95 protein-coding genes, 4 pseudogenes and 1 riboswitch (1 of these 100 running past the window's edge) are annotated in these 115,343 nt (G+C 43.8%); of the genes and pseudogenes, 45 read left to right on the top strand and 54 right to left on the bottom strand.

Going from position 1 to position 115,343, the window contains the following annotated elements:
- Positions 1-59: the end of a hypothetical protein gene (locus AND4_RS03275; protein WP_009841479.1), read on the top strand. 1,468 nt of this gene lie to the left of the window's left edge; the window shows 59 of its 1,527 coding nt (coding positions 1,469-1,527); its start codon lies beyond the left edge, outside the window; its stop codon occupies positions 57-59.
- A gap of 292 nt (positions 60-351) precedes the next feature.
- On the opposite strand, the gene AND4_RS03270 is transcribed toward AND4_RS03275, so the two are convergent.
- The 3 genes from AND4_RS03270 to AND4_RS03260 form a co-directional block, all read right to left on the bottom strand.
- Complete coding sequence (locus AND4_RS03270; RefSeq protein WP_009841478.1) at positions 352-696, bottom strand: hypothetical protein; 345 nt, start codon at positions 694-696, stop codon at positions 352-354.
- A gap of 652 nt (positions 697-1,348) precedes the next feature.
- Positions 1,349-2,806, bottom strand: coding sequence for a serine protease (locus tag AND4_RS03265; RefSeq protein WP_009841477.1), 1,458 nt, complete (start codon positions 2,804-2,806; stop codon positions 1,349-1,351).
- Positions 2,807-2,978: 172 nt separating this feature from the next.
- Complete coding sequence (locus AND4_RS03260) at positions 2,979-4,571, bottom strand: S8 family peptidase (RefSeq protein WP_009841476.1); 1,593 nt, start codon at positions 4,569-4,571, stop codon at positions 2,979-2,981.
- A gap of 752 nt (positions 4,572-5,323) precedes the next feature.
- Between AND4_RS03260 and AND4_RS03255 the strand changes: the two genes are divergently transcribed.
- Positions 5,324-7,261: an LTA synthase family protein gene (locus AND4_RS03255; protein WP_009841475.1), complete on the top strand. Its 1,938-nt coding sequence runs from the start codon at positions 5,324-5,326 to the stop codon at positions 7,259-7,261.
- A gap of 156 nt (positions 7,262-7,417) precedes the next feature.
- Positions 7,418-7,801, top strand: coding sequence for a hypothetical protein (locus tag AND4_RS03250; RefSeq protein WP_009841474.1), 384 nt, complete (start codon positions 7,418-7,420; stop codon positions 7,799-7,801).
- A gap of 105 nt (positions 7,802-7,906) precedes the next feature.
- On the opposite strand, the gene AND4_RS03245 is transcribed toward AND4_RS03250, so the two are convergent.
- On the bottom strand, positions 7,907-8,641 hold the full coding sequence (locus tag AND4_RS03245; protein WP_009841473.1) for a hypothetical protein: 735 nt from the start codon (positions 8,639-8,641) through the stop codon (positions 7,907-7,909).
- A 31-nt stretch (positions 8,642-8,672) separates the two neighbouring features.
- Entirely contained in the window at positions 8,673-8,831 is a 159-nt protein-coding gene (locus AND4_RS19855; protein ID WP_009841472.1) for a hypothetical protein, read from the bottom strand.
- A 439-nt stretch (positions 8,832-9,270) separates the two neighbouring features.
- A riboswitch (glycine riboswitch) is annotated at positions 9,271-9,372 on the top strand.
- Between the two features lie 115 nt (positions 9,373-9,487).
- On the opposite strand from AND4_RS19855, the gene AND4_RS03235 reads away from it, so the two are divergent.
- The 5 genes from AND4_RS03235 to AND4_RS03215 all read left to right on the top strand — a co-directional run bounded on the left by AND4_RS03235 (position 9,488) and on the right by AND4_RS03215 (position 16,379).
- Complete coding sequence (locus AND4_RS03235) at positions 9,488-10,876, top strand: sodium:alanine symporter family protein (RefSeq protein ID WP_009841471.1); 1,389 nt, start codon at positions 9,488-9,490, stop codon at positions 10,874-10,876.
- 473 nt (positions 10,877-11,349) lie between these two features.
- Positions 11,350-12,099, top strand: coding sequence for a winged helix-turn-helix domain-containing protein (locus tag AND4_RS03230; protein ID WP_009841470.1), 750 nt, complete (start codon positions 11,350-11,352; stop codon positions 12,097-12,099).
- Complete coding sequence (locus AND4_RS03225; protein WP_009841469.1) at positions 12,096-12,557, top strand: hypothetical protein; 462 nt, start codon at positions 12,096-12,098, stop codon at positions 12,555-12,557. Before AND4_RS03230 ends, AND4_RS03225 begins: the two co-directional genes overlap by 4 nt.
- Before the next feature lie 450 nt (positions 12,558-13,007).
- On the top strand, positions 13,008-14,489 hold the full coding sequence (locus tag AND4_RS03220; RefSeq protein WP_009841468.1) for an aerolysin family beta-barrel pore-forming toxin: 1,482 nt from the start codon (positions 13,008-13,010) through the stop codon (positions 14,487-14,489).
- A 420-nt stretch (positions 14,490-14,909) separates the two neighbouring features.
- A complete protein-coding gene (locus AND4_RS03215) occupies positions 14,910-16,379 on the top strand; it encodes an aerolysin family beta-barrel pore-forming toxin (protein ID WP_009841467.1) in 1,470 nt (489 codons plus the stop codon).
- 81 nt (positions 16,380-16,460) lie between these two features.
- Here the strand turns inward: AND4_RS03215 and AND4_RS03210 are convergent, their stop codons facing one another.
- Together AND4_RS03210 and AND4_RS03205 are read right to left on the bottom strand one after the other, a co-directional pair.
- Positions 16,461-17,027, bottom strand: a complete 567-nt coding sequence (locus AND4_RS03210; RefSeq protein WP_009841466.1) for a hypothetical protein — start codon at positions 17,025-17,027, stop codon at positions 16,461-16,463.
- Complete coding sequence (locus AND4_RS03205; protein WP_043991471.1) at positions 17,027-17,662, bottom strand: LysE family translocator; 636 nt, start codon at positions 17,660-17,662, stop codon at positions 17,027-17,029. The genes AND4_RS03210 and AND4_RS03205 overlap by 1 nt, the downstream gene beginning before the upstream one ends.
- 350 nt (positions 17,663-18,012) lie before the next feature.
- On the opposite strand from AND4_RS03205, the gene AND4_RS03200 reads away from it, so the two are divergent.
- The gene (locus AND4_RS03200; RefSeq protein ID WP_009841464.1) at positions 18,013-19,491 is read left to right on the top strand and encodes a carboxypeptidase M32; all 1,479 of its coding nucleotides are present in this window, start codon (positions 18,013-18,015) and stop codon (positions 19,489-19,491) included.
- 97 nt (positions 19,492-19,588) lie between these two features.
- Here the strand turns inward: AND4_RS03200 and AND4_RS03195 are convergent, their stop codons facing one another.
- Entirely contained in the window at positions 19,589-19,888 is a 300-nt protein-coding gene (locus tag AND4_RS03195; RefSeq protein ID WP_009841463.1) for a DUF3861 domain-containing protein, read from the bottom strand.
- A gap of 171 nt (positions 19,889-20,059) precedes the next feature.
- Between AND4_RS03195 and AND4_RS03190 the strand changes: the two genes are divergently transcribed.
- Complete coding sequence (locus tag AND4_RS03190; RefSeq protein WP_043991470.1) at positions 20,060-20,488, top strand: MarR family transcriptional regulator; 429 nt, start codon at positions 20,060-20,062, stop codon at positions 20,486-20,488.
- 176 nt (positions 20,489-20,664) lie between these two features.
- Here the strand turns inward: AND4_RS03190 and AND4_RS03185 are convergent, their stop codons facing one another.
- Complete coding sequence (locus AND4_RS03185) at positions 20,665-21,612, bottom strand: LpxL/LpxP family Kdo(2)-lipid IV(A) lauroyl/palmitoleoyl acyltransferase (protein ID WP_009841461.1); 948 nt, start codon at positions 21,610-21,612, stop codon at positions 20,665-20,667.
- Between the two features lie 408 nt (positions 21,613-22,020).
- On the opposite strand from AND4_RS03185, the gene AND4_RS03180 reads away from it, so the two are divergent.
- Complete coding sequence (locus tag AND4_RS03180; RefSeq protein WP_009841460.1) at positions 22,021-22,650, top strand: LysE family translocator; 630 nt, start codon at positions 22,021-22,023, stop codon at positions 22,648-22,650.
- A gap of 140 nt (positions 22,651-22,790) precedes the next feature.
- Here the strand turns inward: AND4_RS03180 and AND4_RS03175 are convergent, their stop codons facing one another.
- Positions 22,791-23,144: a multidrug efflux SMR transporter gene (locus tag AND4_RS03175; protein ID WP_043991435.1), complete on the bottom strand. Its 354-nt coding sequence runs from the start codon at positions 23,142-23,144 to the stop codon at positions 22,791-22,793.
- Positions 23,145-24,250: 1,106 nt separating this feature from the next.
- On the opposite strand from AND4_RS03175, the gene metA reads away from it, so the two are divergent.
- From metA to AND4_RS03160, 3 genes are all read left to right on the top strand, one after another.
- Positions 24,251-25,192 carry a homoserine O-succinyltransferase gene (gene metA, locus AND4_RS03170; protein ID WP_009841458.1) on the top strand — a complete coding sequence of 314 codons (942 nt, stop codon included), beginning with the start codon at positions 24,251-24,253 and terminating at the stop codon, positions 25,190-25,192.
- 147 nt (positions 25,193-25,339) lie between these two features.
- The gene (pilW, locus tag AND4_RS03165) at positions 25,340-26,068 is read left to right on the top strand and encodes a type IV pilus biogenesis/stability protein PilW (RefSeq protein ID WP_043991469.1); all 729 of its coding nucleotides are present in this window, start codon (positions 25,340-25,342) and stop codon (positions 26,066-26,068) included.
- A gap of 331 nt (positions 26,069-26,399) precedes the next feature.
- Entirely contained in the window at positions 26,400-26,804 is a 405-nt protein-coding gene (locus AND4_RS03160) for a hypothetical protein (protein ID WP_009841456.1), read from the top strand.
- Between the two features lie 94 nt (positions 26,805-26,898).
- Here AND4_RS03160 and AND4_RS03155 read toward each other — a convergent pair whose 3' ends face one another.
- Positions 26,899-27,378: a porin family protein gene (locus tag AND4_RS03155; protein ID WP_043991468.1), complete on the bottom strand. Its 480-nt coding sequence runs from the start codon at positions 27,376-27,378 to the stop codon at positions 26,899-26,901.
- Between the two features lie 212 nt (positions 27,379-27,590).
- On the bottom strand, positions 27,591-31,622 hold the full coding sequence (gene hrpA, locus AND4_RS03150; RefSeq protein WP_186004042.1) for an ATP-dependent RNA helicase HrpA: 4,032 nt from the start codon (positions 31,620-31,622) through the stop codon (positions 27,591-27,593).
- A 399-nt stretch (positions 31,623-32,021) separates the two neighbouring features.
- Between hrpA and AND4_RS03145 the strand changes: the two genes are divergently transcribed.
- Positions 32,022-34,037, top strand: a complete 2,016-nt coding sequence (locus AND4_RS03145; RefSeq protein WP_009841453.1) for a M4 family metallopeptidase — start codon at positions 32,022-32,024, stop codon at positions 34,035-34,037.
- A 50-nt stretch (positions 34,038-34,087) separates the two neighbouring features.
- Here AND4_RS03145 and AND4_RS03140 read toward each other — a convergent pair whose 3' ends face one another.
- Positions 34,088-35,911: a ricin-type beta-trefoil lectin domain protein gene (locus AND4_RS03140; protein ID WP_009841452.1), complete on the bottom strand. Its 1,824-nt coding sequence runs from the start codon at positions 35,909-35,911 to the stop codon at positions 34,088-34,090.
- Positions 35,912-36,242: 331 nt separating this feature from the next.
- On the opposite strand from AND4_RS03140, the gene AND4_RS03135 reads away from it, so the two are divergent.
- The 3 genes from AND4_RS03135 to AND4_RS03125 all read left to right on the top strand — a co-directional run bounded on the left by AND4_RS03135 (position 36,243) and on the right by AND4_RS03125 (position 39,172).
- On the top strand, positions 36,243-36,593 hold the full coding sequence (locus AND4_RS03135) for a hypothetical protein (protein ID WP_009841451.1): 351 nt from the start codon (positions 36,243-36,245) through the stop codon (positions 36,591-36,593).
- 23 nt (positions 36,594-36,616) lie between these two features.
- Positions 36,617-38,557, top strand: a complete 1,941-nt coding sequence (locus AND4_RS03130) for an alkaline phosphatase D family protein (RefSeq protein WP_009841450.1) — start codon at positions 36,617-36,619, stop codon at positions 38,555-38,557.
- A 174-nt stretch (positions 38,558-38,731) separates the two neighbouring features.
- Positions 38,732-39,172 carry a TerB family tellurite resistance protein gene (locus AND4_RS03125; RefSeq protein WP_009841449.1) on the top strand — a complete coding sequence of 147 codons (441 nt, stop codon included), beginning with the start codon at positions 38,732-38,734 and terminating at the stop codon, positions 39,170-39,172.
- 82 nt (positions 39,173-39,254) lie between these two features.
- Here the strand turns inward: AND4_RS03125 and AND4_RS03120 are convergent, their stop codons facing one another.
- Positions 39,255-39,785, bottom strand: a complete 531-nt coding sequence (locus AND4_RS03120) for a 3'-5' exonuclease (RefSeq protein ID WP_009841448.1) — start codon at positions 39,783-39,785, stop codon at positions 39,255-39,257.
- A gap of 534 nt (positions 39,786-40,319) precedes the next feature.
- Between AND4_RS03120 and AND4_RS03115 the strand changes: the two genes are divergently transcribed.
- From AND4_RS03115 to AND4_RS03080, 8 genes are all read left to right on the top strand, one after another.
- Positions 40,320-40,952, top strand: coding sequence for a DUF2760 domain-containing protein (locus AND4_RS03115; protein ID WP_009841447.1), 633 nt, complete (start codon positions 40,320-40,322; stop codon positions 40,950-40,952).
- Positions 40,952-42,916: an Hsp70 family protein gene (locus AND4_RS03110; RefSeq protein WP_009841446.1), complete on the top strand. Its 1,965-nt coding sequence runs from the start codon at positions 40,952-40,954 to the stop codon at positions 42,914-42,916. The genes AND4_RS03115 and AND4_RS03110 overlap by 1 nt, the downstream gene beginning before the upstream one ends.
- A gap of 55 nt (positions 42,917-42,971) precedes the next feature.
- Entirely contained in the window at positions 42,972-45,797 is a 2,826-nt protein-coding gene (locus AND4_RS03105; protein WP_009841445.1) for an Hsp70 family protein, read from the top strand.
- A 174-nt stretch (positions 45,798-45,971) separates the two neighbouring features.
- Entirely contained in the window at positions 45,972-46,658 is a 687-nt protein-coding gene (locus tag AND4_RS03100; protein WP_009841444.1) for a DNA-3-methyladenine glycosylase I, read from the top strand.
- A 304-nt stretch (positions 46,659-46,962) separates the two neighbouring features.
- Complete coding sequence (locus tag AND4_RS03095; RefSeq protein WP_009841443.1) at positions 46,963-47,454, top strand: type II secretion system protein; 492 nt, start codon at positions 46,963-46,965, stop codon at positions 47,452-47,454.
- Between the two features lie 267 nt (positions 47,455-47,721).
- The gene (locus AND4_RS03090; RefSeq protein ID WP_009841442.1) at positions 47,722-49,461 is read left to right on the top strand and encodes an ABC transporter transmembrane domain-containing protein; all 1,740 of its coding nucleotides are present in this window, start codon (positions 47,722-47,724) and stop codon (positions 49,459-49,461) included.
- Positions 49,462-49,463: 2 nt separating this feature from the next.
- Complete coding sequence (locus tag AND4_RS03085) at positions 49,464-51,242, top strand: ABC transporter transmembrane domain-containing protein (RefSeq protein WP_009841441.1); 1,779 nt, start codon at positions 49,464-49,466, stop codon at positions 51,240-51,242.
- Positions 51,243-51,504: 262 nt separating this feature from the next.
- Entirely contained in the window at positions 51,505-52,053 is a 549-nt protein-coding gene (locus tag AND4_RS03080; protein WP_009841440.1) for a hypothetical protein, read from the top strand.
- 210 nt (positions 52,054-52,263) lie between these two features.
- Here the strand turns inward: AND4_RS03080 and AND4_RS03075 are convergent, their stop codons facing one another.
- The 5 genes and pseudogenes from AND4_RS03075 to AND4_RS19390 form a co-directional block, all read right to left on the bottom strand.
- A complete protein-coding gene (locus AND4_RS03075; protein ID WP_009841439.1) occupies positions 52,264-52,479 on the bottom strand; it encodes a hypothetical protein in 216 nt (71 codons plus the stop codon).
- 375 nt (positions 52,480-52,854) lie between these two features.
- Positions 52,855-54,060, bottom strand: a complete 1,206-nt coding sequence (locus AND4_RS03070) for an aromatic amino acid transport family protein (protein WP_009841438.1) — start codon at positions 54,058-54,060, stop codon at positions 52,855-52,857.
- A gap of 152 nt (positions 54,061-54,212) precedes the next feature.
- Entirely contained in the window at positions 54,213-55,424 is a 1,212-nt protein-coding gene (locus AND4_RS03065; protein ID WP_009841437.1) for an iron-containing alcohol dehydrogenase, read from the bottom strand.
- Between the two features lie 73 nt (positions 55,425-55,497).
- Positions 55,498-56,130 (bottom strand): SDR family NAD(P)-dependent oxidoreductase, encoded by a 633-nt coding sequence (locus AND4_RS03060; protein ID WP_009841436.1) that lies wholly within the window; start codon positions 56,128-56,130, stop codon positions 55,498-55,500.
- A gap of 162 nt (positions 56,131-56,292) precedes the next feature.
- A pseudogene (locus AND4_RS19390) lies at positions 56,293-56,424 on the bottom strand (SM-20 protein); the annotation flags it as partial.
- Positions 56,425-56,504: 80 nt separating this feature from the next.
- On the opposite strand from AND4_RS19390, the gene AND4_RS03055 reads away from it, so the two are divergent.
- Complete coding sequence (locus AND4_RS03055; protein WP_043991434.1) at positions 56,505-57,461, top strand: LysR family transcriptional regulator; 957 nt, start codon at positions 56,505-56,507, stop codon at positions 57,459-57,461.
- Between the two features lie 16 nt (positions 57,462-57,477).
- Here the strand turns inward: AND4_RS03055 and AND4_RS03050 are convergent, their stop codons facing one another.
- From AND4_RS03050 to AND4_RS03040, 3 genes are all read right to left on the bottom strand, one after another.
- Positions 57,478-58,359 carry a YjjW family glycine radical enzyme activase gene (locus AND4_RS03050; RefSeq protein WP_043991433.1) on the bottom strand — a complete coding sequence of 294 codons (882 nt, stop codon included), beginning with the start codon at positions 58,357-58,359 and terminating at the stop codon, positions 57,478-57,480.
- Positions 58,360-58,378: 19 nt separating this feature from the next.
- Positions 58,379-59,923: a YjjI family glycine radical enzyme gene (locus tag AND4_RS03045; protein ID WP_009841433.1), complete on the bottom strand. Its 1,545-nt coding sequence runs from the start codon at positions 59,921-59,923 to the stop codon at positions 58,379-58,381.
- 285 nt (positions 59,924-60,208) lie between these two features.
- Positions 60,209-61,420: an HD-GYP domain-containing protein gene (locus AND4_RS03040; RefSeq protein ID WP_009841432.1), complete on the bottom strand. Its 1,212-nt coding sequence runs from the start codon at positions 61,418-61,420 to the stop codon at positions 60,209-60,211.
- A gap of 446 nt (positions 61,421-61,866) precedes the next feature.
- Between AND4_RS03040 and AND4_RS03035 the strand changes: the two genes are divergently transcribed.
- Positions 61,867-63,615: an EAL domain-containing protein gene (locus AND4_RS03035; protein ID WP_009841431.1), complete on the top strand. Its 1,749-nt coding sequence runs from the start codon at positions 61,867-61,869 to the stop codon at positions 63,613-63,615.
- Here the strand turns inward: AND4_RS03035 and AND4_RS03030 are convergent.
- Both AND4_RS03030 and AND4_RS03025 read right to left on the bottom strand, forming a co-directional pair.
- On the bottom strand, positions 63,592-64,119 hold the full coding sequence (locus AND4_RS03030) for a GNAT family N-acetyltransferase (RefSeq protein ID WP_009841430.1): 528 nt from the start codon (positions 64,117-64,119) through the stop codon (positions 63,592-63,594). The genes AND4_RS03035 and AND4_RS03030 overlap by 24 nt on opposite strands.
- Entirely contained in the window at positions 64,116-64,592 is a 477-nt protein-coding gene (locus AND4_RS03025) for a GNAT family N-acetyltransferase (RefSeq protein WP_009841429.1), read from the bottom strand. The genes AND4_RS03030 and AND4_RS03025 overlap by 4 nt, the downstream gene beginning before the upstream one ends.
- 457 nt (positions 64,593-65,049) lie before the next feature.
- On the opposite strand from AND4_RS03025, the gene AND4_RS03020 reads away from it, so the two are divergent.
- Positions 65,050-65,280, top strand: a complete 231-nt coding sequence (locus tag AND4_RS03020) for a PAS factor family protein (RefSeq protein ID WP_009841428.1) — start codon at positions 65,050-65,052, stop codon at positions 65,278-65,280.
- A 171-nt stretch (positions 65,281-65,451) separates the two neighbouring features.
- On the opposite strand, the gene AND4_RS03015 is transcribed toward AND4_RS03020, so the two are convergent.
- Together AND4_RS03015 and AND4_RS03010 are read right to left on the bottom strand one after the other, a co-directional pair.
- Entirely contained in the window at positions 65,452-65,907 is a 456-nt protein-coding gene (locus AND4_RS03015; protein WP_009841427.1) for a GNAT family N-acetyltransferase, read from the bottom strand.
- Positions 65,908-66,021: 114 nt separating this feature from the next.
- Positions 66,022-66,540: a GNAT family N-acetyltransferase gene (locus tag AND4_RS03010; protein WP_009841426.1), complete on the bottom strand. Its 519-nt coding sequence runs from the start codon at positions 66,538-66,540 to the stop codon at positions 66,022-66,024.
- Positions 66,541-66,807: 267 nt separating this feature from the next.
- Here AND4_RS03010 and AND4_RS03005 point away from each other — a divergent pair, with 267 nt between their 5' ends.
- Complete coding sequence (locus AND4_RS03005; protein WP_241210237.1) at positions 66,808-67,071, top strand: hypothetical protein; 264 nt, start codon at positions 66,808-66,810, stop codon at positions 67,069-67,071.
- Positions 67,072-67,200: 129 nt separating this feature from the next.
- On the opposite strand, the gene AND4_RS03000 is transcribed toward AND4_RS03005, so the two are convergent.
- The 10 genes and pseudogenes from AND4_RS03000 to dcuC form a co-directional block, all read right to left on the bottom strand.
- A complete protein-coding gene (locus AND4_RS03000; protein ID WP_009841424.1) occupies positions 67,201-67,680 on the bottom strand; it encodes a GNAT family N-acetyltransferase in 480 nt (159 codons plus the stop codon).
- 126 nt (positions 67,681-67,806) lie between these two features.
- Positions 67,807-68,562 carry a ribonuclease H family protein gene (locus tag AND4_RS02995; protein ID WP_009841423.1) on the bottom strand — a complete coding sequence of 252 codons (756 nt, stop codon included), beginning with the start codon at positions 68,560-68,562 and terminating at the stop codon, positions 67,807-67,809.
- A gap of 193 nt (positions 68,563-68,755) precedes the next feature.
- A complete protein-coding gene (locus AND4_RS02990; protein ID WP_009841422.1) occupies positions 68,756-68,965 on the bottom strand; it encodes a DUF3955 domain-containing protein in 210 nt (69 codons plus the stop codon).
- 30 nt (positions 68,966-68,995) lie between these two features.
- Positions 68,996-69,328: a YnfA family protein gene (locus AND4_RS02985; RefSeq protein WP_009841421.1), complete on the bottom strand. Its 333-nt coding sequence runs from the start codon at positions 69,326-69,328 to the stop codon at positions 68,996-68,998.
- Positions 69,329-69,572: 244 nt separating this feature from the next.
- Positions 69,573-70,103: a MepB family protein gene (locus AND4_RS02980; protein WP_052297987.1), complete on the bottom strand. Its 531-nt coding sequence runs from the start codon at positions 70,101-70,103 to the stop codon at positions 69,573-69,575.
- 471 nt (positions 70,104-70,574) lie between these two features.
- Positions 70,575-72,134 (bottom strand): M85 family metallopeptidase, encoded by a 1,560-nt coding sequence (locus tag AND4_RS02975; protein WP_241210236.1) that lies wholly within the window; start codon positions 72,132-72,134, stop codon positions 70,575-70,577.
- A gap of 176 nt (positions 72,135-72,310) precedes the next feature.
- Positions 72,311-72,523, bottom strand: a pseudogene (locus AND4_RS20420) (hypothetical protein); the annotation flags it as partial.
- Between the two features lie 20 nt (positions 72,524-72,543).
- Positions 72,544-74,223 (bottom strand): NAD-dependent malic enzyme, encoded by a 1,680-nt coding sequence (locus AND4_RS02965; RefSeq protein ID WP_009841417.1) that lies wholly within the window; start codon positions 74,221-74,223, stop codon positions 72,544-72,546.
- Positions 74,217-75,581 (bottom strand): adenylosuccinate lyase family protein, encoded by a 1,365-nt coding sequence (locus AND4_RS02960; protein WP_009841416.1) that lies wholly within the window; start codon positions 75,579-75,581, stop codon positions 74,217-74,219. Before AND4_RS02960 ends, AND4_RS02965 begins: the two co-directional genes overlap by 7 nt.
- Positions 75,582-75,591: 10 nt before the next feature.
- Complete coding sequence (dcuC, locus tag AND4_RS02955; RefSeq protein ID WP_009841415.1) at positions 75,592-76,953, bottom strand: C4-dicarboxylate transporter DcuC; 1,362 nt, start codon at positions 76,951-76,953, stop codon at positions 75,592-75,594.
- Positions 76,954-77,596: 643 nt separating this feature from the next.
- On the opposite strand from dcuC, the gene AND4_RS02950 reads away from it, so the two are divergent.
- The 4 genes and pseudogenes from AND4_RS02950 to AND4_RS19385 form a co-directional block, all read left to right on the top strand.
- Complete coding sequence (locus tag AND4_RS02950; protein WP_009841414.1) at positions 77,597-78,640, top strand: porin; 1,044 nt, start codon at positions 77,597-77,599, stop codon at positions 78,638-78,640.
- 9 nt (positions 78,641-78,649) lie between these two features.
- Positions 78,650-79,429: a DUF4886 domain-containing protein gene (locus tag AND4_RS02945; RefSeq protein ID WP_009841413.1), complete on the top strand. Its 780-nt coding sequence runs from the start codon at positions 78,650-78,652 to the stop codon at positions 79,427-79,429.
- 157 nt (positions 79,430-79,586) lie between these two features.
- Positions 79,587-80,468 (top strand): MurR/RpiR family transcriptional regulator, encoded by an 882-nt coding sequence (locus tag AND4_RS02940; RefSeq protein ID WP_009841412.1) that lies wholly within the window; start codon positions 79,587-79,589, stop codon positions 80,466-80,468.
- A gap of 1,469 nt (positions 80,469-81,937) precedes the next feature.
- A pseudogene (locus AND4_RS19385) lies at positions 81,938-82,164 on the top strand (transposase); the annotation flags it as partial.
- 9 nt (positions 82,165-82,173) lie between these two features.
- Here the strand turns inward: AND4_RS19385 and AND4_RS02925 are convergent.
- From AND4_RS02925 to AND4_RS02890, 8 genes are all read right to left on the bottom strand, one after another.
- Positions 82,174-83,367, bottom strand: a complete 1,194-nt coding sequence (locus AND4_RS02925) for an AAA family ATPase (protein ID WP_009841408.1) — start codon at positions 83,365-83,367, stop codon at positions 82,174-82,176.
- 471 nt (positions 83,368-83,838) lie between these two features.
- Entirely contained in the window at positions 83,839-84,312 is a 474-nt protein-coding gene (locus AND4_RS02920) for a DUF2947 domain-containing protein (protein WP_009841407.1), read from the bottom strand.
- Positions 84,313-84,680: 368 nt separating this feature from the next.
- Positions 84,681-85,265 (bottom strand): ribosomal protein S5-alanine N-acetyltransferase, encoded by a 585-nt coding sequence (gene rimJ, locus AND4_RS02915; protein ID WP_009841406.1) that lies wholly within the window; start codon positions 85,263-85,265, stop codon positions 84,681-84,683.
- Positions 85,266-85,330: 65 nt separating this feature from the next.
- Positions 85,331-86,875: a transcriptional regulator TyrR gene (gene tyrR, locus AND4_RS02910; RefSeq protein WP_009841405.1), complete on the bottom strand. Its 1,545-nt coding sequence runs from the start codon at positions 86,873-86,875 to the stop codon at positions 85,331-85,333.
- A gap of 100 nt (positions 86,876-86,975) precedes the next feature.
- Positions 86,976-88,016 (bottom strand): TIGR01620 family protein, encoded by a 1,041-nt coding sequence (locus tag AND4_RS02905; RefSeq protein ID WP_009841404.1) that lies wholly within the window; start codon positions 88,014-88,016, stop codon positions 86,976-86,978.
- The gene (locus tag AND4_RS02900; protein ID WP_009841403.1) at positions 88,013-89,389 is read right to left on the bottom strand and encodes a YcjX family protein; all 1,377 of its coding nucleotides are present in this window, start codon (positions 89,387-89,389) and stop codon (positions 88,013-88,015) included. The genes AND4_RS02905 and AND4_RS02900 overlap by 4 nt, the downstream gene beginning before the upstream one ends.
- A gap of 155 nt (positions 89,390-89,544) precedes the next feature.
- Positions 89,545-89,730 carry a hypothetical protein gene (locus AND4_RS02895; RefSeq protein WP_009841402.1) on the bottom strand — a complete coding sequence of 62 codons (186 nt, stop codon included), beginning with the start codon at positions 89,728-89,730 and terminating at the stop codon, positions 89,545-89,547.
- A gap of 239 nt (positions 89,731-89,969) precedes the next feature.
- Entirely contained in the window at positions 89,970-91,487 is a 1,518-nt protein-coding gene (locus AND4_RS02890; RefSeq protein WP_009841401.1) for a fumarate hydratase, read from the bottom strand.
- A 388-nt stretch (positions 91,488-91,875) separates the two neighbouring features.
- On the opposite strand from AND4_RS02890, the gene pabB reads away from it, so the two are divergent.
- Complete coding sequence (gene pabB / locus AND4_RS02880) at positions 91,876-93,237, top strand: aminodeoxychorismate synthase component I (protein WP_086026776.1); 1,362 nt, start codon at positions 91,876-91,878, stop codon at positions 93,235-93,237.
- A 120-nt stretch (positions 93,238-93,357) separates the two neighbouring features.
- On the opposite strand, the gene AND4_RS02875 is transcribed toward pabB, so the two are convergent.
- A complete protein-coding gene (locus AND4_RS02875; protein ID WP_009841398.1) occupies positions 93,358-95,061 on the bottom strand; it encodes an ATP-binding protein in 1,704 nt (567 codons plus the stop codon).
- Positions 95,062-95,067: 6 nt separating this feature from the next.
- Entirely contained in the window at positions 95,068-95,607 is a 540-nt protein-coding gene (locus AND4_RS02870; RefSeq protein WP_009841397.1) for a heme NO-binding domain-containing protein, read from the bottom strand.
- A gap of 117 nt (positions 95,608-95,724) precedes the next feature.
- On the opposite strand from AND4_RS02870, the gene AND4_RS02865 reads away from it, so the two are divergent.
- The 3 genes from AND4_RS02865 to AND4_RS02855 all read left to right on the top strand — a co-directional run bounded on the left by AND4_RS02865 (position 95,725) and on the right by AND4_RS02855 (position 99,379).
- Positions 95,725-96,324 (top strand): CoA pyrophosphatase, encoded by a 600-nt coding sequence (locus AND4_RS02865; RefSeq protein WP_009841396.1) that lies wholly within the window; start codon positions 95,725-95,727, stop codon positions 96,322-96,324.
- Between the two features lie 342 nt (positions 96,325-96,666).
- A complete protein-coding gene (locus AND4_RS02860; protein ID WP_009841395.1) occupies positions 96,667-97,920 on the top strand; it encodes an aromatic amino acid transport family protein in 1,254 nt (417 codons plus the stop codon).
- Positions 97,921-98,017: 97 nt separating this feature from the next.
- Complete coding sequence (locus AND4_RS02855) at positions 98,018-99,379, top strand: L-serine ammonia-lyase (protein WP_009841394.1); 1,362 nt, start codon at positions 98,018-98,020, stop codon at positions 99,377-99,379.
- 195 nt (positions 99,380-99,574) lie between these two features.
- Here AND4_RS02855 and AND4_RS20215 read toward each other — a convergent pair whose 3' ends face one another.
- Complete coding sequence (locus AND4_RS20215; protein WP_009841393.1) at positions 99,575-99,712, bottom strand: hypothetical protein; 138 nt, start codon at positions 99,710-99,712, stop codon at positions 99,575-99,577.
- A gap of 252 nt (positions 99,713-99,964) precedes the next feature.
- On the opposite strand from AND4_RS20215, the gene AND4_RS02850 reads away from it, so the two are divergent.
- Entirely contained in the window at positions 99,965-100,750 is a 786-nt protein-coding gene (locus AND4_RS02850; protein WP_009841392.1) for a LuxR C-terminal-related transcriptional regulator, read from the top strand.
- 91 nt (positions 100,751-100,841) lie between these two features.
- On the opposite strand, the gene queD is transcribed toward AND4_RS02850, so the two are convergent.
- Positions 100,842-101,204, bottom strand: coding sequence for a 6-carboxytetrahydropterin synthase QueD (queD, locus tag AND4_RS02845; protein WP_009841391.1), 363 nt, complete (start codon positions 101,202-101,204; stop codon positions 100,842-100,844).
- Positions 101,205-101,623: 419 nt separating this feature from the next.
- Between queD and asnS the strand changes: the two genes are divergently transcribed.
- The gene (asnS, locus tag AND4_RS02840) at positions 101,624-103,024 is read left to right on the top strand and encodes an asparagine--tRNA ligase (protein ID WP_009841390.1); all 1,401 of its coding nucleotides are present in this window, start codon (positions 101,624-101,626) and stop codon (positions 103,022-103,024) included.
- Between the two features lie 267 nt (positions 103,025-103,291).
- On the opposite strand, the gene AND4_RS02835 is transcribed toward asnS, so the two are convergent.
- The 3 genes from AND4_RS02835 to AND4_RS02825 form a co-directional block, all read right to left on the bottom strand.
- On the bottom strand, positions 103,292-103,705 hold the full coding sequence (locus AND4_RS02835) for a hypothetical protein (protein WP_009841389.1): 414 nt from the start codon (positions 103,703-103,705) through the stop codon (positions 103,292-103,294).
- Positions 103,706-103,734: 29 nt separating this feature from the next.
- Positions 103,735-103,956 (bottom strand): hypothetical protein, encoded by a 222-nt coding sequence (locus AND4_RS02830; RefSeq protein ID WP_009841388.1) that lies wholly within the window; start codon positions 103,954-103,956, stop codon positions 103,735-103,737.
- Between the two features lie 95 nt (positions 103,957-104,051).
- On the bottom strand, positions 104,052-105,443 hold the full coding sequence (locus tag AND4_RS02825) for a PLP-dependent aminotransferase family protein (protein WP_009841387.1): 1,392 nt from the start codon (positions 105,441-105,443) through the stop codon (positions 104,052-104,054).
- 178 nt (positions 105,444-105,621) lie between these two features.
- Here AND4_RS02825 and AND4_RS02820 point away from each other — a divergent pair, with 178 nt between their 5' ends.
- The 3 genes and pseudogenes from AND4_RS02820 (at position 105,622) to AND4_RS02810 (ending at position 108,104) form a co-directional block, all read left to right on the top strand.
- Positions 105,622-105,852 carry a hypothetical protein gene (locus AND4_RS02820; RefSeq protein WP_043991466.1) on the top strand — a complete coding sequence of 77 codons (231 nt, stop codon included), beginning with the start codon at positions 105,622-105,624 and terminating at the stop codon, positions 105,850-105,852.
- Between the two features lie 200 nt (positions 105,853-106,052).
- Positions 106,053-106,352: a hypothetical protein gene (locus AND4_RS02815; protein ID WP_009841385.1), complete on the top strand. Its 300-nt coding sequence runs from the start codon at positions 106,053-106,055 to the stop codon at positions 106,350-106,352.
- Positions 106,353-106,915: 563 nt separating this feature from the next.
- Positions 106,916-108,104, top strand: a pseudogene (locus tag AND4_RS02810) (amino acid aminotransferase).
- 113 nt (positions 108,105-108,217) lie between these two features.
- On the opposite strand, the gene AND4_RS02805 reads toward AND4_RS02810, so the two are convergent.
- On the bottom strand, positions 108,218-108,859 hold the full coding sequence (locus AND4_RS02805; RefSeq protein WP_009841382.1) for a porin family protein: 642 nt from the start codon (positions 108,857-108,859) through the stop codon (positions 108,218-108,220).
- Positions 108,860-109,078: 219 nt separating this feature from the next.
- On the opposite strand from AND4_RS02805, the gene AND4_RS02800 reads away from it, so the two are divergent.
- Positions 109,079-110,968 (top strand): DUF294 nucleotidyltransferase-like domain-containing protein, encoded by a 1,890-nt coding sequence (locus AND4_RS02800; protein WP_009841381.1) that lies wholly within the window; start codon positions 109,079-109,081, stop codon positions 110,966-110,968.
- An 8-nt stretch (positions 110,969-110,976) separates the two neighbouring features.
- On the top strand, positions 110,977-111,696 hold the full coding sequence (locus tag AND4_RS02795) for a 3'-5' exonuclease (protein ID WP_009841380.1): 720 nt from the start codon (positions 110,977-110,979) through the stop codon (positions 111,694-111,696).
- Positions 111,697-111,785: 89 nt separating this feature from the next.
- On the opposite strand, the gene AND4_RS02790 is transcribed toward AND4_RS02795, so the two are convergent.
- Both AND4_RS02790 and AND4_RS02785 read right to left on the bottom strand, forming a co-directional pair.
- Positions 111,786-113,669, bottom strand: a complete 1,884-nt coding sequence (locus tag AND4_RS02790) for a methyl-accepting chemotaxis protein (RefSeq protein ID WP_009841379.1) — start codon at positions 113,667-113,669, stop codon at positions 111,786-111,788.
- Between the two features lie 225 nt (positions 113,670-113,894).
- The coding region (locus AND4_RS02785; protein WP_009841378.1) for a BCCT family transporter at positions 113,895-115,343 on the bottom strand (1,449 nt) is incomplete at its 5' end.

The following is a 115,343-nucleotide window of genomic DNA, read 5'->3' as shown; positions in this document are numbered from 1 at the left end:
ACAACAAACGCCATCATTACTTTCTCAAGCCGAGCTACGAGCTCGAAGAAGATTCTTAATCGTCTGAAACGAGCAAAGCCCACTTCGAAGTGGGCTTTCACCTCCGTTATTTGTCAGGCGACAATGGCACATCCTAGGCACAGGACGCTTTTCACTAAATCACCACTCTTCCATAAAGCTATCCCTTGATTTTACACACCTCATGGGAAGGTATCTCTTTGCACTTGCTGATTAAGTAACCTATTGATGAACCGCTTTGTGAGCCAGCGTAAGAAATACAGGTGGCGCACAGCGATAAAAATAAAATTGTTTTCATTGTTTCTCCTAGCACGTAATTTAATTGGCAAGAAATTAGTTGGCAACGCGCGTCACCTCGTAGTTTCCGTCACGGTAGATAACAGCAAAATGACTGAACGTTGTACCAGTGGAGATGTAAGGTTTGGCGTTAATGTTTCCGTCAGCGGTAGCGACCGTTGCGGTGACCTTAGTCACCAAACACAGACCTCTTTCATCATCTGTCCACTTCTGCCAACTGTTTGCGACATACGTACTTTGTAAACAAACAGCAAAGTCAACTCTTCCCGACACGTGAAATGGCGTGGAATTAGCGACCGTTACAAATGGGTAGCCCCAGCTATCCGTATTATCGTCATAGGATAGATTACCCTCTTCAGCAGAGATCACACTCGCAGACATAAGTAATGAAAATATCGTAAATATTGAAAATCCTTTAATATTCATAATAAAATTATACTCAAAAATAAATTAACAACTCCGTTAATAAGAAAAGTTAACGATACCTTCAGATTTTCATTAATTTTCATCTAATGCTTTTCTTAATTCTGTTATCTATATACCTAATATATTAATGACTTAAGGCCATGCCATAGTCCATTAATGATAGCCTTGATATTTATATGCCATTTTTCAGTCGTTTAGCCATAATAATTATCAATAAGCTTTTAACACGAGCATAACAAATGACCTAATAATCACCAGTTAATTAGAGTGATTTAAAAAGTAAATATAATAAACATCATGCTTTACCATATTTTTAATGACAGATGTAACTTGATAAATCATCTGAGAAGAAAATTCACACAGTTATATTAATAGATTACTTGCATTAATCGCATGCTAGAGTGATTGGCCTAAAATATGTACTACGGTATTTTTGTTCGTCACTAAATTTAACACCAGATTATGGTGAGTGATTCACTTTAGATAAATTAAGGTGGGGGAAAATATCAAGGGACTCTGTTAGTCCCTTGATGGATTAATCATCTAAAACATCAATAAAAACTGATATGGTCAGGGTTTGGATTAAGTTTTATCTGCCTAGCCTTTATTACTTTGCATTCACGCGCAGTTTAACACCAGAAAATGCCGAATAAGCACTGATCAAAATGTAAAGATCTTGCGACTCCATTCTTGCTTCACAGTTCTCGTTACTATCAGAACGGTATGGACGACAATCGTACCTTGATTTATCCGGTCGACCTCCGGAAAGTGTGTACAAATCCGCATCCCCTGTCCCGCCAGACATCGACACCACAACTTCTTGTGTTCTCTCTGAGGCTGGCAAAACAAAAACCAGTTGGCCATTTTTATTCTGCTGTAAATCAATTAACTCATCGCCAATGGATACCGTTGGATATTCTGACGTGGGGGGCTGCTTGCCCATTTTGCCCTGTGGCAGCTGACCTCCAAAAACAGGGGCAATTTGTGGCCAAATTCGCTCCATCTTCACCCCCTGGTTTTCACAACCACCGTAATGATGCAGTGCGACAACCTGATGGCTGTCCGACAAAAGAACGGGTGAGCCGGAGGATCCGCCAATTGTGTCACAGAAGTACCCGGTGTCGGTTCCAGCACTTCGACCGTTTGCGCTCGCGATGTCAATCTGGCACAAGCCTGAGCCATTTTTGTCGCTTTCTACTGCTATTTCTTTTGGATTCCCTGCGCCGTGCTGAGGAATGTAAATGCCTGAGCCGTAAATTGGTAGAGCATCCGTCAACCCTAAATAACCAAATTGAACAATGGCCTCGAAGTTAGCCACGCTAAACAGCGAGTAATCAAGCGTGTAGTCGGTCTTAATGAGCTCATTCCCCATGACTTTTACCACATCATCTAAGCTGCCATTGCAAGTCATGCGCTGGTAGTTGAACCACACTTCAGTATTGCGTAGTTCCCCCGCGGTCGAAACGCAGTGGTTATTGGTCATCAAATGATTGTCTGGCCCAACTCGCCAAGCAGTACAAAGGCTGCGACCATCAATGAGCAATCGTGCGACCGCATGGCTCCAGCCAAATTCTGTCGGATGACTTTCTTCCCAACACGCAGCATCACGTCGCTCGTTTACACCACAAGTCGAATTCGTATCCACTTGCTGTAGTTCATCCTCGCTGTAACCCGCTGTGTAGTAATCAATCGCCAGACTGCCTTGTTGAGAAACACGATGCCACTCAACAGTGACAGCGTCACCAAAAATGGAGCGAGCGAAAACCGCATCATTGCCATTGTTATCACTCTCGCGGTAGGTCACCGTCTCTGCAGAGCTATCAGAACGCAATGTGACTGAATCACCAACACCGAGATGAAATTGTCCAAAGTGGACTTTTATGAAACTCGCTCCAGGATGATGGAGTCGATATTTGACCCGCTCTTGGTTCGTTTCCATGTGGGTAAATGCATAAACATGCTCAACTTTTTCCGCCACTTGAATTCGTTTTTCTTGCGAAGTGGCAAACGAAGAAAACAGCCACGTCACTAAGAGCAGCACGGCCTGCACTCTTGGTATATTCATGATAATTGTCTCTTTCAGAAGTGTGTATCTGAGCCGTCTTCATGGCTTCTTATCAAAGTTTTCACTCAATGACATGCATTCGCTTAAGGGAAACTAAATAAACTCGTAGGAAACCAGAAACTCAGAATTATTGAGGATTTAGCCCACCCGAAAGTGGGCTTGAAGATGAAAGTTAGTAATTCGCTTGAATTGACATGCCGCTATAGCTGGAGTACGCGTGAACCATGATGTGGTATCGGCCGCTTTGGGGAGCAGTTACAATACATGTTTCACTGTTCCCGTACTTATAAGGGCGACAATCCCAACTGTAGAGTGTTGGCTTCGCACCAAAGCGTACGTAAAGATCCGCATCGCCATTTCCGCCAATCGTCTGAACGGTTAGGCGTTGATCTTTTTCTAAGTCTACGTAGAAATAGGTCATCTCACCTTTTGACGCGGTCAAATCACTCACTGGCTTACCAGAAGTTAGTTTACCTTCGGGATCCGGCGTCGGATCTGTACCACCACAGTCTTGGCCACAATCTGAGTCCGTCAGGCTGTATAGCAATTTGTTGACACTTCCTCGTGTGTCGGTCACTTTTCCACTGGTCGCTCGTTCAGAAATCAATGCTCCTAACTGGCTTGGTGACAAGGCACTGTTTTCTTGAAGATACAGTGCTGCAACACCCGCCACATGTGGCGTTGCCATGGACGTGCCACTAATGGTTTTATAGCCGCCGTCATACCAAGCGGATTTGATTTCCGAACCCGGTGCAAATACGTCTACGCAACTCCCCCAGTTTGAGAAATTTGAACGGGAGTCTGAGCTTGTCGTCGAGCCAACCGTCACGCCAGAGGGCACGCGCGCTGGTGAATAATTACAAGCATCCGCATTGGAGTTTCCGGCTGCGAGCAGAAAGCTGACCCCTGATTGAATGGCACTTTGTACGGCTCGATCCAATGCCGCGGATTGTCCCCCTCCTAAGCTCATATTAGCAACAGATGGCCCAGAGGCATTGGCAGCCACCCAATCGACCCCAGCAATTACGCCGGATGTCGAGCCAGAGCCTGAGCAACTAAGCACTCTTACACCAACAATATTAACGTTCTTTGCCACGCCATACTGACTACCGCCAATGGTGCCTGCAACGTGCGTACCATGACCATTACAATCATTGGAATCTGAATCATTGTCGACAAAATCATAGCCAGAAACTGATCGTCCACCAAACTCGGCGTGCGCGTTATTCACGCCAGTATCGATGACGTAAGCCGTTACACCAGTTCCATCAAAATTGGCATTGTAATTTCGATCAAGTGGCAAACTGCGTTGATCTATGCGGTCAAGCCCCCATATCGCATTGCTTTGATTCGCTTCTATCGAGGTGATGGGGTCGAGCGTTAGCATTTTATCTTGTTCGATATAGTCCACTCTAGGGTCTGTGCGTAGTTGCTCCAGCTGGTTCGTATTTAATGTTGCAACAAAGCCGCTGATGGATTGATCAAACACGGTTTCAGCCTGTACCGAATACAAACTAGACATTGTTTCAACGGATTGCTGCGTGGACTGCTGAGAATCAGAAGAATCGCTCGGTAACATTTGTGGTTGTTTAAAGACCACAATATATCGGTCAGTAATGGCGACCTCATCTGGAGCAAGCATCAAGGTAGCTAGCGATTGTTGCGAATTAGTCTCACCCGGCAGTGTAATTGTTTGAGAGTAAATGGAAGCTGAATGAATACAGATTACCGAGGTCACACAACAAGTAATTAGATTCTTTAACATAAAATATCCCTTTAAATCATAATGTTGTAGGATTTTCCCTAATACCAAACTGTCAACACGAAAACATCGACAACCAGCGTAATACGCTCAATACGTGCTGCAGTGACGTTACATAATTCAACCTAGGCAATATGTGACCACATGCGTATTGATAATTATTCTTATAATGAAAAGCTCGAGTGATACCAAAGCTTTCTTGCAATTGAAATGTAAATTATCACCAAGGATTAGAGCAAAGTCCCTAAAATAAAATAATTCTAAACACCGGGCTTTTTGGGTGTTAGACATCGTCTCATTTTGATTTTTTTCTATGCTTTTTTCAGGCGATCAAATTTCTCTTACTGTTTTTTAAGACAGCAAAATGTATCTGCTCGCCAGTATTATTCTGATTTGAATAAAATTGAGGTATTGAGGTATTGAGGTATTGAGGTATTGAGGTATTGAGGTATTGAGGTATTTTGACGACTTCTATGTAGGGCGCAGGTAAAATCGGCAGCCTCTAAACTGGTCCGCTATTATCTAAACAGACCGGATTAAACAATCAACGGAATAACACGACAAAGTGAGAGCTCATAGCCATGGTTGCAAATGAGACTGCTATAAAAATGCCAAAATGCGACGCAACCATACATACTCATACCAAGCGTTACATTTAAACTAGGAAATACACCTTATATTTCACGTTTGCTTCACGCTTTCTTTGATAGAAACACCACGTAAGCTCCTACACATCAATACATTAGGAAATATTTATGAAGAAGCCCGCCTTTGGGCCTTTGCAGCCTATTGCTGTATTTGCGCTATTTTCGCTCGCTTTTCTCTCTGTCTCACGAATTTTACTGGCCGTTTGGCTCTCTGACCGGATCGAATCTTTTGACGACCTTATCTATATATTAGGCCAAGGTCTTCGCGTAGACTTCGCAACAATCTGTTGGTTATTCATCCTTCCAGGATTACTCTCCGCTCTATTGCCTGTGCAAGGCAAAATAGGAAGAGGCTGGAAATGGGTGCTACGCTGCTGGATGGTCGCTGGCCTGTGGATATTGGTCTACATGGAGCTGGCTACCGCTCCATTTATTCAAGAATATGATCTCCGTCCTAACCGCTTATTTGTCGAATACCTAATTTACCCAAAAGAAGTGTTCAGTATGCTTTGGACAGGTTACAAACTAGAGCTATTCATTGGCACTATGGGCACGGTTATTACACTTTTCTTTGGTTGGAAATGGAGTAAGAAACTGACGGATAATGCTCAACAAGTGAGCTGGAAATGGCGTCCATTAATTGCCGTATTAGTTGTATTGATCGGTGTGGGTGGCGCACGCTCTTCATTAGGTCACCGTCCACTTAACCCAGCAATGGTGGCATTTTGTAACGATCCTCTTCTCAATGACTTAGCACTCAATTCCTCTTATTCATTGCTGTTCGCTGTAAACAACATGAAATCTGAGAAAAATGCTGAGCAGTTCTATGGCAAAATGGACAATCAGAAGATGCTAGAACTTGTTCGTTCGTCTTCTACGAAGTCAGATTTTGATCCATCTATTCTGCCAACGATGAACACGAACAAAGCCACCTACCAGGGTAAGCCAAAGAACTTGGTTATCTTGCTACAAGAAAGCTTAGGGGCGCAGTTTGTTGGCTCAATGGGTGGCCTTCCTCTAACCCCGAACCTTGATAAGTTAATGGATGAGGGCTGGCAATTTACCCAAATGTACGCAACTGGTACACGCTCTGTTCGCGGTATCGAGGCGGTAACCACTGGCTTTCCACCATCGCCTTCTCGCGCCGTAGTGAAATTGAGTAAAAGCCAAACCAACTTCTTTACGATTGCAGAGCTTTTGAAAGCGAACAACTACCATACTGAATTCATTTATGGTGGCGAAGCCAATTTCGATAACATGAAGAGCTTCTTCTTTGGTAACGGCTTTGACCAAATTGTTGAAGAGAAAGACTACGATAAACCAGAATTTGTGGGCTCTTGGGGCGTCAGTGATGAAGATCTCTACACCAAAGCAGACCGAGAGTTCGAGCGTTTATCTAAAACAGATAAGCCATTCTTCAGTTTAGTGTTTACTTCAAGCAACCACAGCCCTTACGAATACCCAGAAGGCAAGATCGAACCATATGATTCTGAATTTATGACCCGTAATAACGCGGTTAAATATTCAGATTATGCGATTGGTACCTTCTTTGAAAAAGCAAAGGCGTCGTCTTACTGGGATGATACAATTTTCATCGTCATTGCAGACCACGATGCTCGCGTTTCTGGCGCAAACCTAGTGCCTGTAAAACACTTCCATATTCCGGCATTGATCATTGGCGACGGTGTTGAACCTCGTAAGGATGACCGTATTGCCAATAACTTAGACATGCCACCTACACTGCTGTCACTGATTGGTGTTGATGCGACATCACCTATGATTGGTCGCGACCTGACCAAACCTCTCGCGCGTGAAGATGAGCGGGCTATGATGCAATACGACAAAAACTTTGGTTACTTAACAAGAGATAACCTTGTTGTATTCTCTCCGGGTGAAAAGGTATCTACAATGCAATACGACTTTGATACACAAACCATGAAACCAATAGAAGTTGAGCAAACTGTGATTGAACGCGCAAAAGCGAACGCCCTATTTGGTTCCAAGGCTTATCAAAACAATTGGTATTCTTCCAAAGCGATAAAGTAAATAAAGTAGATAAACATGAGGAGCGCATAACGCGCTCCTTTTTTATCTCGAAGCTTGTTTAATTATGTAGCTTTTAAGCATTCCCATTCAGTCTGCAATAAATTAGACTCAAGCAGATGCCGAAGATGTTTAATTGTTGATAAAAAAGGAATGCCAATGAGCTCAAGTATGATCCTTAATGAATCGCTGATTGTAAGTGGCCGTGATATCCCACTAAAAGAATTGTTGTATGCGAAGCGTGTACTTGATAACTACATGGCTGTGGCAAAAGAAAGTAGCCCGTTAGAGCTGCTATCTGAAATGAAATCGGCAGCAAAGAAAGTGGAATACTTCACCACCAAGGGGAACTCTTGTGAAGCGCGCAACGTAATCAGTAACATGTTCGTTGAAATCGACGGCGCAGAGTCGTTTGAGACGTTTAAAGTACTAGCTGGTAAGCCCTCTCAAGCGTTAAACGAACTGATTGAAGACCGTGCTCAATTAATTAAACACGAGCGTGAACTACTCTTAGCTTCCGGTTACGATGCCTCACGTATCTGATTCTAGCCGTTAGACTGGACGAAAAATTGCCTATAAAAAAGGAGCTCATTAAGCTCCTTTGTTGTTTCTTCATCGCGAAAAACGGTGGTTGTCGCAGTCTTAGAGCTACAAGCCCATGTCTTCGGTAATGTCTTTGATCTGTTTCAAGTCCATTTTGTTGACTTCAATCAGTTGATCGATTTGGCTCAGGCGTGAATTCGCCTCATCGTGTTTATCGCACGCGTCCGACTTCACATCCCAAGATTTTCCTTCCAAGAAAACATCGCACTCTTTCTTGAGTTTCTCAATCTTCGGCAACAAAGATTGTCGTTCTTTCTCAAGTGACTCAAGATCTTGTGATATTTGTATCTCTTTACGAAACACCTCTCGCGAACGCTCAAACATAGTCGCTTGCATGCCTGCTTGACGGTTGAGTTTGTCGTTCTGATTCTTGGTTGTGTTTAACCTTGCTTTCTGCGTTTTTACTTCAGACTCAAGCGAAAGATTCACTTTTTCCACTTCTGTCAGTTGTTCTTGAAGCGCTTTTAACTGCTCTTTATGCGCATCTTCTTTCTCGGCCAACAAGGTGACAACCTTTGCGTCAATCTCTTTATCGATGGCAGCTTCGCGTGTTTTCACTTGGGAGATCAGATCGGTTTTATCTTGCGCGAGATCTTGATACTTTTCTTCAAGCACTTGGTAAGTGGACTCCCACTTACTTGCCGTGATCGCCGAACCTGCCAATCCACCAAATGCCACCCCTAACGCGGCCGCAATTGCTATGTAAATGTGGGTACGCTTATCGCGCTCCTCAATGACAACTACTTCGTCTTGGTCTTCAATATTATTTTGAGAAGTCACCGTATTTTACTCCAAGGACTCTACTGATTTACTAGCGAGTAAGTTCCGCAATCATGATTGACGCGGTGTAAATTAAGAATGCGCCAATTATAGTAATCACGGTCGCCTTCTGGATTTTTTCATTGGTACGATAGCGAAATAGCACAAACGCTATTCCAATCAATACCGCTATGGCTAATAACCTAGTCATACCGTCTCCTTGTCCAATGATAGAGCTAATTTGACTCCATAGACAGTTGTTTACGGAATCATTGTAACCTATTTCTACGTCGCTTTCGGTCAACTTAGCGCAGATTTTGTAGCGATTGCTCCCGTTTTAGTCAATGCTCTGCTCTGACGTGAATAAATTACCGCCAAAAATAAACATTTCATTAAAAACTCCGTAACTAGATCGTCACAACATACTGAAAATAAATCTTCATTTGGTGTTGAAATGGAAAAAAAACATGATAGAGTTCAATCGTTGATGGTGACCAGCATCATTAACTGACCTTTACTCAATAATCGAGTAAATGTTCCGATGAAGACTGCAGGAGAGTAGTTACTGACTAAATATTAACATTTGGTCGGAGTAACTCGCCGAAGAATTAACTATTTCAGGTGCTACCTTGGTAGCGAAGACTGTCGTTGGAGGAACCTCTGGAGAGAACCGTTAAATCGGTCGCCGAAGGAGCAAGGTCTGCACACATGTGCAGGCTGAAACTTTCAGGCAAAAGGACAGAGGAGTGGAAAGAAACTACCTAACTATTTTGGCGTACCCGCTTTTTTAAATAGCATGGCAAATAAGAGAACTTTATCTCATCCTTTCCCTCTTCTCCTTACTAATTGCTTTATTAAGGGGAAATAATGAACAACCTGCAATCTTTACTTCAAACCATTGATAACCTTGTGTGGGGGCCACCGCTGCTGATTTTACTTGTGGGCACTGGTGTTTACTTCACTTTTAGCTTGGGCTTAATTCAGTTTAAACATCTGCCAACTGCATTAATGATGGTTTTCAGTAAAGATAAGTCATCTGGTAAGCAAGGTGACGTATCTAGCTTTGCGGCGCTATGTACAGCGCTGTCTGCGACCATCGGTACGGGTAACATTGTTGGTGTTGCTACCGCAATCAAACTTGGCGGGCCTGGTGCCTTGTTCTGGATGTGGTTTGCCGCCCTATTTGGCATGGCAACCAAGTACGCTGAATGTCTTCTCGCAGTCAAATACCGCCGTGTCGACGACAAAGGCCAGATGATTGGCGGTCCTATGTATTACCTGCAATATGGCGTTGGTTCGAAAGCGCTAGCTATTATGTTTGCAGTATTTGCATTGGGCGTCGCCTGTTTTGGCATAGGTACCTTCCCCCAAGTGAACGCGATTCTTGATGCAAGTGAGATTTCTCTCGGTGTAAACCGTGAACTGTCGGCTTTTATCCTAACAATGTTAGTCGCATTCGTTACTTTGGGCGGGATAAAATCGATCGCAAGCGTGGCAGGTAAAGTGGTTCCAGTAATGGCGGTGGTTTATGTGCTCGCGTGTTTGAGTGTCATCGTCATGAACGCGGATCAATTACTTAACGCAGTCGAGTTGGTGTTGGTGTCTGCATTTACTTCAACCGCAGCAACTGGTGGTTTCTTAGGCGCAAGCATTATGCTCGCAATCCAATCTGGTATCGCCCGTGGTGTTTTCTCAAACGAATCCGGTTTGGGTAGTGCTCCGATGGCAGCAGCAGCAGCAAGAACAGATTCTTGTGTAAAACAAGGCCTGATTTCAATGACTGGCACCTTCTTTGATACCATCATCATTTGTACAATGACTGGCTTGGCCTTGATTCTTACCGGGGCATGGCAGACTGATTTTGCCGGCGCTGCGATGACTACACACGCGTTCGCGATTGGCCTGAACTCAGGGACACTCGGGCCTATGCTAGTATCTATTGGCCTTATGTTCTTCGCGTTTACCACTATTCTTGGTTGGAACTACTACGGTGAACGTTGCGTTGTATTCCTCTTCGGTATCAAAGCCGTACTTCCATACAAGCTGATCTTTGTTGGTTTAGTTGCATCCGGTGCTTTCCTTCACCTAGATATGATTTGGCTGCTTGCCGATATCGTAAACGGGCTAATGGCGCTCCCTAACCTGATCGGTTTGATTGCTCTGCGCAAAGTGGTTTTGGAAGAGACAAAACTATTTTTCACTCCCTGTTCTCAATCAGATGGTATTGCTGCAGTGAAAACCGAACTTAAAACCTAACCCAAATTGGAAACTCTGAGCCCGCAGAACTTTGCGGGCTTTTTTATTCTAGCAAAACCCATCACTTAGTTACTCCACTGCATTATCCCTCTCCCTTTTATTTTTCAGCTAAGCAACTGTTCATTCACTTAAAAGCCAAACCTTTTTACTAATAGCTAATTTAGATCACGTATGTAAAAACAAGACTACAAGACCTCATAGAACTCAGACCGGGACAATTTTATCTCTTATCAGTTCCTAAATACTTTTATTATTGTTCGATTGAGTTGGGATTTCTCTAAAACTCCTTTAACCCTTCAAACTTTAGTACTACATGAGATTGATGTTTAGTAGTTATTGTGTTTTATTTTGCAAGAATTAGAACTAACTATTAATCTACTTACATCCAAATGTGAACTTTGTGATACTTATGGACATAGAACCCGTGTAGTGTTCTTTTTCGTATTCTCTAACATATTATAAAAGACTGCCGCATGATCTTATACAGCCCTATAAAAAATACGCTTTCTAATAGCGACAAAACAATAAAGATTGGGTATCGAGAATCGAAGGTTCTTGCCCTCTTGCTAGAACGATCTCCAGAGGTTGTGAAGAAACAAGACATTATCCAATTTACTTGGGGGAATGAGTTCGTTGGTGAAACTTCACTAGCCAAAAGTATCAGTGTTCTCAGGCAGCATTTTGCCAAATTTGGTATCAAAGACTCTCCCATCGTAACAGTACCCAAAGTGGGGTATCGATTGATTGAGGGTGCCTTTATCAATGAGGATCTTGCCAAAACAGAGCCGCAATATGACAAAATAACAAAGGACACCCCCGAATCTTCCCTGCCATTTTATGCCGCGAAAAAAAAATCAGACTACAAAGCTCTAGCTTGCTATACCGTTGCATTAAGTCTCTTATTTTCAGGCGTTTTAATGATTGCGAGTAAGTATCACAGCCCTGAGAGTCATCCCAAGGACAGCAAGCCGCTTACTAAGCATACAGTGGGAACCCTCGAAGTCTTTACGGCTCAAAACACAGTATTGACAACTCGTGTCAAAGAATTACTCGCGCAGAATCAGTGCCAATGCGTCGTTTATATTGAAAAGAATGCAAAAATCTACGGGCTTTCATGGCTCAATAAACAAACAAGAAAATCACTCAATGTGTTTTACTCGCCAGACCAATTTGAACAAGCTTCAAGGAGTATTACTGAGTTCGTCGCAGAGGAAACACAATGAAACCCTACATCGCCGTCGTTCTATCTTGCCTATTCTTCATTGGGGCCTGGTATAAACCCTGTCACCATAATGCCGAGGACAACCGTTATCACCACAGCGTTATCGACATTCTTCATGACGATAACTTCCTGTATATTGAAGGGTTAACTAGGATAAACCATGGCACGATTACACATATCGCCTCACTGCAAGATGAATCCATGTCTAAACCCATCATTCTGAGCTTCAAAGGAATGTCTCGACCCTACTCTGACGTAAACCTAACCATATCGGGCACAATGAACTTATTATCAGTGCAGGAGATCGGTCCTGCCATAAACGATTCATTTCTGTCGCCTTATTTAGTGCTAAATGATGACCCTATCTACTTCAACTTTGAAATTATTATTGAAAATGAAGTTTTTTCACTCATTAAGGATAAACAAACAGGCCGTACAAAACTTCTTGCCAAAAGATAATTGCGATTGGAATTATATCTCATACGACCTCCTCAAGGCTAAGGCCCACCTGACTATTTTTCCATTTTAGGTTTTTATTTTTGGTTTGTCTCGGATAGCATTAGTAGCACCGTATTCATTTATTTAATTTTGCGTAAAAATCAGCAGCCCTGCTATTAACTTTTAGGCATGTTAACTAGAATTGTATAAATTACACCTTTAGTCACATTGGAATAATTAATCTTTTTCGCTTAAAACTAACTCTGCGAATCATATTCCTCATGAGTCTTCCCGCCTTCTATGCAACCTAAAAGCAGTGATACAAATAAAAATATAAGTAACTGATTATAGTCATAATAACATTTCAGTTAATTTCAATACTATTAATCCTATCAATATGAGAAAAGTATTTCTGCCCGCAAGACTGCGGTTTATTAAATGAAATAGAAATGCAACCATAAGGGAACATTCATGCGAAACAACATTAGCCTTTTGTCGACAGCAATTCTGTCAATATTCGCAACGAACGCTCATGCCAAAATTTACACCGACCAGATCGTTTTAGATAATCTCGGTGAAGATATCTGTCGCTCAGGCTACCGCCCACTTGAGAGACATGAGGCATTAGAACATAAAAATGCAATTATAGGCATAATGGGAAAATGGCAAATTACTGGCTTAAAAGACGACTGGGTCATTATGGGTCCAGGCTATGAAGGTGAAATCAAATCTCAAAAATCCGAACATACTTTTTGTCACCCGATAAAACAGCAATCAGAGATCCCAGATTACCCTACTATAGTCGTTTCCGAGGGTACCAATTCTGAGGGTGAGGAGGTTGCTGTTCAATACGAATTAGTTCACGACCGTCAAAATTTTGTTCGTCCATTGTCTTACCTTGCATACTACCTAGGCTATGCGTGGGTTGGTGGGGATAACGGCAAATACGTCGGTGAAGATATGGGAATCAAAAGTGTTGGTGATACCTGGGAGATTCAAGGTAACAGTACTGACTCTTGTAGTGGCTATCGTTGCGATGAAAAAACAAAAATCACGGTGAGCAACTTTGCTTATACCGTAAACGATAAGAAATTTTGGCATGGCGAAGTCAAAGAGTCAGAACGTGAACTCGTCGATACAGTTTATGCAACAGCTAGAAACAAAAGTGACAAACCACAACAAATAGTTGTCGATTTAGGGATAGTCGAATCAACAAACTGGTCAAAAACGGATAACTTTGGGTTCGCTCAACAAGTGAAAACCGAGAATGAATTTATTTGGCCTTTAGTCGGAAAAACAAAACTAAGCATCACCCTTGACGCTAATCAAAGTTTTTCTGACTCTCAAGGTGAAACCACCAGCAAAAATGTAACTTTGCAAGCTCGTCCTATGGTCCCTGCCGAATCTGAGATGCCCGTAAAGATCGAATTGTATCGTTCAAGCATTTCTTACCCTTACAAATTTGATGCCGATATTAGTTACGACGTAAACTTTAATGGCTTCTTAAGATGGTCAGGCAATGCTTGGTATGACCAACCAAAGGACCGACCATACAAAAGCCACACATTCACTTTTGGAAGAGGCAGTGAAGACAGTGCTGACATTCGTTACCAATGGAATCACCGCTATATTCCAGGCAAGGTTCAATGGTGGGATTGGAGTTGGGCAATCCGTGAAAATGGATTGGATAACATGCAAAATGCAGTAGGTGGCTCCTTACGCCCATTCAGCTCTTATGTATCTGGCCAATTCCACGCCGAGGCACAGTACGCAGGCACAATTGAGATTGGAGAGGCAGGCCCAATTGGTATTATTGATGATTTGCAACTTGAACCAAAAGATGTCACAACACACCGTGTCGGTGATATTGAAGTCACCACCAACTTCAATGCAGACAAATTAAGTGCTCTTGGTTTCAAAGACGCTAAAATGAACATTTACCTCGCCGACTAGTTGGCTAACCATAATTTGCTAGTTTATTGTTCACTTAGCGTTGTTTTGCTAGCATTACTTGCCCGTGATTGCACCATCACGGGCTTCGTACGATTAAGCGCATACAGGAATCAGTCACCACAAAAAATGTAGAGTGCGTCAAATTAAGTTTCTATTAATCCGTACTAGCATGCGCCATTCCTCTCTTAAATATCTGATACTCAGCTTTTGATTACTCTTCTTCCTTGTATCAAAAAGAAGTATCAATAACCACGAAAAGTAACACTCTCATCAACTCAAGCATATGATATAACGTGTGAATATTTTTCAATTTTTTTCAGTGTTTTTCTTCTTGTCTTATATGAAAGAGTACGTTCACTTTAGGCCACATACCCAAAAGTATTAACAATTTAATCATTCATTAAAATCAAGGATATTTTTATGCTTAACGTCAGTACGTTGCTCACTATGACGCTCGCACTCTCTTTGTTATCTACATTTGCTCACAGTAAAGTTTTTTCTGATCAACTTGTTATTGACGAGATGGAAAATCATCAATGTCGCTCAGGTTATCGTCAGCTAAATCATCAAGAAGCACTAGAACATAGAAATTCGCTCCTATCTCGGATGCAAACATGGGATATCGTCGGCCTAGAAAATGGCTGGGTAATAATGGGCACAGGTTATCATGGAAAGATAAAGCCGGAACAAGCGAGCGACAAAACATGGTGTTACCCTATTCACCCTAATGCCGAGCTTCCACGCTACCCTTCGTTGTTTATTCCTGGTGGAAATGTAACAGAGATTGAACAAAACCTCGTGACAAACGATCAAGACTTCATTCGCCCAATCAGTTATCTCGCTCACACCTTAGGCTATGCGTGGCTTGGTGGGAATGACGGGCAATTTGTGGGCGAAGACATGCTCGTTAGAAAGACAGACAGTCACTGGGAAATACAAGGGAATAACAGCGGTTCATGTACTGGTTACCGATGTAAACAAAAAACCAAAATTACGATTAAAGACTTCGCTTACCGCCTCAACCCAAAACATTTTTCATACGATGCCCCCTCTAAATCACCCAATGAGCTGATTAAGTCGATCACGGCCTATTTGATCAATGCCCAAAGTATGGCAAAACATATTAACGTTCAAGTTGACGTTGGCCAGTCTAAAAGTTGGTATAAAACTGATAATTCTACTTTCGCGCAGAGTGTTCACATCAACAATAGGTTTCAGTGGCCAAAGGTCGGGAGCATTAACTACAATGTTACGTTGGATGGAAATCAAACATTTTCAGAGTTCAATAAAGGTACGGATACCGATACAGCAACTCGAGAAGCTAATTTGACGGTTTCCCCTCACTCCATCCTACCAATTAAAATCGATCTATATCGCTCTCATATATCGTACCCGTTTCGTATACGAGCCGATATTAGTTACCGTGTGGATTTCGATGGTTTTTTACGTCACGATGGCAACGCTTGGTTCTCTCACCCAGACGATAGACCAACGACTCCTCATACATTCACTATGGGTCGTAGCAGTGAGGTTAGCGAAAATATTCGTTATCAATGGGACCACAGATACATTCCGGGAAAAACAAAATGGTGGGATTGGAGTTGGGCAATTCATAATCATGGTTTAGACATGATGCAATATGCCGCTGGAGCAAGTTTGCGTCCCTATTATTCCCACGTATCTGGAACTTTCGAGGTAGAGTCACAATATGCTGGGATGATAGATGTCGGCAAAGAGTTAACTGTCGACACCCCTCTACAATGGGCTAAAGATTCAAGCCCACTGCAGATTCAGGCGGGTGATGTCACAGTAAAAACAGACTTCGATGCTGGCGCTTTAGCCCAACTTGGTTTTCATTCAGCTCGCTTACTCGTACAACCAATAGACTAAATGACAGGAAATAAGAGATGGGCTGAGAGCTTGTCTCTTTTCATTGTTTTCACCCTCGAATACACGAATAGCATCAATACGTTAATCCCTTAGCCATTGGTGCTCATTATTCCCCGTTTGTTTGTTAAAAAAGGCCGAGTGTTGCTGCTTGAATTGGTCAGCTTTAATTTCCGAAACCGGCCATTGGCTGAAGTCCTCGCGAATAAAGTCATCTCCGATACGAAACTCAACACTGCTTAGCTTATTCGCTACAAATCGGTAAATGTAACTCTTGCCAGAAGCCTCACACACCATAGGAGCTTTAGAAAAAGGCAGGCTATTCACAGACACCGATATCCATTTACGGCTTTCAGGCACGCAGTTGCCTTGGTTAACCACATCGAACTCAAACTTATTGTCCAGCGTGGTGCCGAAAAACACAACCACCGACTCTTCCAGGTAAACACGACGCAGCAGTAATTGTCTTGTGTCTTGCGTACGCGTAACTTGAATACCGTTAGAAAATGGCTCAAAGTAAGACCAGTGCCATTCCCAACTCATCCCTCTCTCTGCAAAATTAAGCTGGGGCACCGTCTTCCAAGAGACAATTCCAAGAAAAAGTGCGATGAGGCTAAGCAAGGCAATAACAATTTGGATAAGAGTACGCATCAGGCAGGAGTTTCCACAAACAGTTTAATACCAAGCGCCACGAGCACAACACCTGTAACCCCTTCCATCCATTTCATGAAACTTGCGCTTTTCAGTAGTTGTTTTGCTGAGTTCAACGCACCAGCCAAGCCACATTGCCATACCATCGCAATGACAAAATGAATCGCCGCCATCAGCATGGATTGCAGTAATGGAGAACCTTCTGGGTTTACAAATTGAGGCAAGAATGCGAGATAGAATACCGCCGTTTTCGGATTCAACACGTTGGAAAGGAATCCCTCACGGAAGGCGCGTTTACCGCTGTATGCTTGATACGCTTCTTCAGGCAAAACAACACTTCCATTAGTCCTCATCAATGCACGTAAGCTACTCAAACCTAGCCAAATTAGGTAAGTCGCACCAATCATTTTAATCATCAGAAATAACTCAGAAGATTGAGTTAAGATGGCTGAAATTCCAATTGCAGAAAATAGTGCATGGACAAATAGGCCACAACATATTCCTAAGCTGGTTGTACAACCATCCTTAAGACCTGATCGGCTGGTGTTACGGATCACCAACGCCGTATCCAACCCCGGTGTTAACGTCAAAATAGTGATGGCAATCAGAAATGCCTCAAAGTTTAAAATTTCCATGTTCTTTTCATAGTTAGTTGTATCACTCATCAATACCTTCAAACCACTCAATGCGCAAGCAACTTTTATTGGATGCTATACCCACTGGACCTTTAAATCGACGCCACGTCTGCAAACCAAGTCATTCTCGCTGAACCAAGCATCTCGAAGTGACTTGGGTATATACAACTAACTGAATTTGTGAACAATAGACCTGCATTATTTGTTAATAAATAGTAAATTAGAAATACACCTACAGCGATATTGCCATGATGCTGCTTTTCCTTGCATCATTGTCGAGAGGTTCGAACGTCACGTTCAAGGGCCCCGCTCGGGGCGTTTCAGGAAAGAACATAACAAAGAGTAGTCACATGAGCGCATTTCAAAAACTCGTCGAACATTCAAAAAAAGTCTCCAATTTTGGTCATTTATCTGCAGTTGTAAGCTGGGATCAGGCATCTGTTATGCCTTCTGGCGGTGCGGAAGCACGTGCAAATGCCATGGCTGAACTCGAGGTTCATATCCACTCTCTTTTAACACAACCTCATCTTGGCGATTTGTTTGCTCAAGCAGAGGAACAGTCACTATCAATACAAGATCAAGCTGTGCTTCGTGAAATGAAGCGCGATTGGCAGCAAGCGAATCTGCTCCCTGAATCGTTAGTGCAAGCGCAATCACTGGCGGGTTCTAAATGTGAGCACGCATGGCGCACCCAACGCGGCGATGACGACTGGGCTGGCTTCGAAAAAAACTGGTCTGAGGTGGTAAAACTGTCTCAGGAAGAAGCACAAATTCGCTCGGAAGCCTCTGGCTCGTCGCCATATGATGCAATGCTTGACCTCTATGAGCCGGGCACAACATCAGCCTCTCTAGACACACTATTTTCAGACGTAAAAACGTGGCTTCCTTCCATGATTGATGATGCCATTGAAAAGCAAAAATCCAATAATATTCTGCTGCCAAACGGCCATTACCCATCTGAGCAACAAAAAGCGTTGGGGCTAGAAGTCATGAAGCTACTTCAATTCGACTTTGAACACGGTCGTCTTGATGAAAGTGTCCACCCGTTCTGTGGCGGTGTTCCAACAGATGTTCGAATCACCACTCGCTACGATGAAAAAGAATTCGTGCAATCTTTGATGGGTATAGTGCATGAAACAGGTCACGCTCGCTACGAGCAAGGTTTGCCGAAATCATTGGCTGGTCTGAAGGCAGGCCAAGCTCGTTCAATGGGTATCCATGAGTCTCAATCACTGTTCTTCGAGATGCAATTGGGCCGCAGCCAAGCGTTTGTAGAGCACTTAGCGCGCCTAGCGTCTAACCATTTTGAAGGCCCAGAGTTTGCACAAGATAATTTGTCGAAGATTTACACTCACGTAGAGAAAGGCTTCATTCGAGTTGATGCTGACGAACTGACCTACCCTGCTCACGTTATCCTACGCTACGAGATTGAGCGGGATCTCATGAATGGCGTGATCAAACATACTGATGTCCCAGAGCTGTGGAACGAAAAGATGAAGGCTTATCTGGGTCTTTCAACTGAAGGTAACTTCAAGAATGGCTGTATGCAGGACATCCATTGGACTGATGGCGCTTTCGGGTATTTCCCTTCATACACACTTGGTGCAATGTACGCAGCTCAGTTTATGGCAGCGATGAAGCAAACTGTTAACGTAGATAGTGCCGTTCAGTCTGGAAACCTATCACCTATCTTTGCTTGGCTATCTGACAACATTTGGAGCAAAGGTAGCTTATTGACGACAGATGAACTAGTGAGACAGGCGACAGGTGAAGTTCTAAATGCGAAACATTTCAAAATACACTTAGAGAATCGCTACTTAAGTAAATAGATTAGCTAAATAGAAAAGGCTGGTTTGATACCAGCTTTTCTAATTGTACTAATCTGAAAAAAGTTAAAGCACCTGAAAAGAACATAAGGATCCGCAATTAAACTTGGTTACGTTTCACAGTCATTTTCATGTTTTGCATGAAGTTTTTGAAGTGTGGCATAAAGTCTGCAAACAACGGATGCTTACGCTCTTTCATCATAACTGGGCCGAGCAAACGCAGTGCGACACCTACGCGAGTAGCTTCTGCTGGCTTTAAACCACTGCCCTGTTTAATGTTCTCGACGATGTCCAACATATCTTCACGATCTTGAACTTCAAAACTTAAGGTTCTTGTTGCAATGCCTTCTTCGACATTCACTTCTTCAATGGTAATGCGGTAACTGTTTTCGTCTCTCATCTCGTATATCCAAGCAATATTCATTCGCCTTCAGAAAGCACTTACTCTTTCGTGTAACTATCAAGATTTATATGATTAATTATTCAGCTTGCAGTCGCTTTCAATTAAGTTGATAATGTCAACTATATCTATTTGATTGACAAAGTCAACAACCTTGATTTGGAGTGTTACATTTTGAATCCAAAGTCGCTGGATAATCTGTTCCATCTCGTGCACGCTTTAAAGCGCCAACTGCACGAACAAGTTGAACAACTTGAGCTCCCTATTGCACCTATGCATGTGAGGGTTATAAAAATTATAAGTAAACAATCACCTTGCACAGCAATGGATGTGGTGAACTTCTTAAACAGAGATAAAGCGCAAGTAACGCGCTTGCTACAAACGCTGATAGCAGAAGGATTTATCGAGAAAAGACCAAACCCTGAAGATAAGCGCAGCCAATGCTTATTGACCACAGATAAAGGTAATAAAGTACTGGATAAGATCAAAGTAGTTGACGCTGAAATATTTCAAAAAATGACGTTAAACGTGTCGGACGATGAACTCGCCGCATTTCAAATCACGACTGGAAAGTTGGCTGAAAATTTGGTGAAAAAATAAAGTGAGTAATTTCATGCAACCTTTCGCCGCTGTTGATTTTGATTGTTTCCATTCTCTAGCTAACACGACCAATAGCATGGCTCATCCCAGATAAATCATCGTGATTTTGACAAACAACTATTTAGAATTGAATCAACAGACAAAATAAAGCCCAGAACAATGTCTGGGCTTGGTGTTTACATTGCCGGCTCAAGCCGCGGCTTGTACAAACAGCGTTCACCATCCGGTCGTGTTTTAAAACGGCGATGCAGCCACATGTACTGGCTCGGGCTGGCCATGATCGATTGCTCTACAATCTTGTTCACGAACAAGGCCGCTTTTTCAGGATCATTTTTCGGGAATCCCTCTACAGGAGCACTGATGGTTAAGGTGTATTGCCCATTGCTCCCACGAACCATGGTAAATGGCACAATCACACAGTCTGTCGCATCTACTAACAAACTTGTCCCTGTCGTTGTACAGGCACGCTTTACAGCAAACAGCGGCGCAAACGTGGAACGTCGTGTGCCATAATCATGATCTGGCGCATACCAAACTCTGTTCCCTGACTTGAGTGCTCGTAGCATACCCTTTACGTTCTTACGATCGATCAAAGTACGATTTGAACGAGAACGTCCTTTGTATTGAAAGTAATCAAAACATGGATTGCTGTTCGGCCGATAAACACCAGAACCCGACTTTTTGATGCCAAATGCACGAGCGCCCAGCTCCAAATTCATAGAATGGACCGCTAACATTAAAACGCCTTTACCTTGTTTTTCTAACGCTTCAATGTGCTCCATTCCTTCAATCTTCACGTGCTTGAGTACACGTCTGTCTGACCAAAACCAAGCCATAGCTGTCTCAAACAGAGCGATACCTACGTTATCAATATTATCTTTTAAAATCGCTTCGCGTTCGTGTTGGCTTAAGCCAGGAAAGCACAGCTCTAAATTGCGCTTGATCGTGACTTGTCGCTTTTTCATTAATCGCATCGCAATACGACCAATCCCGCTTCCTAGCGCAAGTTGAACACGAAATGGGAGAAGGCTAAGGAGGAACATAATGCTAATAATGCTCAATGTTGCCCAGTAACGAGGGGACAAAAATTCAACCTTGAATTTTAGTATAGTATTCTTATTCATCAATATATCATCAGACGAAATCGTCTTATTAATCCTTAAAAACAATAATAAGATACACATGGTAACTATCATTGACTGTGCTTATAAAACTATAAGGCGTATTGAGCTTATGCCCCTTTAATACGTTGCACAATAAGAACTTTCTGATATCGCTGCAAATATGACCAAGTTAAACAAAAAAGATGCGATCTTCGTAGAATTGAAACAAAATGCTAACCATTTTGTATAAAAAAAACAGAAAGGGTTGAGGTATTGAGGAACATGGCGATCGCATTTTCTATCAAAAACAAACATTAGCCCAATAGATTATTTGCCAAGCAATCCATTGAGCAAATGTTTGTTTTCCTTACCTCAAAAGTGTAAAGTCCTGCTCACTAATACCAATCTTTTGCCGTAATTGGATCCCCCATGAATCTCGACACCTTGCTGGCTTTCAGTGGAATCGTCTTCTTTTTAGCCATTATCCCTGGCCCCAATGCATTACTCATTTTGTTTACCGCACTCACGCAAAACCGCCGCTTTGCCATTGCGAATATTTTCGGTGTCGCGCTTGGTTTTTTAATCCACGCTTTTGTATCTGCAAAAGGATTAAGTTTGTTGCTTTCTCAATCAGCATTAGCGTTCAATGCACTCAAATGGGCAGGTGTTGGCTACTTGATTTGGCTGGGCATCAATAACCTCAAAAGTGGGTTTAAACTTGAAAATAAGAAGCTACAACTCAACCGTAAAATTGAGGTACAAACTCTCAAACAAGCCTTTGTAAGAGGATTATTAACCAACCTCCTTAACCCGAAAATCGTCTTGTTCTACTTATCCATTTTTCCTCAATTTGTGCAGCCAGAACACATTCTTGAGCAAAGCATGATGTTGGGTGCGCTTCAAGCGAGTATTGTCGCAATATGGTTTTTGTTTGTCATTTTCTTTGCCACTAAAGTAAAAACTTTACTGACTTCTTCGAAAACCAGTAAATGGTTAAATTACATCAGTGGCAGCTTGTTTATCTTCTTTGGCCTGGGGTTAGCCAACACCCACTTTTGAAATAAGCTTTACGATCATCGTAAATGATTTTCTATCTTTCTGATGAACGGAAACTGCGACGATGGCGAATGAACACGAACACTTTTTCGACAGTAAAAAGCCGCTAATCAATCGCGGCTTTATTATTTGCAGTATTTTGACTAGTGACCGATCGTCTTGGATAGCAAGTTCACAATCATAACACCAGTAAGGATGAAACCAATGCCAACCAGTGCAGCAAGGTCAAGCTTCTGCCCATATAGAAAGTAACCAACAGCAGCGACAAGCACAATTCCCGCACCGCTCCAAATTGCATACACAATACCAACTGGCATGCTTTTTACTGTTACAGACAGCAGGAAGAAAGCAATACCATACCCAACGATAACCACAGTACTTGGCATCATCCTGGTAAACTGTTCTGTCTTAGGGATAGAGGAAGTTGCAATCACCTCACAAACAATCGCAATAGACAATGCAACCAGTGGAGGCATAGAAACAAGCATTTTGAACATAAGGCAATCAACGCTCAGTTAACCTGAATTCGATGACATATCGAATTTCTGAATGCAGGATTATAATTAGAATCCACTAGCGTGCCATAAAAACTGACGCAAATCACATTTACACCATCGTAATAATCTTGCCCAGAAGTCAACCTATGCAAAATTCTCGACTCTGATTGACGTATCGATTGAAGCGCCCTGTTCAAGAGGATAAGCATCAAACCAGGACTTCGTAAGTTTAGATGAGGAAATTCGTTGAATATATATCAGTAAGGATTGCCTGACCTGAGAGCACTTAAAGAGTAATATAACTAGTGTGTGTTTAAATAAAAAAAGCCCAGCATTCTGCTGGGCTTTTTTAGGTCCACATTAACAAGATGATATTAACTGCATCAGCAAGGATTATTGGATATATTATTTTTTAATATCCTTGCTACCATCTTTAATAGACCTTACCACTAACGAACTGACGAGTTAATGAATGATGCATACGGCATTAATTATAAGTAAATTTAAACCAATATTAATTTATAATAGTTCATGGCTACTTTCATCAAATGAAGCTTTACTGAACCTGTTGAAATCTACTGCATATTAATCCAAAAGAAAAATATAATAGCGTAAGACACTGTAATGTTAGCATGACACCTCCATACATGGCGCTACACAGATAGAAAGAACGACGTTTTAACCACAAAAACAAAGACTCACTACCTGCAACCAATTTGTGACAAAACCAATACCGTTGCACAACATTTTAAATTCTAATTTATAATGCTTTTAACTTCAATAGAGTATCGTTATTTAATTTAATTAAATAACTTTCTTAAAATATATCACCAGATAAAACTAAAGAAAGTTTACAACATTATTTTACAATACCGCATGTTAAACAAACCACCTTTATATACTTAAATTATTTAAGGTTTTAAATACATTTATACCCACATAAAAAATGTATTATCCAATTCTATTGATCTTAAGAAACTAAAAAACCCTTCACCACCCAAAAAGAAATCCTGCCCCAAGCCACATTTCGTATCGACATCCATAAGCAATTACGTTAACTTTAGATGTATAGACGTCTAAAAAGCAAATTTCAGGGAGAGAAGGTCGTGCCAATTAGAATTCCAGATCAGTTACCTGCTAGCGATGTGTTAAGAGCAGAAAACATTTTTGTAATGAACGAGAGTCGAGCGGCAAGCCAGGAAATTCGTCCGTTACGAGTGCTGATTCTCAATTTAATGCCAAAGAAGATAGAGACAGAAACTCAGTTTCTTCGTCTACTTTCTAACAGTCCACTTCAAGTTGATGTGGAGCTGTTACGAATCGATAACCGCCCGAGTAAAAATACGCCAAAGGAACACCTAGATACGTTTTATCGTCAGTTTGAGGTTGTGAAAGGTAAAAACTTCGATGGTCTCATCATTACAGGTGCACCATTGGGCTTAGTTCAGTTTGAAGACGTGATTTATTGGGATCACTTGAAAACCATTATGGAATGGGCAAAGGAACACGTCACCTCAACACTCTACGTATGCTGGGCGGCGCAAGCGGGCTTAAAGTTGCTTTATAATTTGCCGAAGAAAACACGTAAAGAGAAGCTATCCGGGGTTTATCACCACAAAATACATCACCAATATCATCCCCTTTTACGTGGCTTCGATGATTCCTTTTTGGCTCCTCACTCGCGCTACGCCGACTTTTCGCCTGAATTTTTAGAACAGCACACTGACCTTGATATTCTTGCAACTTCAGACATCGCAGGGACTTATCTCGCCACAACCAAAGACAAACGAAATGTTTTCGTTACTGGTCACCCAGAATACGATTCACTCACATTGCACAATGAATATATTCGTGACTTGGGGGAAGGTATGGAACCTGCGATTCCAATTAACTACTACCCCAATAACAATGCAGATAACCCACCATGCGCAAGCTGGCGAAGCCATGGGCACCTATTGTTCTCTAACTGGCTAAACTATTGCGTTTATCAACAGACACCGTATGACTTGGATCACTTTAGTGAAGAAGCGTTTACAAAAGATGATTAACTCTCTGCTTTTGCTGTGTGAACTATGCCGTCAACTGGCGGCCTTTTATGTCAGTTTGCCAACCTGATCGCATCCCGTTTTATCCTCGTTAGTTTTTTTTTCCAAAATTTATATCATGTTTCGTGAGTCAGGGATTGGGGCATGAATATGACGTTCGGAAAACTCACTACATCCGTATTAGCGAGTCAGATAAGCATAATGGGATGCGTTACCGTTAGCGAAGAAAATAGTCGTCCTGTGGTCAAAACCGATCCTGTTACGATGGCAGAGTCAAGAATCGCTCTAGGTCTCGGTTACTTGGAAAACGATGACATGATACGAGCTCACGACAATCTGCAGCAAGCCCTCAACCACGCGCCAAATTTTTTCCAAGCTCAGCTCTCATTGGCCCACTACTACGAAACTGTCGGAGAAAAGTCAAAAGCAGAAGACATGTATAGGCGTTCTCTAAGGCAACATTCAAAAAACGGTAATGTACTCAACAATTATGGCGCCTTCCTCTGTAAACAGGGGGAATATAAGCGAGCAGACGAGATGTTTAATCAGGCAATTAATCAGACATACTACTATTTGATCTCTGCCAGTTACGAAAATGCTGGGTTCTGCGCTCTAAAATCAAACAATAAAGACAAAGCGATGTACTACTTCACTCGTGCTATAGAACATGATCCTCATCGGCCTAAGTCGCTCCTTCAACTCGCCAAGCTCGAAATCGACAGTGGTAACTACGCGGACGCACGTGTTCGATTGATACGCTTTAATCAAGTTTATGGCATAAAAAAAACATCTTTACGCCTCATGCTTGAGCTAGAACGTGCGGTTGGTAACAAAGCGCAAGAGGAAAAGTACCAATATCAACTCGACCAAATGTCTTGATGTCTTGGTGTACTGAGGGCATGAGAGTACTCATATACGTTTGCGTGTTCTCAGTAATGGACTAGTGTGAGGCATTTTAGACAATTAAGTCTTCCGGCGAAGGGCCTAGCGGTCTTTGACTGCGGATTTACACCTACAGCAAAAAGACTTATATCTTCTAATATTGGTATAGATTACAAAATGTTGAGCTGCTTGGTTCTGCTATACTTAACGGCATGGCGACAGGAGCTTGCCCTTCGGCTTCAGTTGCTGCGGAATCAACTGCTCTTCGCCAATACTAGATGTTACGCCACGAGTTCAAAACGGGGTCCACTGCGACAAGAGGGTATTCATGTCTAAATTATATAAAATAAGTGCATTATTTTCCGGAGCCGCTATCAGTATGCTGTTGATTGGGTGTGCGTCGTCAAAAAACAAGGATAATGTTAACGCGCTTAGCATCAAGACCTCCGGCGACACCGTGACAGAAATCCGACAAGCAATTAATACGATTCAAGGTTTCGAAGCAGCGCCAGAAATTGCCTCTAATACGTTTGAAATCAATTCTTATCTATTGATCGATTCTGGTCAATTAATGGAGGATTACGATAGGCCACTGGATGATGCAGAATCCAAGTTATTCGATCAATACACTCTGCAACTTAGGGGCGACGAGTGTGGGGTTTATTTCGCAAAAGACGACAAATTCATCCCTCTAACCAATATAAAATGTCGGCCGAATCCAATTCAGGATTGATGCAAAACGTGCCGTTCTCACAAATGGCTCCTAAAATAAAAAACACCGGCGCTATGCCGGTGTTTATTAAGTAAATCTTCGAAAAGCTCGATGATTATAGGAAGTTCAGAGACGCATTTAGAGAAAACGTACCAACGTCGTCCTTGTCCGTGTTGTAATTCATGTAGCTTGCACCAATAGACACAGGACCGAAAATAGCGTATTCAGCACCTACACCATACATAAGATCGAAATCATCGTCGTTTTTACCGCCAGATACTTTCTTATCCCACTGATGAAAACCACCTTTTGCGTATAGCTGCAAAGGGCCAAAATCGATACTAGGTTTCAGCGCTGCATAGTAAGAAGTCAACTTAGTTTCTTTACCTGCAACCTTAAATTTACCGTGCTGAGTCACGCCTGCCTCAACACCAAGAATTGGCAGGATACCTGTACCTACGTGTACAGAGTAAGACGTGTCTGTTTTACCTTTGTAGTCAGACTGACCAACAGAAGCGCCACCATAAATCCATGAATCTGCCATTGCAGCAGAAGAAGCACTTAAAAGTGCGACTACCAATAGGGTTTTCTTCATCATCAACCTTTACTCTTTTTTGATTACCCACATCTGCACCAAGCAGAGGTAAGTAGTGCTAATACGAAGGAGGCAAAATACTGCCTTATTCGTGACTAAAATTACTTGTGGGCGATAACTAGCAATTACGATACCAATCTAGCCTATCACTGGACAAACCATTGATAAGTCAATAAAGCCCACAAGAAAACTGCCGCTATTTTACTTAACAATTAGCAAGCATCAATCGCATTTTTGACACGTTTATCAGAAACTGGGTACGGGGTACCCAATTGTTGAGCAAAAAAGCTTACGCGAAGTTCTTCAAGCATCCAACGGATCGCTTTGACGTTCTCCGGAATCATCATGCCTTTTGGAATTTTGTTCAACAACTCTTTGTAATCACTCGTAACCGATTCTACTTTCAACATGTGCAAACGGTCTTTGTTTGGATCGATCGGCAACTTCTCCATACGACGCTCAATCGCGCGCATATAGCGTAGAATATCTGGTAGTCGTTTCCAACCACATTCTGTTGCAAAGCCTTTAAAGATCAACCCTTCAATTTGCGCTTTAATGTCCGACAGCGCGAACGCCATAGTGAAATCGATCTTTCCTTTTAACTTCTTATTAATATTGAAAGCCGTGGTAAGAATGGTTTCTACTTGCTGCGCAATTTCCACCACAGTATCGCCGAGCTCAGCACGAACGTGTTCTTTTAACGCATCAAACTTCTCTGGCTCCCAAACCAAACCGCCCTGCTCTTCAATAAGCTTGTCTACACCACATGCAATGCAGTCATCAATCAGATCCAGCACTTTGCCGTATGGGTTAAAATACAAACCTAGTTTCGACTTGTTCGGTAAATTAGAGTGCAGATATTTGATTGGCGACGGCACGTTCAACAAGATCAGACGGCGCTGACCCGCTTGCATTGCCGTGACCTGCTCGTATTCGGTCTCGTACAGTTTGATTTCAACACTGTCTTTAGAATCCACAATCGCTGGGTACGCTTTAACGTCGTAACCGCCGCGTTTTTGTTGATACACCTTTGGCAGGTCACCGAAGCTCCACGTATGCAGGCCTTGTTGCTCGATGTCGTCATCCGCGACTTTGGAAAGCGTCTCTTGGACTTTATCTTTCAAGCTTTCTTTCAATTCGTGAAGATCTTTATTTTCCTTCAACTTGCGATTTCGATGGTCAACCGCGCGGAAAGTCACCTTTAAGTGCTCCGGAATTTGATCCATATTCCAGTCCTCACGCAGAACCTCTACACCTGTCATGCGTCGAAGCTCTTTCTCTAATGAATCAAGCAATGGTGCTTCCATTGATGTTACACGGGCCAAAAACGCATCGGCGTAATTTGGCGCAGGAACGAAGTTCTTACGCACCGTCTTCGGCAGCGATTTAATCAAGCTCACAACAAGTTCATGACGTAAACCCGGGATCTGCCAATCAAACCCTGCTGGTTCAACTTGGTTCAAGATCGGTAGAGGCAAGTGAACAGTGACACCGTCACTATCATCACCCGGTTCAAACTGGTAGCTCAGTTTAAGTTTCAGGTTGCTTTGATACCAGAAATTAGGGTAATCCAAATCGGTCACATGGCTGGCATCGCCCTTGAACAGCATCTCTTTTTCAAAGTTCAACAGCTCATTGTTGTCTTTTGATGCTTTCTTCCACCACGTATCGAAGTGTTTGCCAGAAACAACCTCAGTACCAACACGTTGATCGTAAAAATCAAACAGCTCATCGTCATCCACCAAGATGTCACGACGACGGGATTTGTGTTCAAGTTCTTCCACCTCTTGAAGAAGCTTGCGGTTCTGCTTGAAGAACGCGTGTTTGGTTTCCCACTCACCTTCCACCAGCGCGCTACGAATGAATAATTCACGACTGACAGTAGGATCAATACTGCCGTAGTTCACCAAACGCTTAGGTACAATTGGTACGCCATAAAGCATCACTTTTTCGTGTGCCATGACTGCTGCGCGTTTCTTCGACCAATGAGGCTCACTATAGCTACGCTTAATCAGGTGCTTCGCTAAGGGTTCAATCCACTCTGGTTGAATTTTAGCAATGGTACGCCCCCAAAGTTTTGAGGTTTCCACCAACTCAGCAGACATAATCCACTTAGGTTGTTTCTTGAACAGACCCGATCCAGGAAAGATATGGAAACGAGCGTTACGCGCACCTTGGTATTCATTCTTTTCTTGGTCTTTCATACCGATGTGTGACAGCAAGCCAACAAGGATTGCACTGTGCACACCGTGATAAGACGCTGGCTCATCGTTAAGTTTGAACTCCATCTCCCGCATAGATTGGTGAATTTGGAAGTAAACATCTTGCCACTCACGTACACGCAGGTAGTTCAGGAAATCTTGTTTGCATTGCTTACGGAATTGATTACTCGTCAAGGATTTTTGCTGTTTCTGGATGTAATCCCACAAGTTCACAAACGTCAGGAAGTCGGACTCTTCATGGAAGAAACGTTTGTGCTTGTCATCTGATGATTGCTGCTTATCACTTGGACGCTCACGCGGGTCTTGAATCGATAATGCTGCTGCTATGACCATCACTTCTTTCAACGCACCTTGTTTAGGTGCTTCCAACACCATACGCGCTAAGCGTGGATCGATTGGCAAACGTGCAAGTTGACGGCCGACACTAGTTAAACGTTTCTTACTGTCTTGAGAGGCGGAGCCCTTAGTTTCTGCATTAATCGCACCAAGCTCTTCAAGCAAACGCACACCGTCTTGGATGTTACGCTTATCAGGCGCTTCCACAAATGGGAAAGCTTGAATATCGCCCAAGCCAAGAGCGGTCATCTGCAAGATAACCGATGCGAGGTTGGTACGAAGGATCTCAGGATCAGTAAATTCCGGACGTGACTCAAAGTCTTCCTCTGAGTAAAGACGGATACAGATACCCTCTTCCACACGACCACAACGACCTTTACGTTGATTCGCACTCGCCTGAGAAACAGGCTCAATTGGAAGACGCTGTACCTTAGTACGGTAACTGTATCGGCTAATACGCGCGGTACCTGGATCGATTACGTACTTGATACCAGGAACCGTCAGCGAGGTTTCTGCTACGTTAGTTGCCAGTACAATTCGACGCCCTGTATGAGCTTGGAAAATCTTGTTCTGTTCACCTGCGGACAAACGCGCGTAGAGCGGCACAATTTCAGTGCTCTTCAGGTTACGTTTAGACAGAGCATCGGCGGTATCACGAATCTCACGCTCACCGTTCATGAAGATCAAGATGTCACCTAAACCCTCATCGCACAGTTCATCAACCGCTTCAAAAATGCCTTCAAGTTGATCGCGATCGTTATCATCATCACCGCTGAGTGGGCGGTAACGTGTGTCCACAGGATAAGTTCGACCTGATACCTCAATAATGGGGGCATTGTTGAAGTGTTTTGAAAAACGTTCTGGGTCGATGGTGGCCGACGTGATGATCACTTTCAAATCAGGACGGCGTGGTAACAACTCTTTCAAATAGCCCAGAATAAAATCGATATTAAGACTGCGCTCGTGGGCCTCATCGATAATGATGGTGTCGTACTGATTCAAGAAACGGTCATGCTGAATTTCGGCCAGCAAGATACCGTCCGTCATCAATTTGATTTGGGTATTTTCAGAGATCTGATCGTTGAATCGAACCTTATAACCAACAAACTCGCCAAGCTTGGTTTCCATCTCTTCGGCAATACGGTTCGCAACCGACCGCGCCGCAAGGCGACGAGGCTGAGTATGACCAATCAGACCGAATTTACCGCGACCAAGCTCAGCACAGATTTTTGGTAGCTGAGTGGTTTTTCCTGAACCGGTTTCACCAGCAACGATCACCACTTGGTTTTCTTCGATCGCTTTCGCAATGTCGTCGCGTTTTTGGCTGACTGGCAGGATTTCAGGGTATTCAATCGTTGGTTTGTAGCTGCTGCGCTGCTCCACGACCATCATTGATTTGGCAATATCTAGTGCGATTTCATCAAACACAGCGTTACGTGCTTCGTCCTTTTTGATTTTACTCGCACCAGAGATTCGTTTACTCAAACGGAAGCGGTCACGCATCATGCACTGGTCAAGCGCTTTACGTAATGACGCCGCGTTATTCACTTGAGCTTGTGGTACTGTGTTCTTAGAAGTTGGTTTTTTAATTGCATTAGTCTGCTCCGCTTTGGCATTTTGCGCACCATTTGACGGTTTCACTTGCTCTTCGGCGGGATTCTTTTTTTGAGGCTGTGACGAGGTCAAAGCGTTTCCTATTCTTTTCATTACATAAAACTGCGCGGATTATAGCACATAAGGGCTTACTTCGACGCAGCAAATGTTGCTCTGCTCAACAATAATCCAGAGCTTGCTAACGTTATTCCTAGTAGGCCTTTTATAACTTCCCTATGTCACTGTAATTATTGGCAACTTTTGACTGTAAAGAGTATATCTAACTTTACTTTCTATCTGTTATTAATTCCTACAAAGCTGATTTTTCGAGCTTTAGTTGAATAAATTTTACACAGTTTATAAATTTAATTTGAACCAACCTCAAATATTCAATCCGTTGCGTTTCGCCATTTTTTGTTTTTGTCTTTACCTTGTGCACACATTCACATGGTGAATGTGAAACATAAATATAAAACTTTAAAAAGGTTAATTATGCGAAACGTCACTCTATTATCGCTTGTCCCCCTCGCCTTCGCTTCACAGGCGGCCCAAGTTTTGGAACACTCTCAGATCGATATATCAGAAGCACTCAATATTGCTGGTGAATCATCATACATTCCAGCGAATACCGCTCTCAGCTTCCGAAACATCAACCAAGTAGAAATTGGCAAACAAACATTGGTTCGTAAACAACAGTTGTATTTTGGAGTCCCACTTTACGGTCACTCTGTCGTAGCGAACCTCTCTGCGAAAGGCTTTGCGCAATCTATCGACGGCAATGTAGTGGTAGGGATAGATGACGACTTGGACTCGACACTTCCCATGATCAGCGCCAACCAAGCGATTGAGATTGCTAATAGCAGGCAACATGGTTTTGCGTCTAACAGATCTCCAAAAAATGATGCTAGTGCGGAGCTAATGGTTTGGCTTGACGAACAAAATACCGCTCACCTTATCTACAAAGTAGACGCGTTAAAAACGATCAATCTACACCCTTCTCGTCCTATAACACTCGTCAATGCAAAATCTGGTCAAATTATGGACCAATGGGAGGGCCTTGCATTTATTGAAGCTGAAGGGCCAGGCGGCAATCAAAAAAGTGGCCGTTATTACTTTGGTCCAAATACCAAATTTGGAGGGTTCCGCGTCGATCAATACTGTCAGATGAACAGCGAAAATGTCCAAACAATCGACATGAACAATAAACAGTGGGGTGGCCAAGTTCACCGTTTCAATTGTCATGTGAATAACTACCGAGAAATCAATGGTGCATATGCACCAATGAACGACGCACACTACTTTGGCCAGCGTGTCTTTGACATGTACAGAGAGTGGCTTGGCGCACGGCCCATTCAACAAAAGCTCACTATGCGCGTTCATTATGGTTCAAATTATGGCAACGCATTCTGGGATGGTCGTCAAATGACCTTTGGGGATGGCAATAACGCTATGTACCCTCTTGCAACTTGGGATGTTATCGCGCACGAAGTTAGCCATGGCTTCACTGAGCAGAACTCTGGGTTGGAATACCGCGGCATGTCTGGTGGCATGAACGAGTCGTTTTCTGACGTTGCAGCCGCTGCCCTCAGCCAATATGTGCATGGTGACTTCAACTGGAAAATGGGGGAACACGTGATGAAATATTCACCAGCAATGCGTTACTTCATCAACCCAACTAACGATGGCGCCTCGATTAGTCATGTGAGCCAATACTACCATGGCATCGATGTCCATCACAGCTCTGGTATCTTCAACAAAGCCTTTTATCACCTAGCGACAAGTTCAGGCTGGAGCATCCAAAAAGCATTCATGGCTTACGCAACCGCGAACCAACTATATTGGACACCAAACTCAAACTTTCAACAAGGTGCGGAAGGCGTATGTAAAGCGGCGCAAAAGCTGGGATATGAGAGCACAGCAGTCACCATTGCTTTCTCTCAAGTTGGCGTCCAAGTAACAAACTGTGAAAACAGCCAACCGAATCCGGAACCACATCCAGACACTAACGTAACCGAGCTTTCATTCAACACTCCTGTTGCCATCCGAAGTACAGAGGGCGAACAGCACTTTGTCCTTCGTCGCACCACTAGCGACGAAGTTTGGGCACAAACTTACAATGGCTTCGGCGATGTCGAACTCTACGTGGCTATCGACCGACCAGCGACACCTGCGGACTATGACTGCTCATCAACCAACATGGGAAATGAAGAAGCTTGTGGCTTTGCTGGCATTCAAGGCAGGGACATTTATATCACGGTGATAAATGCCCTGCACTCTTCCGATGCTTACGTCATCGCACGCGAGAATTATGGAAAGCCGCAGCCAAACCCAAAACCGCAAGACCTGTGTGCAACGATTCAAGAATGGTCGCCTTATCATTACTACCCTGCAGGCTCATCTGTGAAGTACTGGGGGAACCGCTTCCTTGCAACACAAGAGAACTGGGGCGCCGATCCATATCAAACCTACTGGTTATGGACTTTCGAAGGCAGTTGTCACGGCAATTAAACAACTGTAAGCATAGCCCGCTACCTTAGCGGGCTGTATTTTTATTCCACCTAATCAAAGTACCATTCGCTACCTTGTACGTCGGCTACCACGAGCCAAGTTCGCTCATTCCATTTTAAAGCATTATCAAGACGGTTTTTTAACTGTCCATTTTGCCATCGCCATTGCTGAGTAGGAGACGTATTACATCGCTCAAGTGTGATGCCTAAGCCTCTTTGATCTAGACATAGATCTGGGTTACTTTTGCTCACTAATTTTCCAGCAGAAGTTAACTTCCATTGTTGATTATCTCGGCCATTGCAACGCCAACCAAATATTCTTGAGCCCTCACCTTCTGCACTGTATTCCACATCCAGACACTGAGAGCCATTCTCCGTGTTAGTTTTTATGGTTTTCCACTGGTCTTGCTCATCCTTTTCCCCCGATGAAGCAGCAAAAAGAGCGGAGACTACTGCTGTCATTGGTTGTGTGAAGCGAGAAGCACGTGGCGCTTGGTATTGCCAATTTTGTGGAATCGGTAGCGACATATCCCATTCACCATACCCATCATAATAAGATTTTGCGACTGCCATCGGTGTTGGCGTCCACAGAAAATCTGGATGACTATTTTGATACCACTCACCACCGATCACTTGCCCATTTGCATCGACTTCAAGGTCGTAATAATACGTCACTTGCGAGATACCATCATAACGAGGCATGTCGGTCGAGCGATGCGTTGGATAAGTTTCAACCATATATTCGATTTGCATTTGGACGCCAACAATAGACGCCGCAAGAGGTGAACGATAGGAAGAGAAACGATCTTTATCGTAAGATTCCAAACTGATTATGGCGTCCGCAGGGTTGGTTGCTGAACGGTAAGTTTGTGGATTGAAATATTGCAGGCTATAACCCAAAATAGGTTGGTTCCAAACTTGATAATCGTATGTGGCATCCATAATCAAGCTACGCCCAGATAACCCCAACTGGTTTAACACCGCCAAATGCCAACTGGCAGGATTAGTGTCACCGCAGTCAGGCTCAATAACGCGCCCATTTTCATCTTTTTCTGGGTTCTTTACGTTGCATCGTCCGCCAATAAACCGAGTTTCGAACGGCGCTTCTGCCCAAAGTAGCGTTCCAAGTGCCTTGATGTCCGAGGGATAAAACTTTAACGGTTCACCATTTGCGTCTGGAACGGTGACGGGTTTCGTCGGACGCGGAAGCATATAAGCTGCCGCAGCCCAGCCGTGACATAGCCCCATCCAACGCTCTACGTACCCACCAGATTCGTAGTACCCTTTGCCCGAATCCCATGAACGTTTTGACAAAGTGAATTGATTATCACCAACCAATAAATCGTATTTTTCTGCAGGGGATAAATCCTCTCTATCTTCGCCCTGAAAAGAGAATACGGGCTTTTGAATATGTGAAAAATTAAAATGTTCTTTCCAATTATTGGCTCTGAGTTCTCTGTCTCCGTAACGCCAGGCGGCAGCACCAGAATACAAAGGCCAATACGTATCGGACCAGGGTTGTACATGAAGTCGCTTAGAATTTGGTATATGACGGTACAACTCATCCAGATTGCGAATCAAACCATACCCTAGATCCACCAGGCGAGCTGGATTGTCATTACTGAGGTTCGCAGATCGCATGGAGTGCGCCCCCGATGTCGCTCTCATCACGATGGCATCACGCACAGATGCTTTGATGGATTCTGATTCTTCCATGTTAACGGCGGGATACGGGTCGCCCTCTTTTTGGGGTAACGCATTCATCACTTGAGATGGGTTCTCATGAAAAGCACTCATGAAAACTTCGATGTCACTATCAGCTGCTGTCACCCCAAATGCGGGGTAAAGCAAAAGTAAGGTAGTTATTCGCTTCATTCCTGAACTCTATTTTCCATCAATTAAATTCTTTATCGATAATAGTTCCTATTACCAACCGATGACGTAGAGTGCTCAGTTCCCATATCGAAATCAACCAACTCATCGGACCAATAATCCAATTCGTGATTTGTTCCGTGAAGAATCGTTGGATTTATCAGCAGATTTATTTAAAACGAAAACTATTTAAAACGAAGTCTATTTATTATTACAACGGGCTAAAGATGTGATGACAATGCAAGCAAATAAGACTGTACAGCGATTAAATGGCTTAGTTTTTTTTCAATTCACGGATACAATAGAAAACCAATGAACAACGCCGTAGTGAATTGTGAAAGCATCTGAACTCATCACCATTATCAAAAACTTACCTAAAGATAGCGACCCCGACATCGTGATGGGGGAAGAGTGGTTACCCGAACGTTTGGAAAACACCACACTTGACGGTGACATGCTGTTTATGCATTTCGATAACGCACCAGAAGATGGTCAGGGCGAAGAAGAAGGCCGGGGTTTTGTCGAGCATGAGGTTGAATTAATACGCACTCGCCTTCAGCAAATTCTTGGTGAAGATAGCGACAATACTTCAAAAGCCGATGCAATGTTAGGCTTGTTTCTGATGGGGCATGAACTCAGTAGTTCGCAAGTTATCGAAATACTGGAAGAAGATGCAGAACACTAAATCAGGATAAATAGGAAAACGCTTTGCCTACATCGCTCAACACCAATGAACAATCAACGCTTCCCTTGATTGTTGCTGGGCCGATTTTAAGAAAAGTCTCCACGACAGAGGTGAATATTTGGTTGGTTACAACGCAACCTCTCGAAGGCTTTGTTGAAATCAACGATGCTCGCACCGGAGAGCATTACTATTTTCATCCAGTATTTGCAGAGCATCAACTGCAAGTTGGAGAGCACGCATGGGTATGTATGCTGACCCTGCAAGGTGAATTTCCCAGTCAGCGAGCGCTGCGCTATCAACTCCATACTCAAGCGGGATTATTAACTGATCTGATGCCACACCTTACCTACGGTGAAGACAAACGCAAATCGCAAGGTATTGAGTTCTTAATTAGCGAAAAAGCTGACTATGTCTTACACGGCTCTTGCCGTAACCCACATCACTTTAGTAAAGACACGCTTGTCCAAGCGGATACAAAAGTGGCGAGCCAGCCACTTGAAGACCGACCAGACTTGCTCATTATGAGTGGCGACCAAATTTACGCTGACCATGTAGCGGGCCCTACACTGGATGCGATCGAGCAGTTGGTCGATTTACTGGGCTTACCTGATGAAGAGTTTGAGCAAGCACCATTTAAAAACACGCAAGAGCTGTATCAAAGCCCAAATTGCTTTTATGGCCGAGATAACATTCTGCCCCACTACGTCGACGATGGAAGCTTACTGAGCAAGTTCTTACCTCATCGTGGCACGCCCATCTTCAGCTCGCGCGAATGTGAAAACCATTTAATCAGCTTTGCCGAGTTGTTCGCGATGTACCTACTCGTTTGGTCACCAGTGCCTTGGACTTTGGTCAATCGTCAGCGTTTATTCGATAAGCAATTTACCATCGGCGGGAGAGCACTAGAGCCCAAATGGCAACAACATTGGCGTGAAGAGAAAGTACATATCGACGCTTTTGTTGCAGGGTTAGACAAGGTCCAACGTCTGCTGGCACACGTTCCTACCTACATGATCTTTGATGATCATGATGTCACAGATGATTGGAACCTTACGGTTGGCTGGGAAAAGTCAGCCAATGAAAATCCTTTCTCACGCCGCATTATCGGTAATAGCTTGATTGCTTATTGGTTGTGCCAAGGTTGGGGTAATGCCCCAGAAAAATTTAACGCCTCATTTATGGCGCTTGCCCGGTGTTACTTTGAAAAGCTCACCCCAAAGTCTCAAGACGAGTTCATTGATTATCTCTATCGCTTTGAAGATTGGCACTACACAATTGAGACTTCACCAAAAGTAGTAGTGCTAGACACGCGCACTCGTCGTTGGCGTTCAGAATCACGCATGAATAAACCCTCAGGCTTGATGGATTGGGAAGCTTTGATTGAATTCCAACAAGAGTTGATGCATCAAGACAAAGTGATCATCGTCTCTGCCGCGCCAATGTTCGGCGTGAAGTTTATTGAAACTCTGCAACGCATCATGACGGGCTTTGGTCAGCCGTTGCTGATTGACGCAGAAAACTGGATGGCGCATCCTGGAAGCGCGAATACCTTAATCAGTATTTTCACTCACACCAAAACGCCAACCAATTTCGTCATTCTCTCTGGTGATGTGCATTACTCTTTTGCTTATGACATCAAATTGCGTTTTCGTCGCAATAGCCCAAACATCTATCAAATCACCTGTAGCGGAATTAAGAACCAGTTTCCTGCTCAATTGCTAACCGCTTGTGACGCGCTCGACCGCTTACTTTACAGTCCACGCTCACCGCTAAACTTATTCACTAAGCGTAAGCGTTTAAAGATTTTTAAACGAGCGCCAAGCAATCACAACTTCTATCGACTCGTGAATCAAAGTGCGATTGGTGAGCTAAGATTAGATGAAGAAGGAAAACCTCTTAATATCAGCATTTTAACTGGAGAAGGCGAATCGATATATTTCCCCCCGACAAAAGCCGAGGAATAAATCTGCGTTATTGCGGTCAAAAGAAGTGTTGGTCAAATATGCCGCTTCTCTCGTAAGAGTTCTTAACCAAAATCCATCAATCCCTTGAGATTAGCTCAGACTATTACCATCTTATACTTGAGTAGTTTCAAATTTCTTGGGTACAAATACACAGATAACAACTTGGTGTTCAACATGTTTAATTCGCTTACTTCATTATTTAAACAACTTATTGATGGCGCAGACCTTAGCCAGTCCAACACGCTGTCACCCAACATGGCAATTGCGTGCTTACTTTGCGAAGTTGCTGGTGCAGATCATCAAATCGACGCTAGAGAGCAAGCGACCAATCACTCTTTGATCATGAAGTTGCTCTCACTGACGGAAGAAGAGACTGATGCTCTCCTCACTCAGGCTCAAAACAAAGCGAGCGAATCGACCTCTCTTTATGACTTTACGTCTCAGTTACGTGAACTTTCGCAGGAAACACGCTACCAAGTGATTAAGAGCATGTGGGAAGTCGCGTACGCTGACGGTGAAATTGATCCGTTAGAAGACGCGGTCATTCGTAAAACGGCTGAACTGCTTTATGTTGACCACAGCGAATTTATCCGAGCAAAGTTGCAGTCACAGTAAAGTAGGATCAATAAAAAAACGCGCCACATGAGCGCGTTTTTTTGTCTCTATTTTCGATGAAAGGATTGGTGGAAACAGAAACTCATAACATGGTCAATGCAAGTTTCGCTAAGTTGTAGGCGTCCACATAACCGGAATGCTGGCGACCTTCCCACACAATGCCTTTTGCTTCTTGAGCCGCTTTATGACCAATGCGTTTGTCTTTAAGACGGTTCTGAATACGATATAATGTCGCTAGATTAATAAACTCAGTAAACGGCGCGTCAATGCCCTTTTGTTGGCACTCTTCAAGTAAAATAACATCATCACGTCCCCAAGAAGCGTAAATTTTATTGCGACCGCCGAAGTTCTTTAGCATCGACTTCAGCACTTCTTCTAATGGCCGACCTTGCTTTTCAATCTTGCGTGGTGTGATGCCAGTTAACTCAGCACAGAACAGAGAGACTTCATCATGCTCTGGTTTCACGTAGTATTGCGCGCGTTTTACGATTTCACCTTTCGACAAATCTAATTCAGCCAAACCAACTTCAATGATCTCGCCCGTACGACCCACGCCGTTCTCATTCCAGCAGCACATTTCTAAATCGAAGCAGACGATGCGGTTATGGTTCATAGTTTGTCTTGATTCCTAACGTAAACTTGAAAGCTTAATATTTTAACGTAACCAATGCCAAAACTCGAATTAGCTCGCTGATTTAATCGCCAATCGATACTGAATCCCGGCCATTTTTTACTTTGGCTACACCGTAAGTCCATTTTATGGAGCAAGCTTTGATAGAGCATTGAGCCCGATGTTTTTATTCAACGTGATGAGAAGCTAGATATCGTTCAAAAAACGCTCCATTGGACAGTGTTACATTTCACCTAGTGCGTCACAATTTTTGCTTTCAACGCTGCAATACTGGCGGAAATACTGTGTTACATGTGGATAAACATCAAGCAACAAGGTTTACCTCCTCACCTGATCGTTGGTTTTTCATACGAATCACGCGCCACATTCACGAATTATTACAGTCTTAAGTCTTGAATATGCTAAGATCCGCCATCATTTTAATGTCTAAACTTGGTGCAGGTCGCAAAGACGATCCTTTGAGTAAACGTACCAGCAATGCTGAGCGCCAATAAATTAATACAAAGAGAAAATGTCATGAACATTGATTTGAACCTGATTCCTCAAACGTTCGATATGCTACACGCAGGCCTCGCGGCTTCGAGCGTTTTACTTCTTCTTATCGCGGTTTCTCGTAAATCTAAAATGATTGAGAAAGTGGTAGAAAAACCAGTCGAGAAAATCGTCGAGATTGAAAAGCCCGTTGAGAAGATTGTCGAAGTAGAAAAAGTCGTGGAAGTAGAGAAAATCGTCGAACGTGTTGTTGAAGTTGAGTCGAAACTTGCAACCGCTTCTACTGACTCAGCAATGCAACTGCTTTCTATCATGCAGCAAGAAGCTCGGCTGATTGATTTCCTAAAAGAAGACCTAACGTCGTTCTCTGATGAAGAAGTAGGTGCAGCCGCTCGCGTTATCCACACGGGTGGACAGAAAGTACTCAACGACTACGTAACGTTAACGAACGTTCGTAACGAAGATGAAGAAACTCGTATTACGGTTGAAGAAGGCTTCAACCCACAAGAAATTCGCCTAACCGGCAACGTTACAGGTAGCGCACCATTCAACGGCACGCTTGTTCACAAAGGTTGGAAAGCAACATCAATGACGTTGCCTAAACTGGCTGAGAACTACGATGCATCGGTGATCGTTCCCGCTGAGGTTGAGCTGTAATGGAACACATAAACCAAGCAAACCATTTTCAAGAAGCGACTGTCGAAACCCAACAGACACCTAAGTTCAGTGTCGGTATCGATTTAGGTACAACACACTGTGTGATGTCTTTTGTGGATACACACAACGAAGACGCTCGCGTTGAAGTTATGCCTATCCCGCAGCTTACTGCGCCAGGTACGGTAGAGACTCGCAGCCAATTAGGCTCTTTCCTATACCAACCGCACGAGCACGAAATGAACTCGCAATCACGCGTTCTTCCGTGGTCGAGCGAGCCAAAAGCTCTGGTTGGTGCGATTGCACGTAACCTAGGTTCAAAAACACCAATACGTCTTGTGGCAAGTGCGAAATCTTGGCTTTGCCACGCTGGAGTGAACCGTCGCGATGCATTCCTACCAGCGGGTAGTCCAGAAGAAGTGGAAAAAGTATCCCCTCTTCGCGCGACAGAGCTTTACCTAGAGCACCTAAAAGACGCTTGGAATCATACCAATCCAAATCACAACCTTGCTGATCAAGACGTGACCATTACGGTGCCAGCTTCTTTTGATCCTGCCGCTCGCGATCTTACAGCAGAAGCAGCACGCAACGTTGGTTTTGCGCACCTCACGCTTCTCGAAGAGCCACAAGCTGCGCTTTACAACTGGATCGATAACAGCAACGACAAATGGCGCGACGAAGTGGAAGTTGGCGACATCGTACTCGTGGTCGATATCGGTGGTGGTACAACCGACCTTTCTTTGGTTGAAGTGACTGAAGACGACGGAAATCTAACGTTGAACCGCATCGCAGTAGGCGAACACATCCTACTTGGCGGTGACAACATGGATCTCGCCCTTGCGTACCGCTTGAAGATGAAGCTAGCGCAAGAAGGCAAAGAACTCCAGCCATGGCAAGTTCAAGCAATGACACACGCATGTCGTGATGCGAAAGAAGCGCTATTGAACGACAGCGAACTTGAGTCAGTGCCTATCGTGGTCCCGAGCCGCGGTTCAAAACTGCTTGGCGCAACACTAAAAACAGATCTGACTCAAGAAGAAGTACAACAAACACTGGTTGACGGCTTCTTCCCTCAAGTTGCGATTACAGACCATCCGGTTCAACGTAACCGTGGTGCACTAACGCAAATGGGCCTGCCTTACGCACAAGATGCGGGTATTACTCGTCACATTGCCGCGTTCTTATCTAAGCAAGCCAATGCCCTTTCTGCTTCAGGAAATGGTAGCGCAGAAACCGCAGGGCAAGACTTCAACCCATTCGCTAACATGCCCGGTATGCCAGGTGTGGATGCAGCGCAATCGTCTGACTTCATCAAACCAACAGCAATCCTGTTCAACGGTGGGGTCCTAAAGTCGAAGCTCCTCGCAAATCGTCTAGAAGACACTATCAACGAATGGCTAATCGAAGCAGATGCAGAAATGGCCAGTCGCCTAACAGGGGTAGATCTGGATCTTGCGGTTGCCAGCGGTGCGGCTTACTACGGCTCTGTTCGCCGTGGTCAAGGCGTTCGTATCCGCGGTGGTATCGCTTCGGCATACTACGTGGGGATCGAAAGTGCGATGCCTGCAATTCCGGGTATGGCGCCTCCAATGGAAGCGTTGTGTGTCGCACCATTTGGAATGGAAGAAGGATCAACGGTTGACGTACCAAGCCAAGAATTTGGTTTGATCATCGGTCAGCCAGTAAACTTCCAATTCTTTGGCTCAACCGTTCGCCGTGATGATGTTGCGGGTACTCATTTAGACTATTGGGCACCGGAAGAGCTTGAAGAGCTACCAGAAATCCAAGTGACGCTATCAGTATCTGAAGGTCGCCGAGAAGGTGAGGTGGTTCCTGTCACCCTAGCCTCCCGCGTCACAGAGCTTGGTACACTTTATTTAGAAGCCATTGCCGCTGATAACGGTCAAAGATGGCATGTTGAGTTCGATGTGCGCGAAGACGTAAACACCAGCTCAAATGAAGAATAAATAAAAACCTAACGGCATCCTATCGGGTGCCGTTTTTAAATGCACGAAGGTTTGTATGGCATCTCCTCGTTTTCTTGTTGGTATTGATCTTGGCACCACAAACACCGTGGTTGCGTTCTGCGAAATCACCGACAACCTTGAACAATCCGAAGTCTCTCTATTCGACATCGATCAATTGATAGGTCCGGGTGAAGTGGTTCGTAAGCCATTGTTACCCTCTTTCCGCTACCACCCAGCGAATGGGCAAATCTCCACTTCTGACCTAACCCTTCCTTGGAACAACGACACAGTGTCTGGCGACATTAACAATGTGATCGTGGGTGAGTGGGCGCGTGAATTAGGCGCAAAAGTGGAAGGACGTCAGGTATCCAGTGCTAAAAGCTGGCTATCACACCAGGCGGTGGATCGTAGTTCTGACATTCTCCCTTGGGCCGGCGCACAAGACGTGGATAAGGTCTCTCCCGTCATTGCCAGCGCAAGCTACCTCAACCACATTCGCCAAGCATGGAACTACCGTCACCCTAGCAATCAGCTAGAAGACCAAGATGTGGTTGTAACCGTTCCTGCGTCGTTCGATGAAACCGCTCGTAAACTCACGCTTGAAGCAGCAAATTTGGCGGGCTTAAAGAAAATCTTCTTGCTCGAAGAACCGCAAGCCGTGTGTTACGACTGGTACGCACGCCATCAGCAAACCGCAGCTGATGAGCTCAAAGAGTTGCCGCTGATTTTGGTGTGCGATGTCGGTGGTGGTACCACCGACTTAAGCTTGATTGAAGCCAGTTTTTCTTCTCAAGACGAACTCGCACTTGACCGTATTGGGGTGGGTGAACACTTGATGCTGGGTGGTGATAACCTCGACTTAGCATTAGCCCACCTTGCAGAAAGCCGCCTTTCTCAAAATAAAGGGGAACAAAGTAAGAAGCTCACTGCAGCAAGCCTGACTAAGCTGATTCAGCAAACGCGTAAAGCGAAAGAAAACCTGCTTTCGGCGAGTGCGCCTGAGGAAGTCAAAATCACCATGTTGGGCAGCGGCTCAAAACTGCTTGGCGGTACAAAGAGCATTGGGCTAAGCAAACAAGAAGTGCACCAAATTGCTTTGGATGGCTTCTTCCCGCTATCTGATTTCAGCGAAGTACCAGACAAACGCCGCAGCGCGGTTGTCGAGTTTGGTCTTCCATACGTTGCTGACCCAGCGGTGAGCAAGCACGTTGCCGAGTTCTTAACTCAGCACCAACAAGTTGCTCGTGCCGCGCTTAGCATTGAAGATGACAAACAAAATGCCATTCCAATCGGTTTGCTACTCAATGGTGGTGTGTTCAACAGTGAACTTGTGACTGAGCGTGTCACTACCCTACTGACCGATTGGCGCGGCGCACCAGTTACCGTATTAGATAACCCACACCCAGATTGGTCAGTTGCACTAGGTGCCGTTGCGTTTGGTAAAGCACGCCGTGGCGCACAACTAAAAATTGGTGGTGGCGCAGCACGTTCTTATTTCTTGCATCTTCAAGAGAAGAACAAGATGGGTAAAGCGCTTTGTTTGCTTGCAAAAGGCACAGAAGAAGGACACGAGATCCGCTTAAGTGGTCGTCGCTTCTCGCTTACCTTAGGTGAACCCGTTCGCTTTAACCTACTAACTTCTACCCACGACACCTTAACCAATAATACCGCCATTCAAAACGGTGTGATGGTTGACGTTGATCCTGACTTGTTTGCTCCTCTGCCACCTTATATCACCACCCTTGAAGGTGATGGCGCAGAGCTACAAGCTAACCAGAAAGAGCGCGTAGAAGTACAACTTGCATGTCAGTTGACCGAAGTCGGCACGCTTAAGATGGAATGTGTCAGCGTAGAAGACGACAGCAAACGTTGGGAGCTGGAATTCGAGGTTCGTAACAAGCAAACCGATGACAGCGAGCAAGTTAAACTTCACCCTAAGTTGAACGAATGTCAGGCGCTGGTTGCTCGCCTTTACAGCGGTAATAAGAAAAGTGCGGAAAGCAAAGAGATCAAAACCTTAGCCAAAGATCTTGAGAAGAAACTTGGCAAACGCGACGAGTGGGATTTCACTACTCTACGTCAACTGTTTGATACCTTTGCACAAGGTCGTAAGCGTCGCCGCCGTTCCGAACAGCACGAGAAAAACTGGCTTCGTTTGGCGGGCTTTGCATTGCGTCCGGGCTTTGGCGATCCAACCGACACATGGCGCATTGAGCAAGTTTGGGGTCTGTACCAACAAAACATTCAGTTCAAGAACCATCAAGGCTGGACTGACTGGTGGGTGTTCTGGCGTCGTATCGCAGGAGGTTTAAGCCAAGAGCAACAAGAAGCCATCTTGGCGGACATCGCGAAATACCTGCATCCAGGGGCGATGAAAAACCCGCAATCAGCCAAAGCAGCGCAAGACATGGGTTATGAATCCATGGTTCGATTGGCGGCATCGCTTGAACACCTAGAAGTCGAAGATAAAGTTCTATTGGCAACCTGGTTCTTGAGCAAAGCCATCAACCACAACCACTTTGAACAAGCACACTGGTGGGCAATAGGTCGCCTGGCATCACGTGCACCTTTGTATGGCAGTCAGCATAACGTCATTCCGCGTGAACAAGCAGAACAATGGTTACCTAAACTGTTAGAACAGAACTGGCAGAAAGAACCGATGATCGCTTTTGCAGCCGTGATGATTTGTCGTAAGACGGGTGATCGCCTATTCGATATCTCTGACGACTACCGCGAACGAGTACTGGCTAAGTTGAAACAAAGTAAGGTGCCTGAATCTTGGGTATCGCTGGTCGAAGAAGTCAAAGAGCTGTCTGAAAGTGAATCAAAGCGTATTTTTGGTGATGCACTACCAAGTGGCTTGTCGCTGGTAAATCACTAAGCTCCCTCGAATCACAAAGTAACATATCAACAAAGTAACAAAGCCCTTCTCGTGAGGGGCTTTAACTACCTCACCCTACTGCTGTACAACCAAGTGACTTCAAGATGCAAGATCCAGCCGCTAAAGCGTAGTATGCTTGGTAAATATCGACATAAACTAGGACCAACTTCTTTTATGAGTATCGAAAAATTTGACACGATTTATCAGCGCGCTGCCGAGCGTAAAGGTGGTGAAGATCAACTTGAAGCGCTTTTGTCTCACCCACTAAGTAAAGAAGAGCTGGCACTAATTCCCGATGACCGTTGGCTGGCGGCGTTTTCAATGAAGGTATTCCAAAGTGGTATTTCGTGGAGTGTGGTTCGCAACAAATGGCCGAATTTCGAAGAGGTATTCTTTGGCTTTAAGATTGAGCCGCTATTGATGTTGTCTGATGAACAATGGGAAACCAAAGCAACCGACAAACGCATCATTCGCCACCTCACCAAAGTTATGTCAATCCCTGCTAACGCTCGTATGATCCACGGTGCAAAAATCGAATACGGTTCGTTTGGCAAAATGGTTGCCGATTGGCCACAAGAAAGGATCACCGACCTATGGGCCTATTTGAAGAAACACGGCAATCGCCTAGGTGGTAATACTGGTCCTTACACACTGCGCCAAATGGGCGTGGACACTTTTATCCTGTCTAGCGACGTTGAGGCTTACCTGCGTAACTGTAAAATCATTGAGGGTGGAAAAGACACCAAAAAGTCCCTCGATGCCGCCAATAAAGCGTTTCTTCATTGGCAGCAAGAATGTGGTAGAAGCCTGTCTGAAATCAGTCAAATTATCGCATTTAGTACTGGTGATAACCGAGTGTAATCCCGTCATCACTCGTCGTGAATTTACCTAACATTCAGGAATTTGAGACCTATCACTGCTCAAAGTATGGTTCAAAAAACTCTCGCTCCTTTAAAATTACTCCTTGGAAAAATAGAAGGCTTGTGTTTTTGGGTTACACTTACATTTTGTTTCATATTAAACGTGTCTAGAATACAAGAATACGCACCATATTTTATATATCGTATCTTGACCCAATCATCGTATCACTTCATTCTTTTTCAATACTTTTTCAGCCGACATTTTTCCAAATAGCTGGCTATAAAACACAGATTCGGAGGTGGTTTTGCGTAATACTCAGGGTTTTACACTCATAGAATTAGTGGCTTGTATTGTCATTCTTGGCGTAATCAGTGTTGTTGCGCTGCCAAGATTTCTTAATATCCAGAAGGACGCTCGTATCGCAGTCTTGCAAGGGGCCCGTGATGCTTTAGCGACAGCAAATCAACAAGTTTATACTAAGGCCGTACTTCAATCGCAAGAAAACGTCGTTGCTGAACAGCTGAAGAACATAGATTTAAATAACGATGGGAACAACGATTTAATTGGCTATTTCGGTTACATCAAGAATGTGGTTCCAGCTCGTGAATTAGCAGGATTTGATCCTCAGTTAACCATCAATCGCTGGTACGGCGCACAAGACAAAGACAAGCCCTACTTCCTTATCAGCTTTGCAAACCAGCCTGTCGACATTTTCCACCTCTGCTATGTCGAAGTGTATTATCCGAAAACCGCAGGTGAACAGATAAGATACGGAATTCAAACCAGAGACTGTTAAACCAGCAAAATCAGCTCCAATAGCGTTACTTTTGGAGCGATTTCCTGCTTTTATCAACACCTTTCAAAAGCCATATTTAACAACTTTTTCACAATATTTTGTAACACCTTCTCCTTTCAGCGATACATAAGGTTGCCATTGCTAAAGCCTCTATAAGATCGACACATTGTGTTGTTTTCTATTTTCACACCAAATTATGCTTGTAAACGTGTTCATTCGCTCAATAATAGTTCCATAATAAATTCAATCATTTAAGCAGGAGGCGAAATGAGAATATTCTGGCAGCTACGTTGGTATTTTCAACTAAAATGGAAACAATATTTAGGTTCGGTCCTATTGCTTGCCATCATTTCCGCACTTCAGCTTGTACCTCCCAAAGCGGTCGGCATTATTGTCGATGGTGTGATCGATGACACCCTAAAAACCACAACTCTTACGATGTGGTTGCTGGGTCTTATCGTGCTGTTTTTTACGATATATTGCTGTCGAATACTATGGCGAATTTGGCTATTTGGCGCGAGTTATGAATTGGGCACTATTTTGCGTAATCGTCTCTATCGTCATGTGTCTACTCAACCCCCTCATTTCTTTGAACGATACAAAACTGGCGACCTAATGGCTCGTGGTACCAATGATGTACGTAACATTATCGTGACCGCAGGGGATGGCGTGTTGACCGCAGCCGATTCTTTGATCACAGGTATCGCAGTAATCATCATTATGATCACGCAAATCAGTTGGAAGCTAACCGCAATGGCATTATTGCCGATGCCGTTTCTTGCCATCATTATCTTTTTCATTGTTCGAATTCTACATAAACGATTCAAAATCGCTCAAGAAGCCTTCTCCACCATGTCTGACATGACGCAAGAGTCACTAAACGGCGTGCGTATGCTGCGTGCTTTCGGACTCGAAAACCAAGAGCAGCAACGTTTTGAAAACGTTGTTGACGATACAGGTGAGAAGAACATCGCTGTTGCTCGAATCGACGCACGCTTTGATCCCGCCATTCAGCTAACCATTGGTATGTCTTTCTTTTTGAGCGTGGCATCTGGTGCCTATTTAGTTGAGCAAGGCGACATTACTCTTGGGGATTTAACTGCCTTTACCATGTACTTAGGTCTTATGATTTGGCCGATGCTGGCGTTCGCTTTCCTATTCAACATCTTGGAGCGAGGCTCTGCGGCGTGGGACCGACTACAAGAAATTCTTGATGAGAAGCCGGAGATCATCAGTGGTGCAACGCCACTAGGCATTCACCCTTTACCGTTACAGATTAAGATCGACCAATTCCACTGGTCCAGAGATTTACCGCCAACGTTAACCGACCTTCATTTGACTCTTGAACCTGGCAAAATGCTTGGAATTGCTGGCCCTGTCGGCAGTGGTAAGTCGACCTTACTGACTTTGTTGCTGCGTCAGCATGATATGGATAAGGGCACAATTCAGTTTGGTGATGTGAAAATCAAAGACGCTGTACTCGCGGAGTGGCGAAGCCGCTTTGCCGTCGTCAATCAAAGCCCGTTCTTGTTCTCTAAATCGATCTTCGACAACATCGCTTTAGGGAACCCTGAGGCGACAAAAGAGGACGTTTATCGCGCCGCTAAATTGGCTTGTGTTCACGACGATATTGAAAAATTCCCAGATGGCTATCACACAGAAGTGGGTGAAAAAGGCATTACATTGTCTGGCGGTCAAAAACAACGTATCGCCATCGCTCGCGCTATGCTGCTTAATGCCCAAGTGCTGGTGTTGGATGATGCGCTCTCCGCGGTTGATGGACGTACAGAGCACCAGATTCTGGAGAACTTAGAGAACTACTATCGTGAGCAATCATTGATTGTCATCGCTCATCGTCTCACTGCACTGGAAGCGGCACAAGAAATCATAGTACTGAATCACGGACACATCGTAGAACGAGGTCAACATAATGCCCTTTTGGCACGTCAAGGTTGGTATGCGGAAATGCATCAATATCAGAAACTAGAGCAAGCCATGGGGGACTAATCATGAAACAATCAACAACCTTCAAGCGGTTAATGTCTTATTCATTATCCCAACCGAAACCGATACTTAAAGGCTTAACAATGCTGTTTATTGCAGCGTTAGCCAGCGCTGGTGGACCGTGGCTTATCCAATACTTTATTGATGAACACATCGCAAAAGGCAACTACTCACGTGACATCTTGATCGTGCTAGCGGCGGGCTACATCACTTTGCAGTTTATCTCGGCAGTATTTCAATACCTTCAATCCCTGCAATTTGGCATTGTCGCTACCAACACCATCAAAACGATTCGAAAACAAGTGTTCGCCGGCGTGATTAAGCAACCTTTATCGGCATTTGATTATACTCCTGCGGGAAAGCTAGTCTCCCGAATCACCAACGACACAGAATCTCTGCAGCAGTTCTATGAGCTTCTGATCGCCACTGTGGTCAAAAACGCAGTGATGATTTTAGTGATGCTAGGCGTGATGTTTTACCTGAGCTGGAAACTAACCGTGGTCGTCTTAGTACTGCTGCCAATAGTGATCGGTTTTATGTATTTATTTAAAAAACTGAGCACCAGTAGCTACCGCGACATGCGCGATTTATTGACAGACATTAATGCCAATTTAAGCGAGTCGATTCAAGGTATGCGCGTTGTTCAGTTAATGCTACAAGAGGAGCGTTTCAATAAACAGTTTAACAGCCTCACTGATGAGCATTTGGTGGCTTCAAAGAAAGTGATTCGTTTGAACGGCTATTTATTGCGCCCTTTGATGGACTTACTCGCAGGCCTTGCCCTACTCTGTCTTGTCGCGATCTTTGGCTATAATGGGGTTGAACTAATAGGTGTGGGTGTCCTCTATGCGTTTATTAGTTACCTTGCAAGAGTAACCGAGCCTTTGATTGAGATGACGCAACAATTGGCATTACTCCAGCAAGCACTCGTATCCAGCGAACGCGTTTTCGAGTTGATCGATGCCAAGGAACAAACATACGGCGATGATCATAATCCGTTGCAAACTGGTGCAATTGAACTCAGAAACCTAACGTTCAGCTATGATGGTAAGCAAGATGTGTTGAAAGATATATCTCTGAACGCGTCACATCAAGAATTTATCGCCCTTGTTGGCCACACTGGTAGCGGTAAAAGTACGCTAGCGTCATTGCTTATGGGCTTCTATCCAACTGAAATCGGCGAACTACTGATTGATGGAAGGCCGCTGAAATCACTAGCTAAAGGCGTACTTCGTAAAGATGTCGCCATGGTGCAGCAAGACCCTCATATACTCCCAGCAAGCGTGCGCGACAACATCTCCTTGGGCAGAGCAATAACAGATATTCACATTTGGGATGCGTTAGGAAACGTCGGTCTTGCCGATCAAATTCGTCGATACCCGAACGGGTTAGAGACCCAACTTGGCCAAGGTGAAACCAATCTGTCAGCAGGCCAAAAGCAACTCCTTGCTCTCGCTCGCGTTCTCGTGGCCAAACCAAAGATTCTGATCTTGGATGAAGCAACTGCAAACATTGACTCTGGCACCGAAGCTTTGATTCAAAAGAGCCTGGAAGTACTGCGCCAAGATATGACACTGGTGGTCATTGCGCACCGATTGTCGACGATTTTAGACGCAGACCAAATCCTCGTTCTGCATCACGGTGATTTAGCTGAGAACGGCACACATCAATCGCTGTTGAAACAAAATGGTCGATATGCCCAAATGTACCAACTGCAACAAGTAAATCGTCATATTCAGCAAATCGAAGAAGAAGACGATAAGCAGTTTGAGAAAGCGATTTAAACAGCCCATTGCGATAAGCAACGCCAACTTGAGCCCGGTAGTCATGCTGCGGGCTCTCCTCATGCTAACATTCCGTCAATAATCTAAACAGTTTGTTTATTTCTAACCTATTATTGACATAGACTCTCGCTATTAGCCTTGAGGTCGTTGTAAAATCGTACCATTAACCGACACGATAACGCTCAGCAATGTAACTAATGCTTAGCTGAACACTCGCGTCTGCCTATTCCCACATTGCATATTAATTTCATGACGGAAGTCCATGGACAAAGATAAGTTCACTAACATCTATCGCTTGCCTGGTTCGTTACAAATACGAATCGCAAAATGGCAAAAAACTTTCCGCGGCACATCTGATTTAATTCTTCATCAGGTACTAATGGAGCGTAATAAGCAGTTTAAGAAGCCAAACTTTTTACCAAAAGGCTGGTGTATCCCATCAGTCGATGCGAATGACATCACCATTACCCACCATGGTAAATACATTCAAACCGTCATGCGAACCATGTTAGATAGGAAAGTCTCATATAAACGGCTTTTCTTGTCACGGATGGATGTCGAGAAAGCTGAGAAGGTCCTGCGTGATTACAAGCTTGAATGGGTGAGTAAACACAATCAAATTGCAAAAAAGTACAACCAAATCAAGAAAAAGCAGTACATGAACTTTGCAAGAGAAGAAGAAGAGACATTGTACCCTTCTATCCCAAAAGGCGAGTTTGACAAAACACTGTGGAACAAATTAGTGATCTCGACTTTCGGGCCTGAGAAAAAATACAAAAACCCACATTACGTGAGGAAAGCTGATTTCTAAAAAGTCCCCCATAATTAGTACGGGGGACTTTTTGTGCTTTAGAGACCAATCATTATAACATTGTTACGTAAAGATAATTTTATTTGGATTATTGATAGGTAAATCATTAATTAGTCGTTTTATTAGCAAGATTTTCAGTGTTATGAGTCCAGATATACAATCTGCGGCGGTGAGAAAAATTAGGTAATAGCCGCAGCGTACCTGAATGGATTAATGACGAGCGTCGGCGCCAAACTCCACTTGTTTATAGATATCGGCCAATGATTTCGTGCTGTGTTTGTCCTTGGCTGACCGTTTTCTTGATTGATAGTGACACTCTTGGTCATGCAAAGCTTCTTCATGTTCTTTTGCAGACTCTACGAACTCAGCATTCGCAAGTGCTTGTTGGCGTAAGCGGTTTACTCTTTCTAAGGTTTCCCACAACATACTTCACCTCCAACCAGTAACTGTATACATGTACAGTATTGTTTATTCCGACCTCCTCGTCAATATTTCGATTTGATTCACTTCACGGTTTACGCATAGAGCGGTTTTACGAATAGAAACTCATTTCGCTGCACCACACCTCAATATGCTCAAACCAGATGAAAAGCGCATGAAGGTCAGCGTATTTGATGTGAGTAGGGCAACTTTTTTGCATTTAAACTATCTACACACCACGACATAAGTTAAGGAAATAAATCATTTTTTCGCTAAAATTTTCATCGTAAACACTACGATAATTAAACCTAGATCAAAAAAGCCAGTGCTGAACTTCGCACTGGCTTCATAAACATACCAAGATATCAATCCGGTTTGCGATTATCCCAACGGAGGAAGCACACCCAAAGTAATGAGTAGTTGCACCATAACAATACCTGTGCCTGCGACGCCCGTAACTAACAGAGCCCCATGACCGCCCGCGACACGGTATTCGCCAGTAAACTCATCAGAACGACGCACCTTAATCACCATCACTAGTGGTAGAAATATCGCGAGAATAGCCAAAGCAATCGCGGCATAACCCAGCGCAATAATAAAGCCTTGTGGGTAAAACAATGCAAAACCTAACGGTGGTACAAAAGTGATCACTGCTGCTACTAATCGATTTGGCTTTTCGCTATTACCTTTGATCGTGTCGCCTAGGAACTCAAACAGCCCCAAACTCACACCCAGGAAAGACGTAAGAAGCGCAAGATCAGCAAATATACCCACGACACCACCAAGGTTTGATTGGTGCACCGTTTGAGACAGTTGACCAATCAAGGCACTCAAACCGCCGTTATCAATCAAGGTTTGTTGACTTACAACACCAAGGGTCACGATTTGCCATAAAATGTAAATCACTAATGGAATCATCGAGCCGATAATGATTGCTTTACGTAAAGACGAAGTATCACCATCCAGATAGTTGACGATCGCCGGAATACTGCCGTGGAAGCCAAATGAGGTAAAGATGACTGGAATCGCCGCAACGATAAGGCCCTGCTCGATTGGCATGCTCAATAAGTACGATTCCGTGACATTTGGAGCTAGGAACGACAACACTGCAATCATGGTCACCATCTTTAGACCAAATAGAACGCGATTTACCTTATCTACGGTAGCAGTACCCACTGCCACCACCATTGTCACGATAAGGGTAAAGATAATGGTTGACGTTGAACCTGACACATCCAGACCAAACCACTCTGTTAAACGCTCACCAAACTGAGCACCACCACCCGCAATGTAAGCCGCACACAATGAGTAGAACAAAAATAACATCGCAAAACTTGCGACCCATTTACCCTTCTGCCCGAGAATTTGTTTCGCCAGAGTATGGAGGGTGGCACTGCTGTCCGCATATTGATGAAGCTCTAGCATTAACAACGCAGTAAAGGCCATTAATGCCCATAACCCCAACATGATGATAAGAGATGTCGCAAAACCAATACCAGCAGAGGCAATAGGCAGTGCCAACATGCCGGCACCAACCGTGGTTCCAGCAATAATGAGAGTACTACCAAATACTTTAGATTTATTCATTGTATATTTATCTTTACGGATTAGTAGAATTATCGGCATCAAAATGGTTGACTGCATACCAAGCTGATACTAAATGTCGTGCACTGGTGATTCTGTAGCATTCACCGATTAAGATCAAGCTAAGTGTAAGGTTTAGAATCCATGACTGTAAACTATAATTTACAACATTCCCTCCCCCCAATCACGCCCAGTAACCGAGCACATTCCTCTTCACTCATGAATTTAGGGACAGGATAGTTCCAATGAGCTTCTTTCAAGATCAAATGTACCAACTCGTCCGTGTCTTCTGATTGCAAAAGTGTTGACGTTTGTTCAACTCCTATCGCGTTGAGCAAACCTTCCAATTTATCGAGAAAGCTTTCTGCATCGGGTTTACCTTCGCCTTGTATTCCTTCTAGATTTTCACTGATGGCGGTTAAATGTGGTGTAATTTCAGATAAAGAAAACCGAAGGACAGGGAGCAAAGCAAGACCGTTTGCCATTCCATGAGGTAAGCCATACTTAGATCCCAAACTGTGCGCAAATGCATGTACATAGCCGAGACTCGCTTTGGTAAAAGCTAAACCCGCGTAGTAAGACGCCATCGCCATTTTTTGCCTTGGTTCAATGCCACTCCCCTCTTTGACAGCAAGAGGCAGGTATTGAAATATAAGTTTAATGGCAGCAAGAGAATACACTTTGGTTTCCTTTGTCGCGTTACGAGAGATGTAAGCTTCTATTGCATGGGTTAATGCATCTATGCCTGTGTCTGCGGTGATCTTTGCGGGTAAGTCGATGAGTAGGTTTGCATCTAGTGCTGCCATTAAAGGCACTAATTTAGGATCAATGAGTGGTGTTTTTAGATGAGTACCAGGCTCGGAAACAACAGCTGCAATCGTCACTTCTGACCCAGTGCCAGATGTCGTCGGAATCACGAATAGAGGTGCAGGTGTTCGCCACACGCGAAATAAACCTGCCATTCTTTTGATCGATTTTCTATTGGTCACTCTGGCTGCGATAACTTTGGCACAATCAATAGACGAACCACCGCCAAGTGCCAAGATCGCGTCGCACCCAGACTCGAAATACGCAGTCAAGCCACTCTCGACTTGATCATATGTTGGGTCTGGTTTTACCTCAGAGAACAATACAACATTCAGACCTTTGGCATTTGCACTTTCCAACACTTGCCGGGCAACGCCTATTTTTACTAACCCTTCGTCGGTTACAAGGAGCAGCTTTTTGAAGTTAAGATCGGCGATCGCTTCCGTCAATTCATCGAGACTGCCAGGTCCTGAAAATAGCGTCGGCTTAGGAAAAGGGAGAACGTAAGCCGCCACTTTTAGTCCATTGGTGTAGGTACGGTAAAGTCGGTGCTTCAACATACTCATTCCTTTTTATTTAGTATTCTAGATACTTTTCTCGCCAACTCGAACTTAGAAGGGTAAAGAATCACGTTTAGTAGGTTAGCTCTGGGTCGATAGAGTGAAAAATTTCGCCGCTACCTTCGCTGTTTTCTAACATTTCAAAAATCAAGCGGGCAACTTCTTGACGGTATATTAAACCGTGCACTTCTTGTGGCTCAACCAATACACCAGTCCCCGTCGCCTCACCATCTTTCAAGCCACCAGGGCGAATAATGGTGTAGTCCAAGTCACTAGTTTGTAACCAGGCTTCAGCCAATGACTTCTCACGCACTGCACTACCAAAACCAGTTTTTGACCGTTCTGAAAGGTATTTCCAACTATCACAACAGCCAAGAGACGTCACCAGCACAAAACGCTGGATTGATGCCTGACACAGGGCATCAATCAAATGGCGATGGCCCAAATAATCAACCGGGATATCTGCTCGAAAACTGCCCATCGTGCTAATAACAATATCATCGTTATCTAACTGTTCGACAACTGCGTTTACCTCAGATGCTTTTGTTGCATCACAACCAAATGTAGACTGACAAATCAGCTTTAATTCTGGGCTTTTGTCGAGCTCTCTGGCGACACCGACAACTTCCGTACCTTTCCCCGCAAAATGCCTTGCAATTGCCAAACCTAAGCCACTACTTGCACCCCACACTACGACTCTTTTCATAAATTACCTTTACCACACACCTAATTAGGATATTGTTTGAATAACTATTTGTGCAATTTCCGGAAAAAGTCAATGAAACAAAAGGAAATCTTTCAAAATCAATAAGTAGCTCAAAGTTAATCAAGTTTAAAGTTTCTCTCAGCGCATTAGCCGCACTTGCACTCAGTGCGCAATATCAAGCTGATTGTCTTTTCCACCGTTAATACGAAACCAACCCGCGATACTGAATCTCTCAGCATTTGTCAGCAATATTTCATGGGGAAATTGCTAAGATAAAAAACGAAAAGAAACTCGGAATTTTCTGATCTTTTACAATAGTAAAAAATTGTTACATGCTGATATACTGGAAAAAATGACACAAATTAGTCTTGCGAATGGATCACATAACACTTTCACGCATTAGCCTCAAACACCTGACGGTACTGCACATGCTGCTCACAACACACAGCGTGACTCAAGCCGCGGAGCAACTCTGCGTGACGCCTTCCAGCGTGAGTAAAACACTAAGCCAATTGCGCGACATTCTGAAAGACGACCTTTTTTACCGCGATGGTTCTCGTTTGGCCCCAACTCCGTTTGCTTTGAACATTGGCCCTTCGGTGCACGGCATTCTCTCCAGCATGAATGGATTGCTTTACCAAGGAACCTTTAATCCAAGCAGTTATGAAGGCCGCTTTTCCTTAACGATGCGTGAAAGCACCTTTGAGATCTTCGCTCCTATGCTGAAAAATCTATCCAAACAGATGGGTAATCGAGCACAATTGAACATCTATGCGAAAGAACAAATGTGCTTCGACTCTCTCATCCGCGGACAAGTAGACCTGATGATTCTGCCTCATGACATCAGCCAGCCCCCAACCGACAGCAAAGACTTGGTATGGCGGACGATTTTAGAAGATGAGATGATTTGTTTAATGGGCACCAATAACCCATTGGCAGAGGAAGAACTTTCAGTAGAAAACTACTTGGATGCAAGACACATTGGAATTCACGATAAAGGCTTATCTCAGCCTTATTTTGAGCAAAATTTAACCCAGCATTACGCCAAGCGCAATGTCGCAATGCACGTGGCAGATTTCGGCTCTGCTGCAGTGATGTGCCATCACTCCGATTATCTGTTCACCTGCTCAAAACTTTGGGCACAAATGGCACTACAAGCGAAAGGTTTAATAGAGAAGCATTTGCCATTCGAATATGGACAAGTGGCATACAGCTTGGTTTGGAATAAATCGAGTCTGAACGATCCCGCGTTAAGGTGGCTACAGCAACAGGTACTCAAAGCATGTGAAAACTCTGGAGAATACCGTCAGGCAGTGGTAGCTAGCCTTTAAGATTATCTTTTCTGCGTCACAAATAAGCCGATGGCATGGTTATCGGTCTGCTTACAAACTGGCGTAATTGAGCGTGGAAGCGCTCCATTTCATCCTGAGAACATTTCTCCCATTTCAGAGCTTGGCCAATCACGCCATGGTGTTGGAATGCGTTTAACCGAATATTAACCGATTCTGGCAACCCTTGCAGATAGCGCCCAACCGCTGCGACTTCCGTATCTAAATCACTTTTCCCCGGAATATGCAGTAAACGTACTTCGTACAATTTTTGGGCTTTCGCTAAGTGTTGAATTGTTTGAAATACCCGGTGATTATCGCGCCCGACTAACCAGTGGTGGGTTTCACTTTGCCAAGACTTAAGATCAATCATCGCACCATCCATGTACGACAAAACTTTATCCCAACCTGCCGTTGATAAAGACCCATTGCTGTCGATAAAGCAAGTAAGGTGACGCAACTCACTATCCTGTTTGATCCCTCTAAAAAGAGCAATAATGAAAGGAAGCTGTAAGGTAGATTCCCCACCGGATATCGTCACACCGCTAATAAAAAAGCGTTGCTTTCGTATCAAATCGAGCATTGATTCCACAGAGTAGTCAGTAAATTTTGGATTAGATTGGTGCTGACATATCTCTATACAATGGTCGCAGTGGGTGCACTCCTTTTCAAGCCAAACAACGTTGTTGTTTTCGTCAAACTTCAATGCATTAGCCGGACATTCAGTCACACAATCACCACAATGATTGCAGTGATTGATAGTGTGCGGATTGTGGCAGTTGATGCACTGATAGTTACAACCCTGTAAAAAAATAACTAGACGGTTTCCAGGTCCATCAACACAAGAGAACGGAAGGATACGCGTTACCTTAGCTAAGGGCTGCTCCGATCGTCTAGCCATTTTATTTTTCCATCGCTAATTACTTAGCGTAAATCGGTGACATTTCATGGCTCACTACACGTGGTGAGCGCTCTAAAATGCCCGTATTCCTTGCCGCTTCCGCACCTAAGAATGTTGTGTTGGAGCGTGACCCTTCCGTATCGTATTTGACGATATCAGACAATTTAACCATGTACCCAGTTACACGTACCAAGTCGTTTGACGCGACGTTTGCCGTGAACTCACGGTAACCCGCCTTCAACGCTCCTTTGCATAGATTGAACATCGCCTCTGGGTTCGATTTCACGGTTTCATCAATGGTTAAAATATCGCTGATACCAGCACGATAGTATTGGTGATGGCCAGCGGTTGCTTGAACGTAAGACACGGGATCGGGTTCGTTGCCGTAAGGAATACGAACGCCAGGCGTCACACCCACATCAAGACTGATACCACCTTGTGCATGCAATAGCGCTCTGCCTTCCAGGCCAAACTTCACTGGCGTGCTCTCGACCAATTCAGACAATTTAGCGGAGATCTGTTGACCTAGCTCGTTTGCTGCTGCATCTTGCCCGTAGAAGCCGACATTGCTCTCTTTCTCTAGAAGTGTGTTAACCGCTTCTGCCATGCCAAAAATGCCGTACATAGGCGCAAAACGAGATTCCTCTATCAAGCCTTCTTGCGCTAAGAAGCTCTTAAAAAAGCCTGACTTTTCATGCAAATGTGAGGTGCGAGCATCCATCAGCTCAACCATCAAACCATGATATTCCGGCAATACATTATTGAAGAAATCTTCACAGCACTCTGCTCGGTTTGCCACTTCTTTGAGGTTCATACGCACCAGCGTGTTTGAGCCGCCAGCTAATGGCAGAGAGTTGTAGCAGCTCACGATACCAAAGCGGTCACTATCATAAGCGTTAACGTGTATTTGGTAGTTCGCGATGTGTGGTTTGCTACATTCGCAGATGTTCTGTGTTGCTCGTTTAAGCAAATCATCTGGCGTCACCGACTCGTCATACATAAACGTAAGGTTTGGTGCGACCTGCTTAAGCTCGGCGTCTACTTTCAAAATCGTACGGCAAATGATGTTATCCGTTGGGCCTATATTCACGTGCATAAACGCATCTGGCAATGTGCGATCCAGCATAATCCAGAAGTGTTTCAGCTTTTTGTAAATTTGAGCATCCGTAAGATCATTGACGTAAGGCATTAACACATCATCAAGTTTACCCAAGTAAACCGGTATATTGGTTACCGAAGGTACGTGATGATAGATGATGCTCAGCATGTTGATCGCATCGTCAAAATCTTCTGCTGGGCCTAACTCCAAGTATTCAGAACCTTGGGAAAGAAATTTTGCATAATCTGGCAAAACATACCGCGGTTTAAATAGCGCATGACCTTCAAACATGTCACAGATAACGCCATGCTGCATCGCTCGTTCAACCTCATCCGAGACATCCATATACGGGATAGCGGCCTCGGCTTCCAAAGCAAGAAAGTTCGATTTCTGTTTTGGAGTCAAGTTACTATCTGTTGCAATAGTAAAGAAGCGCTTTTGAAGCTCAGAAAGGCTTGAAGTCATATTAGATATTCCTGGACAAAAACAACAAATACAGACTTTAGAGGCTATACCTCGAACGGACAGGTTGGAGTTTACGCATCAGGACTCTTTGCCACCATTGAAAAAAACAAAAACGTCAATTTCCATTGTGGAAATAAGATTTTTCTAATTTAGTTTATTATTTAGAAACTTAGCTTTATCCGCTGCTATTTGCTTCTTAGAGTTTTCTATCAATTGAAACCCGCAAGACGACACCGCAAACAACGCAATCAATCAGTAAAATACTCAAAAAGCAGCGACGGTGTGTTAATCATAGAAAGGCCCTGGGTCTATTTCTAACGATGACGGCGCGACTGCCTTTTCAACCGAGTATGAGCTGTTCTTTAAATCCACCATAACGACGTCGATATAACGCTCATACCTGCGCGAGTAAAAGCATTTCACTATGGGTTTCAGTGGCTGAGAATCGTTAGATGACCATACAATACCAACTCTTCCATCGTTCAATTGCACAATAGAACCCACTGGGTATATACCAATGCAATTAATAAACTTGTAAACTAAATCCGTATCTAGATGAAAGGGAGTCAAACTTAATAGAATTTTGAACGCTTCTGCTGAGCTCATACCTTGTTTGTAAACACGGTCTGCAGTCAACGCATCGTAAATATCGACTATACAGCTCATTCTTCCATGTAACGGAATCTGTTCACCAAATAAGCCGCTCGGATATCCGGTACCATCAAGTTTCTCGTGGTGCATCAAACACACATCTCGGCTGACATCACTCAGGCCTTGTATACCTAGGATGATTTCACCCGCAAATACCTGATGCAGTTTCATGTGCGCGAACTCTTCCGACGTCAGACGTGCCGGTTTGTGTAAAATCTCATCATCGACTTTAATTTTACCCACATCATGAATGATACCGCCAATCGCCAACTGCTTGAGCATCTTTTTATCGAGCCCCAAGTACTTGCCGAACGAAACCAGTAAGCAAGCTACGTTGACCGAGTGCTCAAGCAAATAACTGTCTTTTTGGCGCAATGCAGAGACACATTGGAACGCATCAGAGTCGACAAAAACGCTCTCTATCATGTCGTCAGCCCACGAGTCTATCTCGTTAACCTCGATGAATTTACCTTCAAACGTTTGGTTAAAGAGCTTCTGTGCTAAACCTTTAGCCTCCGAAATCAGCTTTTTGGCACGTTCATGCTGGACCTCACGAGTACGGAAAGCACGTTGAATTTTGGGTGAAATAGTCACTTCAGAAGCGGATAAGGAGACATCATGTTCATCTTTAAAAGGCTTAAAAACACATCGTCGTGCGGAAAGTTTCTTATTGACCCAAACATACTTAACTCCACTCGTATGCAGTTTCTTGATACCCAACTCGTTTGAAACTCGGCCTGCATTCCCGAGGTTGATACCTTTGTTCTTCTCGATGCCAGTGACGAACATGCCAACACCAACATCCGCGATAGCTATCTTGATTAAGTCTTCTTGTTTGTACTGCATATTATTAAAACTGACCAGAATTTATAATTTACAAAAAGAATTATAAGAAATCTGGTGACCTAATGTTACTAGAATTCAATATTACTTGTAATTAATGAGCATTTGGTCAGTATATGATGTTTTGAAAACACGATAGACCGTATTTAATTTGAGGAGATAGCTCAAACATTCATCATCAACTTAAATACTTTGAAGTTTTTGAACATCAAATCAAAAACTTTTCAGTACAAATAGTATTTACTATTGACTAAGTTTTTAAAATGCTGATTATTAGTTGCATTACTGTAATAAACCTTTTTTTACATAGACTTGTAATTTATATAATATTTTCATCTGACGTAAATTATCTCGTTTGCAATCCATAGGACAAAGCCCAAAGATATGTCATTCGTGATTCGCCGATATATGCCTATTTCCGCAGCAATTTGGATTGCGGGGGCGCTAACTTGAACAACAAAATTGCTCAAGCTGTTTCAGAGCACGATCGTAAATTTTTACAGATCGTCGAACAACGTTTTATCCATATCTTCGATGTATTCAGCGAAGGGCTTTTCTACATGGATGAATTCGGCACAATGGTTTTCTACAATCAGTGCTTTTATGAGCAATTTGGTATTAATGCGGGCCGTATTAACTTAGATAAATGGTTAAATTTAGTTCACCCACTAGACAAAGAACATTTATTGAAACGCGTGAATGCTCACATTAATACCGACAACGAACGTATGACGACCACCTATCGCCTTCGCAAACCAAGCGGCCAATACGTTTGGATTGAAGGTGTGGCAATGACCAAAGAGACCAAGCACGGTCAATACATGGTCGGTAGCCATAGGGACATTTCCGAACGAAAATTAATGGAAAGCTATATCCATCAAGTTGCGTTCCATGATAATGCATCCGGCATGGCAAACCGAGCGCACCTACTTTTAAATATTAATGAGTTGGTCGACAGCAAAAATACGCATGCATCAATTTTTTATATCCAGATTGAAGAAATCAAATCTTACCTCAATCATTACGGCAGTGAACTTGTCGACGGTTTGGTTGAAAAACTTCTGCAAACATTAAGCCATTTGCCTTCCCCAAACTGCAGCGTATATAGGGTTCACGACGATGATTTTGCCATTTTAGTGCTTGATGACGTTCCAATTGAAAACCTGCAGTCATACGCCAAAACCATCAAGCAGAACTATCACGAAGCCGTTGTCGATAAAGGCCAACATCTAGGGAGCAATATCAGTATCGGCCTATACTCTTGTATTGACCCAACGCACTCTGCTGGAGAAATCATTCGCAAAGCTGCACGAACTTGCCAGTACGCAAACGAGAAAAAAAGAGACCACATCGCGGTTTACAGCCAGAAAACCCGTGATGCCGTCGATCGTTATTTCTTTATTGAGCAAGGTTTGAAAAATGCCCTCGAGGAGAGAACACTGAGCGTTAAATTTCAGCCTATTGTTTGTGCTTCTGATCTCCATGTGGTGAGTTTTGAGTCGTTAGTGCGTTGGCGAAGCAAAGAGTTTGGCGAGATTTATCCAGATGAGTTTATTCCAGTGGCAGAAAAGAAAGGCTTAATCGTCGAACTCGGTTATCAAGTTTTTGAAAGGGCCTGTCAATTTATAAAGAGTTATCGAGATCGTTACCAAACTCAAGTACGAGTAAATGTAAACGTGTCGGTATTACAACTGCTTAACAGCGAGTTTCCAAATAAAATAAAAAGCATCGCCGATGAAATAGGCATCGCACCGCAAGCCATCGTGCTTGAACTTACTGAAACCTTTATTCTGGACAATAATCACGCAGCCATCACCCCTCTAAACACTCTACGAGAGTTAGGCTTTTCTCTGTCTATGGACGATTTTGGCGCAGGATATAGCTCATTAAACTGTTTCTTTGATTTGCCGGTGACACAAATTAAGATCGACAAATCAATGGCGTGGAAGACCCTCACTAATCGCTCATCGCGTGAGTACTTGAAGTTTCTAATTACCATGTGTCGAGAACAGAGTATCGAAGTGGTCATTGAGGGCATTGAAGACGCAAAGATGCGCCATTTCTTTGCTGAAATAGGTGTTGATTACCTGCAAGGCTTTTGGTTCTCGAAACCCCTATCTGTCGCCAGTGCAAGCCGATACACCTTAATCCACTCGCTTTTATCATCTCAAACTTCAGCGAGCAGGAGGACGATTTAGCTTACTAATTAAGCATTGTTTATGGATTACATGCTTTTTATCCAACCTCCTTTCCATCATATAGTTGGTTAAAATGGCACCACGTACTTCGACTTGCTGTTCGTTCACGACATTAAACCCCATGTGCTCAAAGAAAGGCCGAGCAGTTATGCTCACCTGCGAATAAAGACGTGTAATCCCTTTAGCACCCGCTTGCTTAAAAACATGAGTCATCAATGCACGCCCTACTCCTTGCGCTTGGTATTCGTGGTGGCAAAAAAAGTGATCGACTAACCCACTTGGCTGCACATCGCTGTAACCTACAATCAATCCGTCAATCTCAGCAACAAAAGGCTGAATAGATTCCATTTTCTTTGACCAAAGATGGGAGTCGAACCCATCCTGAGCCCAAGCTTCCACTTGCTGCTCGGTATAATCTCTAATGTTGACGTTTCGGATCGTATTGTAAAAAAGTGCCCAAAGGATTGGTGAGTCATCTTGCCGAAAGTCACGAATCGAAATCATGTCACCTCCAATAAATCGATCTGCATTAACTGCCCACGCTCTCCTGGCTTTCCTACAGGACGCCAACCATTTTTGTAATAGAAACGTTCACCTGCCTCATTCCCTGGAATATACCTTAGTCTTGCATAAACACAGTTGTGGTCGGCGAAGAGTTTGAGTAGAAACTTTTGAAGCTGCCTACCCAGTCCTTGATGACGAAATTCAGGCACCAAATAAAATAAATTGATGTAACCGAATTTGAGGCCCTTTTTATCAGAAATTGGATACCGACATTCCAACTGCCCAATGATTTTACTGTCTTTGATCACATGGAAAAACGCAGCTTGTGGATCTTTCGCAATAGACGTAAGCCATGCAGTGATCTCTTGAACATCAAACCCTTGAATATGACCAAAACTGACTTGGTACGCATCTTTACGAAATGCAATGCATAAATCCAAATGACGGGATAAATCGACAGGAACAAAATCCATTTAAATTAACCTATTTATTGTTTGCCTCTTTGAGGTAAGTTTTCAGCTTGTGTCGTAGTAACTAAATAGCCTCGAAATACTCGGTTCAGTGAGAATGACTTGATTTAGAGGTAAAGTAACCATTGGGTATAACCCTAGATTCAAGCATTATATAATTCAAACGTGAAATAACAGTGAAAGAAACCCAAAACGCTACAGTGTCACATAAGTGTTATCATCAACATCGCTTTAAATAGCTTTTCCATCTTATGGCTAAAAATTACTACCATATTGAATCTGCTACCGCAGCATAAATTAGCCCCCTATCAATGTCTCTAGGGGGGCTATTGACACATCGAACTGATTTACTTCGATGGAAAATTTGCTCTCAGACCATTTTTCTGTGATTGATGCTTCTTAACATTTGTCAAAAATCTTATACAATGATGCGCACATGGTTACATAAAAAAGGAATTATATGAAGACGCTCATTTATGACACTCTCGTCAACCTTGCTAACAAAGAGCCTGAGCACCACGCCAAAATCCGCCAAAATCTTTATGAAAAGTTGGACCTAACATTTGATAAGCAGCTTGCTCTCTACGCATGCGCGCTTGGTCCTGCCAGTTCCGGGAAATTAGAAAGCCCTCAAGGTATCGACAATGCAGTAAACCGTGCCATCAGATTACTAACGACGCCTGAACGTTAATTACACTCACCACCCTAAAGGCCTATTCACTGTAGGCCATTTTTTTACAAGCACCTAGGACGCGTGCACGACATAGCAAAGTCTCCAGATAACGCCTGAACTGCCAAAGCGACGCACAAAATTCCATGTATTTCGAATCAAGCTAAAGTGATTCATATGAACGATAAGCGCTTACAACACGAGTTTAAATCCTTCATGTGTTGCTTTAAATCCCAGTTTTTCGTAAAACCGGATTGCATCAGGGCGCTGCTTATCACTTGTTAACTGAACGATTGTACAACCTTTGTTCTTTGCCATTTCGATAGCATGAGCGAACATTTTCTCACCGAAACCTTGCCCACGATAGTCGCTATGGATCCGAACGCCTTCGATAAGACATCGCCAACTTCCAATATGCGTCAGGTAAGGTATAAAGGTAATTTGAAGCATCCCGACTAGAGATTTCTCCAGCTCGACAACAAGTAATTCATTATTTGGGTCTCGTATAATTGCTTCAAACGCTTCAAGATACGCACTATTCAACGGAACAGACGTATCCTCTCTTTTACTGCCAAGTGGGTCATTGGAAAGCAAAGCAACAAGGCTTTCCAAATCTTCAAAATCAGCTGAACGATACTTTAAATCCATCTATAGGTCCTTGTTAATTCTGACTGCTAACACCGCAGACTACCTTAAACACTATACTCAACGCACAGTGAAAATACTAAGCGTGCGAACCTGTCTTAAGTGATTGTTACATCATTACTTACACTCAACCCAATACCGAGCTAGAGGCTTTGGAAATACTTTACCTATAACAATATTTTCAAGTTCACCACCGTTTGCTTCGATGACGCCACGCGATGCAAAGTTATCCTCATCTGCTGTCAGCAGTGCTCGCCCAATGCCAAGAGCAGCCGCTTTCGGAAGTACCATTTTTAGCATCAACTTACCATTACCATTTCTACGATATGAAGGGGCTATATCATAGCCAATATGCCCAGCTTCTAAAGCCAGGAAATCATTGTCGATGTTGTGACGAACCCGAATAGCTCCAAGGATAGATCTTGAGCTATCTATCAGCCAAAAATGACTGCATGGCACATAACCTTCACGCAGATTTTTACCTGCAGCTTCATCACTCAAGCGTCTAATATATTTGAAAAAATCTATTTTACCCTCAAGGTAGTACTCAGCATTTTCAACATCGTGTCGAGCAAAGTCCTCATAAAAACATTCAAAAGCTGACTTAAACCCTGACGATGGTGCAACTAACTCCATGTAATTTCTCCAATAGGTATAGACATAATGACCCCACGAGGTGCTAGCCTCCAATTAAGGGGCGAACAACACATACCATTGTCCTAAAAGTATTGTGTCGTAAACACTTAATCTGAAACAAAGCCAAAATACTAAGCGTTGGTAATCCGTCTTCAAGCTTTGTTAGTGCCTTCGAACGTTATCTAAATTCACTAAATTACTCAAACAACGCTCTAGATAACAACTACATTTTATATGTAGATAGAAACTTATCGAAGGAGATGAACGATGTCTTGCTCTAACACACACAAACATGAGAATCATACTCACAGTTCTACTTGTGGTCATACAGCAGTACGTCACGAAGGACATATCGACTACTTAGTGGATGGAAAACTTCACCATCCGCATGGTGACCATTGCGATGAACATACGATTCAATTTAGTGATATTAACCCTAATGAGTGCAAGCCTGTTCACTCATGTAATGGGCATATTCACGGCCCTGACTGTGGGCATGAAGCATGGCGATCACATAGACTATATCGTTGATGGGCGGCTTCACCACCAACATGGGGACCATTGTGATGACCACGGCCCTATTGAACTAGTCTAGATTTACAAAATACGGAAAATAGTTGCTAATATAATGACATTAAAATGTTGGCAACTAACCCTCAGCTAAGGGGGACTCAACCAAAATTGGTAAAAATCGGTCTCATCGTGCTTAGGATTCTTACGCACAAATTCCCAACCATGGCGCTTATAAAATTTAAGTGCTCTGTAGTTAGTCCGGCTTACTGAAAGTACAGCGCGCAAACACCCCGCTTTTCTCAAATTGCTAACGATATAATTCTGCACTTTCACCGCAAGACCTAATCCACGAAAGTTCGGCTTCAAGTAAATGAGGTGCACATAGCCTGTTTCCGGTTCTGGTGAAAAACTACGAAATTCCAACTGCCCTGCAAACTGACCATCCACAAATACATGGATGTAGAACCATCCTGACTTCGCTAGCCGGTCAAAGACTCGTTCACAATAACCACTGATGAAATCGTCGAAACCGTCGTAGTGCCCAAAGCTACAAAAGAACGCATCTTTTCTCGCAGAAACGCATAAGTCGAAGTCATCAATGTGAATCTGTCGAAAAGTGATTTCCATAATTACCGTACCTTCGAGTACCTAACCCCTCTGTTATATGCGTGTTCCACCTCAAACACAAATTCAATGCACAGCGCAAATACCACGTGTTATGAATTACTATTAAGCGATTTGTATCGGTGTCTATTAACCAGTACGCATCGCTAAAAGTTTTGGAATATTATGAATTTCTTTATACAAAGAAAGATTCTTATCCTTAGACTCAATAGCAATGATGGACATCCTATCAGCTAACTCATTACCCTCAATGCCAACATGCCCGTTCACATGGTGAATCGTAATTTGAGATGATATATCTTGGTAAAGAGAATAAGCTGGTTTTATTATGTCCAGGTTTTTAATTTCACCGCCAGACTTAGTCCAACCTTTTTTCTCCCAACCATATGCCCACTTTGTGACACAATCGATGGAGTACTTTGAGTCACAAAAGATACCAACTGAACGCCCTTTCGTTAGCTTTTCCTTGGCGAGCAGTAGAGCTTGATTGAGTCCATGAAGCTCGGCAGTATTGTTAGTACCAAATGATTGGTATAAACCATACCAGAGTTCGGTTAGCTTATTATTCTCATATACCGCAAGCCCAGTCCCCGCCTCTCCAGGATTCGGTTCACAAGCACCATCAGTGTAGATTTTTACGTCAAATGGCATTGCGTCTATTTGTTCTTGAGATAAGGGAACAGATTTCAATTTTCTAGATTTTTTAACTATCTTAGCCTTTGGTGCTGTTGATTTTTTACCGAATGCAGACTCCGCCTCCCCTAAAGTTGGAAACGATTTAAATTTTGCTCCCGCAAAGCCGTCAACTAGTGATTTACACTTCGCCCACGTTGTGAAAATGCCTGTTTCTCGACCTTTCCAAACCACATAAAATTTTTTAGCCAAACTGTACTCCTAAACCCCAATTAACCTGACAAACATAACGCCCGCTTTAGAGATGAGCAACGCAATACCAATGCCGCTGCCTAACGCCTTAACCATTAAGTCTAACTCACGGTAAATGCCAAGTGTTAGGAATCATTCTCTAATACTTTTTATAACGAAGAACCCTCGTTTACTTGTAGCCTCGCCATCCGGTTTAGTCTGCTTTTCTAAGTTTGGCGAAAGTGACAACCAAAGCCACCAATGCGAGTAACTGAAAAAACCAAAATAAAGGAATTAACCCAAATGGCTCAACTAAGAAACCGTTCTCATCTATAGATGAACCGATAACGTGATAAGCAATTAAACACAAAATTCCACTGATACAGAAAAGAACGCTTATTTTAAACTTACTGATAAAATTCATCGTGATCTCAATATTTGAACATCCAAGATGTTATGTGGTTCTGGGCGCGAACATTATGATTGCCATACCTAACAGTGCTACCGACACGCCTAGTGCATCCCATAAACTAGGACGGATACCATCTACTACCCAAAGCCAAATGATGGCGACAAAAATATAGACGCCACCATACGCCGCATAAACTCTGCCCGCCGCAGTTGGGTGAAGAGATAGCAACCATGCGAATAACGCTAAAAAGAACGCTGCAGGTACCAAAAGCCAAATTGACTTGTCCTCTTTTAACCAGAGATAAGGTAAGTAACAACCCAATATCTCCGCGATTGCCGTAACAAAGAATAAGCCGATTGTTTTAAATTCTATCAATTGATTTTCTCCGTTTTAGTGCAACCAAATAACACTTGAGATACGGTCTTTTACCGTCTTTCAGGCCAACTACCACCCTTTTTCAATCAAAAATAAAGTATACATGCTAGCACTTATCTTTCTGAAAAAAATAGAAAGTCAGTATGAATTTGTGTGCTCAAACACGCATTTAGAAGGCGTAGTGGTACCTGATCTTTAACGAAATATTATGTTCATTTCTCTTTTATAAAAACAGTAAATCAACCTAATTTAAGTCACTGAAAATATTGTTGCACTTGTCTAAGTCAACAATCTCATTATCTTCAATCCATAAAAAGAAACGACTCTGCCACTTCTGGGTTTTCTTTGCTGAATCGGAAAATACTTTCGACTTCAACTCTCCGCGGCTTGAAGTCCAAGGTGGAAAAACTCTCAAGGCCATTTTCCCTTTAGTTTTGTTTGATGTTACGATTCCCTTATTAATCAAAACAGCCAACGGGAAGATATAAATACCTCTCTTCGATGTTTCGTAATCACCAACCTCAACGAAAAGATAATCCAAATAATGCTCTTCGTAAGGCATCGTCTTTCCCGGATGGATACTATTTTCTTCAGGCCTCTTCCATATTGATAGAAAATTACCTGGTCTATCTGGTGTAACATTGCCCTTTCTGTAAAGTACTTTTTTTCCATCGATTGAGAACTCAAGAGCTTGATACTTACTATTCTGAGGATATCGATCTAACGCGATCGGACTGGTTAACTCGCATCCCTTAGACGTGAAGTTATGGCGTATAAACAAACTTACCTGATGAAGGTACTTACACTCAGACAAAATATTCCCCTCTCAAAAATTTCGTCCAACATAGTACACTTTAAGAGACTATTATCTAAACAAGAAAGTTATTCACAGGTAAAATTTTTAATAAATGAAGATTTTAGACGATTATGTATCAACCACTTTTATAAATAATCAGTATATAAATAAAAGCGTGACAAACTTGATTGTGACGAGTAAACGCAAGTTGAAAACTCGCTCCTTATTATGCTCTTAGATGTGACGTGTGTGATTCGAACAGCAAGGTAACAGTATTCAGTAAAAACCTAATGAGTTAACCTTAATTTTAGGAAATAAAGGCAGCAGAAATAAGTCCGGCTGCCTTTTAAATCAGATCACATGTACTGCTTTAAGGCTTGGTAAAATACTTTTTACTTCAGTGGCAGTAACCTTAGATGTTTTTAAAGCTTCCACAATTAGTAATGGGCACTAAAGTTTAAATTTTGGTGCGTGAGGATCCAATGATAATGTCGAGCCTTTAAAAAAACGATCATCCCAGTCATCTTTGGATTCATATTGCCATTTGCCATTATTATATATAAAAGACCATCCGGAACCAAATCCACCAGTCAAAGCGTCAGTGATAACGAGTACAACAGGTCTTCCATTCTTGTCAAAAAACATTTGGCCAGCGTACTTTATAGTATGCCAATTAGTACCTGCTAACCTCGTGAAATTATCACTAATGGTATTTTTATTCACATCTTGACCAACGACACCAATAGAAAATGAACCATCATTAAAAGTTAAGCCATACGGATCATAAATAGAATTTCCATTAGCTTCTTCCAGACCGTATCCATAGATACCGTAACCAAACAGGTGCTTCCATGCGGAATCTTTATACCAATGTTTCCAAGATTTCGACTTCTTACTGTAAAATCCCCCTTTATTTTTAGCTCTCATAAAAGCTAATTCTGCCACGAGCAAGTTGAGGTTTTTCAGATCTCTTTGAATCAGCAATTGCCCACCTTCAAATGTGATTGAAGAACTCACCGGATCGACTCGTCCTGCTGCATCTAGGCTACAACTACCTGAGCTACTGGCACTAGCACCGGTAAAAAAAGCGGCCCCCATACTGAAATCATCATCATCAAAATCAGGGAGTTTGGGTAAATCAATGATACCTGATGAGCAGAAGGAAGTGAGTAAGCTAAATCTAGGTGAAGCTTTCAAACCACTGGAAATCGTAGCCAGTCTATTCAGCAGCGCCTCTGCTTCATAAGGATGTCGATGGATAGTATGAAGCAGAGCCTGAAAATTACGTTCTTTTAAAGCTTGGGTTCTCTCAGGGTCCGCATATCCTTTAAAGATTGGTATTGGCCAATGAAGTTCATTTGCGATTCTTTGAGCTAAAATTTCAGTGGGCCCATGCCTATCTACTTCATCAGTATCCGAAGACCCCGTAATATGATGAATCACTTCATGAATTAACGCTTCTTGCCACCAAGAGTATTCACTGGAATCAATACGAGGGGCTGCACCAATATTTACGACTGGATTACCATAATCATCTTCTCGGGCCTCATGACTTGCAATTAAAGGAACCTGATCAGCGTCAGAATATGCGATATCGTCGATTTCAACATCATCTACATCAGAAAAATCTCCTTCTCGCTCCTCGCTAATTTCATACTCATTAGTAAATAGAATTTGACCCACATTTTCTCTATTATTATTTAAACCAAACGCGACAGAATGTTGGAATGTTGGTGAATTAAATAGTGCATCTATCAATGTATATTCGATTGCTGCTGAAGTATGACGATCAGCTATACTCCCGTAACTAGAAACAACTGATCTCGATATTGCAGAAGAAAGTGCAACCAGTTGAGAGTAAGTCAATTGCTGGTCTGCTCCTGTATTTACAACATAGTCTGCATACTCGTCACTATGTTGATCAGGTCTATCATTATTCGCCAGGACAAACTTTGTGTTCATCGCTAGAACAAGTAAAATTGCCACACTCAATGATTTACCAATCATCATTCACTCCTACTATTATTTAACACATCAAACGACATTAATTATCATTACCATGCAAAGAAAGCAGATAATTGCATATTCGTGAGTGTCATCCTGATTGCGGCAAACTTAACCATAAAATTTCACTTACATGACATTTTATAAAACTAACTGCAATTCCTAAAACCATCAAAAACATATTAATAGATGACTAAAATAGGCAACAACTTCAACAAGCTACTGATGGACAGTCGCCAGTTAATGCCGAAAATCGGATTAAATAATACAAGGCCTGCAAACGCGTAACATGCGACCTTAAATTCCACACCCATGTGGAATTTAAGGTAGTGCAGCGCACCGAGTATGAACAGTACGCCAATGATGCTGGTCGCAACTTCAGGTACGTGCTTGTAGCCCAGCCATACCAATCGGGTTAAGAGGCTATTCTTCGATATTCACAATATTGGGCAGACCAAAATTCTTCGTCAATTCTTTCCTGTAAACGTTCCTCTGTCCTATCATTAGCCTTACCCTGCTCGACAGCCTTTTTCGCTACCTCCAAGGCAATTTTTCTCGAAACCGCTTGAATATCACTGAGTGGAGGCAATAATGAATTCTTCCCTTCTAGCATTGGAGACATCAGAGCAAGTGTAATACTAGCCTGCTGTAACATCTCATTTGTAACTCGCTTCGCACTCGCACTAATAACACCAAGTCCCACACCAGGGAAGATATAACTGTTGTTACATTGAGCGATAGGATAACGCTGCCCTTCGAATATAACATCAGGAAATGGACTACCCGTTGCGACAATGGCTTTGCCTTTCGTCCAAGTAATGATATCGCTTGGCTTCGCCTCTACGCGGCTGGTTGGGTTTGAAAGTGGCATCACAACAGGTCGCTCACACCCTGTTGCCATGCTCTCGATAATCGCTTGGTTAAACAATCCCGGTACGCCTGTCACACCGATAAGAACATCTGGTTTAGCATGCTGGATTACATCAAGTAAACTGATCTCATTATTTGCTTGAATTCCCCACGTTTTTCTCATCGAAACAGGTTGAGAAAGGTTCTTCTGGAAATCAAGTAACCCCGTCATGCCTTGCTCTAGCATTCCCCATCGGTCGACCATAAATACTTGGTTACGCGCCTGCTGTTCTGATATGCCTTCTGCCATCATTTGAGCAACTACCGCCTCAGCAATGCCACAACCTGCCGATCCCGCGCCTGCAAAAACCACTTTCTGATCAGAAAGTTTTTTACCCATAACATTCGCAGCAGCCAGTAATGTTCCTACCGTGACGGAGGCAGTGCCTTGTATGTCATCATTAAAGCAGCAAAACTTATCTTGATAGCGAGTAAGCAGAGGCATCGCGTTTGTTTGTGCGAAGTCTTCAAATTGAATCAGAGCATCAGGCCATCGTTGACGAATGGCTTTTAAGCAATCATCAACAAAGTCATAGTATTGCTCGCCAGAAATACGAGGATGACGCCATCCCATGTACATTGGATCAGAGAGAAGCGCTGAGTTGTTTGTTCCAACATCCAACACTATCGGCAAAGTATGTTCAGGATTGATCCCGCCACATGCCGTGTACAAGGCAAGCTTTCCAATTGGAATTCCCATGCCTCCAATGCCTTGGTCACCCAGACCAAGTATTCGCTCACCATCCGTAATAACGATCACTTTCACGTCAGTATTAGGCGCATTGTTTAACAATTCTTCAAGCTCATCTTTGTCGTCAAAACTCAAAAACAAACCACGGTTACGGCGGTAGATCTGAGAGAATTTTTGACATGCATCTCCTACCGTTGGCGTGTATATGATCGGCATCATCTCTTCGATATGTTGATTAATGAGTTTGTAGTAGAGCGTCTCGTTGGTATCTTGAATATTGCGTAGGTAGATGTGTTTATCCATCGAAGAGGAAAACAGCGAGAACTGCTCATATGCTCGACTGGCCTGTTCATCAATACTCTCGATGTTCGCGGGTAAAAGCCCAGTGAGATTAAAGCTCTTACGTTCTTCCAATGAAAAAGCACTACCCTTATTGAGCAATGGTGTATTAAGCAGTGTATTGCCCGCTTGTCGTATAAAGAGTTTCTTTAACATTCGCCAGCCACCTTTTGGTATTGTTCTATCGCTTCGTCTATCAAGGTTTCGTTACAACCTAAGTAGTGTTTAGGGTCGCACGCAGCTTCAATTTCACCTGAAGAAAGTATCGCGGAAACACCGTGATCTTGCTTGAGCACATTTGCGAGTTCACCGTGCTCTGGCGCATTCGCAATAGCCACTTTGACTTTGTTATAGCCATCAGCTCTGCCTACTTTTGCTGCCACCTTCATCATCACCGCTTCAGACATAATGAAGTTACGAGAAGCTGAGAAGTTCTCAAGCATTTTGCTCTCATTAACAATGAGGTTTGCCATGAGACGCTCGGCTCTTTCTAATGATGTCGATAACGCAAGTGAAGCCTCAGGAACCAAACTCCAATTCAATACACGCATAGAAGCAGAACGAACGTCTCGCTGATCCATTAAATTTGGCGCTCCCGAAGCGTACATCCACCCCATTCGAGATAGAGTTTGGATCATATTGGCTCCGCGGGGATTCGCTTTGTGAGGCATAGTGCTTGAACTTCCGCCCGCCTCACCCTCACGCACTTCACCAATCGAAGCCCTACCCATGGTTTCGGTATCATTCGCGATACGACACAAGGAACCATGCACCAGCGCAAAGAACTGGACGAGTTCCGCGATATGATCCAAGCTCGCATTTCCGAGCCCTTTTGGTTCTGTAAGCTGCAATTTAGCAAACAGGCGTTTGCGAACGTGAAGCCCTTCTTCTCCAATCGAAGACAAATTACCGACAGCCCCACCATACATTCCAGTTGTTGCTCTTGGGTAAATCTCATCAAGGCGCACTATATGACGAGAGATCTCTTGGAGGTAACTGCTCACTTGAAGCCCCCAAGTCGTCGGTAAAGCGTCCATAGCGTTGGTTCTAGCCACCATGACCGTTTGTTTGTGTTTTAACGCCATCAGCTTTAACTGATTGCCTAATGTCACTAATTGTCCACGAACAATGTCCAGAGTCTGCTTAACTCGCATTGCTAAACTTGTATCGAGCAAATCTTGTGTCGTACATCCCCAATGTAAGTACTTTTTGACGTCTTCGCCGCCAAGCTCAGCAAGCTGATCAACAAGCGGTTTGATTGCCATACCGACCTCTTGAGTCTCTCGCGCTAACCGTTCCCAATCTATATTTTGTAAATTACATACGTGATCAATCGAGGCGACAGCAGAGCAAGGAATCAATCCCAACTCTGCTTGCACTTCGGCGATTGAAACCTCAAAAGTTAACCAAGTACGAATCAAGTTTTCGTCTGACCAAATACGTTTCATTTCGGCCTGTGTGAACAGTGGCGAATAGAGTGTCGAGTCAAAGACGGAAGTGTTTGAGCCATGCATATCTTCTTTCCTATGCGCCAATAAATGTAATTAGAAGAACAGTAATCAAACCGCCCATCATTGGAATCGCGGTTCGTTTGACTAGCTCAGTGGGAGGAATACCCGCCACGCCAGCACATGCAATTACAACGCCCGCAACCGGAGAAAAAGAACGGAAAATACCAGCTGACAACTGCATTGGAAGTGCAAGGGCCGCCGTTGAGACACCAACGTGCGTCGCTACATCCGGAGCTAAATTGGAAAAGCTGAAGAACGCCGCATTACCGGAGCCTGACATTAATGCCGTAACACCTATGATAGCGACTAGCATGATCACCATCATGGTGTAACCAAAACCAAGGTGCGTGGCAACACCCAACATACCGGAAATAAAGCCAATTGCTTTAAGCCCCACAACAAAAGTTTGTGCAGCGATAATTAGCGAGACAACACCAGCGAACACATCACCCATGCCTTGTAAATAAACCTTAAGTGAGGCTGCAACCGCTTTGCCATCTTTTGAATAAAGGTAATCGCACACCATAGCAACTGCCAAACTAATAAACATCGCAGTGACGACATCAATCTTGACAGACGTAATCGCGAACTTGCTGAATGTCAGAAGGAGTACAAGAGGAAGAACAGGCAATGCAGCAAACCATACTGGCGCCTCGCGAGAAGTGTCTTCTTTAGCTTGCAGTTCGTAAGAAATACCATTGGCTTCATCCCGTTTATCAAACCATTTTTGACAAACAAAATGCAGAACCGCAATCACAATTGCCGTACACACTCCGACAAACAGTTGATGTTCAACAAAGTAAGAAGCGGCATCAATACCAATTACTTCTGCGGCTTTATTGGACGCTCCAGAAGCAGGCCCTAAATCCAAACATGCGGTTGTTGCAAGTACTGCAGCTACCGATGCAGGGGTGCAACCAATCCCCACCAAAACGGGATATAAGGCAACCAAAAGCAACATCGCCAGACCAACGGCGCTTGGGATAAATACGTTCAAAAACTGGCCCAAAATATAAGCAAGAGCGAGGATGATGTATGGGTTATTAATCACGGAGAGCGGTTTAGTCGTCACTTTAACCAGCGCGTTTGCTGCACCGATATAACCCATGTATTTCGAGAAACCACCTACCGCCATGATGATTAAACCAAGCTTGGCCAATGTTGAGGAAGAAATCGATTTAATCACCAAAAAGAAGTCAACCACGGTAGCACCTGAAGAGCTTACCCCTTTTGGTAAGAAATCAGGGCCACCAACAATGAAGCCTATCAGCATCATTAAAATACCAGAGCCGAACAATACTGCTTGTGTATTGTACTTCTTGATGATTAGGAATCCTGCCCCGAAAACAATCGGCAGAGCGAGTAGAGCGACCATATGTTTCACCTTTTTTTAAGTATCGAGTCACCGCTATCTTGTTTCTTAGGGCCTAGTAGCAACATGGGAAGTGCCCTTTCTCTAGAAAAAGTGTGAGGCAATTAAAACTCCCCTTCTTTACCGCTCGTTAAATCACCACTTATTTAAATAGTTGTCGTGATTCACCCTTATGTCTCTATCCTTCGAGCAACCTCGATCACAATTTAAATAAAAACACATCACTCAATTTTGCTCTAATTTTCTTGATCAGCTCGTAATGAGAAATTGAATTTCCCATTATTCCCACCTTCCAACAACTTAATAAGGCAATGAATTATATAAAGTTTGTTCTTTTCGCATCATACTTTTAGCATCAAATAAAGCAGTGGGAATTTTTCTTTCTCATCACATGCGTATTTTGTTCATAATTTATAACAATAGCTTTAACTGGGTCACAGTCTCACCACATTATTAGCGCTCTCTCCTTAGCTTTTCGGGTCTTTATCGAAAGTTATAGAGCCAAACGGATGACTCAGATAACAAAATCAAACTGAAATAAGAGATCTATCAATATTTAAAAAGGGAAGCGGAAATTCCCTTATTTTTTAACCAAACCACTCATTACGATGCAACCGTTTCCAATAACAAGCATGGAATGAGCATAATGACTAGAACTAAAACTCTCTTAACCCTTTTACCTACCCTATGCCTCGCGTCGTTCGCTCAGGCACAAAACGTTTATGATGATGAAACCAACAAACTAGACATCTACGGTCGATTAGAAGGTCAGATAGCTAAAGGAGACGAAAGTTTTGCCAGCGAAGACGATTGGTCAGGAAGAATGAGTGGTCGCCTTGGTTTTAATATGAGTAGAGAGCTAAGCGCAATTGAAAATAGCCGAGTCATTGGTAAATTTGAATGGCAAATGCGCACAGAAACAAATGATACTCGCCTTGACGAGGGTGAAGACTTAGAAGCTCGATACAATTACTTAGGTATCGAGAATAGTAATTGGGGTATGGTGATCTTTGGCCGCACTAAAAACCCAATGTATCAGGTTATGAAAATGACCGACAAATACAAAAACTACACTCCCGGCATCTATAACTATGGCATTTCGTCCATTGATACTTCTTACAAATATAACCGCCAAGACGCAACTTTACAGTACAACGGCAACTTTGGAATTCATGAATTTCAAGCCGCTTATGTAATGGGAAATGGTGAGAATGACCGTCTTGATAACGGCATGTTGGCCAGTTACCGAATGAATTATAAAGGCGATGGTTTCAAATTATCTCCTGCTCTCGCAATCAGTCAATTCAACCGTGATGAAAGCAATACTGATACCAAGCGTGAGCAACACGATCAAATTATGGGTGGCATAGAACTGTCTTTAAAAGGTGTCACGTTTGGTGTTACCGCTGATTACGTCAAGATCAATGAAGATGGAGGAAGTGAAGATAAATATTTCGGAATGGATTCCATCGTCGCATATAAATGGAATAGCTTCAAAGTGTTAGCGGGTTACAGCTTCCTAGACCAAAAAGACGAGGACATCTACGAGAAAGAGGATTGGCGCGTAGAGGGCCAGTGGACATTAGCCCGACGCACCTACTTATCATTAACCTACGACCGAGAACTCGCCTCCAAAAATAAAGACAGTGATGACGATGCAATCACACTTGGACTGCGCTACGACTTTTAAGGAATTACGATGAAAAAACTATTTAAAACCCATCTAATCGCCGCAGCTATCGCACTCGGTAGCTTTGCGGTAAATGCCGATACTTTTATCGCACCATCACCAACTGCAACGATGGACGGTGACAACAAAATTGTTGCGATTTACGGAAACTCGTACACACATTACAACAATAACTTAAATACCCGACTACGTGATTTAACGCGCTCTTTGTTGCCAAATAACGCGAAAGGTTATAGCTACCGAGGTATTACTATTTCAAGTGGTCGCTTAGGTTGGCATGAGCCAAATCTACGTTTTCAAAATACGTTGAAAGATTGGGATGTGGTCATATTCCAAGGCAACTCAATGGAGCCTATCTCTAAAAAAGCGTCATCACGTGACTACTTTGAGAAATCGGCAAAAACCATGTCGAAAATCGCGCATGATGCAGGCTCTAAGGTGGTCTATTTTATGACGTGGGCTCAACAGTCTCATCCAGAGCAGACAACTGCGCTATCGAGTGCGTATCAAGATATCGCTAAAAAAACGGGAGGATATGTGGCGCCCGTAGGGTTGGCCTTTGCACAAAGCATCAACCAATACCCGGAGATCAATCTTTATCATAGCGATGGTAAGCACCCATCACTTGAAGGCACCTATCTAGCAGCATCAGTATTCTTTGCAACGCTATACAATCAATCACCGGTAGGCGGCGCCATTCCAGTTGATACTGATATGTCTCCAGAAACGGCGAAAAAGTTGCAGACCGTAGCATGGGAAACCGTTCAGAGGTTCCACGATAACAAGTAGTTCTGAGATAACGAGTAGCTCCAAAGTTGTGGTCTTCTGTCCAATCGGGCAGAAGACCATTAGCCTTACAAAGATCACCTTTCAAGCAGCAAAACACAAAGCACGCATCCTACTGTGCTAATCTTCTCATCAATGCAACGAACCACGATTGAGCTTTATGAAAGATCATCTCGATTTAGCCTCCTACAAACAATTGGCAGAGCAGCTTCAACCTTTTACTGGCTCTGAAGCTGCACTTAACGCATTTATTATTGAGCACTTCGGTGAATTGTCTTATTACGGCATCATCGACCTCGCTCAGAAGGCCAAGGTAAGCAAAGCGACGATAGGCCGCTATTTGAATAAGCTCGGATATACTGGTTATTCGGCATTTAAGCGTGCGTTAAAACAAGATTTAATTGCTCATGACATCGTTACGCCAATCGATGCTAGCAAAGCAAGATTGCAGGTTCAGGACACTAATACAAAAGAAGATGCATTACGCTATATCGGCAATGTGAGCCAACTGATCGACCAGTTTGCTAAAGATTTGGATATCAACGAGCTTGAGCAACTCGCCAAACTGATCGCCGATAAAAGTCGCACCATTTACGTCGTCGGTCCTGCTTCATCGCGTGCGTTAGCGATTCACTTCTCAACACTACTGAAATACAGCCGAACCGGCGTCATCTTATTACCTCTCGATAAAGGCGAACTGCCTAAAACACTGCTTGGTCTCAAAGAAGAGGATATTCTAATTGCCTTTTCCTACTATCGCTTTAATCCCCTAGTTTTAGACATCACTAAATATTTCAACAGTAAAAATGCTCACGTTACTGTTATTACTAACACCCACTCGAATCCTTACGGCATCTACAGCAATGCGCAATACGTGCTACCAAGTGACGTTGATTCCGTCTTTCACAGTCGAACCATAGGCTTCTTGTTTGTTGAGTTACTTCTCTTCTTAGTGCAGCGAGAATCTCGTGGTGATGACAACTTCGAAGAACTAGAGTCTTTGTTTAGGTTCTTTGATGTATTTTCATCAATTGGTCAGTAAGAATAGAGCTACTCCTTGGAAAAATAGAATTGGCAGTGTATCATTAGTTTTAGTGTGCAACGATGGAGTGAAAGAAGTGGCGGCTAATCAACAGGCTACAGCATGATCTTCCATACAACATATTTGACAATATGTGACCCGTACCAGCAATTTTTGAAACTGAATTAAGTAATGCCTTTGCTTAAATTTATTCATTCTTTACTAATTTGAGTAGAATTCTTAAGTAACTTTTGTACAGAGCCTCCACGAGGCGGTTTCTAACTCAGAAATGCCCCGTTGTTAGCTTCGATGAACAAATTAGCGTATCCAATCGTCCGTAAACTCCCCAAATAAAGCTAATTAAACATTGATTATTTTTATGCAGCAAAAGTGTATTTATAACAATAATTTTATTCTCTAATCTGGTGTGTAGAGAACCACAAGGCTATTCGGCTAAGCAGTAATTTATTCTGTTATGTAGTTTGGCTCAACTTTATTAGAACACAGGCCAAACCTAGTTGAATTTTTTGTGTGTCTTCGATCACTCAAGGGAAAATAAAACGCGTTCCTCAAATGAAAAACCAGAAATCGCAAATAAAATCTTCCTATTATAAACAATTTTATTTCTTGGACATGATATACCGATACATTTGAGTATTTACAATTGACTGAAATATTAAAAACAGGGTTTTAGTATGTCGAACAAATCACTTTCCCTTTTCGTTATGGATATAGCCCGTAACCTAGGACTGCATTCATTGGAACTTGATTAAGCAAATACCTGCGACCTTTTGATAAACGACACTACGCTCATCGTCTTGAAAATAGATGAATCTAATAACAAGGTAATTTTGCTAACGCAGTTAACCGAAGATTCAGAGTCAGCAGATAAAGAATTAGCCAACCAAATTTTTTTAAACATAGCAACGATTCTCTGATTGGTGAAAATCCTCAACTTGCGTGGATTGAAGATGTCGGATTGACCACCCATCGATGTCTTTCTTTGAGTGAAATTGATGCAAGGAAAGTCAGCAATGAGATTGCGTACCTCGTTGATTGGCAAGTGCATGTTTCAAGCTCAAACCATAAAAAAGTTCAGGAAAATATTGAGACTAATTATTATCAAACGAGAGTGTGAGATTATGAGGATTCCAGAATGTTTATCGACAAGAATGGCAAAAGCACAAGCGCATGATTATGTGAAAAATAACCATGCCCAAAAGCCACAAGAGTTTTCTGTTGATGGTAAAATATACAAGGTAATTAATAACCAGGTAATACGAATGAACCCCTGCTCAGGTATGGCCAAATGCCGAGAGGCGGTTCGAAAAATAGCTTACATGCGACTCCCTACGCATTCTTTTTCAAATGATTTAACTCAAACTCTCAGAGTAGCTAAGCAAAATAGTTCGACTCTGTTGCGTAATTCGAGGAAACTAAATCAGACACTTACGAACTGATCAGCTAAGTAAATTAATTACCTTAGCCCCATGCCGAAACTTCGCTACAAAATAACGAATTGGAAACAGTACAACAAAGCCCTAATCAACCGTGGCTCACTCACCTTCTGGATTGATGAAGAAGCCATTCACAAGTGGAAGCAAAGTAAGCAAGACAAACGTGGTAAACCTCGTTAGTTCAGCAACTTAACAATTACCACTGCGCGCTTATGGTGAAACGAATTTTCTCAATGCCGTTGAGAGCATTGCAAGGGTTTAAAATAGAGTCATTCAGAATCCAATGAATCTTCATCTTGCGGTAGCTTACCTAAAAGTGGTTGAACCTCATCAAGGTTAATCGAATGTTTTTCTGATAGCTTAGCTAGAGCTTCGATGTTTTGTTGAAGTAAGTTAGAAATTGGAAGTACACCAAACAAGCCTTCAAGTATTGCTTCGTATGAGTACATAGATAGGTCTTCAACTTGCTCTAGTTTAGATAAGTCATAAATGACAGCATCATCAACAGATGAGACAACAAATGGCGAATGAGTAGTAACGATAAACTGAACTTTAGGAAAAGCTCTTGTTAGAAACGATAGTATTTTCTTTTGTAGTGTGACATGAAGGTGAGCATCAATCCCGTCAATCATGACGACACCAGTTAACTCTTCTGGATCTATTGAACGCAGAGAAACCTTAGCAATTAAGTCAGCGTAGACTGCCATGATAGAAGAAAAGCCAGATGACAATGTTTGGAATGTATAAGGTATTCTGTTCGGTTGATGGATTTTGAAAGAGAATGAGTCAGGCTTAAAAACGAGTTTAAGTTCGTCATCTTCAAAAAGGTCCTGTAAGTCAGCCTCTAACTTGTTAAACCATCGCTCAATCCGTTTAGCTTCTTCGGGGTTATTGTTGATTTTCTTGGATTCGGAAAATGCTTGGTTCGCTATGCTCGTTAACAGGACCTCTTCGAAGATTGAAGAGATCGTTTTCTGTTCATGTGAATGTGAAACGGTATGTAGGTCCTTCTCTTTGAGACTCTCGATTGGAGAAACAGAATATGGTTTTAGAATGTCTGACTTCCTACCTGCCTCAAATTGAAGAAGAACAGCACTGAGCTCTTTGTACTTTAGCACGAAGTCTTCAAGGTCATATAAGTCGATTGAAGGGTTCTCTTGCTCTTCCATCTGCTTCTTAGCCTCTTCCAGACTCTTGACCCAAGAACCGTACGAGCGATTGGTAGGCCCACTGCGCTCAATAGCTTGCTCGTAGCTTGAAATAAGTTGTTGAAGCTGCTCTATCGAAAAGTTGTCTTTTTCTACCACACGATCATGTAATTTTTTGTACACATGGCTTAGTAGTTGAGTTTTACCACAGCCGTTTCCACCAATTAAGATCAGTGTTTTACCGTTGACGGCGATATCCACTTCTTTATCAGAGTAAGGAATCTTCGTTTTAATTCTAGTTAGATAGCCTGACATAATGTCACCTCAATTTATACTAGTTAGATTGCATAGCGTTTAGTTGGTCGATGTGAAATTGAACCAGCATAAGTTGACAGGGAAAGGCAATAGAGTCAGGTAGTTTTTTCTAATTGAAGTTGTGTCATTCGCCAGCTAATTTTTATTCCCTTAGTTTAGCAAAATCACTAAAACGTTTCTGTACTAAAGCGTTTAAACTGATCAACTGTATTGCGAGTAGTCTTCAAAGCGGCTGGCACAGTGGTAGAACAAGTCGTGACTAAACGGGCAATATAAAAGATCGGGTATGCATGTTTACAACGAATGCTTAAAAATAATAAGTTACGAAGTGACTATAAAAACCAGCTAGCTCGACAACCATATGATCGAACTTGGTGCAAAAGGAACGTTGAGCCCTCCATCAAACCTGCAGATATAAAAAGCCACCGAGGTATTAGAAAATACGTAGGTGGCCTCTTCAAATAGTTTACGTTATTGACGTTCGCCCAATTTCACCTTGCCTTTAGAATCAAACCAAAGTGCTTGAGTGCGGCGACGACCAATGAGAATGGGGCCATCGTCATAGAACAGGAAATTCTTCCAGTGCTTTTTAAACGTTGACCACTTTGTCTCAATCACGTTGTATTTCTCGTAACAGAAGTACACTGTCACGTCATCCTGCCAATCAATAAAGTGCGCGACTTCTTCCGGTAACTCAGGTGCATCAGCTTCCCAAGCCGTCATCCAATCGACTTTTTCAGACCAGTTAGACTCTTTCATCGGCCAGTCTGATGAACTCAAGCGGTCCATATCCGGGCTTTGTGCACTAATATTCTCTTTCCAGAACTGCGCGGCGCGAGCTTGATTCATCGGCTTGATAAACTCGAGCTCTTCTTCAGGCATTGGCATTGACTGGTGAGTAAAAATCCATTTTCTTTGGTATTCGTCCAAAGGCAAATAAGACATTCAGTCTCCTTTATTACGACTTCAGCCAACCCTTTTCGGTGGCCTCTTCAATCATTTTTTTGGTTCTGTTTCATCGTGAGACAGAGCCAGATTCAATTCTATTCTATTCTATTCTATTCTATTCTTACTGGTTAACGCTTAAACACACGTTACGCCATGCTCTTTACCCAGAACAAACCGTTCATCACCTTTATCGCTCGGCAACATACCAAGCAAACGCTCTGCGGCTTTTAAATACGTTCTTGTTGCTCTTTTGAAGCTGCATATCATAAACAAAGGGGGCGTCTGCGTCGATCTTTACGACATTATGGCCAAGTATTACTTTGATTTCTCAAGCATTGCGTTAATGTTGCAAGCAATACTTATATTTATCGAGGCTCTGCGGTCCAGTGCGGGTTGGTCAGTGACGTTAACACATGGTCTCGCCACTCACCGTCGATCAACAAGTAGCCCTTTGCGTAACCTTCTCTTTCAAACCCAACCTGCTGCAAGACTGCCTCACTGCGCTTATTGTGTGGCATGTAACCCGCTTGGATACGATGCATCTTCTGCACACCAAACATATAGTCACACCCCATTTTTAACGCGCGACGCATATAGCCGTTACCCTGTACATCTTCTGCGAGCGAGTAACCCACATTGCAGGCGTATAACGGAAAACGGCTAAGGCTACTGAAAGAGAGAGTGCCGAGCATTTTACCAGATTCAGCATGAACAAGTAGACAATAATAGCCAAGCCCTAGGCGATGTAGCTCATTCAACTTTATCAGTTTTTGTAACCAACCATTTACGGTGTAGAACGCTTCTTCTCGTTTTGGCTCGAATGGCGCTAAATAGGCTCGATTATTCTGAAAATACTCAGCGATCATATCGGCGTCACTAATTTCTGCGGTACGTAGAAGCAAATCGCCATCCAACTTATAAACGGCGACAGAAGAGCTTTTATCTTCCATTATGAATGACATGTCCATCTAATTTCAGATTCATTTACGGGTATCCTGGTATAACTATGAATGCCCTAGCTTTTGCGGATACCATAATCGCGTAATTTGTTCGCGATAGAGGTATGAGACACATTCAATCGCTTAGCGAGCTTACGGCTTGATGGGAAGGATTGATATAAACGCTCTAAGATCTGTGATTCGTAATCTCGCATTATTTCATCAAGTGAACCATCGAGGTTTAAGGTCGTACTCGAACCGCCCAGTGCTTGTGGCTGAGGCAGCTTAAAGTTCTCGGCTTTGAGCACGTCCCCATCCATCTCGGTCAATGCACGCAAAACCATATTATCGAGCTGACGCATATTGCCCGGCCATTGATAGTTCGCGAGCGCATCCACCAAGTCTTCATCTAACCTTGGCTTAGCAATACCAAGTTGCTGGGCGTGCTTCAAAACAAACAAGTCTAACAATGGCGCAATGTCATTCGAGCGCTTACGCAGAGGCGGAATAGTTAAGGTGAGAACATTCAGGCGATAATATAAGTCCTCGCGGAACTTACCTGCTTCAGCAAGCTCAGCCAAGGCATGTTTCGTCGATGCGATGATACGCACATCAACGTGCATCTCGTCTTCGGCACCCACACGGCGGAAGTTTCCGTCTTGTAAAAAGCGCAGCAGTTTGATTTGCAGGTGAGAGCTCATCTCGCCAATCTCATCCAGGAAGACAGTGCCACCATTTGCTTGTTCGAAAATACCTTTATGGCCCAGCTCATGATTAAACGATCCCGGCGCATGACCAAATAGCTCAGTTTCAGCCACATCATCTGGCATCGACGCGCAACTCAACACAAGGAACGGCCTACTTGCCCGCCCAGAACGCCCATGGCATGCCTTTGCTAGCATCTCTTTGCCCGTTCCTGTTTCCCCTTCAATCAGTAGAGGCTGATCGAGGACAGATAATTTCTTTGCTTGGTTGATCAAGGCTTTGTGGCGATTCGACAAGCCAACAAAATGCTCGAAGCCTAACTGGTTGTTAAGCGGCAAGGTTTCTTCAATTTGTGCACTATGCTGACTGGAGCGTATCGTCATCAAGGTACTGGCTAACGTAGAGTTCTGCGCTTCATCTTCAATGTAGACTGGCATGAGTTCAAGGATATAGTCTAAACCGTCAATCACTAAGCTTTCGCGAGTGCGCACATTAACGCCCTCAGACCAGCGAGAAAAGTGCACGCTTGGTAACAGGACACCGATTTGGGTGCCTATCACATCTTGCTTATGCTGACCAAGTAGAGACAGTGCTGCCATATTCGCCATGTCTACGGCACCTTTAAGGTCGATAGCAAACACGGGATCAGGAAGATTATCCACCAAAGAAAGCAGCTCCGTATTGTGGCGCTCCACTGGCATAAATTGGATTTTACGCACGTCTTTGACCCCCGGAATACGGCGGATCTCTGCCATCAACTCACTGAAGGTATCAAAATCAATATCTGGGCAGTTTAAGTAAATAATGCCACTAATATCAATTTCAATACCACGTAAGTCGATGCTTTTAGACGCTAAAATATCGAGCAGTTCTCGGGTTAGACCGAGTCTATCTTCACAAAAGACTTCAAGACGCACTGAAAAAATCCCAATTAACAACTGTCAGGAAAAGTTGACAGTAGTTTCTCGCAAGCGTGGAATCGCGTCAAGTCATCCTCACAGTCAAAGATGATATTAGTTAAGGTTTCATCGTGATTGATGCCACTTTCGCCACAACCTCTTTACGAATCGCACCGAGTTTCACTTGTCGTTCTGGATACCATGGTAAAGGACGAAGCAGCCCCATGGATTTCAGACCCAGTCGAGCGGTCAAGATACCCACTCCAAGCCCTTGCCCTGCCCGTGCAGAGACTTTCCCGGCAAGATCCATCGACATCAAATCCATACTGGCATCAATGGCAAGCTCACTCGCGCCCGCCGCTGCCATGTTGACGAATACCGTACGCAGTAGTGTGATTCGAGAAGCGTAGCCAAGTTCAACACCGTACACCTTAGAAAGGTTATCGATCATTTTGAAGTTGCGCCATGCCACCAGCAACATATCTGCAGCTGCTAATGGGCTAACGGCCACCAAGGCTGCGGATTCGGTTGCATGCTGAGAAACAATTTTGGTTGCGAGCTTGTCTTGCTGGCTAACGACCATGGAATCGTACATATCTAGAATTTCTGCGTCACTGTGAGCTGGGGTCACGCTGTTTTTCCAACGATCAAAACCGGGACTCTCCGCCAGTACGCCACTTTGCTCCGCGACCTTTTCACAAAACGCCTTCCCTTTGCCGACGCTCTGGCTATCAACAAGCGCTTCACTCTCTTGTTGTACACTGAAGTGGTTACGAAGCTTGCGTAGCTTCCATAACTCTCTGCCGAGCGCCCCTAAACCGAGAGTGCTGAGGGCTGCAATAAAGCCTGCCCAACCGAGCGCGAGCCAATCGGCCGTTTGTGCCGCACTAATAACAGAATCGAGCGCTTGCCAACCAACTAAACCAGCGAAGGTGGCAAAGAGCCCTGTTGTTAGCCATTTACGGCCCGCTTTCGGGCGAATAACCTGTTCGAGTTGCAACGCCTGTTCCGTGTCTTCTTGTTGCTCTTCGATCTCAACAGGTACAAAGGTTTCTTGATCGGAAAAGGCCTTCTGCGCATTCAGCTCTGGGGATACGTCTTCTCCATCACCGTTCATTACTTTTTCTTTGAAGACTTGCTTTTGTTTTAGTTCGCTCATTTCAATTTGTCTCCCAATAGGTATTCCAACGCTTTGTCGAGTCGGATATGTTTCATCGGCTCATCCGTTTCTGACGGCATTGGTCGGAAAGAAGTAAAATCAAAACCACTGTTTTGCCAATAGGCCGCATTAGGTAACTTCTTCGGCACCTCTCCGGGAAACATAGTCATTGGCTCGCCATCAAGCGTGGTGCCTTGTAGCGCTGGCACACTTTTATCTCCCGACGTGATAAAACCAGTGGTGGTTGCTTGAATCGAAGCAATGCTCATGCAGCTCATTTCTATGTTTTCGTACGCAGCGGTTTGCCATGCTGGATGCACCATTTGTTGAAGTAAGGAGACCAAGTGAGGATGCTGATCCGGTGTGACATGATCAGCTTTTGTTGCCGCAAACAACACTCTGTCGATTTTTGGTGAGAACAAACGGCGCAAGAAACTACTGCGTCCATAACGGAAGCTGTGCATGATTTGTTCAAGCGCTTGGCGCATATCATAAAACGCCTCATCACCTGCGTTCAGAGGTTGTAAGCAATCCACCAACACTATCTGGCGGTCAAAGGTGGCAAAGTGATGCTTGTAAAATGCCTTCACGACTTTCTGTTGGTATTCATGATAACGCGCTTCTAGCATCGCTAAATTGCTGCCTTTGACAGGTTTCGTCTCAGCATCGAATCGACATGGGAAAAATTGCAATACTGGCGCACCGTCAAGCTCACCGGGCAGAACAAAACGCCCAGGTTGAACCCAATGTAAGCCGCTATCTTTACAAGCATGTAAGTAGTCGGTGTACGTCTTGGCAAGGCTCTCGAGCTGTTTTTCATCCAGTGCTGCATTTACATCGAGTGCCTCTAGATCAGATAACCAATCAATAGCAAGCTCGTTGCGTCGCCCTTTCAAGGCTTCAAATTGCGTCTGCGACCACGTTGCAAAGTCCATATCGAGCAAAGGTAAGTCGAGTAACCACTCCCCCGGATAGTCAATGATGTCGACATTCAACACGGCGGTTTTGCTCAACAGCTTTTTGGTGGTTTTGTTCGGCTTGTATTTCAGCGCCAATCGAATCTCACTGACGTCGCGGGTCGGCACTGGCCACTGTGGGGGCGTGGCATGAATTTGACTCATTGCATCATCATAAGCGAAACGTGGCACCATCATATTGGCTTGAGGCTCACGTTTAGCACCAATTAAACGCTTATCGCGCGCTGCATTAAGCAACGGCAAGTTGTCGTGAGTGGCGGTATGCAGCAATTGATTAACCAGAGAAGTAATGAAGGCCGTCTTACCCGCGCGCGATAGTCCCGTTACAGCAATGCGGACATTGGAATCCATGCCTCGGCTGATAAAGTCATTCACTTCTTGCGTTATTCTTTTCATACTTTTTATTTATCTCATCAATTCTTGCCACGCAGTGTAATGCTAGCAACCTTAATCCAAGATGAACAACGCATTCACTGCAAACCTATTTCCTTAAACGAAAAAGCCCCTGAAAGTTTCAGAGGCTAAAGGATCATCACGACTTTCGGCACGGCCTAATCGTCTTCTATCAGCTTGTAAATCACGAACAAAGCAATCTCTAGTATCAACAGTAAAACACAGGTGATCGCAACGTATTTTTCATCGAAGATACTGATGCCGTGAAGAATCAAGTCGTAGCCCACAAAGCTACCAACCACAACAGCAAGAACTATTTGTAGGATTTGAATAAAACGAGGCATGCCGTCTCCTAATCATGGTCAGCATAACAACAGGATTTGCTATGCTTAATCGTTTACATCTAATTATATAGACAAAAAGTGCAGCTTTCGCTGCACTTTTGTCAAATGTTTGCTAGGTAAATCAGCACTTTGTCACATTCTCTTTATTAAGACGTCCGCCTAATGCTCAACAATGCAAGTCTCACATGCAGGCGATAACTTAATTCAGTGCCAAAGCAATGAAGCAAAAACGTCGCAGCTTATGCTTCCATCTCTTGGATTTTCACCTTCCAAGTATCAGGTCCAATTTGGTGTGCATTCACGCCATTGGAATCCACGGCCACAGTAACAGGCATATCTTCAACTTCAAACTCGTAGATGGCTTCCATACCTAAATCTTCGAAAGCAACAACACGTGCTTTCTTGATGGCTTTCGCAACTAAGTAAGCAGCGCCGCCGACTGCCATCAGGTAAACTGCTTTGTGGTTTTTGATGGATTCAACCGTTGCAGGGCCACGCTCTGCTTTACCTATCATCCCCATAATGCCTGTTTGCTCTAACATCATGTCAGTGAACTTATCCATGCGCGTGGAGGTTGTAGGGCCTGCCGGTCCAACAACTTCGTCACCAACAGCATCTACTGGGCCTACGTAGTAAATGAACTTACCTTTAAGATCGACGCCTTCAGGCAGACCTTCGCCCGCTTCTAGCATGCCCTGAATGCGTTTGTGTGCCGCATCACGACCAGTAAGAATTTTGCCCGATAACAGCACGGTTTCACCGGTTTTCCACTCTTGAACGTCTTCTTTGGTTACTGTATCTAGGTTAACGCGACGCGTATTTTCGCCAGCCTCCCAAGTAATGTCTGGCCAATCTTCTAGCTTTGGTGGTGTTAGCTCAGCAGGACCGTTGCCATCAAGCGTGAAATGTACATGGCGAGTTGCAGCGCAGTTTGGAATCAAGCATACGGGCTTAGACGCAGCATGCGTTGGCGCCGTTTTGATCTTCACGTCTACAACCGTTGTTAAACCACCCAAACCTTGCGCACCAATACCAAGCTTGTTTACACGGTTAAAGATATCAAGACGAAGCGTTTCTTCGGCGTTTTGAGGACCACGATCGATCAGTTCTTGAATGTCGATGTGTTCCATCAGAGACTCTTTTGCCAGTACCGCTGCTTTTTCAGCGGTGCCGCCGATGCCAATACCCAGCATCCCTGGTGGACACCAACCTGCCCCCATTGCTGGTAGTGTTTTCTCTACCCATTCAGCAATGTCATCAGACGGGTTTAGCATCACCATCTTGGTTTTGTTTTCGCTGCCACCACCTTTGGCTGCGATTTGAATCTCAACGTTATCGCCTGGCACCATATTGATATGTACGACCGCTGGCGTGTTGTCTTTAGTATTGATTCGCTTGCCCGCAGGGTCCATAAGAACCGAGGCACGCAATGGGTTGTCCGGATTTGTGTACGCCTGTCTAACGCCCTCATCCACCATCTGTTGAACCGTCATGTCGGTTGAGTCCCATTGAACGCCCATACCGATGTTGACGAAACACGTCACGATACCAGTGTCCTGACAAATCGGTCGATGGCCCTCTGCCGACATACGGGAGTTAATTAGGATCTGAGCGATAGCGTCTTTCGCTGCCTGGCTCTCTTCACGGTGGTAGGCTTTTTCAAGCGCTTGAACAAAGTCTAGCGGGTGATAGTAAGAAATATACTGTAGCGCATCAGCAACACTGCTGATGACATCCTGCGTGCGTATTACCGTCATTGCATGCCTCATTATTGTTATGCTTTGCTTCCATTATCGGCTTGGCTTCTGTCGTGTTTGTTGAGCTTACGTTTTTGTTGGGCGCACTGTTCATAAATGAGCTTCGTTTTATGTGAACGATTAGTTTCAATTAAGAAAATCGTCTCTTGTAAACCATTCATCTCGTGAGAAGATGTCATCTTATGAGAACAATGCACCAAATGAAAAAGTAGTCGAAAGGCTGATATCGACACACGAATTATTGAAGTTGCCTGCTCGTATACTAAAACCACCTCAAAGCCATTGTATAGAGGTAGTTTGGCTATACAGATGGATATGATACTCTTGCTGCCCATGACATACCATGCAGTGAACGAACTCTTTGTCACAATTTAAACAAATGAACAACATGGATACGCAATTGTTTGATTTTAAGGCTTTGGATTACGCCGACGACCTCGCCATTACTCTATTTTCTCGTATTGAAAGCCAACCTTGGTCAATGCTTTTACGCTCGGCTTCGAAGACACATATCGACAGCCGATTCGACATATTGGTGGCCGATCCAATTGCGACTCTGGAAACCATTGCCAACGAGACTCACGTTAAGACAACAACGCAGCAATATATCTCGCAAGACGATCCATTCTCACTGTTAGACGAACTTCAACAAAAACTTTTACCAAACCTTGAGTTAGATGCCAAATGGGATCTGCCGTTTATCGGCGGTGCACTGGGTTATTTCAGTTATGATTTGGGGCGCCGAGTAGAATCCATGCCCCAACTTTCAATCAAAGACTTGCAAACACCCGATATGGCAGTCGGGTTATATCAATGGGCACTGGTGGTCGATCACAAGCTCAAAAAAGCGTGTCTGGTTGGTCAAAATATTGAACAAGCTTGGCGATCGCTCAATACTCCGTCTCCTGACAAGGTTGACAATTTCACGCTGCTCGGCGATTGGCAATCGAATATGACACAGGCGTCTTACGCTGCACGTTTTGCACGCGTCCAAGACTATTTACTCAGTGGCGATTGCTACCAAATCAACTTGGCGCAACGTTTTAATGCCAGCTATCGAGGTAGTGAGTGGCAAGCGTATACTAAGCTAGAATCGGCGAACCAAGCCCCTTTCTCGGCGTTTATTCGCATGCCTCATTCGGCGATTTTAAGCGTGTCGCCGGAGCGTTTTTTGGAACTAAAAGATAACGTTATTGAAACCAAACCAATTAAAGGAACACGACCACGAAGCCAAAATATCGAACTTGACCAAGCGAACGCGCTCGACTTGCAGTGTGCAGAAAAAGACCAAGCTGAAAACTTAATGATCGTCGATCTGCTGCGTAACGACATCGGTCGTGTCGCGTCACCTGGAAGTGTGCATGTCCCGAAGTTGTTTGATATCGAGACCTTCCCAGCCGTTCATCATTTAGTCAGCACCATTCGAGCGAACTTGGATAGCCAATATCGCGCTGCTGACCTCCTTCGTGCTTGCTTTCCGGGCGGTTCCATTACCGGTGCGCCAAAGGTACGTGCGATGCAAATCATTGAAGAGTTAGAGCCTCATCGTCGCAGCGCCTACTGTGGCAGTATTGGTTACATTTCACGCCACGGCCGCATGGACACCAGCATCACGATTCGTACGTTAGTGGCAGAAGATCACAAGCTCTTTGCCTGGGCTGGTGGTGGGGTCGTTGCTGATAGTGATTGTTCAGCAGAATATCAAGAAACGTTAGATAAGCTGTCCAAAATTTTGCCTGCTCTGCAATAGCCTTAAGCGTTACACAATAGCTCAGGTATTTGCAAAATCGTTTAAGAACGACAGGCTTCACAAAACGATGGCTCTGCTGGTATCGCAGAGCTTTATTTATGCGCCGCCGTAAATTGTTCATTATTCGTTATCAAGCCACTTACGCATTATAAGCTCAATGTCGGCAGCGGTGTATGGCTTGGTGAGAATATCATCCATGCCGGATTCAATGCACTTTTGTCGTTCTTCAAGGGTTGTCCCAGCGGTAATCGCGATGATCGGCTTGGCAAAACCATGTTCTCGTAAGTGCATCGTCGCTTCATAACCATCCATCTCTGGCATCCGACAATCCATAAATATCAGTTCATACTCTGTTTCTTTAACCGAGTCGATCGCTTCTAGGCCATTGCCTTTTAAAACAGGTGTAACATCCAGCTTTTTCAGCATCTGAGTGACGATTACTTGGTTAATATGAATATCATCCACCACCAATATAGAACGACCCGCAAGTTCAATATGCTGTCCGTCATAGACACTGCCAGATACACTACCCTCCGCCTCCCCTTGCTTGAGAGGGATCCTAAGTTTGAATATAGTGCCTTTACGGGGTTCACTGACAAAGCTGATTTCACCTTCCATCAAGTCAACCAAGTTCTTACAGATCGCCAAGCCCAAACCCGAACCTTCAAAGCTACGCTTGGTAGAGCGGTCGGCCTGAACAAAAGGATCGAACAAGGCTTTTTGTGCTCCCAATGGAATGCCGATACCCGTATCTTCCACTTCAAAGTTTGCGTATCCATTTTGCCATTCCACGCGGAGTACGACCCCACCCAAATTGGTAAACTTAATTGCGTTGCCAATCAAATTGACCAATATCTGTGTGATACGCTCAAAATCACCGATTAGGAACTCAGGAATACCCAGCTTTTTGTCGATGGAGAAATGAATCCGCTTTTCCGCCGCTTTCGCGGCAAACACACCGGTTAGTGCATTCTCTAGATCTTTCCATGCGAACACTTTATTTATAATTTCCATCATGCCCGCGTTCATCTTACTGAAATCGAGTAAATCATTGATGATGACGCGAAGAAGATCGCCTGAGTGAGTTAAATTAGACAGGTATTGCTGTTGTTCACCATCAAGTGCCGTTTTGTCGAGTAAGTCTGCACTTCCGAGTACACCGTTAAGCGGCGTTCGTAACTCATGATTAATCATGGCGACAAATTCTTTGGTTGCTTTCTCAGACGCTTCTGCGCGTTTACGCAGTTTCACTTCGCGTTGCAAGCTTGAGTGGCGACTGATCACGCCATGTACCAAGTCGGAAACTAACACCATTTGTTTAAAAATAAACTCTTGTTCAACTTGATCGAGTTCAAGTGAAAAGATCAATTCACCAAACGTTGTTGACCCTATGATAATTGGCAGATAAAGGCGGTTTTTGCTCCAATGCGGCTTGGCCTGTATGGGGCGATCACTTGCCAAGTGAAGATGGCCAAATTGATGATTACGTAATGGCGACACATTTTCAGGGGCCAAGTAAAGATAAGCGCCTGAAACGACCGAATTGAGCGTCAGTTGCTCCAAGAAGCTAGTAATCATGTTTTCACCGAAGGTACTCGAAAGAAACGTGCGCCCGAACTTAATTAAGGTGGCATCAATCTGCTCCTCGAACTCGAATTTGCGCAGATCTTTTTCTGACTTCATTTCAAGTTTCTTTAACGCCACACTCAATTGCTGATTCGCTTCATACAACTCTGAACTCTTTTGCTCAAGCAGCAATTCAGCCGCTTTGCGCGACGCAATTTCTCGTTTGAGTTTCCTTTCTAGCGAAGAACTGCCTGACATACTACTTTATTTAGCCTCCAACCAAAAACGTACTTGGCTTCCATCTTTAGATTGGTTTTGATGTTTAACCACAATCGACTCGCCAAAGTGATTTGCACAACCCCGGATGAGCCCTAAGCATACATGAGCCATACAGCGCGCACTTTTATAATCGAACACCATTTCCGATTCGGTCTCGCTGATAAAGTCAAACTGCGGAGGAGTCGCATCAGGGTAAAGTTTTTTCACTTCCACGTGAATGAAATCTTCAACATGACGCACGAATTGGAATGTGGTTACACACCGCCGCAAGCTGGCATGATCCGAGACGGAATTGAGTAGATTTTTGAAGACACACTCCCCAAAAACTTCTTGAAGCGTCTCTGGGGGAATCTCGGTTACTTTGCTAAGATTAACAATTAACTTTACTAGGTCGCGGTGATCGTAGCTACCAACCGAAGTGTAGATGCCTTCGTCGTTGGACAGTTCCAAAGTTTGATCGAGAACCTCAAGACCAAATTTTTCTTCAACTAGATCCATGAACTCCGTGAAAATTACCCCTTTCATCGTATTCAGCTAACCTTATTAATAACACCGGAAAATAAAGAATGGTGTATAAAGCTATAAGTTTCAAATTAATATAATACGAATCTACTCGTCAGCTGACTGCTTAAGGACATCAATTTGGTTATCAGTAAATCTGCATTACTACAAAACTTTCAGTTCCATTTACCAACAGGCTATCACCATGAGTCGTTGGGTCGGCTAGCACATTTGAAAGGCACCTCACTCCGTGATGCCGCGGTATTGATTGGCTTTGTAGAGAGAAAAGAAGGAATGCAGGTAATTTTGACCAAAAGAGCCGACCATTTACGTCATCATCCGGGGCAGATTAGCTTCCCCGGAGGGAAATACGAAACACATGATTGCTCTCTCGTGAACACGGCACTTCGAGAGGCTGAAGAGGAAATTGGACTTGATGAAAAGTATATAAAGGTGTTTGGTCAGTTACCTAAGCTGCCAACCATTAGTCAATTTAATGTGACGCCTTTTTTAGCTTTCGTTTCTGCTGATTATAAAACTCGTATTGACCCGAATGAAGTCGCCTCTGTATTCGAAGTCCCTGCCAATCATATTTTGAACCCAGACAAGCTTTACAGCACAAAATTTAAGCTTAGAAACACTCACCACCGTGTGTTTGCCATCCCCTATCAGCAGCATTTTATTTGGGGTATGACCGCTCAAATTATCGAGTCTGTGCAAAAACACGTCATTCCTAGGTAATCAATCTATCAGAACTGACCTAGAAAAAAGTCGAATATCATGCGCATCCGCATTACTAAAAAGTTATTTTTTAAACCGTCTTTCACATTAGTTTAGTTTAAACCCCAAAAGCAAACGCTTGCCATGAGACAATTTTATGCAAACAACGCGTTAAATAACTTTTTCTAATCCCAAGCATTAACAATAATCACGTGTAGCACGCCATTTTCGTGATAAAAAGCTGATTTTTGGCATATCATTCGATAGGCAGGGGCAATATATGATTAAGATCTAATTTCGATAATGCAAAATCTTGCAAAATCGCCCCGACTTATTACCTGTTCCCAAATGAGTAACTCAAAAATGAATACAACTACTTCTGCGGTTTCATCCGCAAAATCGTCTAGTAAGTTTTCTTACAAAGACTTCACCTGGTGTTTGTCTCTCTTCGGCACAGCCGTGGGTGCTGGTGTACTATTTCTTCCAATTAAAGCGGGTGCTGGCGGTTTCTGGCCATTAGTTATTTTAGCTTTGATCGCAGCACCAATGACTTGGTTTGCACACAAATCTCTGGCTCGTTTCGTCCTTTCCGCGAAAAACCCTGACGCGGACATCACTGACACAGTAGAAGAACATTTCGGTAAGACTGGCGCAAACCTTATTACTTTTGCCTACTTCTTCGCTATCTACCCGATCGTACTTATCTACGGTGTTGGTATCACAAACACAGTTGACTCTTTCCTTGTTAACCAAATGGGTATGGAATCTATCCCTCGCTGGCTACTCTCTGGTGCGTTAATCGCTTCAATGACTGCAGGTGTTGTATTTGGTAAAGACCTCATGCTCAAAGCAACATCAGCGATGGTTTACCCGCTTGTATTCATCCTATTAGCACTGTCTTTTTTCCTTATTCCTGGTTGGAATACGTCAATGATGGAAGTAACCCCAAACTGGGGCGAAATGCCTTCAATTGTTTGGCTAGCGATTCCAATCATCGTATTCTCATTCAACCACAGCCCTATCATCTCTCAGTTTTCTAAAGAACAACGTCGTGTATACGGTGATGACGCAGTTAAAAAAACCGACACTATCACTGGCGGCGCTGCGATGATGCTAATGGGTTTTGTCATGTTCTTCGTATTCTCTGTGGTACTTTCTCTATCTCCAGAGCAACTAGCAACAGCGCAAGAACAAAACATCTCTGTACTTTCTTACCTTGCGAACGTCCACGATTCTGCGCTTATCTCTTACATGGGCCCTCTTGTTGCATTCGCTGCAATCACCTCTAGTTACTTCGGCCACTTTCTAGGTGCTCACGAAGGTCTGGTGGGTTTGATCAAATCTCGCTCTAAATCGCCTAAGAGCATGATCGAGAAAGTGTCTCTTATCTTCATCGTTGTAACGACTTGGGTTGTCGCTATCGTTAACCCAAGTATCTTGGGCATGATTGAAACTATGGGTGCACCAATGATTGCGGCTATCCTATTCTTGATGCCTGTATTCGCTATGCAGAAAGTACCAGCAATGGCTAAGTACAAAACTTCAGCACCTGTACAGATTTTCACAGCAATCTGTGGTCTTGCAGCAATTAGTTCTGTAATCTACGGCGCTCTTTAATCACCGCTCTGTTTTAAGACGTGATTAATCCAAAAATATAACGATAATAAAAAGCCTCCCAACTCCCCTTGGGAGGCTTTATTCTGAGGTAATCGATATGATTAGTGTTTTTGATATCTATAAGATCGGCGTTGGTCCTTCAAGCTCACACACTGTAGGCCCAATGAAAGCGGGTAAGGAATTTATTGATGATTTACGCTCAATGGGAAAATTGCGCGACATCACTAAAATCACCGTTGACGTTTATGGTTCACTATCACTGACAGGGAAAGGTCACCATACCGATATCGCAATCATCATGGGTCTTGCTGGCAACACCCCTGAGAAAGTAGATATCGACTCTATTCCGGGCTTTATCGCTCGCGTAGAAGAAACTGAGCGCCTACCTGTTGGCATGCACTGTCACACAGTATCGTTCCCGAAAGACGGTGGTATGAATTTTCATACGACCAACCTTGAGCTACACGAAAACGGCATGCAGATCCACGCATGGATCGAAGACGAAAAAGTGTACTCAAAAACTTACTACTCTATTGGCGGCGGCTTCATTGTTGATGAAGAGAATTTCGGCAAAGAGATTGAGAACCCAATCAAGGTTCCTTACGAATACACAAAGGCTGAAGAGCTGGTTAACCAGTGTAAAGAGAGCGGTCTTTCTATCAGTGCGCTTGTGATGAAAAACGAGCAATCTCTGCACTCTGATGAAGAAACGCGTACCTACTTCGCGAACATCTGGCGCACGATGCGCGAGTGTATGGATCGCGGCATGAATGAAGAAGGTATTTTACCGGGTCCACTGCGCGTCCCTCGTCGTGCCGCAGCACTTCGCCAACAACTGCTCACTTCTGAAAAGACCACCAATGATCCTATGTCAGTGGTTGATTGGGTAAATATGTTCGCTTTCGCGGTAAACGAAGAAAACGCAGCGGGTGGTCGCGTTGTGACAGCACCGACAAACGGCGCGTGTGGCATCATTCCTGCTGTATTAGCGTACTACGATAAGTTTATTCAAACCGTGACTGAAAAGGATTACATGCGTTACTTTGCGGCTTCTGGCGCAATAGGTGGTCTTTACAAGCGTAATGCATCTATCTCAGGTGCTGAAGTTGGCTGTCAGGGTGAAGTGGGCGTAGCCTGTTCTATGGCGGCTGCAGGTCTTGCTGAACTTATGGGTGGTAGCCCAGAGCAAGTATGTATGGCAGCAGAAATCGCAATGGAGCATAACCTAGGCTTAACCTGTGATCCGGTCGCAGGTCAGGTTCAGGTGCCATGTATTGAGCGTAACGGTATTGCCGCAGTAAAAGCAATCAACTCTACCCGCATGGCTCTACGTCGCTCTTCTGCTCCTACCGTGTCTCTGGATAAGGTTATCGAAACCATGCTAGAGACGGGCAAGGACATGAACGCGAAATACCGTGAGACGTCTCAAGGCGGCCTAGCAATTAAAGTTATTTGCTAATCCCCCTTCTCTCAGTCGAAAAGCTCGAGCCTATCCTCGAGCTTTTTTGTTCCTACGCCAGGTTATTCTCATAAAATTGATGAAGAAAATGGGCAAGCACCAGCCGTGTGTCACGCGCTGAGTGGATTGACTTCTTAAAAAAATAGGCAGGACTCTTCAGCCTACCTATCTACTGTGTCATACGTCTTTACTCTGTCATACTTCCAACACTTCCGCTTGCCAACCGTAGCTTGCGTACTCCATTGCTAATGCTTTAGCAACAAATGTTGATACCACGACTTCAACCCACATACTGTATGAGCCTGCGCGGTAACGCAGTTTCATCATTTTCATTCAAAATTTCTCCGAATAGTGCCCAACAAGTCGGGCTTCCCTGCCATTTACTTTGACGGTAACTAAAAGCTGATATCCACACTGAGAACAATATGCACCAATGCGCTTAATAATTCCTTGAGATCGGATGAATATTGTGTATGTTATTCCACAAATTCCCAGTTTGTGTGAATGCTATTCTGCAGAATGAAATGAACAGGATGTAGAGTAAAAATACTGCATTTATAAAAATAATGAGATGAGCTAGATTTTATGGGCAGCGACATAGGTAAAACAACGGAAGCCAGTTTTGAAGCGCTCGTGATGCGTCAGGCGAATAAGTTAACAACCTCTCATGCAGATGAATGCCAACGTCACCTTGAACAATTCATGCTGGAGGCAATGGATTGGTTTGATATCGACCGGATGACGATCTTTCCAAACTCCATGTTATTTTTTAATCAGGGAAAAACCTTGTCTGTCGCGCGCCCACCACACAAACTCATCACTGCTTCTCAGGTAGGTGTAGATAATGCTGAACGTTATTTGCAACTCATTGGCAACTCGAAAAGAATTCAAATCTTTGACAAACAAGCGCTAGCTACAAGCAATGTTGTCATATTACGTATGCTCTCTATGCAAGGCGCTTGTTTCCACTACACCATTCCATTAACTCAGTTTGGGCAACGCTGGGGAGGCTTATCCTTCACTTTATTCGGGTGTGACGGCTACGCATTGACGGAAAATCAGATAGAGCAGATGACCTTTATCTCCCATATGTGGTTGTCATTTTGGCAACATTCAAAGTTGCATCGCAGCCTTCATCGCCCAGGCATGAAAACAGACCAAGAAAACCATCGCATGTTGCGTTTAAGTCACCGTCAATGTGACGTGTTAGGCTTATTAGCAAAAGGTCTATCGACCAAAGAAATTGCCACAGCACTCAACCTAAGCCCTCGGACGATAGAATCACACAAGTATCGACTGCTGGATATGTTAGAACTCGATAACCATGCGGATTTAGTCCAATTCGCAATAAGAAACGGTATTGGTTATTAACCGTGACTCACATTGGAACTGTGGCACTTTAGAGAAATAAAAAAGGCAAGCCGTTCGGCTCACCTTTCTCATATCCGGGGACAGAGCGAAATCACTCGCCTTTGTAGATACAGCCTGCCGTGCAGGTCTCTTTTATCTCTACTTTGCTTAGTAGAGGTAAACTTGGCTTAAGTTGTTGCCAAATCCATTTTGCTAATACTTCACTCGTCGGGTTTTCTAGACCTTCAATATCATTCAAATAGTAGTGGTCTAAACGATTATAAATAGGTTTGAATGCCGCTTTGATCTGAGCAAAATCGACAACCCAGCCCGTATGTGGATCAACCTCACCTTCTACATAAAGACGAACAAGGAAAGAGTGTCCGTGTAAGCGCCCACACTTGTGACCTTCTGGCACATGTGGCAAATGGTGTGCCGCTTCGAACATAAACTCTTTGTATAATTCTGTTTTCATCTTGATTCTCAGGCTTTAAAAAGACACGCAATATTAAGGAATTCAACCTTTGATGACAACCTTTATCAATAGAGTAGTCAAGGGACGACGAGGCAAAGTCATCACCAACTATTGCACACGTTTGGTATCTGACAAACTTCACAACACGCCGGAGATTTAGCGTTTCTTTGTGAACGTTGAACGTCCTTAGTTAAACAATAGCCCCAATCATCGGGATACAGAAATGGGAAATAGTAAAAATCTCTGCTGCAAAATGAATATAAAGGTTGAAGCTGACGATTTGACAGGTAATATGCTTTCTTGAAACTAAAAAATTCTATCCAACTCAACGCTTCGCTTGTTTTTTGAACAAAACCAGTAAATACAAGCGATATCGGATGCTGAGTTGAATTTTTACCTCAACGGAGAATATTGAAAACATGACTTACGCGCCTGTATCAGACGTTTTGAAAGGTCAGCTAGCAGTAGACAGTGAAGTAACTGTCCGTGGCTGGATCCGTTCACGTCGTGATTCCAAAGCTGGAATCTCTTTCCTTGCCATTTATGACGGCTCTTGTTTCGACCCTATCCAGGCCGTGGTCCCTAATAATCTTAATAATTACGACGACGAAGTTCTTAAGCTGACAACTGGCTGCTCTGTTGAAGTAACGGGTAAGATTGTTGAATCTCCTGCGAAAGGTCAAGACTTTGAGCTCGCTGCAACTGACGTTAAAGTGGTTGGCTGGGTTGAAGATGCTGACACATACCCGATGGCAAAAACTCGTCACTCCATCGAGTACCTGCGTGAAGTCGCGCACCTACGCCCACGTACAAACGTCATTGGTGCGGTAGCACGTGTACGTAACTGTCTATCACAAGCGATCCACCGCTTCTATCACGAGCAAGGTTACTTCTGGGTATCAGCACCACTGATCACGGCTTCTGATGCCGAAGGTGCGGGTGAAATGTTCCGCGTTTCTACGCTAGACATGGAAAACCTGCCTCGCACAGAAGAAGGCAAAGTAGACTACAACGAAGACTTCTTTGGTAAAGAGACGTTTCTAACCGTATCTGGTCAGCTTAACGGTGAAGCTTACGCTTGTGCACTAAGCAAAGTTTACACCTTTGGCCCGACTTTCCGTGCTGAGAACTCAAACACGAGTCGTCACTTAGCAGAATTCTGGATGGTTGAACCTGAAGTCGCTTTCGCCGATCTTGAAGATATCGCTAAACTGTCTGAAGACATGCTTAAGTTTGTATTCAAAGCAGTGCTAGCAGAGTGTCGTGATGATCTAGAATTCTTTGCTCAGCGAATCGACAAAGAAGCCATCACTCGCCTAGAGCAGTTCGTTTCTTCTGACTTTGCTCAAGTAGACTACACGGATGCGATACAGATCCTTATTGATTCTGGTCGTGAATTCGAATTCCCTGTTGAATGGGGTATCGATATGTCTTCTGAGCACGAGCGTTTCCTTGCAGAAGAACACTTCAAGGCGCCAGTGATCGTGAAGAACTACCCGAAAGACATCAAAGCGTTCTACATGCGTGCCAATGATGATGGTAAGACAGTTGCGGCAATGGACGTACTGGCACCAGGCATCGGTGAAATCATCGGTGGTTCTCAACGTGAAGAACGTCTGGATGTTTTAGACGAGCGTATGCGTGAAGTGGGTATCGACCCTGAGCACATGAACTGGTACCGCGACCTACGTCGTTACGGTACTGTGCCGCACGCAGGCTTTGGTCTTGGTTTCGAACGTCTAGTATCTTACGTAACAGGCATGGGCAACGTACGCGACGTTATCCCATTCCCACGAACTCCTCGCTCAGCGAACTTCTAAATAAATCTCAGAGCCTTTATCGAGCCTCTGGTGATATCGAATCAAAAAGACCTCCCTTGTGGAGGTCTTTTAATTTCTCGTGATGAGCACAGGAAACGAATGCACCGCTTTTGTCTCGACCCTTTTGGTTGTTGATCTGACTTAGAGCTGATTAAGCTAACTTCGTAACTTTAAGCTAACTTCGTAACTATTGGTTTGACTTAGAAACTATTGGGCTAACCTCGTAACGATTGGTTTGACCTAAGATCTATTGGTCAAACTTGGTCATTATTGGTTCAGCTTCACGCTCATCATGCTTACTGATTCGGTTGACTTAACTTTGTTATCCTCGTTTACAACGGCTGTATATTGATAGTCACCACCAATAAAAATTGGCTTTTCTAGGTCTTCCTGCTTAATTAACATTGAAGTACTAATCTGGTTTGTAGCGTGACGAATCTTGCTTGCTTTAATCACCTCTACATCTAACAGGTAATCAGGATGCAGATTCCTCACCGTCCCCGATAAATCAATACGCTCTTTATCATTATCCACATAAGCCGCAAAATTATCATCGGCTTGGATCTCGGCTGTCAGTTTAGATTGATCGTAAATCAGAGTGACAGATTTAGGCTCAACAACTTGGTGAGTCGCACAACCAAACATGAACAAGGGTAATATAAGCAAGATTGAATTCTTCATTCACTTTTTCCAAATTTTAATAATGACTTTTATGGCTCGTTCCCCTCATCTTTGTCTGCGTGGACGGCGTACTTAACACCCAATATGCACAATCCAAACATAATAAAAGGAATAACGGCAGCAGTGTACTCTGTCCACGCCATATGAGAGAACGACTTCGCCAAAATAAGATGCGCAAATACGAGTAAAAATGCGCTGAATATGGCAACGGCAATCAGCCTCAATTCGTGTTTTACTAACTGCTTTTTCATGTTACCTCTCCTTATCGCTGATTATGGAAGAGTGAAACACAGCCTCTTTAAACTTCTCTGATACAGTTGGGCTGAAAAACGATCGAACAGTTTCATTAGTGAAGTAACTCACTCAATGTTTGGATGGCCTTCTCAACGTTTTCATCAATCGCGAAAGAGGTATTGAGTCGCAGAAAATGGTCAAACCGTGCATCCAAAGAGAATAACTGACCATGAGCGATGGTTACCTGCTCTGCGAGTAACGCCTGATAGAGCATTTTACTACTGGTACCTTCGGGCAGTGCTAACCAAAGAAAATATCCACCCCGTGGTAAATAAAAATCAACTTGCGCTGGAAGGTACTGCTCAAGAAGTTCAACAAATCGTTGTTGGCGTTGTTGCAGCGTCTTGCGCAGCTTTCTTAGATGGCTATCGTAACTGTCATTTTGAAGGTAATGCGCTATCCCCTGCTGGATGGGTGCGCTGCCTGACAGAGTCGATATCAATTGGTGCTTTTGGATTACTTCATTAAAGCGCTTATTGATAACCCAACCTAAGCGATAACCGGGACAAAGACTTTTCGATAACGAGCCGCAGTGCAACACACGATCTTGCGTATCAAAACTTTTTAGTGACACTGGCTTATTCTCGGAAAAGTACAGTTCCGCATACACATCATCCTCTATCACGTAGACATCGTGTTGGTTCGCGAGTTCGACAACACGCTGTTTTTTCTGTGCAGAGAGAGAGGTTCCGGTTGGATTATGAAAATTGGTCATCAACCAGCAAGCTTTGATATTGTGACGTTCAAACACATCTGCTAATTGCTCTAACGAGTGACCATCCTGCGCATCCACGGCAACCTCTATCGCATTCAACCCCAATCGCTCAATAGCTTGCAACGCACCGTAGAAAGTCGGTGACTCTACGACTACGGTATCACCAGGTTCGGTGACCGCTTGTAGACTAAGATTAAGAGCCTCCAACGCCCCAGAGGTGATCACAATATCGTCGTGAGTTAAACTCATGCCCTGCTGAATGTAGCGTTGTGCAATCAAGCGGCGAAGTGATTCACTGCCAGGCGGAAGATTGGCCAGCAATGAATCTGGGGCCATTTTTCGCCCAGCACTCGCAAGGTTACGGTTTAAGGCATCTAACGGGAATAACGTCGGATCGGGGAAAGCAGATCCAAGCTTTGTCACCTCAGGTAACGCTTGATGCTTAAGAAAATCATACAACCCATCATTGACCGACGCTCGCTGCGGCTGACTTTCTGACATTGAAACGTCCAACCGTTCGAGCTCAGCGGTAACAAAATACCCTGATTGCGGTTTTGCCGTCAGCCACCCTTGGGCCTCTAGCAATTGATAAGCTTGCTGTACCGTCCCTGTACTGACCGAATGGCTGCGACTCGTTACACGAACGGATGGCAGTTTCTCTCCTGCTCTCCATGTATTTTGCTTGATCTGAGTTTTAAACAGCTCAGCCAATTGGCGGTATCGGTTCATGTATCCCTCGTTACGTTCCTACCGAGCGAACCTTAGCATACTTCACGCCGATATACCGATGTCACAGTTATCAAACTCTAAAGGTAATCCGTCAACGTTGTCGATAACAATTGTTGTTACGAAATGGTAATTTATGTTTCATACTTTCAAAGACATGAATTTTTTGCAGGAGCAGATGATGAAAATGTTTACGATGGATGACCTCTCCTATCGAGGTATACACCAAGGGGTTCACAGCTGGGATCACCCACAGGGTAATAATCCTTATTACTGGCACCCTGATTGGCTTCATATTGCTGAAGACGCGCTAGGCGTTCACCCAAAAGCTGATCTGGAAGTACCAGATGGAGAAAAGCCCACTGAGTCTCATGCAAAGGCTGCAATCATCAAACACCTAAATAAACAATAAGGTGCGTTTAATAGCGACTCATCTGATGGTTATTGTGCTGTAAAACCAATAAATCTATTTGAATAAGAGATGAGCAACAAAATGGATTATTTATCAAAAAGATAAGATGATATCCATCACATTAATTACAATAACATCTGTTACATTTATAGGGTAATGGAGATGCATACTTCCACTCGTGACGATGAGAGACAATAAAAATGACTAAGTACAACGAAAACGATATCCAATACAAGGGCGAAACGAATGGCGTTCACGCATGGAGCACACCTTCAGGTCAACCTTATTACTGGCACCCTGATTGGCTGCACGTTGCTGAAGATGCAACAGGGTCACACCCCAAGCAAAAACTAGAAGTCGAATCTGCTGAAGCGCCGACTGAAAAACACGCACTAACGGCGATCTTAAAGCATGTGAACGATTGGGCGACGAGTAAATTCTCCTCTAACCCGGATATCGAAACGAATGCCGTTGAGTCGGAGATCAGTCTGAAAAAGTAAGCTCAGCGAAAGTTTTACCGCCTATCGTTGCAACTAAGCCTCACACTATCGAGGCTTTTTTTACATTCATACACGACTTATTACGATGGAGGGGCTCAACCAACTGGGCGGCGTCATAAGCAGTTGAATCACCGAAGACATTTTCACGTCATGCCAGCAATCACCCTCGACAAGGCTTCATAACCTCCAGTTCGTGCAAATACATGCGGATGAGTGAACGCAGCGCCTGATATTCCCCGATTAGCGATTACTTACGTAAGTGCTCTGTAGTGTTTGAAAACTCGAATCAATGCAGGAGATACCGATAGTACCACCAAAGGCATGCTATGTTTCTCATGCATCACCCATCATGAACAACAATGAACAAAACATCGCCACTCGGCTAATCATCTCGCCCTAAAAGCACGGTTTGAGGAGGTTTTTTATATGAAAACCCTTCAATATTTGGGTTTTCTGAATCAAATCAAAATTTTTTTAAGTTTTCTGCTTGCTAACTGTTGTAACGAATATTGCTGACAGGTATAAATGTCCTCAGACCCCTTCGATTAACATGGATGAAGATTATGTTTGAAAAAGTAGTTGCCGCTCCGGCCGACCCTATTCTTGGACTCACTGAAGAGTTTAAAAAAGATACTCGTGCTGAGAAAATTAACCTTGGTGTTGGTATTTACAAGAATGAACAAGGTGAAACACCTGTTCTGGCAACCGTTAAAAAAGCAGAAGCTGCGCTGATTGAAACTGAAAAAACCAAATCTTACCTAACCATCGAAGGCACCGCAGAATACGGGCTTGCTGTGCAAAAACTGCTTTTCGGTGACGATGCTGAAATTGTTGCTAGTAAACGAGCTAAAACAGCACAAGCTCCGGGTGGCACCGGAGCACTGCGTGTTGCTGGTGAGTTCATCAAACGCCAGCTTGGCGATGTAAAAGTATGGATCAGTAACCCAACTTGGGCCAACCACAATGGCGTATTTACTGCCGCAGGTATTGAAACGGCTCAGTACGGCTACTATAACGCAGAAACCAAAGACAAAGACTTCGACGCAATGCTGGCTGATCTACAATCAGCTTCAGAGGGTGACGTTGTTTTGCTGCACGGCTGCTGCCACAATCCAACAGGTATTGACCCAACAGCGGAAGAATGGGAAACACTGGCTAAACTGGTTGCTGATAAGAAACTGCTTCCTCTATTCGACTTTGCATACCAAGGTTTTGCGAAAGGCGTAGAAGAAGATGCAGCAGGTCTTCGTACTTTCGCAAAATACAACAATGAGCTCTAGTTGCGAGCTCTTTTTCTAAGAACTTCGCCTGTACAACGAGCGTGTTGGCGCATTTACTTTGGTCGCAGAATCACAAGAAGTGGCAGCAACGGCATTTTCACAAGTGAAAGCCATCATCCGTTCTATTTACTCTAACCCACCCGCTCACGGCAGTGCGGTTGTCACTCACATTCTTGGCGACAAAGCACTGCGCGAAGAGTGGGAAACAGAAGTAGCAGAGATGCGAGATCGCATCCAAGAAATGCGTGAACTATTTGTCACGACTCTTAAAGAAAAAGGCGTAGACGCAGACTTTAGCTTCATTGAGCGCCAAAACGGCATGTTCTCGTTCTCCGGTTTGTCTAAACAGCAAGTAAACCGTCTGAAAGAAGAGTTCGGTATTTACATTGTTGGTTCTGGCCGTATCAGTGTCGCGGGCATGACGAAGTCAAATATGGATCCTTTGTGTAACGGCATCGCCGCAGTTCTATAATCGCCCCTCTCATTCAAGCAAATCGGAATAAAAAAGGTCAGCAATTGCTGACCTTTTTCGTACTTCTGTTTTATCCGAACCGTGCTAATTCAAGCAACGTGGGGTCACGAGGCTTAATAAACGAACTTAAAGTTGATGCCCACTTCGTTAATATGATCGGATTCTCGGCTTTGATAATCGGTGTCACGAAACTGATAGTAAAGCCCTGTACCAATCACACGGTGCCATTGATAGTTAAACGCGATCTTGTAGTTGTTCTCATCAACGATATCACTGCGATTTACGTGAACTTCTGCCGTTGCCATCAACTTTTCACTGAATAAGTAATTGGCTCCGAGCGTCACACCTTGAATAAACTCGTCATCTGATGAGAGCGTTTGGTCGGTGTTATCATCTTTAGCTTTGGCTTTAACCGCCCCAAGTCCATAAATACCATACACATCGAACTGGTCGTTGATACCGTAACGGTAGCCAACACCAAACAATAAACGGTCGATGCGTAAAGTAAAATTATCAGGATGAAAAAACTGTGCGGAATAATCGGCATTTAGTATCCAATTGTCGGTGAACATATAGTTGCCACCTAAGCCCAACGTGGTCGCGTTAGAATTATCCAGCCATTCTTCATTTGTGGTGCCAGCACCGACGTCTAAATTGATGTGCTCGTAGCCAAATTTCTCTACTTGTTTTGATTCTGAGGCAACGCTCATTGCGGATAGTGCCAAAAAAGGTACAGCTAATAATAATCTTACCATTCTAATTCCTTCCCTGAGTGGTATACAAAACTCTAATCAATGCGCCCATTGTGTTGATTTAGTTCAATATCTTGATGAAAGCGTAGCCGAAAAAATGACGAACTGCCGTGCAACCTGTCTGAATATTATCATTACGTACGAAAAACAGTGATCCGATAAGAATCTGTTTCAAATCTAAGTTAAGATTACCCTATCTCTTGCAAACAAAAAGGCACCTTTATGGAAGCAGAACTTCTCGAGATCTATAATTTTCTCGCCAAGTATCCCCCATTCGACGAGCTTCCGGAAGAAACGCTCACCAAAGTGACCGAGAATATCGAAATTTCTTATTTCCGCCAAGACACCCCAATTATCCACTTGGGCGACCAAATTGACGAGTTGTACATGGTAAGAAGCGGTGTTGTTGAGGTTTATCGACGTAAAGGTGAGCTATACAATCGCCTAGACGAAGGTGATCTTTTCGGTCAGATGGGTCTGTTGACCAGTAACAAAGTTCGGTTCCCCGTAAAGGCGATCGAAGACTCTCTGATCTACTGTATTCCGCAAGATATTTTCCTAGAGCTTTACGATAATTACGACTCGTTTGCTGACTTTGTGGAAGTTGAAAATAGCGCACGTCTGCGCCAAGTAGTGTCTGACAATAATGATGCGAACGATCTGACCACTTCTAAAGTAAAAACACTCTTGACACGTGATGCTGCAACAATCGGGCGCGACCAGTCGATTCAAGAAGCCGCTCAACTTATGGCCCAAGATAACGTGTCTTCGTTGTTGATTGTCGAGCCTGACTTCGTGCTAGATGAAGACGATCCCCAATCGCCAGTCGTCGGGATCATTACCGATCGTGATTTATGCACCCGAGTCTTAGCGGAAGGCTTATCTCCCCAAGATGAAGTATCGACGGTCATGACAACGGAAGTTATTTCTCTCGACCATAACGCGTACGTCTATGAAGCCATGCTGACCATGCTTCGTTCCAACGTGCACCACTTACCAGTAGTAAAAGACCAAATGCCGATTGGGGTCATAGAAGCGACAGACATTGTTCGCTACGAATCGCAGAACTCATTGCTATTGGTAAGTAGCATCTTCCAACAACAAACCATTGAAGACTTGGCGATAGTTGCGGATGAAGTAAAAAGTAGCTTCGTGCGTTTGGTTAACGAAGATGCGAATTCTCACATGGTCGGTAGTGCAATGTCTGTCATTGGCCGAAGCTTTAAGCAACGGTTACTCGAAATGGCAGAAGAAGAATTAGGCCCGCCGCCTATTCCATACTGCTATCTTGCATTGGGCTCTATGGGGCGTGATGAGCAACTTCTGGTTACCGACCAAGATAACGCCATCATCCTCGACGATACCTATAAAGAAGAACGGCACGGCCAATACTTTGAAGCTCTCGCGCAATACGTTAGCGATGGCTTAAACGTATGTGGGTATAAGTATTGTACTGGTGACATAATGGCAACCAATCCACTATGGCGCATGACACGTTCACAATGGGAAGAGTGCTTCGCCGATTGGATCGACGATCCAAATCCGAAAGCGCTACTCAATGCTTCTATCTTCTTCGATTTAGATGGTGTTTATGGGCGCTTGAAGTGGGCCGAACAGCTGACTAGTTTCATTGTTCGTCGCGCTCGTAAGAACAACCGGTTCTTAGCGTGTTTGGCACGCAACGCGTTGAACCGAACCCCCCCGCTGGGTTTCTTTAAAGACTTCGTGATGGAGAAAGACGGCCAACACAAGAACTCAATCAATCTGAAACGCCGTGGCACAGCACCACTGGTGGACTTGATTCGTGTTCACTCTCTGGCGGTAGGCTCACGTGCTCAAAACTCATTTGAACGTCTTGATGACATCATTGATGCGGGTATTTTGCCAAAAGGCCGTGCTCAAGACCTTAAGGACGCAATGGAATTCATATCTATGGTACGTATCCGCCATCAGGCCATCGATGTTGAGTTAGGAATAGAGCCCGACAACAACATCGAACCTGAGAGCTTGTCAGACTTCGAACGCCGCAACCTAAAAGATGCATTCCAAATCCTCAGCAACGGTCAGAACTTCTTGAAGTTCCGTTATCAAGCCAGCAACAAGTTTAAATGAGGTTCGGCATGATAAAAAAATTATTTCAAAAACCAAGTATTCAATGGCCGACGAAGTTCCAGCAAAAGTTGCAACTGGCCAAGGACAAACGCTTGATTGCTTTTTATGGTCACGCATTACCCACTCCCAGCACCCCACTCTCCCAAGTAGAGTTTGTTGCGTTGGATTTTGAAACGACAGGGTTAAACCCACAGAAAAACGGCATTATTACCATTGGATTGGTGCCCTTTAGTCTCAATCGTATTTTCTTACGCCAAGCAAGACACTGGAAAGTTCGCCCACAAGAAAAGCTCGATGAAGAGTCCGTCATCATTCATGGTATTACCCATAACGAATTGGTTGATGCGCCTGATTTGGATGAAATCCTTGGCCCATTACTGGAGAGCCTAGCGGGTAAGGTTGTCGTCGTACACTATCGCCGCATCGAACGGGAGTTTCTTGATCAAGCCCTCCTCACTCGTCTCGGCGAGGGCATTGAGTTTCCTGTACTGGATACACTAAAAATTGAAGAAGATATCCAACAAAAAACCTCGGGGGGCATATGGAACAAACTAAAAGGCAACAAGCCGCAATCACTGCGTTTGGCTCAATCTCGTCGACGATACGGATTACCTGATTACACGCCGCACCACGCCCTGACTGACGCTATTGCTACCGCTGAATTACTGCAGGCGCAAATCGCCCATCACTACAACGCCGAGCAGCCTATAAGCAGTTTGTGGTTGTAGACAATAAGTTAGAGAATAGAGAATAGAGAATAGAGAATATTAAAGAACAAAAAGGAGCCAAGTGGCTCCTTTTTTCATACTCAAGTCATTTACAGTTTAAAGCGTTTGATCTCTTGTTCCAGTTCATGAGAAAGCTCTGAAAGATGTGCGGCTTGCTCTGCTGCTTGATTTGCTTCAAGAGACAACTCGTTAGATACATCACGAATACCCTCGGTGTTACGGGTGATCTCTGAGGTAACCGATGCTTGCTCTTCAGCAGCAGAAGCGATTTGCGTCGCCATATCACTGATACGTTCTACCGAAGAGTGAATTTGAGTCAAGCTTTGTGCTGCGGAGTCTGCATCCTCGACGCTAGTATCCGCTAGACGACGACTGTCATCCATAATGCCTACCGCTTTGGCTGTCGTGCCTTGCAGCATTTCAATCGTTTCTTGAATCTCTTTCGTTGATGCGTGAGTACGTTGGCTCAGTACACGCACTTCGTCAGCTACAACGGCAAAACCGCGACCTTGTTCACCTGCACGCGCGGCTTCAATCGCTGCGTTTAGTGCGAGAAGATTAGTTTGCTCAGCAATACCCTGGATGGTTGAAAGGATAGTATTAATTGCGTTACCGTGCGCTTCCAATTCTTGAATTACATTTGTCGCAACTTGCACCTCTTGCGCTAGGTTTTGGATAGAACCTTGCGTTTGAGTGACCTGCCCTGAGCCATGCACACACGATTGTACTGCCTCTTCAGAGCTTGAAGCGGTGTTGTCTGCGTTTCCTGCAATTTCTTGCGTTGCAGCAGCCATCTGATTAACAGCAGTCGCAACCATATTAATCTCGTCTTGCTGGTAAGAGATACGCTGACTGCGCTCTTCCGCTTGTTGCGCGGTCGTGCGCGCTTGTTCTGATAACGAGGCAGAAACATCGCTCAATTTGCAGACCATCGCGTGCATGTTGCCCACAAAGCGATTAAAGTTCTCGGCCAGTTTGCCAACTTCATCATCACTGCGCGGCTCAAGGCGCTGTGTTAGATCACCTTCACCCGAAGCTATCTCTTCAAGTGCGTGTGACACTCGGCCAAGATCACGGAACAAGAAACCAACCAACCAAGATACAGCGAAAATCACAACGATAGTAATAAGTACTGCTGTAATCAGCATTTCACTTAGTAATTTCGCATGACTTGCTTCTTCAGTTTCACGATCCATTTCTATCGCGAACATCCAGCTAGTGCCCGGAACTTTACTAAAATAGTAAAACTTCTCTTTTCCTTTAATAGTAGCGGTTTCAAATGAACCGGAATTAGCCGCTCGTTCGATCAAATCTTTTGAAAGCGCCTGAGAAAAGTCACTGATAGGTTCGAGCGCTAACGCTTTATTTGGGTGCGCTAGGAAAGTACCGTCATTCATATCGATAAGCATTGCGTACGCATTTTCGCCGGCATCTAGACTTATAACATCATCAATAAGCTGATCAATGAGTACGTCTGCACCTACAACACCAATGAACTTACCATTTCTCATCACAGGTTCAGCGATAGTGACCAATAATGCATTCGTAATCGCGTCTTGGTACGCTTCAGTTATGATTTGTTTACCCGCAGCATTCGCTTCCTTATACCAGGGGCGAGCACGAGGATCATAGTCTGCACGGTTACGTTCTGGATAAGAACGATACATATCACCTTCTGGCGTGCCAAGGAAAACGTCGTCAAAGCCTCCCGCTTTACGAGCTTGTTGCAGAAAAGGGACAACGTCTCGCTCAGTTGAGTAGTCGTTGAAAGCCATCGCAATCCCTTTGCGGATTGATATCCAATCGGAAATGCCTTCTGAGGCAGCATTGCTAAGACTTTGTGCTCGTGAATAAACACCTGAGCGAGTCTGATCAAACAGTTGATCAGCGGACAACCAAGTGAGTGCGGTTGCCATCACAACAACCGCAGACAGACTCGCGCCAATTAGCTTTTGCTTTAATGATAGTTTCATAGTTATAGTTCGAAGTTAAAGAAATAGACTGGGTGGATGAATCTTACACGTGTTTCACAAAACAATCACGAAGGAAACTCACAAAATCGAGCTATAAATCGTTGTAAAATATAGAATTTAGCCCGCCACATTTTTGGCGAGCGTCAGATATTCCGCATAAAAAAAGCCAGCATCTCGCTGACTTTTTTCAGATTAACATCTAACGATATTTATAAATCAGATAACCTATGGCCGCTCTGTTCGCATACCCATCAAGAGGCTGACACACATCGCAAGCAATACAAACGTGAATGGCAGTGCCGTGGAAATCGCTCCGGCTTGCAGCGCTTGAACAGCCTCAGAGCCGCCAACCCAAAGTAGCGCAACCGCAATTGCCCCCTCCATAAACGCCCAAAATACACGCTGAAGAACCGGCGCATCCACTTTACCACCAGCAGTAATGCTATCGATAACCAATGACCCTGAGTCCGATGAAGTAATGAAAAATACTAGTACCAACACCACCGCGATTATAGATAGCACATTACCGTATGGCAGAACGTCAAACATCTGGAACATCGCTAATGAAACGTCTGTAAGACCATTTGCACCTAATTCACCAACATTGTTAATCACCTGATCGATCGCAATTCCACCAAACGTCGACATCCAAATCAATGTAACAACTGTTGGGACAATCAGTACCGCGGTAAGGAACTCGCGAACCGTTCGACCGCGTGACACTCGAGCAATGAACATACCCACAAATGGTGACCAGGAAATCCACCAAGCCCAGTAAAATACCGTCCAACCCTGGAACCATGCTTCATCGGTACGACCAAACGGGTTGCTTAGCGGAACTAGATTTTCTAGATAGGCCATCAGCGTTGTTGGAATTGTACCCAAGGTCACTGCCCAGCCTATCAAAGTAACAAGGATCAGTAGCAGGAAAGCGATGACCATGTTGATATTACTAATGACCTTCACACCGCCATCAATACCGCGGATTACCGATACCACTGCAAGCAGTGTTACCACGGTAATAACTACGATTTGCAGTCCGAGCCCCGGCTCAACACCAAAGACATGATGGATGCCACTAGCGGCTTGCTGCGCACCCAAACCTAGAGAGGTCGCTAGACCAAACAGCGTCGCCACGACAGCCAGAATATCAACAACATGACCAGCCCAACCCCATGCGCGATCACCCAATAATGGGTAAAAGATCGAGCGCATCGATAGTGGCAAGCCTTTGTTGTATGTGAAGAAAGCAAGAGAAAGTGCTACGACACCATAAATAGCCCACGGGTGTAAACCCCAGTGGAACATCGTCGCGCCCAGAGCAAGTTTTGCAGCTTCTGGCGTGTTCGCTTCGACACCTAGTGGCGTTTCATACCAACCGGTAAAGTAGGCCACTGGCTCTGCCACGCTCCAGAACATCAGGCCAATCCCCATTCCTGCTGCAAACAGCATCGCTAACCATGACATGAAGGAGTAATCGGCAACGGCATCTCTGCCACCAAGCCGAATCTTACCCATTGGTGACACGATCAAAGCGAGACAGAAGATAACGAAAATGTTACCAGAGATGATAAACAGCCAGTCGAAGGAGCTGATGATTTTCAGTTTAATTCCATCAAGTGCCGTTTTAGCAGTGTGTGCATCCAGCACAAGTGCAGCAATAAGGAATAGCGC

Origin of the sequence: Vibrio sp. AND4 (assembly GCF_000171815.1) — a bacterium.
Taxonomy (GTDB): Bacteria; Pseudomonadota; Gammaproteobacteria; order Enterobacterales; family Vibrionaceae; genus Vibrio.
Note: the sequence above shows the minus strand (reverse complement) of the source record. Positions and strands in the feature narration are given on the sequence as shown.

Excerpts from the sequence above, each read along its gene's own strand:
- AND4_RS02920 (WP_009841407.1), bottom strand. The coding sequence starts at position 84,312 with ATGTCTTATTTGCCTTTGGACGAATACCAAAGAAAATGGATTTTTACT.
- AND4_RS03250 (WP_009841474.1), top strand. The coding sequence starts at position 7,418 with ATGAGCTCAAGTATGATCCTTAATGAATCGCTGATTGTAAGTGGCCGT.
- AND4_RS02945 (WP_009841413.1), top strand. The coding sequence starts at position 78,650 with ATGAAAAAACTATTTAAAACCCATCTAATCGCCGCAGCTATCGCACTC.
- AND4_RS03040 (WP_009841432.1), bottom strand. The coding sequence starts at position 61,420 with ATGCAGTACAAACAAGAAGACTTAATCAAGATAGCTATCGCGGATGTT.
- AND4_RS02850 (WP_009841392.1), top strand. The coding sequence starts at position 99,965 with ATGGGCAGCGACATAGGTAAAACAACGGAAGCCAGTTTTGAAGCGCTC.
- AND4_RS02815 (WP_009841385.1), top strand. The coding sequence starts at position 106,053 with ATGACTAAGTACAACGAAAACGATATCCAATACAAGGGCGAAACGAAT.
- AND4_RS03175 (WP_043991435.1), bottom strand. The coding sequence starts at position 23,144 with ATGTTCAAAATGCTTGTTTCTATGCCTCCACTGGTTGCATTGTCTATT.
- AND4_RS02870 (WP_009841397.1), bottom strand. The coding sequence starts at position 95,607 with ATGAAAGGGGTAATTTTCACGGAGTTCATGGATCTAGTTGAAGAAAAA.
- AND4_RS03110 (WP_009841446.1), top strand. The coding sequence starts at position 40,952 with ATGGAACACATAAACCAAGCAAACCATTTTCAAGAAGCGACTGTCGAA.
- pilW (WP_043991469.1), top strand. The coding sequence starts at position 25,340 with ATGACGTTCGGAAAACTCACTACATCCGTATTAGCGAGTCAGATAAGC.
- AND4_RS03070 (WP_009841438.1), bottom strand. The coding sequence starts at position 54,060 with ATGAATAAATCTAAAGTATTTGGTAGTACTCTCATTATTGCTGGAACC.
- AND4_RS03055 (WP_043991434.1), top strand. The coding sequence starts at position 56,505 with ATGGATCACATAACACTTTCACGCATTAGCCTCAAACACCTGACGGTA.
- AND4_RS03015 (WP_009841427.1), bottom strand. The coding sequence starts at position 65,907 with ATGGATTTAAAGTATCGTTCAGCTGATTTTGAAGATTTGGAAAGCCTT.
- AND4_RS03120 (WP_009841448.1), bottom strand. The coding sequence starts at position 39,785 with ATGAACCATAACCGCATCGTCTGCTTCGATTTAGAAATGTGCTGCTGG.
- AND4_RS03210 (WP_009841466.1), bottom strand. The coding sequence starts at position 17,027 with ATGCGTACTCTTATCCAAATTGTTATTGCCTTGCTTAGCCTCATCGCA.
- AND4_RS02825 (WP_009841387.1), bottom strand. The coding sequence starts at position 105,443 with ATGAACCGATACCGCCAATTGGCTGAGCTGTTTAAAACTCAGATCAAG.
- AND4_RS02925 (WP_009841408.1), bottom strand. The coding sequence starts at position 83,367 with ATGTCAGGCTATCTAACTAGAATTAAAACGAAGATTCCTTACTCTGAT.
- AND4_RS03265 (WP_009841477.1), bottom strand. The coding sequence starts at position 2,806 with ATGAATATACCAAGAGTGCAGGCCGTGCTGCTCTTAGTGACGTGGCTG.
- AND4_RS03270 (WP_009841478.1), bottom strand. The coding sequence starts at position 696 with ATGTCTGCGAGTGTGATCTCTGCTGAAGAGGGTAATCTATCCTATGAC.
- AND4_RS03195 (WP_009841463.1), bottom strand. The coding sequence starts at position 19,888 with ATGAGAGACGAAAACAGTTACCGCATTACCATTGAAGAAGTGAATGTC.
- queD (WP_009841391.1), bottom strand. The coding sequence starts at position 101,204 with ATGAAAACAGAATTATACAAAGAGTTTATGTTCGAAGCGGCACACCAT.
- AND4_RS03140 (WP_009841452.1), bottom strand. The coding sequence starts at position 35,911 with ATGAAGCGAATAACTACCTTACTTTTGCTTTACCCCGCATTTGGGGTG.
- AND4_RS03215 (WP_009841467.1), top strand. The coding sequence starts at position 14,910 with ATGCTTAACGTCAGTACGTTGCTCACTATGACGCTCGCACTCTCTTTG.
- AND4_RS02805 (WP_009841382.1), bottom strand. The coding sequence starts at position 108,859 with ATGGTAAGATTATTATTAGCTGTACCTTTTTTGGCACTATCCGCAATG.
- AND4_RS02975 (WP_241210236.1), bottom strand. The coding sequence starts at position 72,134 with ATGATGATTGGTAAATCATTGAGTGTGGCAATTTTACTTGTTCTAGCG.
- AND4_RS02905 (WP_009841404.1), bottom strand. The coding sequence starts at position 88,016 with ATGAGCGAACTAAAACAAAAGCAAGTCTTCAAAGAAAAAGTAATGAAC.
- AND4_RS03030 (WP_009841430.1), bottom strand. The coding sequence starts at position 64,119 with ATGATTTCGATTCGTGACTTTCGGCAAGATGACTCACCAATCCTTTGG.
- AND4_RS03230 (WP_009841470.1), top strand. The coding sequence starts at position 11,350 with ATGATCTTATACAGCCCTATAAAAAATACGCTTTCTAATAGCGACAAA.
- AND4_RS02875 (WP_009841398.1), bottom strand. The coding sequence starts at position 95,061 with ATGTCAGGCAGTTCTTCGCTAGAAAGGAAACTCAAACGAGAAATTGCG.
- AND4_RS02820 (WP_043991466.1), top strand. The coding sequence starts at position 105,622 with ATGAAAATGTTTACGATGGATGACCTCTCCTATCGAGGTATACACCAA.
- AND4_RS03235 (WP_009841471.1), top strand. The coding sequence starts at position 9,488 with ATGAACAACCTGCAATCTTTACTTCAAACCATTGATAACCTTGTGTGG.
- AND4_RS03075 (WP_009841439.1), bottom strand. The coding sequence starts at position 52,479 with ATGTTGTGGGAAACCTTAGAAAGAGTAAACCGCTTACGCCAACAAGCA.
- AND4_RS02950 (WP_009841414.1), top strand. The coding sequence starts at position 77,597 with ATGACTAGAACTAAAACTCTCTTAACCCTTTTACCTACCCTATGCCTC.
- AND4_RS03155 (WP_043991468.1), bottom strand. The coding sequence starts at position 27,378 with ATGAAGAAAACCCTATTGGTAGTCGCACTTTTAAGTGCTTCTTCTGCT.
- AND4_RS02890 (WP_009841401.1), bottom strand. The coding sequence starts at position 91,487 with ATGACGGTAATACGCACGCAGGATGTCATCAGCAGTGTTGCTGATGCG.
- pabB (WP_086026776.1), top strand. The coding sequence starts at position 91,876 with ATGGATACGCAATTGTTTGATTTTAAGGCTTTGGATTACGCCGACGAC.
- AND4_RS02790 (WP_009841379.1), bottom strand. The coding sequence starts at position 113,669 with ATGAAACTATCATTAAAGCAAAAGCTAATTGGCGCGAGTCTGTCTGCG.
- AND4_RS03160 (WP_009841456.1), top strand. The coding sequence starts at position 26,400 with ATGTCTAAATTATATAAAATAAGTGCATTATTTTCCGGAGCCGCTATC.
- AND4_RS03080 (WP_009841440.1), top strand. The coding sequence starts at position 51,505 with ATGGACAAAGATAAGTTCACTAACATCTATCGCTTGCCTGGTTCGTTA.
- AND4_RS03200 (WP_009841464.1), top strand. The coding sequence starts at position 18,013 with ATGAGCGCATTTCAAAAACTCGTCGAACATTCAAAAAAAGTCTCCAAT.
- AND4_RS03205 (WP_043991471.1), bottom strand. The coding sequence starts at position 17,662 with ATGGAAATTTTAAACTTTGAGGCATTTCTGATTGCCATCACTATTTTG.
- dcuC (WP_009841415.1), bottom strand. The coding sequence starts at position 76,953 with ATGGTCGCTCTACTCGCTCTGCCGATTGTTTTCGGGGCAGGATTCCTA.
- AND4_RS03050 (WP_043991433.1), bottom strand. The coding sequence starts at position 58,359 with ATGGCTAGACGATCGGAGCAGCCCTTAGCTAAGGTAACGCGTATCCTT.
- AND4_RS02830 (WP_009841388.1), bottom strand. The coding sequence starts at position 103,956 with ATGAAAAAGCAGTTAGTAAAACACGAATTGAGGCTGATTGCCGTTGCC.
- AND4_RS03260 (WP_009841476.1), bottom strand. The coding sequence starts at position 4,571 with ATGTTAAAGAATCTAATTACTTGTTGTGTGACCTCGGTAATCTGTATT.
- AND4_RS03005 (WP_241210237.1), top strand. The coding sequence starts at position 66,808 with ATGTCTTGCTCTAACACACACAAACATGAGAATCATACTCACAGTTCT.
- AND4_RS02990 (WP_009841422.1), bottom strand. The coding sequence starts at position 68,965 with ATGAATTTTATCAGTAAGTTTAAAATAAGCGTTCTTTTCTGTATCAGT.
- AND4_RS03010 (WP_009841426.1), bottom strand. The coding sequence starts at position 66,540 with ATGGAGTTAGTTGCACCATCGTCAGGGTTTAAGTCAGCTTTTGAATGT.
- AND4_RS19855 (WP_009841472.1), bottom strand. The coding sequence starts at position 8,831 with ATGACTAGGTTATTAGCCATAGCGGTATTGATTGGAATAGCGTTTGTG.
- AND4_RS03225 (WP_009841469.1), top strand. The coding sequence starts at position 12,096 with ATGAAACCCTACATCGCCGTCGTTCTATCTTGCCTATTCTTCATTGGG.
- AND4_RS03145 (WP_009841453.1), top strand. The coding sequence starts at position 32,022 with ATGCGAAACGTCACTCTATTATCGCTTGTCCCCCTCGCCTTCGCTTCA.
- AND4_RS02860 (WP_009841395.1), top strand. The coding sequence starts at position 96,667 with ATGAATACAACTACTTCTGCGGTTTCATCCGCAAAATCGTCTAGTAAG.
- AND4_RS02960 (WP_009841416.1), bottom strand. The coding sequence starts at position 75,581 with ATGCATGGCTCAAACACTTCCGTCTTTGACTCGACACTCTATTCGCCA.
- AND4_RS03065 (WP_009841437.1), bottom strand. The coding sequence starts at position 55,424 with ATGTTGAAGCACCGACTTTACCGTACCTACACCAATGGACTAAAAGTG.
- AND4_RS03255 (WP_009841475.1), top strand. The coding sequence starts at position 5,324 with ATGAAGAAGCCCGCCTTTGGGCCTTTGCAGCCTATTGCTGTATTTGCG.
- AND4_RS02940 (WP_009841412.1), top strand. The coding sequence starts at position 79,587 with ATGAAAGATCATCTCGATTTAGCCTCCTACAAACAATTGGCAGAGCAG.
- AND4_RS03090 (WP_009841442.1), top strand. The coding sequence starts at position 47,722 with ATGAGAATATTCTGGCAGCTACGTTGGTATTTTCAACTAAAATGGAAA.
- AND4_RS03085 (WP_009841441.1), top strand. The coding sequence starts at position 49,464 with ATGAAACAATCAACAACCTTCAAGCGGTTAATGTCTTATTCATTATCC.
- AND4_RS02800 (WP_009841381.1), top strand. The coding sequence starts at position 109,079 with ATGGAAGCAGAACTTCTCGAGATCTATAATTTTCTCGCCAAGTATCCC.
- asnS (WP_009841390.1), top strand. The coding sequence starts at position 101,624 with ATGACTTACGCGCCTGTATCAGACGTTTTGAAAGGTCAGCTAGCAGTA.
- AND4_RS03125 (WP_009841449.1), top strand. The coding sequence starts at position 38,732 with ATGTTTAATTCGCTTACTTCATTATTTAAACAACTTATTGATGGCGCA.
- AND4_RS03045 (WP_009841433.1), bottom strand. The coding sequence starts at position 59,923 with ATGACTTCAAGCCTTTCTGAGCTTCAAAAGCGCTTCTTTACTATTGCA.
- AND4_RS02835 (WP_009841389.1), bottom strand. The coding sequence starts at position 103,705 with ATGAAGAATTCAATCTTGCTTATATTACCCTTGTTCATGTTTGGTTGT.
- AND4_RS03060 (WP_009841436.1), bottom strand. The coding sequence starts at position 56,130 with ATGAAAAGAGTCGTAGTGTGGGGTGCAAGTAGTGGCTTAGGTTTGGCA.
- AND4_RS03115 (WP_009841447.1), top strand. The coding sequence starts at position 40,320 with ATGAACATTGATTTGAACCTGATTCCTCAAACGTTCGATATGCTACAC.
- AND4_RS03000 (WP_009841424.1), bottom strand. The coding sequence starts at position 67,680 with ATGGAAATCACTTTTCGACAGATTCACATTGATGACTTCGACTTATGC.
- AND4_RS02900 (WP_009841403.1), bottom strand. The coding sequence starts at position 89,389 with ATGAAAAGAATAACGCAAGAAGTGAATGACTTTATCAGCCGAGGCATG.
- AND4_RS02965 (WP_009841417.1), bottom strand. The coding sequence starts at position 74,223 with ATGTTAAAGAAACTCTTTATACGACAAGCGGGCAATACACTGCTTAAT.
- AND4_RS02795 (WP_009841380.1), top strand. The coding sequence starts at position 110,977 with ATGATAAAAAAATTATTTCAAAAACCAAGTATTCAATGGCCGACGAAG.
- AND4_RS03100 (WP_009841444.1), top strand. The coding sequence starts at position 45,972 with ATGAGTATCGAAAAATTTGACACGATTTATCAGCGCGCTGCCGAGCGT.
- AND4_RS02855 (WP_009841394.1), top strand. The coding sequence starts at position 98,018 with ATGATTAGTGTTTTTGATATCTATAAGATCGGCGTTGGTCCTTCAAGC.
- AND4_RS03180 (WP_009841460.1), top strand. The coding sequence starts at position 22,021 with ATGAATCTCGACACCTTGCTGGCTTTCAGTGGAATCGTCTTCTTTTTA.
- AND4_RS03220 (WP_009841468.1), top strand. The coding sequence starts at position 13,008 with ATGCGAAACAACATTAGCCTTTTGTCGACAGCAATTCTGTCAATATTC.
- AND4_RS02895 (WP_009841402.1), bottom strand. The coding sequence starts at position 89,730 with ATGCCTCGTTTTATTCAAATCCTACAAATAGTTCTTGCTGTTGTGGTT.
- AND4_RS20215 (WP_009841393.1), bottom strand. The coding sequence starts at position 99,712 with ATGAAAATGATGAAACTGCGTTACCGCGCAGGCTCATACAGTATGTGG.
- AND4_RS03020 (WP_009841428.1), top strand. The coding sequence starts at position 65,050 with ATGAAGACGCTCATTTATGACACTCTCGTCAACCTTGCTAACAAAGAG.
- rimJ (WP_009841406.1), bottom strand. The coding sequence starts at position 85,265 with ATGGAAGATAAAAGCTCTTCTGTCGCCGTTTATAAGTTGGATGGCGAT.
- AND4_RS03105 (WP_009841445.1), top strand. The coding sequence starts at position 42,972 with ATGGCATCTCCTCGTTTTCTTGTTGGTATTGATCTTGGCACCACAAAC.
- AND4_RS03025 (WP_009841429.1), bottom strand. The coding sequence starts at position 64,592 with ATGGATTTTGTTCCTGTCGATTTATCCCGTCATTTGGATTTATGCATT.
- AND4_RS03185 (WP_009841461.1), bottom strand. The coding sequence starts at position 21,612 with ATGAATAAGAATACTATACTAAAATTCAAGGTTGAATTTTTGTCCCCT.